The organism is Balneolales bacterium ANBcel1 (genome assembly GCA_029688905.1).
GTDB lineage: Bacteria > Bacteroidota > Rhodothermia > Balneolales > Natronogracilivirgulaceae > SLLW01.
In genome coordinates this window covers 1-115,343 of sequence record JARULB010000005.1, presented here as the reverse complement: position 1 = coordinate 115,343, position 115,343 = coordinate 1, and the positions used below count along the sequence as shown (strand labels likewise).

Genomic DNA, 115,343 nt, shown 5'->3' with positions numbered 1-115,343 from the left:
CCTCGGTCGACCGGCAGCCGGTTTGTGTCAATGCCAGGGCAAAGAAAAGCAGCAAAATAGTTGTGGTATGGATTGAAAGTCTCACAGGAGTTCTCCGTTCTGAGGTTGATATAAATCCGTTGATGTGCCCCAAGCCGGGGTTCGTAAAATATACAACGAAACAAGGCGAATTAATACATGACCGAAGAGTCCGGCAATAATAATTTCCTTCAGCAGCTTTATTTTTGATTATTGAAAGAGCCGGATAGTTTTGTTATATTAAACTTCTGTATTCAAGCCGTTTTGTATCGGGGCTATAGCTCAGCTGGCTAGAGCGCTTGCATGGCATGCAAGAGGTCCGGGGTTCGAATCCCCGTAGCTCCACTCAGAAAAAATGAAGGGTTCATACGAAGTTATGACCCTTTTTTCGTTTTCAGAGTATGGGGTAAGTCCTGCACGACCAGCTCCCTCTCAACTCCGTCAGGACCGGAAGGTAGCAGCGGCCGGAGGTTGTAGCGGTGCGATGCAGATCGCTTACCCCTTTTTTTTTGCCTTCAGTTGCCTTCAGCCAGTGATGTCACGATATCATCAGAGATGGCGTCGGCATGCGCCCGGGCGTTCTCAATAAACCATTTGCTGGTATTGAGTCCGCCGCAAACCACCCCTGCCAGGTAGACGCCCGGCACATTGCTCTCCTGAGTTTTTTCGTCATATCGGGGAATGTGGTCGGCACCGTCAAAAGTTATTCCGATTCGTTTCAGCAGGCCGAAATCGGGCTCGTAGCCGGTCATGGCCAGTACAAAATCGTTTTCAAGGCTGCGGATCCCCTCAGGGGTACGGATAACCACCTCCTTCGGCCCGATCTCCAGAACCTCGGAGTTGAACCATGCCCGGATCGCCCCCTCCCGGATCCGGTTCTCAATATCCGGTTTCACCCAGTATTTGACGGTTTCCTTTATGTGCGGTTCGCGAATCACCATGTTCACCTCCGATCCGCATCGATAGGTTTCGAGAGCCACATCCACCGCCGAATTCCCGGCACCAACAACAAGAACCTTCTTCATGGCGTAGGGGTGGGGCTCATCGTAATAATGCTTTACTTTCGGGAGGTCTTCGCCGGGCACATTCATGCGGTGCGGTCGTCCGTAGAAACCGCTGGCGACGATGACTTTATCACTTGTGTACTCCCCCTTGTCGGTGGACACGATAAAATCCCCGTCCCTGCCGCGTACCTCTTTTACCTCTTCGTACAGGTGAAGCGGTAACTTGTAACTCTCCGCGACTCTTCGGTAGTATTCGAGGGCTTCCCGGCGGGTCGGCTTCATCCCGTGTGATATGAAGGGAACGCCGCCAATCTCGAGCCGGTCGGAAGTCGAGAAAAACGTCATGTTGGTCGGATAGTGAAAGATGGAATCGACCAGACATCCTTTATCGATAATCCGGAAGGGGATACCCCGGTTTTTAAGTGCGATGCCACAAGCCAGGCCTATGGGGCCGGCGCCTATGATGCTGACCATAAGTACATTTGGTTAAACGGGTTGCGATAACAAATTCGTCGGACGTTTTTTCCTGGAGATTGCCTTCTGCCCGGGATCTACTCAAAATCCTCATCGATGTCGTTGTCGTCGGGTTCAAATGCGGGATCGTCGGGTGAAAGCCGGCTGTACTCGGGAAGGTCCCTGAACTGTACACTGTAAAGGTCACCGCGACGGTCTTTCAACGGCATAACGGTACCCGAGTGCCGGGATCGGCGCAGCACTTCGGTATCCACATCGGCCAGCACCACCATTTCGGTGTTTTCGTCGGATAGCGCGGCGATACCGTCTCTGCTGAACGGAAAATCGGAAGGGGTGAAGATGGCGGATTGGGCATACTGGATCGCCATGTTTTCCACCGAGGGGATGTTGCCGGTTGTGCCCGCCATGGCGACATAGATCTGGTTTTCTATGGCACGGGCCTGGGCGCAAGTGCGAACCCTCGTGAACCCGTGGCGCTCATCGGTGCAGAACGGAACAAAGAGGATGTTGGCACCGTTATCCACCGCGTAGCGCGCCATCTCGGGGAACTCGACATCATAACAGACGTTGATGGCGATTTTGCCGCGATCGGTGTCGAATACCTTGGGGATGGAACCGGCCTGCACTCCCCACCAGAGGCTTTCATCCGGGGTGATGTGGATTTTATACTGTTTTTCGTAGGTGCCGTCGCGCCGGAACAGATAGGAGACGTTGAACACGTTGTCCTGTTCCAGCGTAAAATGTGACCCGCCAATGATATTGACGTTGTAGCTCAGTGCCATGTCGCGGAAGAACTCCACATACTGGTCGGTGTAGTTAGCCAGTTTGCGAGAAGCCAGACCGGGCCGTTTCTCTTCTTCGAAGCTGAGCAGCTGTGTGGTGAGCAGCTCCGGAAACAGCACAAAATCGGATTTGTAGTCGGAGGCCACATCCACAAAGTATTCCACCTGCGTGGCAAAATCTTCGAAAGACTGGATTTTCCGCATCTGATATTGCACACAGCAGATACGCACCGGCATGGAGGTGATGCGCTGTTTGGGCACCTCCGACTGATACTCGAAGTTGGTCCACTCCAGCAATGCCGCATATCCGGAAGAATCGATATCCTCCTTGAGGTACCCTTTGATGATACGCTTCACCACAAAGTCGTTTTGAAGCTGGAAGGTAAGGACCGGGTCATAGATCTTTTTGCTCATGACCGAACGGACGTACGAGTAGATATCCATCTTCTCCTGGTGCTTGTGATAGTTGGGCAGCCGTCCGCCGACCAGAATCCGGCGCAGGTTCAACCTGCGGCACAATTCCATCCGTTCTTCATAAATCCGGCGGCCGATCTTCATATCGCGATAGTTGGGATCGACCATCACCTCGATGCCGTACAGGGTGTCCCCTTCGGGATCGTGGTTGCGGATGTAGCCATCGTCGGCGATCTCCTCCCAGGTGTGATCGGCAGAATATTCATCCAGATCAAGAATCAAACTGTTGCTGGAACCGATCAGTTCCCCTTCAAAAAACACACCGACCTGGCCTTCCTGGAAGTGTTTGAGCTGGGAACGGAAATGGTTGTAGCCATAGGGCTCCATTTCCGGAAAGCATTTGAGCTGCAGGGCTTTCACGGCCTTGAAGTCGCTGATCTTGAGGGGCCTGATTTCCAGGCTGGGATTGTTCTGGTCTGCGGTCATTGTGCAAAAAAAAATTAAAAAGGCGTTTGGATTTTCTGAAAACATCAAAGTTATGAAACCGCTCTGTTTGATACAAAGAGAGCCTCTATGTGACATATTGCGCCGGGGCTTTTAAACGCATTGAGTTATCGTATTGGTGTTCATCAGCAGTGCCTGTTGCCGTTAGGCAAAGCGGACTTGAAACCACGCGCTACGATGAAAAAAATGCCGCCGGTTCGGTAACTTAAACGGTGCACGAGGGTTCAGCTTTTGGTATTATGTGAGCGGAAATGATTTCGGACGGCCCGGCACTGAGTACCTGCTGAAAAACCGATTCGAATGGAATTTATTGTCAATGGAAAGTGAAACGGAAACATGAGTAATTCAAAAAGGAAAACAGTGGCCGGCTCCCGTGTGAGGATGAACGAGCTGGTGATGCCAAACGACACGAATCCGCTTGGCAAGCTGATGGGCGGCAAGCTTATGCAGTGGATGGATATCTGCGCGGCCATATCCGCCCAGAGGCATTGCAACCGGAACGTGGTGACGGTGGCGGTTGACAGTGTCGAGTTTGTGAGCGCGGTGGAGCTGGGAGAAGTTGTGGTTATTGAAGGGGAGGTTACCAGGGCGTTCCGAACGTCCATGGAGCTGGCCATGCGCGTTTGGGCGGAGAATCTGAGAACCGGCAGCAAGCGTCTTTGCACCACCTCGTTTTATTCGTTTGTGGCAGTGGACGCCGACGGGAAGACCGTTCTGGTACCCGAAATTGTTCCGGAGAGCGCATTTGAGAAAAAACGCTATCAGAAAGCCGAAGAGCGCCGAAACTTGCGTCTGGAGCATTCCCGCGAAGTCCGGGAAATGGCACGGATTTTCCAGATTGACCAGGACCTGGGGTGACCCTCCTATTTGATAAGGGTCATTTTGATGGTCCGGGTCTGTCCGTTTACGCGCAATGCCGCGATGTAGATGCCGCTTGCCAGTCGATCTCCGCTGAAAGGCACCAGATTGGTTGGCTGCTCCACGCGCCTGTCTACGAGAGTCCTTACCCGTTGCCCCATAAGATTGTACACAGCCAGTTCCACATGAGCCGGTTCCGGCAGTTCGTACCGGATTAACGTTGTATGGTTGAACGGATTGGGGTAGTTCTGGGAGAGCGCAAGCTGTTCCGGCCGTTCCGGTTCCTGGAACAGCTCCTCCATGTAGTAGGTGCGCGCACGACCGACCTCCTGGCGCAACTCGTCTACACTTTCTCCCCAGGCGTAGACAAAGCCCACTTCTATGGTTCCGAACGGAGGAAGGTAATAGGGTCCGCTGGCATTCACCACCGAAATATCGGCGTTTTGTATGTTGGTACGTTCGGCTCCTGCGGCCAGCGCCAGTCGTTTCTCCGCATCGGTAAACCCGTCAAAAGCCTGCTGTCTTTCGTTGTAATTGATGCCGAATCGAAGGCTGTCCTGCCGTGTTCTGGCTTCCCGCAACGTCATGGTGGAGTTGTTGTCGATGGCAAACGCGCTGGAGACCGGTCCGAGGTTGGCGGCGGTGACATAAGGCGGCCCCGAAGAATCGTACGCGTAGATCAGACTGTCTTCCGCGATATATGCGGTATTGTCGTTGTCAAATGTCCGGATGTCCCAATCGTTGAACAGGCCGGCATACACATTTTCGATGGTAGCGTTTCCGGAGTTGGTGATTTCGTAAATCACAAACATGGAGCGATCCAAGCCGGCTCCATCTAAAGCGTATGCGCGTTTTTCAACCGATACGGCATCGGCCAGCGGATGGTCGCTGGAGATGAAAGAGGCGCGGCCTTCCAGCCGGGTCTCGTTTACACCGATTTCCTGTCGGGTGTAGCGGAAATTGTCGACCGGACGAAAATGCCGGGTGATTTCCGTTGTACTGCGCACCTGGTTGATGATGATCGGCTCTGTGGAATCCGACAGCAACAGCTCGCCCGAAATCATCAGGCCGCCCTCATATAGCACATTATCATAGCCGCCGGGGATAAAGCCGATGCCACCGCTGGAGGTCAACGCATCAATGAAGCCGATGGTGCCGTCGGATGAGAGGGAAGCCCGAATGGTATTGACATCGAAAACATCGAAAAACAGCCGCTCGTACTCGAACATGAAAAAGTCGCTGTAACCAAAAGACGCATCCTGCATGTCGAGGCGAAAAAGGGGCAACTCATCGGGGGTTCGAAGTTGAAAGCCGGTCTCGATTTCGATATCGAACCGTATTTCGAACGTTTCTCCGGTACCGGCCGGATCGCCGCCGAGGGAAGACTGTTCCACCGTGATTCCCTGTTCAAGCGCCTCGAGCCTCAGGTCGATGCCGGAAGTGGGGGCTCCATGGTTAATGGCGCTCAGCCGCACAACCCCGCTTTCGCCGATGTTGATCTTCTCGCCCTCTTCATTCTCGAAGACCAGGTCCAGGATTTGGATTCCCGGGTTGATGTTGGTGAGGGCGGCATAGGCGTCGATGAGCCCCTTCCCAAGGCGGTGCTCGAAACGTGGTTCGGTATTGGCGCCGGCAATAGAGCGAGCGTTGCTGCGGATTTGCCGGGCGATTCGCTGGGGCGACCAGTCCGGGTATTCCGCCTTGATCAAGGCGGCCAGACCGCTGACAACCGGTGCGGCCATGGAGGTGCCGGTGCTGCGCACATACGCGGGATCCCATTCCACCGTGTTTTCGTTGTACTCAAAATAGGTGCTGAGCATCTGCTGACCCGGTGCAAAGACATCCACATACAACCCGTAGTTGGAAAAGTTGGAGATGTCGTCATTGTAACTGTTGGTGACCGACCCTACGGACAGGGCGTTTTCGTAGGCTGCGGGATAGAAGGGAAGGTCACTGCCGTTGTTGCCGGATGCGGCCACCACCAGCGAGCCGCTTGCCGTGGCGAAATCAACGGCATCTCTGCCGAACTGGGAAAACTGCGTGCCGCCGAAACTGCAGTTGATAATATCGGCATCGTTCAGAGCGGCATAGATAATACCGTGCAAGCCGTATCCGATGCTGTTGGGATACAGGCGGGTGCCGCCTGCCTTGATCGGCATGAACTGCGTATGGAATCCGGTTCCGGCAATACCTCTGCCGTTATCGGTGTCGGCGGCTGCAATTCCGGCAACGTGTGTGCCGTGGGTGGAGTAGTTGCCGATTGGGTTCGCGTTCTGCACGGGGTCCTCGCCTTCAAACACGTCGCCGGCCTCCCAGAAATTCCAGCCGATGGTGTCGTTTTCGATTTCCCAGTCAAGCTGCGAGAAGAATTCGGCGGCCCGGCCGGGTTCGGGGTTTCGCCAGAGTTTGCCGATCAGGTCGGGGTGTTCATAGTATACCCCGCTGTCGATGATGGCGATGACAACATCCGGTGAGCCTTGTGTGACTTCCCAGGCACGGAAAAAGTTCAGATAGGCGAAGTAGTCATGTCCTTGTGTGCCGATGAAGGTATCGTTGGGCACATAGCCCTGCTGCTGCACGGTGTAGACAAAATGCGGTTCGGCGTACTCCACGCCCGGCAGTCGGCTCAGCTCTTGCGACAGTTCCAGGGGGTCTTTTCCGGAAGCGTATGTGATGGTGAAAGTACGTTCAAAACCCTCGGCAAGCTCCGCCAGCCTTGCGGCGTCGGTAACGGAGTTCGATACGCTCTTGGCGCGGGCCGAAGCGCCATCCCGGAAGACCGGGTTCATCCGAACGACGCCCTGCTCGCGCATGTACCGGTCAAGGATGGAGGCGGGATCGTCCCCCGGACGAAGATCCCATGTAGCGGCACCGGTGCTCTTCCCGGTTTTTTTCGCTGATTCGGATTCCAAAAAATGTTTCTGAAAGGAGCGGGCGTCCTCCAGCTTGACGATAATGCGCCCAGGGAAGTATTCGCCCTTGGATGCACCGGCGACGGACTCATCAAGGAAACCGCCGAGAGTGATCAGAACAGTGAAAGAAGCAATCAGCAGTAAACGGGGTTTCATAATATCCAGTCGGTTTCTTGTTAAACAGCTTGTCGGGGCATGTGGCGGATACGCGATCGGCAGCTAAAGGGGGATTCGGTTTCCTCCGTGTGAATCAGTTTTCATCCGGGCCAGAACCGGCATCATCATAATAAAATAATGCATTTCTCCCGAAAATGTTGAGAAAGGCGGTAAATCTGCCAATATTCCGTTCAATTTGCACGTAATCCTCTCTGCGCCCATGCCGGAAAGTACCCATAACGCGTTTGTCGTCCGCCTGTTGAACCGGTATGAACATTATCGTGAGCCGGCTCTGGTGCACCGCCGCTTCAGGCACCGCGATATTCTGCCCCTGCTGGAAAAACTGCGCGCACTGCCGGGAGTTGCCGTTCATGGCGAGGGGCGGTCCACCGAAGGGCGCGACATCTTCCGTATTGAGGCCGGTCACGGCGCGACCCCCGTTCTGATGTGGTCGCAAATGCACGGCGATGAGCCCACCGCCACCATGGCCCTGTTCGATCTGCTGAACTTCCTGACGGCCGATGATGAGTGGAATGGCCTTCGGATGTTGATTCTGGATGCCGTCACTCTGCATGTTATTCCGATGCTGAACCCGGATGCGGCCGAGCGTTTTCAGCGCCATACTCCCTGGGGCGTGGACCTAAACCGCGATGCACTGCGCCTGCAGGCGCCGGAGTCGCGGCTGCTGAAACGGGTCCGTGACGAGCTGGGAGCCGAATTCGGATTCAATCTGCATGACCAAAGCACGCGTTATTCCGCAGGTACTTCCCCGGAAAGCACCATAATCGCCTTTCTGGCCCCGCCCGTGGATGCGGAGAGCTCCGTCACTGCCGTTCGCCGTCGCAGCATGCAGCTCATCGCCGCGCTGAACCAGGTGCTGCAAACCATGATTCCGGACCGCGTTGCCGCCTATTCAGACGAGTTTGAGCCCCGCGCCTTCGGCGACAATATCCAGAAATGGGGTACCAGTACCATTCTGGTGGAAAGCGGTGGACTGGCGGGCGACCCCGAAAAACAGCATATTCGCAAGATCAACTTTCTGATACTGCTGGAATCCCTGCGACAGATTGCCACAAAGGCGTACGAGACCGTCGACATTGCCGGTTACTATGACATCCCCCCGAACCTCTTCCGGATGTACGACACGATTTTTCGCGGCGCCGGATACCACTACCGGGAGCAGCGTTTTGAGCTTGATATTGCAATCAACCGTGATGAAATCGAAACCGGCGGGGCAGGCGGTAAAGGGTTTTATCTCCACGGCACAGTGGCCGATACCGGCGATCTCTCCACATTCTGCGGTTATCAGGAGCTGGATGCCTCCGAACTGACCGTCGTGCCCGGAAAAATTTGTCCGGATAGTTTTTCCGACCTGAGTGATCTCGGGAATACAGACCCGCTTGCGCTCATCCGGCGGGGATATACGGCGGTGTCGCTGGACCGGATTCCCGATAAACTCCATACGGATTATCCTCTGAATATCGTTAAAACCGGTAGTGTGCAACCGACGGGAACCATGCCCGGTACCGACGCCAACCTCCTCTTCTACCGGGGGGATGATGTCGTCTATTCGGTGATTAATGGTACTGTAACAGATGTCGCCGCCGGACAGTGTCCCGATGGCAACGCTCTTGTGTACCCTCAGAGTAGCGATGACCGGCAGCGTTACCTGGCCGAACCGGAAGAGGATCCGCGCATGCCGTAACCGGCGGAGTACCCTACCGGTGTTGTGCACCTTGCCGCTTCCGGAAAAACGGGCCGGAAGTCCGATAGCAGGGTGCCGGTCTAAAAATATGCGGCACCTCAAAAAGTACGAGGAGTTGCGAAAGAAATACGGTTGGGCGAAAGCCCGAACCTGTTACAAAAAGATGCCGCGCCTGAAAAAGTACGAGGCGAAGTGGAATCTATTACCGGATTTTGTAGTTTGATATCCATACCCATCATACCATACAAGAATAATTATGAATAAGCGATATGTACTTTGGGGCGGACTGGTCGGCGTCATGCTGGTGGTCGCTCTGGTGATGGTTCGCCTGGCAGATCAGGAAACCGAAAATGCCGTAACTGCCGGCAACGCAACAAGCGAGCATGCGGATCTTCTGGAACCCAGGGAGGATGACTGGATTAAAGGTAACCCCGATGCCGATGTGGTGGTTGTCAAGTACAGTGACTTCCAGTGTCCGGCCTGCCGATTTTACGCTTCGATGGATGACCGCCTGAGCCGGGATCTCGAAGAAGATGTCCTTTTTGTGTATCGCCATTTCCCTCTGCAGAATTTCCGTTACTCCATGCTTGCCTCCCGGTTTGCCGAAGCAGCCGGAAAACAGGGCGAATTCTGGAGGATGCATGACCTGATCTACATCAACCAGCAGCGCTGGGCGAGAAGCGATGATGGCGCGGATATGTTCATGCAGTTTGCAGAGTCCCTCGAACTGGATATGGATCAGTTTCGCGATGACCTGGACGATCCCGAAATCAGAGAACGGATTGAGGCGCAATATGAAAGCGGACAGCGCCTGGGGGTCCGTTCCGTGCCGTCGCTCTTCATCAACGGAGAACCCATCGAAAATCCCAGATCCATGGAAGATTACCGCAGTCTGATTGAATCATACCTGTAGATCCCTGAATTCACAGGACGTCCTTTACCTTCTACAGTTATTGAACCATTATGCGCCGAACTGCAACTTCCAAAACGGTTTGGGTTGTCGCTTTCCTGATTATCGCCTTTATCGGCTTCGCCGACTCCGTCTACCTCACCGCCTCACATTATATTGGAGAGCTGCCAACGTGCACCATCATTGAAGGATGTGATGAAGTGGCACTGAGTGAGTACTCCACAATCGGACCGGTTCCGGTATCACTGCTGGGCGTTCTTTTTTACGCGCTGATGCTTGTCTGGAGTGTTGTTTGGCTGGATCTTCGAAGAAAGGGCCTGTTTCGACTGATGCCGCTGGTGACCGTCCCGGCATTTCTGTTTTCCATGTGGCTGGTATACCTGATGTTTTTTGTGATAGATGCCATCTGCATCTACTGCCTGGTTTCGTCCGGAACAACAACCCTTCTGATGCTGCTTTCCCTCTATTTCAGAAAACGGTTTTAGTGGATGGCTCTCCGTTTATGGCCTGTGCCCTGCCAGAAGAGAGAAGGTTTACAGAGGCATTGGCAAGTCAGGGCAGCCTTCCTTATCTTCCACAGTGACACAACCAGAAAGGTTGGGGGTGCTTGTACGCACGGGCTGAGATCATACCCCGATCACCTGAACCGGTTAATGCCGGCGTAGGGAAACCTTACCGACTTCGCAGTCGAAAGCCGTACGGCTTTGAGCGAGTCCGGGAAAACAGCTCTTCTTGTACATTGCGCCTTCAAATTAATGAATCTCACCTGATTTGGAGGAGCCATGAATCGAATCATATCAATAATGTTACTGCTGCTGACTGCCGGTGTTTCCAATCTGGCGGCACAGACCATCAGCGGCACGGTCAGAGACGCCCAGACCCGCGAACCGCTGCAGGGCGCGACCATCTATCAACTGGAAACCGGGCAGGGAACCACAACCGACGCACAGGGGAACTTTGCGCTGACACTGCTGGAAGGGGGCCGAAATATCGTGGAAGTCCGCTTTTTGGGTTATGAAACCCGGCGAATCACCGTGGATTGGTCCGGTGAGCGTAATGAGGTGATCTCGCTCATCCCGGAAGCCATCATGAGGGAAGAACTGCTGGTGGAGGCTTTCCGTGTGGACGAGCGGAGCCCGGTCACATACACCAATGTCAATCGGGAAGAGATCGAGGAGCGGAATCTGGGCAAGGATATTCCGGTACTTCTGGAAATGAGTCCGTCGGTGATCAGTACTTCGGATGCCGGAGCCGGAATCGGGTACACCGGACTCCGGATTCGGGGCGTGGACCCGCAGCGGATCAATGTCACCGTCAATGGCATACCGCTTAACGACTCTGAATCGCACGGCGTGTTTTGGGTGAATATGCCGGACTTCGCCTCATCCGTGGAAAATATCCAGATTCAACGGGGGGTGGGTACCTCGTCGCACGGGCCCGCGGCGTTCGGCGCTACCGTCAACCTGCAAACCACCACCCTCCGGCCCGACGCATACGGCGAGATCAACAGCAGCGCGGGGGCGTTCAATACGTTCAAGAACAACATCCGGGTCGGGACCGGGCTCATGAGCAACGGCTGGGCATTTGACGGAAGGCTCTCGCGCATCACCTCCGATGGATACATCGACCGGGCATCGTCCGACCTGCGCTCGTTTTTCGTATCGGGAACCCGGCATTCCGAAAGCGGAGTATTGAAACTGAATGTGTTTTCAGGCCAGGAGGAGACCTACCAGGCCTGGTATGGCGTTGACCGCGCGCAACTGGAAGAAAACCGCCGGTTCAATCCCGCAGGTATGTACACGGGTCCCGACGGGGAAACACGTTTCTACGACAATCAAACCGATAATTACACGCAGACCCACTACCAGCTGCACTACTCGCGCCGGCTCTCCGAACAGTTGAACGGGAATATCTCGCTGCACTATACTCGCGGGGCGGGTTATTATGAAGAATTCCGGTCGAACAACGCGCTGTCGGCATACGGGTTTTCACCGGTGATGGTGGGATCGGAGACCGTCACCCATACCGACCTGGTGCGGCAGCGGTGGCTGGACAACCACTTCGGCGGACTCACATTCTCTTTTGATTATGATGCCAGCGATCGCCTCAGCGTGATTATGGGTGGCGGAATCAACCACTACGACGGCGATCATTTCGGAGAGATTATCTGGGCACGGGTGGCAACGCCGTCAGAGCTCGGAGAGCGCTACTACGACAACACCGGCGTAAAAACCGACCGTAACGCCTACGTGAAGGTGTTTTACGATGTCTCGGATCGACTGAGCATTCTTGGCGATCTGCAGCTGCGCAATATCTACTACACCCTGGACGGCATCAACAACGACCAGCGGGTACTGGACGACTCCCACTCCTATACGTTTTTCAATCCCAAAACGGGGCTTAGCTACGATCTGGGTGAAATCGGCCGGCTTTACGGCTATTTCGGAATTTCGAGCAAGGAACCGGTTCGCCGTGACTTCACCGACGCCACCGAAAACTATCAGCCAAAGCATGAAACACTCTATAATGTGGAGGCCGGTTACCGGGGCGGCACAGGCGTGTTTCAGTTCGGGGTGAATGCCTTCTACATGTGGTACGACAACCAGCTGATCAACACCGGCGAAATCAACGACGTGGGCGACCCGGTTCGAACCAATGTACCGGAGAGCTATCGCATGGGTCTCGAACTGGAGGCGGCAGCGCAGCTGATGCCGGGGCTGCGGTGGAACGGGAATGTAACCCTGAGCCGGAACCGAATCCCTGAATTTGTCGAGCTCATCGACCGGTATGATGAGAACTGGGCCTTCGACGGGCAGCAGGAACGTATCCATACCGATACCGATATCGCCTTCTCTCCGGCCGTGGTCTCCGCGTCGCAGCTTTCCTGGCGGTACGGCAATGCCCGCGTTGACTGGTACGCCCGCTATGTCGGCCGTCAGTACCTGGATAATACATCCAATCGCGACCGGGCGCTGGATCCCTGGTGGATCAACGACCTGCGTTTTGAATGGGCCATCGGAGGACTCCAGTTTGTTCGCAATGTGCGGCTCCAGGTGATGTTCAACAACATCCTTGACCATAAATACGAATCCAACGGCTATACTTTCGGCTATTTTGCCGGAGATCAAGAGATCCGCGAAACCTACTATTTCCCCCAGGCGGGGCGCCATGTGATGGGCGGAATCACCGTTGCATTCTGATTTCCCGCGAGACGGGACGACGGATGCCGCTGCACGCTGCAGACATGTGTCCGGACCGGATTGAAGGCGGAACGTTTCCGTCGCAGAACAGAAGGCCGTCACCTTAAAGGTGGCGGCCTTTTTTGTTGTGTGATGTGCCGCTCAGGATCCTGAAATCCAGCTACAAGTTTGTTATATTGCCGGATAGCGAAGTACCGGGGATTGCTGTGTTGGCCGGGCTGTGGATTGTTTTTTTCGCTTGTGTGTGATGTGCTTTTGCTGACATTCTGAGAAGATATGCCGGATACGGAACTCTATACCATCTTTCAAACACTGGGAATCTCCCTGCTGCTGGGACTTCTTGTGGGTATGCAGCGGGAGCTTCACGATACCCGGATCGCCGGATTCCGGACCTTCGCGATTGTCACCTTGTTCGGTACCATCTGTGCCTATCTGGCGGAGTTTTACACGCCACTGCTGCTTGGCTTTGGCTTCCTGGGGGTGATCTCAATCATCGTGGTCGGCAATATGATGAAGATGAGGAGCGGGGCTACCGAGTTCGGGATGACAACCGAAATCTCCCTGTTGCTTATGTACGGCGTAGGGGCCTATCTGACCATGGGACCGTGGATTATCGGCGCGGCAATTGCGGGAAGCATCGCCATATTGCTGCAGATCAAGCCGCAGCTCAAAGGAGCCCTGGCCAAGATGAACGAAAAGGACATCAAGGCAATCATGCAGTTCGTGCTGATCACCTTCATTATCCTTCCGATACTGCCGAACCAGACATTCGGACCCTTTGATGTATTCAATCCGCAACGAACCTGGCTTCTGGTGGTGCTGATCACCGGCATTAGTTTAGGCGGCTACCTCATCTACAAATTTATGGGCGACCGCGCGGGTACCGCGCTGGGTGGGATGCTTGGGGGAATCATCTCCAGCACGGCGACCACCGTCAGCTACTCCCGCATTGCGGCAGGAACGCCGACCGCCGCTTTTCACGCCGCCGTAGTGGTTATCATCGCGTCGGTGATGACCTACTTTCGTATCGCCATCGAGATTATGGTGATGGCCCCCGACTACTTCTTCCACCTTATCTGGCCCATTGCGATCATGTTTGTCGTGACCGTCGCGGTTTCACTATACGCCTACCGGCAGGTCAAAAAGCATCCGCACTCCATGCCCGAACAGCGCAACCCAAGTGAGCTGAGCACCGCGCTTACCTTTGGGGCCGTGTATGTTACCATACTGTTTGTGATATCCGCTACCACCGAATATCTTGGGTCGGAAGTGCTCTATGTGGTTGCCGCTATCTCGGGCCTGGCCGATATGGATGCGATCACTCTGTCGGTGTCACAAAAAGTGCAGAGAGGTACGGTTGATGCGACTCTGGGATGGAAACTGATACTGACTGCGCTGATCGCCAACACGCTGTTCAAGTATGCGATCGTCCGCTTTATTGGTGGAAAAGTGATTGCGACCAATGTGCGATGGGCGTTCGGCATTATTGTTCTTGCCGCTTTGACACTGATTATCGCAGGCTGAGGATAAAAAAAAGCCCCGCAAGTCTGTACTGTATTGACCTGCAAGGGCTTGTGTGGATGTGAATCGGGTGGGGCTCGAACCCACGACCCACGGCTTAAAAGGCCGTTGCTCTACCGACTGAGCTACCGATTCAGTCCCTTTTTTCAAAGATTTTAAATATAAGGACGATGGGAGTCGGTTTCAAGAAAAAAAATCGGCTCCTGCAAGTTGGTCTGCAAGTATCCTTGTCAGTGATTACCTTCTCTTTTTTGGTTTCATGCCATAATGAGAGATATTGTACCGGCAGCGGTTCGATTCCAGTTCGGATGGCTGCCCGATAATGTTCCCAAAACCCGAAATCGATGGCTACAATTTTTACCAAAATAATCAAAGGAGAAATCCCTGGCTACAAAATTGCCGAGGATGACCGGTTCTATGCGTTTCTGGATATCAGTCCCATCAGCAAGGGGCACACCCTGGTGGTTCCCAAAGTGGAAACCGATTACCTGTTTGATCTGCCCGATGATCTGTTAGCCGGTATGATGATTTTCGCGAAATCGGTGGCGCTTGCCATGGACCGCTCCCTGAAACCCATTCGAACGGGTGTGATTGTGGAGGGACTGGAAGTGCCGCATGCCCATATCCACCTGGTTCCCATATATGATGAGAAGCAAAAAGTGGCGCTGGGTGAAAGCATTGATGTGCCGGAGGCGGAGATGAAGGCGCTCTCCGACAAGGTGCGCAAAGAGTGGGAGGCCGGTGCATGAACATCCTGATTCTGCATGGCCCCAACCTGAATATGCTGGGCAGGCGCGAGAAGGAGCACTACGGCACCGGTGATCAGCACCAGCTGATGTCCATGCTCAAGCAAAGATTTCCCGGCGACCGGTTCGAGCTCTTTCAAAGCAATCATGAGGGCGAGCTGGTGGATCGGGTTCACAAGGCGGTTGAAGAGGCGTATGATGGGATGATTGTCAATTTTGGAGGCCTCACCCACACGTCCGTCTCACTGCGGGATGCCCTGACACTCCTTCCGGTGCAACCGGTGGAGGTCCATTTGTCCAATATACATGCGCGTGAGGCCTTCCGGCATACGTCACTGACCGGTGGCGCCTGCCGGGGAATGATCAGCGGATTCGGTTTTTTCGGTTATGTGATGGCGGTCGAAGCTCTTCACGAAACGGACTGAAAACCACATTGCCGTAAATGGACATATTATCATGGTTGTTTCGGTGCGCCAAATCAATCCACTATAAACCTCTCTAAACGGATAGCAGGCAATTTGTGGGCAAATTACGCGAGCTTTTTTCCGACACTCTTGTCTACGGCATCAGCAGTGTAGCCGCCCGTTTCATTAATTATCTGCTGGTTCCATTCTACACCAAGTTTTTTGATCCCGCAGCCTACGGTATCATCGGTCTGATTTATGGTGCCGTTGTATTCCTGAATGTGCTGTTCACATTCGGGATGGAGTCATCCTACCTGCGCTACGGAGCCGACCGCGAAAAGGCACGAAATGTTTTCAAGACGGTTCAGCTGAGCCTGCTGGCAGGAGCTTCCGCCCTGGCCCTGGCATCCTGGCTGTTCATGCCGCTGCTGGCTCCGCTGGTCGGACTCGAGGCATCCACCGGTGGTTCCGCAGCCTCCGCCCAGGCCATTCAGGGCCTCCATCACCTCTCCGGGGAGCACCTGTTCTACCTGATGCTTGCCATTCTTTGGCTGGACGCGCTTTGCATGGTACCATTTGCCGAGCTGCGATTGGTGCGGAAATCATTCACCTATGCCTTTATCCGCCTGGGGAACGTCATCATCAATGTCTCACTGAACCTCTATCTGGTGATCATTGCCGGATGGGGAATCGAGGCGGTGCTGATCAGCAATGTTGCCGCTTCCTTGTGCACCGTGCTGGCCCTGGCCTGGTTCACATCACACATGTACCAGGGTCGGTGGGATGGCGCCATCCTGAAACGAGCGCTATGGTTCGGGCTGCCATACATTCCGGCCGGACTCAGTCACGCCATCAACGAAGTACTCAGCCGGTTTGCCGTCAACAACATGCCCCAGGAGACTGTCGACCGGCTTTACGGAAGCTCCTATACCGCCGATGATATAACGGGTATCTTCAATGCGTGCATTAAGTTGTCGGTGTTCATGCTCCTGGCCGTGCAGATGTTCCGGATGGCATGGCTGCCGTTTTTCATGCGGCAGTCGGGCAGTGATGACGCCCGCCGGATCTTTGCCGAGGTGTTTACCTGGTTCAATATTGCCGCTGCGGTTGTGTTTATCGGAGTCGGTTTGTTTGTGGAGCACATTGTCCGGTTACAGGTACCGTTGCTTGAAGGCACCCTGATCGACTCCCGCTACTGGATGGGTCTTCACATTGTCCCCTGGCTGCTCATGGCCTACTGGTTCCAGGGCTGGTTTCTGAACTTTATGGCCGGTGTGTTTATTAAGGAGAAAATGTGGTATCTCTCCGGAATCACAATGTTGGGGGCACTCATCACCCTTTTCGGGAACATACTGCTGGTACCTCAGTTTGGAATGCTGGGTGCGGTGTGGGTTACGCTGGCCTGCTTCTTCTCCATGGCCATGATGATGTATCTCCTGTCCCGGCAGGTCTACCATGCACCGTACAAGCTGTATAGGAATGGCTTAATAGTTATTATTTCGGGACTTGTGGTTGCTCTTGGTCACGGCTTTGGCAGCGAAATCTTTGAACCTTTTCTTGCAAAAATGGTGTTGTTCGTATTAAGTTTACTTTCATTGGTTGTTTTCGGAATATATGAGCAGCGGAACCGTTTCTAGTATTTCGATGTAGATATCTATTGAAGGTGTGTGCCCCACTGAATACTTATTTCAATAATTATTATTCACGTTACTTTTAAAACATCATTAGGAATTACATTACACTATGAGTAAATACGGGATTTATGTAGACGCGGTGAGCGTCACAATGAATGGCGGATACGGATTACGCTATGATATTCTCAGAAAATTTGCGGGGAGGGATGGGAGTCATGCCGCCCGGCTGAATGTCTATCTTGCCTATGACCGCAGCCGCGCGCGGGAAGATGATAATTACCAGGCCAAGACGACCCGGTTCTGCGAAGTGCTTCGCGATTTTCAGTATAAAGTGATTGAACGGCCAGTAGATCGACTGATTGATCCTGATACCGGCGAGGTGGTTTCGCAGGGTGCCGTTGATGTCGATATGGCGGTGGATATTGTTTCGCAGGCCGAAACCATGGATCGGATTGTTATCCTCACGCATAACGAGAAGTTCATGCGGCTGGTCAATGCGCTGCAGGACAAGGGATGCCGTGTGGAGCTCATCGGGTTCGACAACATGGACAGCACACTGAAACGTCAGGCTGACCTCTATGTATCCGGTTATGTGATCCCCGGCCTGCTTCCGATTAAATCGCCTTATGAATGGGGTTCGGTCGGCTCTCGTGTACGCGGAGTTTGCTATGATTTTTCACACAGCGACGGCTATGGCTTTATGCGCTATCTCGCAAAAATCAACGACAAGCTTTGGATAACCGATTCGCGCTCTCCCGACTCCCCCTATCGTACCGTATTTGCGCATGTGTCGCAGTTTGAGGCGGATTTTGATACCAGCTTCCTGCCCAGCAGGGAACTGATTTTCGAGTTCGATCTGGTGGAAAACGACAAGGGGCTGGTGGCTCAGAATATCGTGCTGGTCTCGGCTCCGTAATCGAAACCGGCTGTTATATGGCATGCCGGTACTTGTGAGCGAATGAATGCTCGCTGTATAAACATGCGGAAGAATTTGGCGTTTCAGCACGCCTGGATAAAAAAAAGCCCTGAAGGCGATATGCCGACAGGGCTTTTTTATTTCAGGACGGCTCATGACGTCCGCTTGCGAAATCAGTCAAGTCGCTTGAGGTCTTCAAGGCCTTTTCTGACGTGATCGGCAGACTCATCCAGCATAGCCTGCTCCTCTTCGTTCAGATCGATTTCGAGAATCTCCTGAACACCATCTTTGCCAAGGCGCACCGGCACACCGACGTACAGGTCTTTCAGACCGAACTGTCCTTCGAGGTATGCGGCACACGGGAAGATGCGGTTCTGGTCCAGGGCAATGGCTTCGACCATCTGAGCGGCCGCAGCCCCCGGAGCGTACCAGGCGGAGGTGCCCATGAGGCCGACCAGCTCGCCGCCGCCCACTTTTGTGCGCTGAATGATTTCATCCAGCTTTTCCTTGCCGATGAAGTGGGTTACCGGAATGCCGGATACGGTAGTGTATCGGGGCAGCGGAACCATGGAGTCGCCGTGGCCACCGAGGATAAGAGCCTGGATGTCCTTCGGCGAGAGATTCAGCTCCTCGGCCAGGAAGGCGCGGTAGCGGGCGGTATCCAGAATACCGGCCATACCCACCACCTTGTTGGCGGGAAGGCCACTGGCCTTGTACGCAACGTAGGTCATCAGGTCGAGCGGGTTGGAAACCACTACGATTATGGTGTTCGGTGAGTATTTGACCAGCTTGGTGGTAACATCTTTTACGATGTTCATGTTGGCGCTGAGCAGGTCGTCGCGGCTCATGCCCGGACGGCGCGGAAGGCCGGCGGTGATGACGCAAATATCGGAATCGGCCGTATCCTCATAATCCACCGTACCTTTAACCCGTGTGTCAAAGTTCAGGATGGGAGAGGTCTGCCACTGGTCAAGTCCCCGTCCCTTTGACGGGAAAAAGGACTTGTCGTCCTTCTTGATTTCAAGGTCAACGGCGATAATCTCCTTTGCAAAGTCTCTTTGAGCGATGGTGAGGGCAACGGTGGATCCCACGTTGCCGCCTGCTCCTACTACGGTAATTTTCATAGTGTTGTCTGGTTTAATGATTCATGGTTTAATGGTTGAAATACTTTCAGATTTTTCGCGAATATCGGCACCCCACATGAGTTTTTCCCGCAGGGTTTGAAAATAGCTTTGGCCCGAAAGCTTGATGAGGTGGATATCCTGGTCAGATTGACGGATATGCACAACCGGGTCGTTATCAGGCAAATCGTAATTGGCGCCGTCCCCAGAGAACAGCACCTTCTGATTTGCAGGTTCTACTTTTATGGTCAGATTCTTTTGGGACGACAGCACCAGCGGTCGTGTCGTCAGGGTATGCGGACTAATAGGCGTAAGTACCATCACATTGGTGCGAGGCAGCACAATGGGTCCGCCGGTCGACAAGTTGTAAGCCGTTGATCCGGTCGGCGACGAAACGATAATGCCGTCGGCCCAGTATCGGTTGATCAGGCTGCCGTCATATTCGGCGGTCAGCGTAATCATCGAAACCGTACCCTTTCTGGAAAAGACAAACTCGTTGAGAGCGTAAGCGATGCTGCCGTCGCTGAACTCCGCCTGGATGAAATGGCGCTGATCCAACTGATAGTCGCCATTCATGATTTTTACGAGTGCCGCTTTCATATGCTGCTGCTGAACGTTCGCAAGAAAGCCGAGGCGCCCGCTGTTGATACCGAGCAACGGGTGCCGTATTTCCCTGACCAGCCTGGCGGCTCTGAGTATCGTTCCGTCTCCGCCAATGGCAATCGTGATCTCCCCCATGGACATCGCTTCCCGCTCGGTATCAAAGGTGTGAACTTTAGGCGTCTTCCCGTGCTTTGCTACAGCCCTGGCCGCCTTCTTGCTCATATGGATTCGGAACCCCATTTTGCCTGCCATAACAAGCAGCTCGGCAGCAACCTGTGCCGTTCTGTCGCTGCCCTGATTGACGAGTACTGAGAGGTTCATGGGGAGGGAGAATAATATTTTTTTGAACCCCTGAATATAGGCAAAAAACTGCTCATATGAAAGGATTTCGGGTGAAATCGCCCGATTCGGAACTAGGGTGTATCGATGTCCCTAACCCGTACGTGGGCAAGGTCGATCCACCAGCTGAGGCTGTTGGTACGAATCCCTTCAATCCTTTGGTTGGAAAGCAGATAACGATCCGATTCCAGTCTGAGCACCTCCTGCGGCCGGGGGGCGTGTTCCACTCCGGGGATGAATGTGGTCAGATAGTCGGTGTACAGGAAGGTGTCCCGGCTGAATACACGGCGTTGAATCAGATCCACATTCAGATTATCATCCACAAGACCGACCAGCTGTGAGGTGATCAGCCGCGGCCGGTTGTCCTGGTTGAATGCGAACAGCATCCTGCGGTCACCCTCGTTTCCAAACCGGCGAAATACCCTTCCGATATTGGTCTGGCTGAATTCTTCCTGCTTGTAAGTGACCCTGAGAGTGGGGTTTCGCAAAGCGGACTGCAGGGTGTCGGTGTTCACATGACGCAGGATTGCCGCGGCATCGGCGTGATCCAGCCCAAACCGGTTTGCCGCGTTATAGCGCACCACAACCGGGTTGGGGTCAGGCCTGGCCTCAATCCGGTACAAACTGCGCAGCTCTTCAAAAAGCTCGTTGTTGTCGTCGACAAGGGTGTGGATACTCAGCAGACCCAGCTCGGGAATGACATCGATTCGATTCCTGGTGAAGTGAGAGTAGAGGCGCGTCTCATCGCTTACATTGAGCAGTTCAAGCCGGTGGACATTGGGAATGCGCCGGTCTTGCTGACCTGCACCGCTGTAGGTGGTATTTCGCAGAAAAATGTGGATGCTGTCGCCTACAGAGGACTCAAAACGGAACGGTCCCGTGCCGACGGCATGGCGATGAAGTCCCTCATCCCGAAACCGAAAGGGTTCAGAGGGGTAAAGCACGGCGTAAGGAGAAGCGAGTTTCTCAAGAAAATGGGGGTCCGTTTCGGCCAGGTGGAAGATGACGGTGGCGTTTCCGCTGGTCTCGATCCCGGTTATGCGGTCGACTTTTCTGTCGGCATCAAAAAACAGCTCGTGTTGTTCGAGGAAGTAGGTCTCAAATCCCCGGATGGTGTTCATGAACAGTTCGGCGCCATGTGTGGGGACATCCCGCGAAGCCATGCGCTCAAATACACGAACAACGTCACGGCTGGTGACTCTTCGCCCGCGCCCCTGGGTAAAGCTCTCATCATCATGAAAAAAGAGATCATTCCGCAGGTGAAAGGTATAGCGGAGGGAGTCGGAGGAAATCTCCCAGCCCCGGGCGGCTGCAGGAACGATGTCATCGTTTTCATTGAAGCGCACCAGTCCCTCGTAGGCCAGCATGACAACCCGCATGGTTGCGGAATTTTCTGCAAATAACGGATCGAAGCTTCGTATGGGGTTGACTTCTCCAAGTTTGAGTACCCGGACTGAGGTGTCCTCCACGATTTCGTCCTCTTCTACTTCGATAGTCCTCGCCTGGCGGTCTACAACCACGGTCTCTGTTGATGTCCCGCAGGAGGCCAGAACAAACGCACCGGCCAGCAACAACGGCCACAAAGCCGGATGCGGGTTCGCATTGAACTGACGGGAGCCTTGCACGGGCTTCCAGTTGCACGCAACATCCGGGACGGAAAGCGCCTGTTGTGAAAAGAAAACCTGACCGGATGGTGTCCGTCTGCCTGATGTGCCCCGGTTATGGGCAATCGCTTTCGATAGTCCCGCAAGAGCGCCCGAAAACCGGATTACAAACGAGATGAACAGGAACAGGACGGTTACTAAAGACGAGGAGTCAGCCGGAACGTGTCCGCACATGGTTTTTTTACCTGACATAAGTGCCATAAGTAATTACAGGGAGGTTACTTGCCGCCTTTCAGCCCCTTGAGCCCTTTTGCCGCTTTTTGACTCAGCAGATTCACTTCATGGGAGCGCACACGGCTGTTTTTTTTCTGATGTCGTTTGAGTGCGAGCGAAATCAGCTCGCCCAGCAGTCGGTCGAACGGTACCTCTGTGGCTTCCCACAGGTAAAAAGAAAACGATCCTGGAATGGTATTAATTTCATTGAAAAAGATTTCACCGGTATCCGTATTCAGCAGAAAATCGAGCCGGGCGACTCCGGAGCAGCCAAGCTGGTGAAAGATGTGGCGGGTATATTCCCGGATCTGCCGGGTCTGCTCCTCGGGCAGGGGCGCCGGTATGTGTCTGCTGGCCGCCGCCATCCCCTTTCCGCCATCCCCGTGCATGTATTTGTCCTCGAAAGAGAGCAGTTCTTCTTTGCCGAGCGGCTGTTCGCAGACGCTGACCTGTACGGCGTCCTGATCACCCAGGGCCGAGCAATTGATTTCCGTGAGCGGGTGGACCGCCTTTTCGACCAGGAGCCCGGAATCGTAGCGAAACGACTCCTCGACAGCCGTGGCAAGAGCCTGCCGGTCACCTACCCGATGCACACCGATACTGCTTCCCAGCGATACCGGTTTCACATAGAGCGGAAACCCGAGCTGTTCGCATGCGGTTACAAGCCGTTCCTGTTCCCGTATCCACTCCTCTTCCTGGATTCGGACATCCTCCACCACCGGTATTCCCGCCTGCCGGCAAAGCTCCTTGGCGAGTCGTTTGTCCATGCCAATGGCCGAGGAGGAGACATCCGAACCGGTATAGGGTATGTTGAATGTTTCGCAAAGCCCTTGAAAAGCGCCGTTTTCGCCATCGGCCCCATGAAAGGCACACAACAGGGCGTCGATACGGTGCCGTTTGGTCCGGCTAAAAAGGCCGCCGGGGAGAGCGGCCAGCCGCGCCATTCCGTCATCGCCCATCTCAAAATGGCAGGGGGTTCCACGCCTTTCGGCATCGTGGATATCCTTGTAGGACTCCAGGTCCAGCAGATGTTCGCCGGTGAGCCAGATCCCGTCCTTGGTGATATAGAGTGGAATCAGGTTCCAGCCGGCCGTCTCCAGTGCGGAAGCCGCCTGGATGGCCGTAAGTACCGAAACCTCGTGTTCGGGAGAATTTCCACCGAAAGCAATGACCAGATTCTTTTGAAGCATGTTCCGAAGAGTTGCGTTAATGCGGCTGCTGGTAAAAAAGAAACGGCAATACGGGAGTGAGCCGAGGCGACAAGTCAAGGCAGTTCATGCGCATTCAGGAACCTGCCCGACGACTTTTAAACGCTGCCGTGACAAAAGCGAAATGTCAGGCAGTCTCATCCCGGAGTAACCGCTACCGGCTAAGATAGAGATTCTTGAACTCAAACGGTTTCCGGAAATGCTCGTCCTGGAAGTCTTTCAGGAAGTAGATGGTTTCTCCGGTGGATTTCATCTCCGGGCCCAGCTCCTTTTTGACCTCGGGGAATTTGTCGAACGGGAAAACCGGCTCCTTGATCGCATAATTCTCCAGCTTTGATTCCAGATCATCGAAATCCGAAAGCTTGGCGCCCAGCATCACTTTCACTCCGATATCGGCTTCGGGGCGGCCAGTCGCTTTGGCGACAAAAGGGATGGTCCGGGTGGCACGCGGATTGGCCTCAATCACAAAGACGTCGGATCCCTGCACGGCGTACTGGACATTGATGAAACCTCTGACATTCAGCGCTTTGGCAATTCTAAGCTGATACTCTTTCATGGTTTCGATCACCCGGTCGCTCAGCGAGTAGGGCGGCAATACGGCGGTGGAGTCGCCCGAGTGGACCCCGGCCGGCTCCAGGTGCTGCATGATTCCGCAGATATGGAGCTGTTCTCCGTCATAGATCGAGTCAAAGTCCACCTCAATGGCGTTCTCCAGAAAATGGTCGATCAAAAACTCGTTTTCGGGATGGGTTTTGAGAAGCGTCCGCACATGCTCCTCCAGCTCGCTTTCCTTTACAGCGATGCACATACCCTGGCCGCCAAGCACATAGCTGGGGCGCAGCAATACGGGATAGTCGATGCGTTTGGCGATTTCGCTGGCTTCCCTGGCAGTAAACGCCGTTCCGTAGGCGGGGAACGGAATGTTGAGCCTGAGCAGGGTTTCGGAAAACTTGCCGCGATCCTCGGCGAGGTCCATCATTTCGAAAGGCGTGCCGAAAATCCGGACATTGTGCCGGGTAAGCTGCTTGGCCAGTTTCAGTGCGGTCTGTCCCCCCACTTGAAGGATGATCCCTTCCGGCTTTTCATGCTGGATGACGTTGTACACATGCTCCCAGTAAACCGGCTCGAAATAGAGCTTGTCGGCGGTATCGAAATCGGTGGAGACCGTCTCGGGGTTGCAGTTAACCATGATGGTCTCGTATCCCATATCTTTGGCGGCCAGCACGGCATGGACACAGGAGTAGTCAAACTCGATGCCCTGACCGATTCGGTTTGGTCCGCTTCCCAGAATCAGGACTTTTTTCCGGTCGGTGACTTCGCTCTCATTTTCTTCGTCGTAGCAGGAGTAGTAGTACGGGGTGGATGCGGGAAACTCTCCGGCGCAGGTGTCCACCATCTTGAATACCGCCTTGACTCCCATTGACTCCCGCTTTTCACGGACCTGGGCTTCGGTGATGTTTTCCACATCGCTTTGACTCAGCATCCACGCAATCTGCTTGTCGGAGAAGCCGGCCTGCTTCAACTCCCGCAGATCCTCTTTTCCGATGTTGTACAGGGTCTGGCCCTCGGTCCGGTTCTCCAGGCTGACCATGTAGCTGATCTGCTCCAGGAACCAGGGGTCGATCCGGGTAACATCGTGCAACTCCTCAACGCTTGTTCCCAGTTTGAACGCATTGCGTACCTGCAGGCTGCGGTCCCAGTACGGCTTGAGCAGCCGCTTGCGCACCTCCTCGCGGTTGATCTCCTCGTAGCCGTCCGCACCCAGTCCTCCGCGGCCGACCTCCAGCGACTGCCACGCCTTGTTGAGCGCTTCCGGGAATGTGCGGCCGATGGACATTACCTCGCCTACGGCTTTCATCTGTGTGGTAAGCTCTTCATCCACCCCGGGAAATTTTTCAAAGTTGAATCGCGGCACCTTGACTACCACGTAATCCAGCGACGGTTCAAAGCATGCCGAGGTGGTTTTGGTGATTTGATTCTCCAGTTCATCCAGGTTGTAGCCGACGGCCAGCTTCGCGGCGATCTTGGCGATCGGATACCCGGTGGCCTTGGAGGCGAGCGCCGATGAGCGGCTGACCCGCGGGTTGATTTCGATGGCGACCACACGGTCGGTGCCCGGCTCCATACCGAACTGTACATTGCAGCCTCCGGCAAAGGTGCCGATGGAACGCATCATCCTGATGGCGGCGTCGCGCAGCAGCTGGAACTGCTTGTCGGTCAGCGTCTGGGACGGTGCTACGGTTACCGAGTCGCCGGTATGCACCCCCATCGGGTCGAAGTTTTCGATCGTACAGATGATCACCACATTTTCGTTGCTGTCGCGCAGCAGCTCCAGCTCGAACTCCTTCCAGCCGAAAATGGACTCTTCCAGCAGGATTTCATGAATCGGACTGAGTTCGAGACCGCGCAGCACCTTGCGCTCAAACTCCTCCTCCGTCCATACAATCCCGCCGCCGGTACCTCCGAGAGTAAACGACGGGCGAATGACCAGCGGCAACCCGCCCAGTTCCAGGGCAATTTCCTTGGCGTCCAGCAGCGATTTCGCCGTACGGCTCCGGCACTGGTCGATGCCGATGCGCTCGATCAGGTCGCGGAATTTCTGCCGGTCTTCGGTGATGTCGATCGCGTCGATATCCACCCCGATGATATCAATACCTTTCTCTTCCCAGTACCCCTCATGGTGCAGGTCGCGGGCCAGGTTGAGCGCTGTCTGTCCGCCCATGGTCGGCAGCACCGCGTCGGGCTTCTCGAGTTCGACAATCTCGCGGATGGACTGGGTGGTGAGCGGTTTCAGGTAGATGGCGTCGGCCATGATCGGGTCGGTCATGATTGTGGCCGGATTGGAGTTGATGAGGACCACACGGTACCCCTCTTCCCGCAGTGAACGGCAGGCCTGGGTTCCCGAGTAATCGAATTCGCAGGCCTGGCCGATAACAATCGGACCTGACCCGATCAGCAGAATGGTGTTGATGTCGGTGCGTTTGGGCATGGTGTTATGGTACTGAGTTGCGTATTAAAAACGGTTGATGGCCGGATTGCAGGGATTGTTAGCGGTCACTCTCCCGATCCGTTTTCTTGTTTGTATCGGAGGATGCGATCGACAAACTCATCAAACAGGTAGGAGGAATCGTGCGGACCTGGAGAAGACTCGGGGTGATACTGGACACTGAATCCGTTGAGTTGTTTGTAGTTGAGTCCTTCGAGGGTTCCGTCGTTCAGGTTGCGGTGGGTGATTACGGCCACATCATCGGTAACCGAATCGGGATCAACGGCGAAACCGTGGTTCTGGGTGGTGATTTCCACGCGGCCACGATTGAGATTTTTGACAGGCTGATTGGCGCCGCGGTGCCCCACGAACATTTTCATCACCTTCATCCCCTCGGTCATCGCCATCAGCTGATGGCCCAGGCAGATCCCGAACATGGGCTTTCCGGTGGCTTTGGCTTGACGAACCGTTTCCAGCGCATAATCCATCGGGTTAGGATCGCCCGGGCCGTTGGAGAAAAAGTACGCGTCGGGGCTCCATTTCTCAATTTCGCTGAAATCCGTTTGAGCCGGAAATATCCGTACCATGCAGCCGCGCTGGACAAAGCTGTTGATGATGTTGTTTTTGATACCGTAATCCAGGGCGGCAATTTTCAGCATCGTTTGACGGGATGAGGACTCCTTCTTCTGATGGGCGGCTTCGCTCTGTCCGCTCTCCGGAGACGATACCTCGGTGGTATCGGAGGAACCGGCCTTTGCGCTGGACTGGGCCGGGGCGGAGCCGTCAGGCGCGGCATTGGAAGCCTGTGCGGCCGGGTGCGTTTCCGGCTTGTTGTAGGTGGCATTGGCACCGGTGGCGAGAGGATCGCTTTGAGAAACAGCGGGACGGAAAAACTCATAATCCCCCGGTTTGATGGTGCGGGGCTCGGTACGGCTGACCTTGCTGGCCAGCTCGAGTCCAATCATGGACGGCCACTCCCTGGCCTGCTCGACAAGTGCCTCGGGGTCGTCGTTATCGCTCGAGATGATGGCATTCAGTACGCCTTCGCGGCGGATGTGCTGAACCAGGCGCCGGGTATCCACCCCGGTGATTCCGACAATGCGATTACGCTTTAGATAGCTGTCCAGGTCGCCGTCGGCCATGGTATTGCTGTAGTGTTGGGAGAAAGCACGGACGATCAGCCCGGAGATCATCACTTTTCGGGCTTCATCGTCACGGCCCGAGACGCCGTAATTACCGATGTGGGGATAGGTCATCATCATCAGCTGACCGTGATAGCTGGGATCGGTGAAAATTTCCTGGTAGCCGGTCATGCTGGTGTTGAAACAGAGTTCGCCGCCGGTGGTTCCACGGTGGCCGATGGCATAGCCATGAACCACCGTTCCGTCGGCCAGGGCTAGAATCGCTTTGTCAGTTCTGGGTTGATGCATGAAGCCTGGGGTACGTGTTAATGGTGATATGATTTAGGAAGAGATGCTGGTGGTACAAAATAGAGGGGACTCGCCAGTGGCGAAGGGGAGTGTCCGGCACCTGCAGGCTGCGGGATCGGTATGTGCAGGCAGGAACCCGAACAAAAAAAATCCGACACTGAAAAAAAACAGAGCCGGATTTTGTTAAAACCTGAGAACACATGTGGGATGGTATTGAATAACTCAGATCCGGGCATATTTGTCGGTTTCAGGCCCCGGATTGCCGGCGGCCCTTGTGATCAGTCCTGATAGATACCGGCGAAAAAGGGTTACGGGCGTAAACCTGCGTATTGCACACTCAACCGAAATTACCCGTAATAAAAAACACCAGCCGGAAAAACCCATGGTAGTCCACGTTTTTATTAAAACGTTAAATTCCTGAGAATGTAAGCAAAAAAAATATTATGCAGAAATTATTTATTGGTTCTGATCCCGGATATTGTCGTTTTACTCTCTTCTGGTGCACGCCGGTTGAAGTTATCGGGCGGTAACTCAGGGAGTGTAATAAGTGGGAGCTTCCGGTCCGACCGGCATGCCGAGAATGAACACCCATAAATAAAACAACACGATCCAGCCCAGGAAGAAAAAGAGGCTGTAGGGCAGCATGGTGCTGATAATTGTGCCGATTCCCAGGTTCTTGTCATATTTGTTGGCAAAGGCGAGAATCAGTCCGAAATAACTCATCATCGGGGTCACAAGGTTGGTGACAGAGTCGCCGATCCGGTAGGCCGCCTGGATAACTTCGGGGCTGTATCCGATCAGCATCAGCATGGGAACAAAAATGGGGGCGGTCACTGCCCACTGTGCCGAAGCGGATCCGAGCATCAGGTTAACGAAACCCGACACCATGATGAACCCGATGAAGACCAGGGGGCCGGTAAGCCCGATATTCTGGAGGAACTGGGCGCCGGTTACCGCCACAATCTGACCCAGGTTGGTCCATCCGAAAAAGGCGACAAACTGGGAGGCGAAAAAGACGATGACAATGTAGAGACCGAGTGTTGACATCGATTTGGCCATTCCTTCGATGACATCCCGGTCGGAACGCATGGAGCCGGTAACACGTCCGAACACAAAGCCGGGAATCACAAATACGATGAAAATGATGGCCACAATACCGTTAAGGAACGGTGAATTGAGGATTTCCCCGGTCTCCGGATTGCGCAAAACCCCGTTTTCGGGCAGTACGCCCATGGCTAGAATGGCAAGTAACCCGAGGAAGGTGAGGGCGGTCCACAGAAGCCCCTTTTTCTCGGTTTTGGTAAGCGGCGCCATAGATTGTTCGTCGCTCACATCTTCCAGGGCGATATCGGGATCGTACGGACCCAGTTTGGGTTCCACGATTTTTATGGTTACCCAGGTGCCGACAGCCGTGATCACGAAGACACTCAGGAACATGAAATAGTAGTTGACGGCGGCATGTACGGTGTAAGCGGGATCCACCAGCTGGGCTGCTTCCTGGGTCAGGCCCGCCAGCAGCGGATCAATGGTTCCAAGCAGCAGGTTGGCGCTGTACCCGCCGGAAACACCGGCAAACGCGGCGGCAAGTCCGGCCAGCGGGTGCCGACCCAGCGACATAAAGACCACGGCACCAAGCGGCACCAGTACGACGTACCCCAGCTCGGAGGCGGTATTGGAGACAATCCCCGTGAATACCACCGCGACGGTGACCAGGATTCGGGGCTGCAGCAGAAAAGAGAAGGGCCGCAGGATGATGTATTTGAGCCGGCGCATCAGGTACAGGAACATGCGCCAAAGACCCGTTTCGTTGGTAATACCGCCGAAACGGGGTTTTTCGATCGGCCTGACCGACGCCGCCTTGAGGACAATCCCCCGGATGACGGCACTGATGAGGCCGGAATGCTCGGCAACGCCCACCCCCAGAAGAGCTACAAGAACGACACCCAGCGGTGCGAACCCGGTGAAGTTGGTCACCAGATTTTCGAGAATCATACGCAGGCCGTCGCCGTTCAGCAGACTGACCGCCTCAATCATTCCGTCCGGTGATCTGCCCGCCGAACCTTCCGGCCTGGGATCGGGTACCGTCCAGTTCAGGTATTCCGCCAGTCCGCTGATTAAAACCACTCCGGTGGCAAACAGGGCGAAAAGGGTTACCGGGTGGGGCAGGAGGTTTCCAAGCCACTCTACGACGTCCAGAAAACGGGTGAACCAGTCACGCTTCTTGGGCGGTGCACCTGATGGGTTACTCATGGGAACAGACTATGTTTCAATTTGATAATAAGCACAAGTGGCCGGATACCGCTCCGGGCTCCCGGGCGGCAAACCACCAGCATGACAGATACGAACTATTTCGGAATATCACCAGAGCATGATTTTCATGCAGAATACGCTGCCCCCGCTCTTCAGAAACTCGGTTGTATCGACTTCATGAAATGCGAATCGCTGTTTTTTAAGCTGCTGGTTGACCTCCTTGCACCCTTTCTGGATGATGACATTGCGGCCGTCCGGACAGGTGGCGTTGCAGGCGAACAGCTCTTCGGCTTCACGGGCGGGCGCTTCCAGGATGTTGCTGAACCCGGCATGGATCAGCTCAAGCCCTTCGGCGGTAAATGCCGGTGGATAAATCAGGACGGTGTCGCTGTTCAGAATGCAGAAACAGGTATCCAGATGGTAGAACGAGGGATGTTTCAGCTCCAGCATCACCACCGGGATGTCGAACTCCGCGGAAATCTGCTCGTAAGCCGCAGGTGACGAACGGTACCCGAATCCGCCCCAGAGTACCCGCTTTCTGAAATGCCAGATGGCATCGCCCATGCCTTCAAAATCGGAAACGCGGTCGGGGTTAAGGTAGTGCACTTCATACCCCTTGCGGCGGTACCACTGCTCGATGTAGGGAACCTCCTCCTGGCGCTGCTCCGAATGCATGATGCTCATCAGAACATGCTTCCTGCCGTTGTTGTCGAGTATCGGCAGGCTCTGGTTGGCGGAAAAAACCATGTCGGGCAAACCCGGCTGGCCGGGCAGTTCGTGGATCAGCAACCCCAGGTTGCGGAATTTGTCGCGGACCACCTCCCACTCCCAACGGGCCTTTTCCTTGTCGACCGTGCCGATGTTGCCGGACATATGGGGGTTGATGATGTACTCGACCGAGAAATGGTCGGGGGTGACCATCAGCAGCTCTTTTGGCACGGGGATGTCCGGTGCGCTTTTGAGGACGGATTGAACCTGCCCGGAAGATGTCAGTATTGTGGCCATATCAGAATGGACTCCATGTTAGGATAACAGAACATCAAAATAAAAAAACTTTTAAGAAGTTTGAGTGTTGTATCCATTTGTTCCGTTCCCGGCTTCCGGGTCTGAGATTTTATTTCTCCCGTTTTTTACAGAGTTTAAGAAAAAAAAGTAATCATGCTGCTGACACCCGAACTGCTGAACAGGCTCACGCCGCTGGAAATCAAGGCCCGCCAGATTGTGGAGGGGTTTATCAGCGGACTTCACAAAAGTCCCTATTTCGGGTTCAGTGTCGAGTTTGCCGAGCATCGCCCCTATAACCCGGGGGATGAACTGAAACACCTCGACTGGAAGGTGTACGGAAAAACGGAACGGCATTATGTGAAGCAGTATGAGGAAGAAACCAACCTGCGATGCTACCTGCTCCTTGATGTGAGCACATCCATGCAGTACCGTTATTTCGCCGAATGGTCCAAACTTCGCTACGGCGTACATCTTGCGGCCGCCATTGCCTATATGCTTCACCGGCAGCGGGATGGATGCGGACTGGTACCTTTTGACCGCGAAATCGGGGAAATTATTCCGGCAAAATCCTCCTATCCGCACCTGCTTCATCTGTACCGTATTATGGATGAGATCCTCGAAACCAGGGACAGTGAGAATGCCGGACCGCGCCTTACCGCCTCGGCCGACGCCATCCACCAGCTGGCAGAACGCATCAACAGACGCAGCCTGGTTGTGGTGATGACCGACCTGTTCGAAAATACCCGCCGACACGACGAGCTGATCTCCTCCCTGAAACACCTCCGCCATAAAAAACATGAAGTGGTATTGTTTCACCTGCTGGAAAAACGGAGCGAGCGGGATCTTGATTTCCCCGATGACCGGTTTGTGTTTGAGGATCTGGAAACTGGCGGACAAATGGATGTGATCCCCTCACAAATCCGGAAAGACTACAGAAAAAAGATGGATCAGTTTACCCGCGATTTTCGCATTGCCTGCAGCGAAGCGCGAATTTCATATGAGGAGGTGGACACGCAGACGCCATTTGACCTGGCACTGCTGGCTTTTCTGAACAAACGACGGCGGATGATGTAACAGGAACCGGCCCTGGATTGCGGCCCATGCCCCCAGTCGTTTTGATGCCCCCGGCTTCGGAGTAACGGCTGCCTGGAATAATCCCCTCTTCCCACAATTGACGCCGCCATTTGTTGTATCGATTCCTTAGCTTCAAGGGATATGGAACGGACCGGCCGGGCGGTGCCGTCTTCGATGGCATAACTGCCGGGCACGTAACCAACAGTGACCAGTACCGGTACGATGGATTGGAATGAGCGATGGAAAGAGGAGGAGGTCGCGGAAACCCGCAGCCGAAGCAAATGGAACTATGTTTTCAGCGAAAGCCTGAAAATGGCGCTGTTGCTGCCGGCCATCGTGCTGCTGATCGAGGTATTTCTGTTTGGAGCCTGGCCCGACATCAGCGACCGGCCGATCGTGCTGCTCTTTGATTACGCGTTTCTTTTTTCGGTGGTATTTCTGGTGTTTGTGCTGTACCACCTGTTTCGATGGCGAAAGCTCAATCGTTGAGGATGGAGTTTTTCATGCGCAGGCCTGTCCCGCTCTGCGGCCCCGGTGGATGCAACCCTGCCGGATCTTCCCGGTTGCGCACCAGCAGCCAAGCCGGTGAAGCCGGGTCACGGCCAATAAACCGGAAATGCATATTTTTTCTTATATTCGGCACAGTCGAGAACGATGGCCATTATCATCACAATGCTTCTGGCCGGAAATCCCGAACCGAAAATTCGAAACCAGGGAAACAAGAGGTATTTTGAACTTCAAGCGAACCATTTTACTTGTTGAGGATGAGGCCGAACCGGCGGAGATGCTGTGTAATTACCTGGAAATGCATGGCTATGAGGTGCTTATGGCTATGGATGGCACCCGGGCGATCGAGCTGATCGATAATAATGCCCGGCAGATCGACCTCGCCATACTCGATATTATGGTGCCCGACAAAGACGGCTACGAGATTTGCAATTATCTGCGAACCCATCCGATCCTCGGGGATGTTCCCGTCATCTTTCTTACCGCCAAGGACCAGGAAAAGGACGAGATCGCGGGGCTGTCTCTGGGAGCCGACGACTATATCCCGAAGCCGGCAAGCCTTAACCTGGTAAAGGCGCATGTGGAATCGCTGTTGCGTCGCAGGCCGCAGGAGAAAGGAAGCTGGATCGGATACCGCAGTGTTTTCATCGCGCCCGATAATATGGAAGCATGGCAAAACGGACAGAAAATTGAACTCACCAATACCGAGTTCAAACTCCTGAAACTCTTTTTTGAGAACCCCAAGAGAGTCTATACCCGCCAGGAAATTCTGGAATATATCACCGATGAGGAGAAATACGTCTTCGACCGCACGGTTGACGTCCATATAAAAAACCTGCGCCTCAAACTTCGGGACGACGGCGAGCTTATCAAGACCTATCGCGGTATGGGGTATGGACTGAATAAAGAAACGGCCCATCCCTGATGAATATCCGTTCCAAGCTGGCCTGGACGCTAACGGTGATTTTGATTATAACCGTGACAATGGGCAGTGCCTACGCCCTGTTTTACATCCGTGCCTATATACTGGAACAGGAGGTCGCCGACATGGAGAGCGACGGCTACTGGATGATGCACACGCTCAAATTTCTGCCGGACGGGCTGGAGCTTCAGGATGAGTTGATGCGTGTTGGCGAGGCCACCAATTACAACATCGCGCTGTATGACTCGAACGGGACCATGCTTGCGGCGTATCCGGTCGGAACGCAGCGCTCTCCCCACCTGCATCTCCATCCCGACGAGATCAACCAGCTGCTGGGTGAAGAGGAGATACTGCGCACCATCGACGATCCCGCCGACGACAACATCTGGGTGTATGCCACCATCGTGGAGAGCCGGAACGAGGCCCGTTTTTTTGTCATCAACCAGCCAAAGAGCCAGATATTCCAGCCGGTGGCGGATGTGAGGCGGATTATCATCATCGGGCTGGTATTCTCTTTTGTGTTGATTCTGGCGCTTAGCGCGATGCTGGCTCACTACATGGCAAGGCCTCTGCTCAAACTGACAAGGGATGTTCAGCGAATAGCCAGCGGCGATACCGGCCATGTGATCAGGGTCAGGCGCTCCGACGAGATCGGAACACTCGCCGATTCCGTCAACCGGATGGCACAGAAGCTTCGGGCCGATTACGAGCATCTGCAGAAGCTGAATGAAAAGCAGTACCAGTTTTTTGCCGACATAACCCACGAAGTCCGCAACCCCCTCCACACTATCATGGGGTCGCTGGAAATGCTGGAGCTACCCAACCTGAATGACGAGAAACGGCAGAAGTATGCCAGAAATCTCAGAAGCCAGGCCGGTCGCATAGACCGCCTGTTCAAGGATCTGATGACATTGCAGCGTTTTGATTCCGACGAAAAGTTCGTCATCCCCCAGCCGGTGAACCTGGCGGATATAGCTGAAAACCTGGCTCTTTGGTATCATCAGAACGCGAAAAACAAAGGGGTGGAATTGAAAATTGATAACCACTCCTGCATGGTACTTGCCGACCCCGGCAAAATTGAACAGGTGCTGGACAACCTTGTTTCCAACGCCATCAAATTTACCAATGCCGGAACCATTACACTTTCCTATCAAAGAGAGGGACGACAGGTGGAGGTATCGGTCAGCGATACGGGCATCGGCATACCCGAAGCCCACTGGCCGCGGCTGTTCGACCGCTTTTACCGTACCGACAAGGCGCGTTCCCGCGACAAGGGGGGAACCGGACTCGGGTTGTCCGTTGTTAAAGGGATTTTAAAAGCGCATGGCACAGACATCCAGGTGGAAAGCGAAGTTGGGAAAGGCAGCCGATTCTTTTTCTACCTGGACGCCCTGGAGGAAGATTCTGAGGCGCAATCAGTTTAGCACAAATCGGTCGGGAAGCGCAACTTGCAGGGCTCATATTCGGCAGCGGCAACTCTGCATCTTTGCATGAAATTACTTACCTTAGGGGCCGTTTGCTGTTTGCGCAAGATGATCTGTGCCGCGAGTCTGCAAACACAATAAACGTATCTGGATGTACATGAGTCAAAGCGGAAAAAAAATCGGTGTAGTGCTGATGAACCTCGGTGGACCCACTTCCGAGCCGGCAGTGCGTTCCTTTCTGGAAAATCTTTTCGGAGATCAGGATATCATCAATCTTGGAGGGGGCGGATTTCAGAAGCGCCTGGCCAAGACCATTGCCAGGTTTCGTTACAAGGGCGTCGCAGAGAAGTATCGGGAGATCAACGGATGTCCCAATGGATGTATGGGCAGCAAGTATTGTCCGAATCGCCGGGATAAAGTGGTATCGGATTGCTGCTCTCCTATAAACCCGCTCACCGAACTTCAGCGTAAAGCACTCGAAAAACAGATAAAAAGCGCCTGGCCGGATCATTTTGTGAAGGTATACACCGCCATGCGCTATTGGGTGCCGTTTGATTATGATGTTTTTGAAGAGGCGATGGCCGATGGAATAGAGCATCTGGTGTTGCTGCCCCTCTATCCCCATTTTTCCTATACGACCACCGGAAGCAGTTTTCGGAACTGGGAACACATCCGCCAAAAAAATATCGAAACGGGCAAGATCCCCGGATGGCAGGAATACCATATCGGCCAGTATCATCTGAATCCGAACTATCTCTCCGCCCTGAACAGCAGAATTGAAGAGCGGCTTGAAGAGGATTTTTCAGAGGAAGAACGCAGTAAAGTGCACCTGGTTTTTACTGCACACGGAACACCGCTCAGTGAAGTGGCCAAGGGAGACCCCTACACACAGCATATTGAAGAGACCGTAGAAGCAATTATGAAAATGCGTAATTACGGTGAGACACACTGGCTCGGGTATCAGTCGCGTGTGGGGCCGTCCAAATGGACCCAGCCCAATACCGAAGAACTCGTTTTCCGCCTTCTGGACTATGGAATAAAACACATCCTGTTGATTCCCGTTGCATTTGTGACGGACCATATTGAAACCTTGCACGAGCTGGGGATCGAACTGCACGAAGCTATCGAAGAGCAGAAAAAACAGGTGGATAAGCTTATTACCAGTAAAGGGCTGAACGATCATCCTGATTTTTTGAAGGCTCTGCAGGATGAAATTTTCCGAAAAATAGGGCATATTACGGGTGATCCGGCGACTGTGGAGAAAAGCGGCAGTGCGCAACCGGCATCCTAACAGATTTTGATTACTAATTGAATGAAGGCATCAACTCCGCAGATCAGGGAATTTTCGGCGGCTGGTATTAACCACTGGAAAGCCGATGTGGCTCTCAGAGAACGCTTCAGCCTTTCTGAGGATCAGAGGCGTCGTTTTCTGGAGGATGCGCGCATAATCGGGCTGAGGGATGTGATCATTGTTTCCACCTGCAACCGTACCGAGATATTTGGCCGCACTTCCACACCCGGGATTCTGGTTGAGCTGCTGGTCAAACACAGCGAAGGTCTTCGGGAGGAGTTCGATGAATCCGGATTTGTTTTTGAGGGAGAGGATGCCGTCAGGCACCTGATCAGGGTGACGGTCGGTCTGGATGCCCAGATTCTCGGGGACCTGCAGATCGTCAAGCAGGTAAAGGAGGCCTATGAGCATACCCGCTCCATGGGAATGGCGGATACCGTGTTGCACAGGCTGATGCAGTTCGTGCTTCGTACCCACAAACGCTCGCGCACAGAAACAGACCTGGCCAGTGGTGCCGCTACCACGGCATATGCGGCAGTCCGGTACGCGAAAAACAAATTAAAGTCGATAGCAAGAAAGAATATCCTGCTGGTTGGAACGGGAAAAATCGGCAAGATCACCTGCAAAAACCTGATATCGATGGGCGCCCGGAATGTGGTGCTGCTTAACCGCAACCGCCTGCGCGCTGAAACTCTCGGTGACCGGTTTCAGCTCCCTGTAGCCGGTCTTGAAAGCCTGAGTTCCGAAATTGGCCGGGCGGATCTTGTTATCGTGGCAACCGGAGCCGACCATCCCGTGATTCGCCGGGAGCAACTGTCCGGGATTGAGGGAAGCGACCGAAAAGTGGTTATGCTGGATCTCTCCGTCCCCAGAAATATTGATCCGGAGCTGGGAAGTCATCCCAATGTTGAACTGGTGAACATGGATCTCCTCCGGGATACTACAGACGAGGCGTTCAAAAGGCGAGAAGAGAATGTGCCCAAAGTTGAAGCCATTATAGATGAAGAGATTGAAAATTTCAAAGTATGGCTCTCCGAGCAAAAGGTTGTGCCTACCATCCGGGCGCTGAGTGACAAACTTCATGATATAAGAAGCCGTGAGATGGACAAGTTCCGGTCGCGAATTCCGGAGCAGGCATTTGAAGATGTGGACCACCTCACCCGAAGAATCGTAAACAAGATCATGGCGCACTCCATTGACCATCTAAGGGAGAACCATGATGCACCCGAAGAGATCACCCGCCTGGTCCACTCCATGTTTAAACTGGAATCGGAGTCATCCGTTGACAGCTAAACCCCTTCGCATTGGAACGCGGGACAGCCTTCTTGCAACCTGGCAAGCCCGCCATGTCGCAACAATCCTGGGAAACGCCGGGTACGCCACCGAACTGATCTATATCAAAACGGAAGGGGATCGGGTTCTGGATACGCCGCTGCCGTTGATGGGGGGCAAAGGGGTCTTTACCAAAGCTCTGGATGACGCGCTATTAGCCGGTGAAATTGATTTGGCTGTCCATTCTCTTAAAGATATTCCGACCAGGATACCGTCCGGTCTCTGCATTGCAGCTGTTGGAAAACGTGAAGAAACATCAGATGTAATCGTTTTTCGCAAAGCGCTGAGAGAAGATATCGCCTCCGGAAATTATGTTGAAGACACCGGCAAGGAGGGGAAGCGTAAGGAGGATTCTGTGACGCAAAATGATGCGTTAATTAATGCGTTATCGCAGAGGCTGTCCGACCGGAATCATCGCACGATCATCGCCAGCAGCAGTAACAGGAGGATCGGGCAATGGCTGGCGAAATATCCCCACCACTCCATGGTGGACATCCGCGGAAACATTCAGACCCGGCTGCGAAAACTCTATGACAGTGATTGGGACGGTGCAATCTTCGCAGCAGCGGGACTCCGCAGACTGGAGCTGGATCATGCAATGCACCAGAAACTCGATTGGATGATTCCTGCACCGGCTCAGGGGGCGCTGGGAGTAATGACGCGTGAGGATGCAGTAGATGTCAGGACGGTATTGAGAAATGTGCATGATGAAGATGCCGCGTTATGCACAAAGATAGAGCGGGATGTGCTTCATACCCTTGAAGGGGGATGCAGCGCACCAGTCGGAGCCCTTGCGGAAATTGCAGGCGGACAGGTTCGATTGCGCGTCAATACTGTATACCCGGATGGCAGCGGAATGATTTCGTTTGAGATGCAGGAGGCGCGGGACAATGCCGAAGGGCTGGGTGTGCGAGCCGCGGAAGAGGCTTTGAAACGCGGAGCCGATGCGTTGATTCGGGACCTTTCGAAGAACTCTGGCCAAATGACGGAGCCCATAGATGGAGACGGGGGCGGGCCGACCGATTCCGAAGGTAAGATTTCATCCAAAAGGCAGATGACCAAACCGGGAAAGCAAACCGTCGAAAACAGAAAGGTTGTTATTTCAACACGACCCTCTGCTTCCGGAGATATGGACATGGCAAACGCGCAGGGTATTTTACTGCTGGATTATCCTGCGTTTTACTACCGCTGGATTACCCCGACCGGATTTGTAATCGATTCGGTTTTCGCAGAGCCGACACCCGAGGCCTGGGTTTTTACCAGCAGAAGGGGCGTGGAGGGCTGGTGGCGGGTTTGGAAGGGATTGAGCGACGAAACAAAGGCCGGATCCGGCACACTGAATGATAAAAGTGCAGAAAAAGGCCGAGAGCCACGAGCAGAGAAGCAAAATTTATCGGTTCCTCCGATCTATGTCGTTGGTGAAAAAACACGTAGCTCAACTGAGGAATTGTTTCCAGAGGCGGAAACCCGGATGGCAGGTGAACACCATGGTTCGGCGTTGGCATTGAAAATGGTTAGAGACGGAATTCGCTCGGTGGTACATTTTTGTTCGGTTGACCGTCGTTCTGAAATTCGGGATATCGCCAAAAAATTTCAGGTGGAGTTCACGGAGGTTGAGGTTTACCGAAGTTGTCCGGTCACAGACCCTCAACCCATCGATACTGCAGTGGACGCCATTTTCTTTTTCAGTCCGAATGGCGTTGCCGAATTCATGCGGCTCTACGGACTGCCGGAAGGCGACTGGAAAGCGGTAGCGGTGGGGGGCACAACGGCCGAAGTGGTACGGAAAAAGACCGGGCGCGTTCCTCTGGTCGCAGATTCGCCATCATTTCAGGAAATGATTAAACTGATATAAACTGATTTTATGCGTCAAAAACCTGATAACGATTTATATCTTAAAGCGCTGGCGGGAGAGCCTGTGCCTAGACCACCAGTTTGGATGATGCGTCAGGCCGGCCGGTATCTGCCATCCTATTTGAAGCTTCAGGAGAAGTACGATTTTTTTACGCGTTGTGAGACACCGGAACTTGTGGCTGAAATAACCTGCCTGCCGATTGATGAAATAGGTCCGGATGCGGCGATCCTGTTTTCGGATATTCTCGTAGTGCCGCGCGCGCTCGGCTGGCATATCGAGATGAAACCGGGAATCGGACCGGTTCTTGATGACCCCATATCACATCCGGATGACGCACTTGCAGTAAGGTCGATAGATGCGAATGACGCGCTTTCATATGTAATGAAGGGCATTCACGCTACCACGGACAGACTGAGCGGCAGGGTGCCTCTGATCGGTTTTTCAGGTGCGCCATGGACCCTTCTCTGTTACATGGTGGAAGGACGCGGATCCAAAGATTTTGCCAGGGCAAAAGAGTTTTGCTTCAAATATCCTGAAGCGGCGGAATATTTGTTATCGCTGCTAACCGATGTAATCATCGATTATCTGAATGAGCAGATTCGTGCCGGTGCCGACGCCGTTCAGGTATTTGACAGCTGGGCTGGACTACTCGGCCCCGAGGATTTTAATCTCCTCTGCATGCCCTATCTTAAACGAATTTCCGAGGAGGTGACCGGAGCTCCGGTGGTACTGTTTGCCAAGGGAGCATGGTTTGCCCTCGACAAACTGGCCGAAGAGACAGATGCGGCCGCAATCTCGGTCGACTGGTCCGTCAGTCCGGAGTATGCCCGAAAAGTGACCGGAGGTACAATAACGTTGCAGGGAAATTTCGATCCCAGCAGGTTGCTGTCACCGATCCCGGAAATCAGAAAACAGGTCAGACTAATGATAGACCGATTTGGCAAGGACCGATATATTGTCAACCTGGGACACGGCATCCTCCCGAATATTCCGGTTGAAAACGCCAGGGCATTTGTTGAAGCAGTAAAAAGTTATTACCAGGAGTGATTTTTCCTTTTTCTGAACACCGAAACTGGCAGGGTATCAGCATTGTCTGTTAAAGAGTTATTCACCAATTGGCTGTATGATACCCAGGATCGCATTTGTGCGGCCCTGGAAGAAACGGACGGAAAGGAGACGTTCCGTGAAGATAAATGGATTCGATCCGGTGGCGGAGGCGGCAGAACCCGCGTCATTGAACGTGGCGGTGTTTTTGAAAAAGGAGGCGTAAACGTGTCGGCGGTGCATGGTGCACTGCCCGAGCCGATTCGAAAACGTTTCGGTGTCGACAGTGGATGGTTTTACGCATGTGGATTGTCGCTGGTTCTGCACCCGGAAAGCCCCATGATACCGACTGTTCATGCCAATTACCGCTATTTTGAACTGTATGACCAGGAGGGAGGCGATATCCGGGATGCCTGGTTCGGAGGCGGTGCCGACCTCACACCCTATTATTTGTTTGAAGAGGATACGCGTCATTTTCATCTCAGCTATAAAAAAACGTGTGATGCTCTCGACCCGGGTCTCTATCCGCGATTCAAGGAGTCATGCGATCACTATTTTTACAATGCTCACCGCGGAGAAGCAAGGGGAGTAGGAGGTATTTTCTTCGATTATGCAAGAGCGGACCAGGATCATTCCATTGACTTCTGGCTGCAGGTAGCGACTGGTTGCGGGGAGGCTTTTCTCCCCTCCTATCTGCCGATTGTCGAGAGAAGAGCCGATGAGCCCTGGGGGGCTGAAGAGCGCATGTTTCAGGAGTTGGGACGAGGCAGGTATGTCGAGTTTAATCTGATCCATGACCGTGGCACGTTATTCGGACTTAAAACCGGAGGGAGGATTGAATCTATTCTAATGAGCCTTCCGCCACGTGTCAGATGGGACTACAACCCCGTGATCAGGGAAGGATCACGAGAATCGCACCTTTTAGATGTACTGAAAGCACCCCGCAACTGGGTTGATTAGGATCCGCATGACCGGGCATCCCCGCAGAGCTTGTGTTCCGGGTGGATGGATATGGGTCTCGAAACAGATTATTCAACAGGGAACCCGAATTATTGTATAACCGGAATATGAACCGGTAATAAATGAAATATTAGGAATATTTTTATCTGATTACGGTCCTTTATTATTAGCTATATATGTACTATTATAACCAGAAATTAAACAGGAAAATAAACCGGCAAAAAATATAGGAAAATATGTCGGATGAAACGACGCAAGCGTTTATGCCGAAGCAGCGTGATCAGCTGCGCGACAAGGCCGTGTCTGTTGTCAGGGCAGCGGCGGCGCTTGGGGCCCTTGTGCACCCGGAGTTGCGGAAGCGTCTCGGGAAGTTGACAGACTTTGTAAGCTGCTACTATTCCAATGTGATGGAGGGCCGCCAGCTGCATCCGAAATATATCGAGCAGGCATTTCAGGGTGAGTTTCAGAGTGACGCGGAGAAAAGGAGCCTGCAGCTTCTCAGCAGGGCACATGTCAAAATCCGGCAATTTCTGGATCAGAAGCTTGTGGATGAACCAGGACGCAATATCTGCAACGATGATTTCGTGGCAGGACTGCATGCCGGATATTTCAGGAGGGTTCCGAAAGAGTTCCGGGAATTCAGGGATCCCGACAGCGGAAAGTTTGTTCGTATTGCCCCCGGCGAACAGCGGACAAATTCGAACGGTGGAACAGGCGAATCGGAAAAAAGGATTCATGACACAGTTACGCATGGAACCGGGAACACCGAAATATCAGAAGCGCAGCGGCCTGCCGGTAAACAGGATGCACGGTCTGATACAGGGATTGTCAAGGATTCTTCAAAGTTGACCTTACATCAGTTCTCTGACATTTTTAATAGCGCGTCATTTCACGGAGCCGATATCCTGATTGCCGCTGCTGCTTCACACTATCATTTTATGCGAATGCGCCCATTTGCCGGTGGTAATGGCCAAATAGCCCGTTTTGTAAGTCATGCCTGGCTGAAACAGGCACAGGCGGATGCCGGCGGACTCTGGACGATTTCTCGCGGACTGGCGCGAAACCGGGAAGCGTATATGGACTTCTTCGGTAATGAAGCGCAATATGCCGGAGAACAACCCACAGATCCGGGTCAGACTAATTCATCCAAAACAACCCGCCAGCGGGAGTCGCTTTGCAGGGTGACAGATTTTTGTCATTTTTATCTAAATGTATGTCTTGATGAGATCCGGTTCGTGCACCGGCTGCTGGATTCCGATGCGCTGCTTCCCAGAATGCACAAGTATGTGTCTTTGCGCTCTGCCGGGATGGTTGATCAACCGGAGCTCCGGGATGAAGCCAGATTTGCTTTGGAAGCCGTCATGCTGCGTGGAGCTGTTCCCCGTGGAGAAATGACGCGCATCACGGGCCTGGGTGAGCGCACGGCGAGAAACATGATCAGCCGTCTGCTGGACGAAGGGCTCCTCGAATCGGACAGCCACAGGGCTCCGCTCAGGCTCGGCATCCCCATTCATGCAGCCGGATGGTGGTTTCCCGGTTTATATCCGGAAGGTATGCTCTGAATTGATTAATATCAGAACCAGGGCCGGTGGGCATTCCGCATTGCCGGCAATCTCAAAATCAAATTCTGCAGGATATGACAACGCAGCACAAAGACTTTTTATCAGGCTATCCTCTCAAACGCGGCAGACGCAACCGCCGGCATGCCGGCCTCCGTCGACTCGTATCCGAGACCAGCCTCAATCCATCCGATTTTATCGCTCCGATGTTTATAACGGAGGGGAAGGATATCATGGATCCGATTCTCTCCATGCCGGGTTACTACCGCATGTCGCTTGATCTGGCGGTATCCCGTGCAGCAAAATGGCATGAACTGGGTATTCAGGCGGTTTTATTGTTTGTGAAGGTCCCCGAAGCCAGGAAGGACAATGAGGGAACCGAGGCGCTGAATGAACAGGGTTTGATGCAAACCGCGGTAAAACGCATCAAGGAGGCGGTGCCGGGGCTCACGGTTATGACCGACGTCGCCCTTGATCCCTACTCGAGCTATGGTCACGACGGCATTGTAAAGGATGGAGAAATTGTAAATGACGAAACGGTGGATATACTTGCGCGAATGGCGGTCAGCCATGCCCGGGCCGGAGCCGATTATGTGGCGCCATCCGATATGATGGACGGCCGCATCGGCCAGATTCGCCGAGCGCTTGAGGCGAACAACTACCCCGATACCGGAATCATGGCGTACAGTGCCAAATATGCATCCGGTTTTTACGGCCCTTTCCGGGATGCACTGGACTCCGCGCCGGGCTTCGGTGACAAGAAAACCTATCAGATGGATCCTGCCAATGTTCGCGAGGCCGTCAGGGAGGCGCAGATGGACGAAGCGGAAGGGGCAGACATGGTGATGGTCAAGCCGGGCCTCCCCTATCTGGATGTGGTTCGTGCCGTCAGAGAAAGTGTGTCGGTTCCGGTTGCCGTGTACCAGGTGAGCGGTGAGTATGCGATGATCAAGGCCGCCGCTGAAAAGGGATGGATCGATGAGCAGGACGCGATGATGGAAAGCCTGATCGCAATCAAACGCGCCGGTGCCGACCTTGTCGCTACCTATTGGGCGGAGGATGCCATCCGGCTGTTGACCGGCAGTCGGTAGCACTACTTCGGGCCATCACCTGCAGCCCCCTTAAAAGCAAAAAAAACGCCAGGCCGTTTTCGCCGCGGTTATTTCACCACATCATGAAGCCCGAACACAATGAAAAAAAGAAATATAGATATCGCTTTTTTTCTTCGTAACTTGTAATAATTGGCTTTTGATAGTTGAATGATGAAATATTGATCACGGGTTGTAAGCCAACCCCTGCTTTATTGCGTTCAAGAGTGGCCAGAGTAACACGCCGCAAGGCCCTGTGCTCGTTTCCCCGGTCAGATATCGGTGGTGGCAGACTAATGACGCTTGTTCCGTTGAAATTGCCAAGTTACATAACCCTTAAAATAAAATACGACGAATATGACCACGATTTATGTTGGCAATCTCAGCTTTAAAACAAGTGAAGACCAGCTTTTAGAACTTTTCACCGAATACGGTGATGTCTCCTCGGCAAAAATTATCACCGACCGCGAAACCGGCCGTTCCCGCGGATTCGGTTTTGTAGATATGGGTGATCAGGGCGAAGCAAATGAAGCTATCGAAGATCTGCATGAATCCGAATTTATGGATCGCGTGCTTGTTGTAAACCAGGCTCGTGCAAAAAAAGAGAACGGATTCGGCGGCCAGCGTGGCGGCAGATATTGATGATCATTCCCGGCTTCGACCGGAATCAGATTGATAAAACGGGTTTCCTTCCAAAGGATTCCCGTTTTTTTTTGCTTTGTTGAGGAGCCGAACTAATGGAGCTCCGGAGGAAGATCCAGTTCGGTATCCTCCGGTAACGGCTCAATGTCACGGATGTACCAGCCACGGTCAGTCTGCACCATCCTGAATAGAATGATATCGCCGGATTCCAGCCCGTCAGCAACCGACTCGTCATCGATTCGCAGACTCATTCTCATGGCATTCATCACATCGGGTATGGTTTCGTGAACGACGGATATAGACTCGCCTTGAAGGTCCATGCCCAGATATTGTCCTCGAACATCATATGATGCACGTTCTTCCGGTTCACCGTTACCACAAGCCGACAGAGTGAAAATTATGACCACGGCCGGCAACAAAAAGTGTGAGTGTCGCATATGCCGAATGTTTTGATTAATAACATTGTACTTGCGCTTATGATACGTATCATAAGTGTTTTTTCGAAGAAACGCTTTTCATTTATTGGGTGGTTACGTTACGACAGCGCAAGAACAGCGGGACGAGGCTGAATTTTCTGCACGATTTTTGTATTCTTGAATCTCCGAAAAAGCGACACCTTGGTTTATGTTAATCTTTTAATATTATTGATGTTATGAGCTATCCCAAAAGTCAGCTACTGTTCGAAGAGGCTAAAAAACGAATTCCCGGAGGCGTCAACTCTCCGGCCAGGGCGTTCAAGGGTGTCGGCGGAACGCCGCTCTTTTTTACCAGGGCCCAAGGCGCCCGGCTGTTTGATGAAGACGGAAATGAGTTTATCGACTATGTCGGTTCCTGGGGACCCATGATTCTCGGCCATGCATTCCCGGCCGTTGTTCAGGCTGTGCAGAGAACAGCGGAGGGATCCACCTCTTTCGGCGCACCAACCGCACTGGAAAACAGCATGGCTGAACGCGTGTGTGTGATGGTGCCGGGGCTCGACAAGATTCGCATGACCAACTCCGGTACCGAAGCCTGCATGAGCGCAGTTCGTGTCGCACGCGGCTATACCGGGCGCGACAAGATCATAAAGTTTGAGGGGTGCTACCACGGGCACGGCGATTCATTTCTGATTAAAGCGGGTAGCGGCGCGCTCACCCTCGGACAGCCCAGCAGCCCCGGAGTAACCGCCGGTACAGCCGCGGATACCCTCACCGCCGATTATAACGACCTGGAAAGCGTAACCCGCCTGCTTGATGAGAACAGCAACGAAGTTGCAGCAGTGATCCTTGAACCGGTGGCCGGTAATATGGGGTGCGTGCCTCCCGCAGAGGACTTTTTGGAAGGTCTGCGCACACTATGTGACAAGCATGGCACTCTGTTGATTTTTGATGAGGTAATGTGCGGTTTCCGGATCGCAAAGGGGGGAGCGGTCGAAAGGTATGGCGTTCAGCCTGATTTGGTTACTTACGGAAAAGTTATCGGTGCCGGAATGCCTGTAGGGGCATTTGGCGGAAGCGCGGAAGTGATGTCGGTGGTGGCACCCGACGGACCGGTTTACCAGGCCGGAACGCTCTCCGGAAATCCTGTGGCAATGAGTGCCGGGCTCGCGCTGCTTACCCACCTGGATGAAAATCCCTCGATTTATGATGATCTCGAGCGGCAATCGGCACATCTTGAAGACGGACTGAAGGAGGTTTTTGACGCGCACGGCATCAAGGTTGTGAACCAGCGGGTGGGCTCCATGCTGGGCTTTTTCTTTTGTGATGGTCCCGTAAAAAGCTTTTCTGACGTCAGCCGTACAGATACACAACTCTTCAGCCGCTTTTTCCATGGTATGCTGCGGGAAGGTGTCTATCTGCCGCCGTCCGCATTCGAATCATGGTTTGTGTCTCACTGCCACGATGAGGCTGTCATCCGGAAAACCGTTGCGGCCGCCGATCGTGTGATCGGCCGTTTGGTGTCCGGGCAGGGGGGATCGGATCATTGAAAAAGGGCTCTCTTGCCACGGTTTTTCTGGTTGTACTGATCGATCTGATCGGTTTCGGCCTTGTGTTGCCGCTGCTTCCGTTTTATGCGAGAGAATTTGCGGCAAGCGCCGTGGTTATCGGTCTCCTTTACAGCATTTACTCCGTCGCACAGTTGGTATTTTCACCGATTTGGGGCAGCTGGTCAGACCGCATCGGACGACGCCCCATCATGCTGCTCAGTACCGGAGGCGCCGTGATCGCCTATATCATGTTTGGATTTGCCGGTTCCCTGTTTGTGCTGTTTTTATCGCGTCTGGTTGCCGGTGTGATGGGTGGAAATATCGCGACCGCCCAGGCCTATATCGCAGACGTGACTTCCGAGGAGGATCGTGCCAAAGGCATGGGACTGATCGGTGCTGCCTTCGGAATCGGTTTTGTACTCGGACCGGCACTGGCATCGGGACTGATTCATCCCGGCTTTCAGGAATGGGTGGCTTCCGTTGGGTTTGCCGGAATTGCCGAATGGATGGAGCTCAGGCGTTTCGGGCTGCCCGGCTTTTTTGCCGCCTTCCTCTCTTTCTGCAGTTTCCTGCTGGTGTTATTTTTTCTGCCGGAAACCGTTGATACATCCAAATCCACCGATAACAGGGAACAGGTCAGTGTCTCCAGGCCCAGTGTGTTTCTGCCAGGATTCTGGCGTAAACTGGCCGCAGAACAGAAATCGACCGGCGGTCCCGTAATGCTTCTGCTGGGAGCGATGTTTCTTCTGTCATTCGGACAGGCCAGCCTGTACAGCGCATTTCCGCTGTTTGCCGAGGCGATACTGGAAATGACCCCGGAACAGGTTGGAATGCAGTTCTTCTATATCGGCTTAATCGCTGTGATTGTTCAGGGTGGACTCATTCGGCCACTGAGCCGGTGGTTTTCAGAAACCGGACTCTTTTTCACCGGCAATATCCTCATGACCATCGGATTTGGCGCCATCGCATTTTCACAGTCGATGTCGATGCTTACCGTGTTTCTGGGTATCATGGCACTGGGCCACAGCCTGAATCTTCCCACCATCAACAGCCTGATATCCAAAGAGGCGGGCACTAAAAGCTATGGTGCCATGATGGGGATTTCACAAGGGCTATCCGGCCTGGGCCGCGCCATAGGTCCAACCTGGGGCGGTTTGCTATATGGAGTGATGGTCTATCTTCCCTTTTATGCTACAGCACTGGTGCTCAGCGCTACCGTTTTGATCGGATGGAAACTGTACCGCCGCAGATCGTAACTTTCTACGGCCACTTTTTCATGGCATGATTCATGGCTGACATCAGGGGCCGTTGGCCCGTTATCGGTATCCAGCGGATTCAGGACATGACTCATGGCAAGCTCAACATCGATTCTCGCATCATGCGAGTGTCGCCGTCTGGCTTAACGCGCATGAATAAAGATCTGTCGGCCTTGGCCGGGGCAGCAATGCTTTCCGACCTTTAAATATGGGAACGGCTTGTCAGGGCTTGCTGCAGAGCCAGTCAAATCCCTGGCGGGCGTTTGAAAATACCTTTACCTCCACACCCATATTGGCATAGCGGTCGATGATGGGGCGCATGTTCATCTGGCCTACCACCTTTTCAGGCATCACGAGCGCCCAGTATTTCCATCCCTTTTCCAGAATACGTCCTTCCCAGTGCGTCTGGCCCCACTCAATGTCATCCTTCCGAAGCGCCGAGTTACTCCTGTCATCCGAAAGCCACTTGTTGCAATTATATTTGATAAAGGCGTCGGCTCCGGTGGTCATCAGTGTCTGAAAGTCTTTCCCAAACACAAAAGTATTGAGTACGTGTCGTACTATCCTCTGTTTTGGATAACAGAACAGAGAGTACTTCTCATTTTTAATAAGTGTCAGTTTTTCCATGTTTCCAAGTGCTTGATTTCGATAATTATCCAGAGCAAATATATGTACTTCTACCTGAAGTACATATAGTTATCGGCTCGGAAACAAGTTAGTTAAACAGTGGAAATCAAATATGATGAATCTTTGCAGGCTTGGAAAAAGAACCGGAAGGTGAAAGTATGCATCAAGTTAAACAACGGTTAATCATCCGGTATGCATGGGCATGGACCGGTGCGTCATTGCATGTGATTAAGAGCGTCCAGTGGATTGTCAAAGACATACCGATATTCCGTGTGTTCTCTAAGCTTTTCACTGATAACTCGTTTCCAGGCTTTGGGCGTGTTTCCTGTAAATCGAGGTGGCTCAAACCCCAGAATTAGAGAGGCTTTTTCATACAACTCTTTGCGAGAAGGGTGTTCTCGGCCGCAAGCGTTATAGGTTCCCGATATACCGGTTTTGTTTATTACCGATATTACGGTGCCGATAGCATCATCCTGGTGTATCAGGTTAACGGGTTCCTCTCCGTTTCCCTCGACGTCCCGCCCGGCGAGAAAACGGCCGGGATGGCGTCCGGGTCCGATGAGTCCGGCCATGCGTATGACTGTTACCGAAGCTTGAAGTCCCTCCATCAGTTGCTGCTCCATGGCGGCGAGGCCGATGCCGTTGGGTGTGTCGGGCGGGTGTGGATCCGACTCGTCGGCATCCTGTCCTTTTGAACCGTAGACACTGGTGGAACTGACCATCACCAGGCGTTTGACCGGTGATGAATTCAGATATGAAATCAGCTCTTCACCTTGCCGGAGCATGTAGGTGGTCCGGTCTGTGACACGGGGAGGTGTGATGTTGAGAACCACCGTGTCCACATCGAAAAACGAGGTGACGTCATCACCGCTGATATGCGGATCCAGACGCAGATAAAAGGGTTCAATTCCAGCTTCTTCAAGCAGGGGAATTTTCTCCTTGGTTGTGGTGCTGCCCCGGACAAAGTCTCCGTTTTCAATGAGTTTACACGCAAGGGGCAGGCCAAGCCATCCGCAACCCAGAATACTGATACGTTGATATGTCATAAGCCGATATTGTAATTATTGGTTCTGAAAAAGTGGAAAGGGGCAATGAGAGCCGTTATTAGCGGAATTTAAGTGGTTTCTTTGGTTATTCGTTCTGCCATATCGAAAGCCGCGTTGATGGAATCGCCGACGGAGATACCGGTACGGTAATTGCCCGCCAGATAAAAACCCGGATGGATCCGTTCCACATGCGACATGACATCAAGATGATTGCCGAACCCGGTATGGTACTGCGGGATGGCTTTGGGCCATACAACCCGGTGCCGGAAAAGTGGGTCGCCATTTAGGCCAAGAAGCGCGTCAATACTTTTTAATGACGCGCTTATTTGCTCGGATTCGGACTTTTCGGCCAGCTCCGGTTGCCGCATGCCGCCTATGTAGGTGGTGAGTGTGACATGCTCTTCATCGGGCGCGCGCCCGGGAAAAAGGGATGAGGTGAACAGGGTTCCCAAAATCGGGAACTGCTCAATGCCCGGTATCAGCATGCCAAAACCATCCAGCGGATGCCGTACATCCCTGCGCCGAAATCCGAGGGTCAATGTGGCAACCGGGGGATAGGGTATGCCGGTTAAAGGCTGCAACACTCCTCTCAACGAATCAGGCAGTGCAATGCGTGACAATCCATGCGCGGTTCCTGCGTAGACCAGACTGTCGAACTCTTCCGGCAGCGAGCCCTTCTCCGGCACTATTTGCCACTTATCGCCGGCCTGCCCAATTCTGCTGATAGTGCAGCCGGTCAGCATATTATCACCAAGTCGGTCTGCGAGGGCGTTGATGAGTACCTGCAGTCCTCCGTCAAATGAAAAGATATTGGCTTTATTACGCGGAATCTCATCGGAACCGGGTGGTCGCCTTACACCACCTTTCAGTAGTCCAAGAATTAGTGAGCCGTGCTGTTCTTCAAGCAGTGATAATCTCGGAAACGCGTGACGGACGGATAGCTGCTCGGGGTCACCCGCATAAATCCCGCCTACGAGCGCGTCAATGGGCCACTTCAGGAACTCGTCGTTCAGCCTTCGTCGGACGAACTCCGCGAGGGATTCATCCCGGTACTCCAAAGTGGAAGCAACCGATTCGGAAGTACCTGGAGAACCGGTCGCCGGCGCTGGCTTGTTCCGGCTCCATGTTTCGAGCTCCTCTTCCGCCGGATGCTGCTGCCGGTCCGTTTCCGGTTTCGGCCTTGCCACAAACGGTTCTTTCAACAAGGACAGTTTGGCGCTCCGGCCAAGGAGCGGGGAGGTGATAAACGCTTTCAGAGAATCGGGGGCGGCCAGCAAACGGCCATCACGCACCAGAAACCGTTTTTTAACAAGAGAGCCGGGGTAGCAGCGCCGGTTCTCCAGTTCCAGCATGGCGACCAGCTTCTTTATCCTTCCGGATGACTCAATAATGGTATTCGGCCCCCACTCGGCCATCCATCCGTCCGGATCACGTGTCGTTCGAATGGCGCCGCCGGGGGTCTCTGCAGACTCATACACACGGACGGCATATCCCCTTTTTTTCAAAAGCCAGGCAATAGTGAGGCCGCTGATGCCGCCGCCGATAATTCCAATACGCGTCATAAAAAAGGGTAAGGAGAATCACATGATGAAGGCCTGTCAGTCATGAACTTTTCGGTTGACAGGGAGTTATGATATTCACCGGGAAAGTACGTGTTTTTCCATAGCCGGACACCCGTTTTCTTGCTTGAAATGTAAACCAAATCGGTTTTCCGGTTCGTTCCACAGGGTAAAAATCGTTACATTTCAAAGCTTGTCAGGTTGTCGATATTATTGCAAGTAACTGATACTGAATATTTTACATATCAAAAAACGCCTCGGAGATTATGAGTTTACAGCCTCTGAAAACAAAAACATTAACAGCGCTACTGGAGCGCTGTATAACCGCCTACCCGGAACACCCGGCATTGGGGTATGCCGGTGAGGAAGCCACAAGTTACGCCAGGCTGGGAGAGAAGGTGAGGCTGGTCGCCTCGTACCTTCGGGACAACGGCGTGGGTCCGGGTGACCGTGTGGCGATTTTAAGCGAAAACAGTCCGAACTGGGGCGTGGCCTACTTCGGGATCACTTCACTGAAGGCGATCGCCGTTCCGATCCTGAATGATTTTCATCCATCCGAAATCCATCACATTCTCCGCCACTCGGGTGCCAGCGCCCTTTTTGTCTCCGAGCGGCTGTATCACAAGGTAGAAGAGTTTAACCTTGAAAGTCTCAATGCGGTGATTCTGGCAGACAATCTGTCGGTGATATCACCCGACTGGAGCAAGGACCGCCTTCGGCGCCTGTATGCCGAAGGAAGCCGGGAAATGAAGCGGATCAAGCATATGGCTCTTCAGATGGCCGGATTGTCGTCCATGGATATCGCTGAAGATGATCCCGCATCCATCATATACACATCCGGAACCACCGGCCACTCCAAGGGAGTGATGCTGAGCCATGGCAATATTGTGAGCAATGCCATTGCCACAGAGAAGATTGTACCCATTGGCAAAAATGACCGGCTGTTGTCCATTCTGCCGCTTCCCCACGTGTACGAATGCACGCTTGGCCTGGTACTCCCCATGATGATCGGGGCATCCGTATCGTATGTGAGCAAGCCGCCGACCGCCGCTGTGCTGCTTCCGGCCCTCAAACAGGTGCGCCCGACCATTATGTTGTCGGTTCCGCTGATCATTGAAAAAATGTTCAAGGCAAGGATACTGCCGGAAATCCGGCGGAAGAAAGTGCTTCGGGCCGCCTACAAAGTCCCTGCCGTACGAAAGCTGATTCACCGCAAGGCCGGGAAGAAGCTGATGGAAACGTTTGGCGGATGCCTGACGACCTTCTGCATCGGGGGAGCGTCCCTGGCACCGGACGTTGAAGTATTCCTGAAGGAAGCGGGATTTCCCTATGCGATCGGCTATGGGCTGACAGAGACATCACCGCTGGCTGCCGGTACCGGCGCCTCAACCGTCAGGCTCCATGCCACAGGAAAGCCGCTGCCGGGTGTGGAAATCCGCATCGACCATGAAGGAAAGGCGGATGCGGATGAAGAAGAATCTGAACGGCAGGAACGTGCAGCCGGCGGAAAGAAACGAAAAAGTGAGAAAAAGTCCGGAAAGACGAAAAAAGGTCCGCTGGACGATGGCGAAATATTGATCAGGGGGCATGGTGTGATGCTGGGCTACTTCAACGATCCCGAACTCACTGCGGAAACCGTGGACAAGGACGGCTGGCTTCGCACAGGCGATCTGGGGGCATTTGACAAGGACGGATATCTCTACATCCGCGGCCGGCTCAAGAATATGATACTGGGGCCGAGCGGCGAAAACATCTACCCGGAAAGTATTGAATCGGTGCTGCACCGATCCGACTATGTCATGGAATCGCTGGTTTTCAAACAGGATGGCCGTCTTGTGGCACGGGTTTACCTGAACTACGAGAAGCTTGATGAAGAGTTTGCCGCAATGGGATGCAGCGAAGCTGAAGTCAGAGACGAGATACGGAAGCTGCTGGTCACCCTCCGGGATGAAGTTAACGCCAGTGTAGCTTCGTTTGCCCGGCTGGCCGAGGTAATCGAGCAGTCGGAGCCGTTCGAAAAGACTCCTACCCAAAAAATCAAACGGTACCTGTATGTAAACAAAGGGTAACTCCCGCTGCTTACGCGTACCGGCTGCCTGGTGTCCGGTGAATACTATCCTCCGACAATGCGATGCTCCGGTTTACCGGACCGCAGACGATCCGCCCCTTCGATAATCAAGCCGGCTTATCGTTAGTATTAAACACCCTCCGCGCATGCAGTAATGGCCGGCGTTATTCCATGACGCGCACTCATCGCGTTAATTTTCACCCGATTTCAGGCGTAATTAGGTACGATCAGTGCTCTTCGGTACTGATCGGTCGCGGATCCTTGCCCACCATGTAGCGTTTGATCTTCTGCGTGGTTGTTTTTGCAAACTCCTCTTCCCGGATGATGAAGTCCTGTATCCGCTTGAACGAGGCGAGCTGCTTGTTCACCTTGTTGATTTCATTGCGGATGGTTTCGTGAATCCACTCCGAGGTGATCTCCTTTTTCTTCGCTTCGGCACGTGAGATGAGCGCTTCTCCATCGACAACGATCTGAGCGACAATCTTTTCGTTGTATGCGCTATCAGACTGGCCGTACACCATCACTTCCTGAATATACGGGCTCCGGTTCAGCAGATCTTCCAGCTCTTCGGGAAAGACGTTTTTGCCGTTGGCCGCGATAATGACATTTTTCTTTCTTCCGCTGATGTGGAGGAACCCGTCCTTGTCGATGTGACCCAGATCCCCGGTGCGGAACCATCCGTCTTCTGAAATGGATTCGCGGGTTGCCTGCTCGTTTTTGTAATAGCCCAGCATGACGTTATCGCCTTTGGCCCAGACTTCGCCAACCCCGTTCTCGTCGGGTTCGTGAATTTTCAGAGCGACACCGGGCAGCGGCAGTCCGGCGGCTTCATCCTTGAACGCTTCCAGCCGGTTCAGTGTGAGAATGGGTGCGGTTTCGGTCAGCCCGTATCCCTGCAGAAACATGAAGCCCATGCGGCGAAGCCCGGCTGCAACTTCCGGGTCGGGAGCGGCACCCCCGGCAATAAACAGCCGGATGTTTCCACCGAATTTTTCGTGGAGCGACTTGAACAGCTTGCGGGGGGCATCCGACCATCCCAGAGACTTCAGCAGTCCAGCGGCATTCAGCATGGGCGGGACCAGCACGCGTGTAGCTGCCTTCTCGTTTATTCCCTTTCTGATGTTTTTGTACATTTTTTCGTACAGAAGCGGCACTCCCAGCATGATGGTCGCTTTGCTCACCTTGAGGTCATCCAGGATGGTTTTTAGTGACCGGGCAAACCAGACGGAGCATCCTTTGTACAGCGGACATAGAAAACCGCAGGTACATTCATAGGTGTGGTGGATGGGGAGCACGGAGAGGAACCGGTCTTCCGGGTAGAGGCGCACCATCCGTACCATCCCCATCAGATCCGTAACAATATTCTTCTGCGAAAGCATCACCCCCTTGGCCCGGCCAAGCGATCCGGAAGTGAACACGATAATGCTCATCTCATCCGGGTCGATTTTCGGCATAGCCACTGTTTTTCCGGCAGGGATGTCATCCATGAGCGATTTCATGGAGAGAAATTCACCTTCCGATTCCGGCAGGTCCATATGGATGTAGTGCCGAATTTTTTTGAGCGATGTATGTGTGCTCTCAAAATGTGAGGAGGATCCGCCGGAAAAAATGACGGCTTGCGCATCTGATTCGTGGATGATGTTCAGAATTTCTGTTTTCCCGAGGTTTTTATCGACCGGAACGATGACGTAGTTATAGCAGGCTGCCGTAAGATAGGCGACCCCCCACTGCACCCTGTTTTCACCGATCAGGGCGATGTGAGCGCGCTCCTTGAGTCCGAGTTTTTTGAGCGCGGTGCCGAAGACCCTCACATGGTGGAGAAGCTGTCCATAGGTCGCTTCGTTGATGGGTGTGGGGGAAAAGTCGGTGAGTGCGCGGCGCTTTTCAAAATGGCGAGCTGACTGAATCAGCATGTCCTGCACCGAAGAAACTTCGGGGGTCTCGAATAACGGGGCTTGCGTATTCATAAATGGAGGCGCTTGACGTGGAGGAAATAATGTGAAGCGGAGAAAGCCAAAAAAAAGCCGGATACGGTTTTGTCCGCATCCGGCAATCTATCAATTCACGCACATAGTTGAAAGACCGAATCACTTTCGGTTTCCTCACCGAAACCGGTGCAAGGGAGTTGTCCCGCCTGCCTGCAAGACGTTCAGATTTTCAGGTCAATTCCGAACATGATCATCCGCGGCAAGCCCAGCCGGATTCCCTGCGGGCGCCGCGATGAGATATAGCGTTCATCGGTGAGGTTTTTGACGGTGGCTGACAGGGTAGCGTCAAATGTCGTCGGCAGCCGGTAGCGCAGTCCGGCATCCAGAACGGTGTAGCTCTCGATCTTGCCGCTGCGTCCATCTCCGCCGGGTTCGGAGAGGTTGCGCGCATCGCCGTACTGTTCACCCGTAAAAATTCCTTTCAGATACCCCGAAATACCGGTTTCATGGTAGAGTGAGAGTTGACTGAAGCCCGACCATTCCGGAGCGTAGGGCAGATGATTTCCCTTAACGTTGACTACCTCGCCTCCACCGGCGGATACAAAGCGGTCTTCGTTGAAGGTCGCCTGGTTCCAGGTGCCGCCGGCTTCCCATTCGGCAGTCAGGGGAAGTCCGCCAAGCGGAATGGGCATAAATCTCAGCAGGAATTCGAGGCCATAGTGTTCAGTTGCCCCGCCGTTGGTGAGGCCGGTCGCGTTGGGCATGCCCTGTCCGCCCGCCGACTCTGCAACCGGAATAATCTGATTCTCAAACGTCATATAGTAGCCGGTGACTTCCGCATTGAGGTAGGGCAGCGGCCTGAGCCGGAATCCGGCTTCGTAATTCCAGCTCCATTCGGCGTCAAGCTCTTCGCTGTCGCCGGTAGCGGTAAGCGCGTCTTTGACGCGGGGCGGACTAAAGCCGCGGTGAACTCCGGTGAACAACGAGGAGTGCGGACCGAGTTGGTAGTTGATTCCCATCCCCGGTATGAATGCAACGACGTCGTCGGTGGTGCTGCGATTGACATCTTCGAAATTGACGCGCATTATCTCCCGTTCGTAATTAAAATATTCGACACGCAGGCCGGGAGTAGCGGTGAGTTTCGGCGTCACATAAAACCGGTTTTGCACATATCCGCTCACGGCATGGCCGGTGCGTATTTCGTCGTCGCGAAGATCACCGGTAGCCGGACTTGCAATGGAGCCGTTGATGCGTTTTTCAAACGCGCGTTCATACAGGAACCGGAATCCGGCATCCAGTTCATTGCGGAACTCACCGACATGGAAACGGGCGCTCAGGCGCGGTTCAAAACCGACCACCTCAAATTCACGATTACGATTTCCCGTTGTCGGGCGGAACCAGATGGCACCGAAATCCCGGTCCGTGTTACCGATAATACGGCTGTACTCCCGACCGGCTACAGGCTGGTTGTCAAAATCCTGCCGCGACCAGTTTCGTGTTGTAGTGTACGCGTAAGCGGCGGTGCGGAGCTGGATATGATCGCTGAAGAAATAGTCGTGGGTAAGGCTGGCCGAATAGCGCCGGATGTTAAGCTCATCGTCGGGGGCGAGGTCGGTGAAATCAAAATTGCCGTTTTCGAACATGGGCTGACTCAGTCCGACATAGGTGGAGTTGGAGGTTTCGTCGTACAGGCTGAGCTTGACACCAAGCACCGAACGCCGGCCCATTGTGAGTTTCCATTTTGCGATGATGTCGTTGATGCGAAATTCCAGTGGACCAACTTCGTCACCCTGGCGCCGCAGGTAGGTGAGTTGAAAGCCCGAGTTGCCGAAGGTGTTGCCATACCCCAGCCGTGAGGTAAACAGCCCGCCTTCACCACCGGATATGTAGGCATCCAGCCGGGCTTCGGGGGGAGGATCGGGTGTGAGGTAGTTGATGACTCCGCCCACCGTCTGCGGCCCAAAGAGAATGGAGCCGCTTCCCTTGATGACCTCAACGCCATCCATGCGTGTGATGGAAGGTGTGTAGTACATTTCGGGCTCTCCGTACGGAGCAAGCGCGACGGGCATGCCGTCTTCAAGCATCAGTACATTACGGCTCATGCTGGGGTCCAGCCCACGGATTCCGATATTGGCACGCAGCCCGAGTCCATCCTGATCCACCGAATGAACCCCCGGGATCTGCCTGAAAATTTCGGTGGCGTTCAGTGGACTGGTCTGCTCCAGTCGCTGTGCCGATACCACCGAAGCCGAACCCGGAATGCGGGCAAGACGGTCCGGCGTACGACCGACGATCTCGATCTGAGGCATTTCATAGGAGGCCTCGAGGGTGATGGTGATGCGTGCAACTTCATTCTCTGCAATACTAACGGTACGTTCGACGGGTTCGTAGCCGATGTGACTTATGCGAACCAGATGCTCGCCTACAGGAATATTTGCAAGCCGGAACGACCCGTCTCGGCGGGTAATGGTTCCCTTGTTGATATGGGGAAGGGCGATGTGAGCGTGGGAAAGGGTCAGGTTTTCTTCGTTTTGAATTGTTCCCTCCAGGGAACCTGCGGGGCCTGCTTCAGGCACCGGACTGAAAACCAGTAGCAGCAGGGCAAGTAAAATAGTTTTCATACAGTCATTTGATTGTTTTCGAAGAGCGGGTCAGAATATGCACCAGGCTCATAGGTGATTGTTAATACTTTTTTTGAAGTGCGTCCTAAAAATACGGGATGGGAATGGAATGCGCAATTATTATTTAAACTAAGTCTAAATAACCAGGTAAATCATTACTTGAGAACACGTTATCACTGATGGCCTTTCGCAGCGCAATGCGAGTCACTATGGAGTCGGCAGAAGAGTCGGGGGTGCCAGGGTGGAGGGGATACTCAGGTATCGTCTTTGTGTGTTACCGAGCTGCGGTGTAACTTCCATGGAATCATCGCCATTGGCGGCAAGCAGGTCTTCCACCAATGGATGCAAAAGCAACTCAGAGCATTTTTAAGTGTATTCAAACTACTGCCGCGCCATACTTATACTGGTGATACTAATCCTGCCGGCCGTCCGGAGCGTTTCTGCCCAGACCATGATATTGCCGGAGAGGGTTCCGGGGGATACGACGATCACCGGTATTTTCCCAGCTGCCATATACACGTCGGATGTCGGTCTGCTGGGCGCCGTGCTGGTAAGCCGGTACCGGTACCATCCTCGTATTCAGCCCTATGTATCCCGAACGGAGCTGGGACTGGAAGCATCCACAAGAGGCCTGTTTAGTCTCAAGTTGAAATACGAACAGACGGAAACGTTTGGCAGGCCGGTACGGTCACGCTGGAGGCTGGATGGTGAAAAGAATCCGGTGGAAACGTTTTTCGGCATTGGCAACGATACCGGGTTTGACAAGGAGCTTTGGGATGACGGTTACTACTATTTTGAGGTGTACCGCGCCGGGTTTGAGTGGATGGGGCGGCATGCGGTTTACAGGAATAACCGTGGACGAGGGTCGGGCGGGCAGCTGGATGTCACCGCCACCCTGGGCGTCCATTACGAAAAAGCCACCGACCGGCAGGATGAGCTAATGGGAGAGTGGCGACCCAGGGGAATAGAAGGCGGCTTTCTGTCAAAAGTCGGGGCCGGCCTGCTTTGGGAGAATCGCGACAACGAATTTGCCGCTACAAGGGGAAACCGGCTCAGAATCAGTGGAACATGGGCGCCCGGTGGGATTACCGGTGAGTTTCCGATGGCGAAGCTTTCTGCCGATATTCGGCAGTATGTGACCTTGCCGGTGCCCTATTTTCGGCCGGTGCTGGCGGCGCGCACCGTCGGGGTCATTGCCCATGGCTCTGTTCCTTACTGGGAGCAGCCGTACCTGGGTGATCACTACACAGTTCGCGGATATCCGTTCCATCGGTTCCGGGGCAATGCTTCTGTACTCTACAATCTGGAGCTCCGCACCTGGGTGTATGAATACCCGGAGTACAGCTTTCGCCTGGGTGTACACACATTTCACGACGGCGGCCGGGTATTTGCCGGCGATGACGGATTGGGCGATCTGTTCCGCGACTATCACCGGACGTTTGGCGGCGGCATTGCCATCTCCATATTTTCTCCCGATCTGATTCTGAGGCTTGATGCCGCGTTTTCGGACGAAATGTTCCGCTTTTATGGCAATGTCGGATACATGTTCTGAACGCACCGGAAGGAATCCGCTCCCCGGCGTTGTCCCGGAAAATAGCAATGAACCCCATCCAACCTGATTGCAAACGGCTATGGACCACACCGCTGTCGATTTACTGATATTACTGCTGATATTTGTGGCATCATCGTTAGGGTCACGGTGGATGATGTATCGCATGGGCTACGGTCTTCCGGCCAGGCTTACCGGACGGGAGGCGGCAATACTTGTCGCAATGAAGATCCTGTTAATGACCATCTGGGCCATTGTCCTGATTGTGCTTCTCTGGCTGATCGGCGTCAATCCGCTGAAACTCTGACAGCCTGGCACGCAACTGTGTCAAAAGAGTTTTCCACCGGAAAATCAGGATTTCCACCGGTGCGGCGGCTGCGCAACGAAAGGCAGCTAAATTTGGTAGAGCGAGCCTCTGCTCAAAGTGTATCCGTCTCAACATCATCGGGATCGTTTGGGTCAAATTCTACTCTCTCAAAGATAGACATAAGTGCATCCGTCGCCCCCTTCCTCAATGGGCGCCGCTTCGAACCTGGTGACATCCGCCCGCGCCTGCAGATGTTCATGCACAAGTTTTCTGAGGATGCCGTCACCTCTTCCGTGGATGATGGAGAGCTGCTGGATTCCCCTGGACAACCCCTCATCAACAAAGCGGGTCACTTCCCGCACCGCTTCATCTCCCCGCTTTCCGCGGATGTCGAGCCGCGGACTGAAAGGCCGGGCGTCACGGCTCTCGGCCCGGTTTATCCGTATCCGGTATCCTTCCGGTTTTTTGCCGGTTACGGCCCGCTCCGTCCGCTCCAGGTTGTCGTAGCGAGTCTTCAGGCGCAGCCCGTTGACATCCACCGTTGCCTTTTTCCCGCTGATCTCCACCAGCTCTCCAACGGCATTGCTGTCGATCAGCCGGACAAAATCGCCTGTTGACGGCGGCTGTCCGGTGCCACTATGTCTGCTTCGTACTTTCGTGCGTTGTTTTCTCTGCTTCCGGACCGAAGTGTCAAGCTGCTTGACTTCCTCCCGTTTCTTTTTGAGTGATTCCTTGTCTTTTTCGGCGGCGGCGCGTATGGCCTCCTCAATTTTCCGGTTGGCATCCTTCAGCAGCGTGTCGGCCTTGTCGAGAGCTTTTCGCCGGATGGCATCACGTTCATCCTCAATACGGCTGAGCCGGCTTTCCAGCTTCTGCCGGGAATCGGCAATGGAACGCTGTTGCCTGGCAACGTCATCGCGGCGGCTCTGGAGCTCCTGGGCCTCCTGTTCCAGGCTGATGATCAGAGACTCCATCCTGTTTTTACTTTCACCGACCCACTCACGCGCCCGACGGGTCAGCTCTCCCGGTACGTTCAGCCGGTCGGCGATTTCAAAGGCATAACTGCTGCCCGGAATGCCCTTGCGGAACATATAGGTAGGCGAGAGGGTTTTCTGGTCAAACTCCATGGAGGCGTTGCTCCAGCCCGGTGTCTCATGGGCAAAAACCTTCAAAGCGCCATGGTGGGTGGTAACAAGGCTGCGAACGCGTTTCTCTGAAAGTATTTCGAGGAAGCCCTGAACCAGTGCGGTGCCTTCATCAGGGTCGGTGCCGCTGCCCGCTTCGTCCATCAACACCCAGCTTGCCGGTCCGGCATCATCCAGGACCTTTTTCATCCAGTTCAGGCGCGATGAAAACGTACTGAGATCGTTGTCGATGGACTGCTCATCCCCCATATCGATATAAATACCGGAAGTAAACGGAATGATGGCGCCTTCCTGTGCGGGGACGGGGATTCCGCAATGGGCAAGCATGATTGAGAGTCCGAATGTCTTCAGGGTCACCGATTTGCCGCCTGCATTCGGACCGGTAATGATGATACCTTTATCGTCCGGGGCCATTTCAAGATGGAGGGGAACTACCTGGCGCCGCCCATCGTCAAACCGCTTGAATTTCATCAGCAATAATGGATTACGGCAGGACCCAAGTGAGAGTCTGCCGTCGGCGGAAACATCCGGAATGGTACCTTCCCACCGAATGCCGAGCCTGGCGCAGGCATAGACGGCATCGAGTTTGCCGATGAGCAGGCTGTTGGCGGTGATGGTGTCGGCAACGGCGCCGACATGCGCGGTGAGTTCCCGCAAAAGCCGCTCAATCTCGCGATTACGCTCCGATTCCAGCTCGCGGATTTCGTTGTTGTTTTCAAATACTTCAAGGGGTTCGATATAGACGGTCTGGCCGGTTGCGGAGGTGTCGTGGATGAACCCTTTGATTTTTCTTTTGTACTCGGCTTTTACGGGGATTACAAGGCGGCCGGCGCGCAGGGTAGCCTCCTCGTCGCTGGTCATGCCGCTTTCCCGTCCCTGTTTCAGGATCCGCTGCAATACGGAGCGGGCGTTCTGCTTTCTGGTCTGGATCTTTTTTGTGATGCGGGCCAGTTCCGGACTGGCATCAGGTTTTGCTTCGCCGTTTTCATCCACTATCCCGCGGATGTGGCTCTCGAGTTCTTTTAGCGTCACCAGCTTTCCCGCGATCTCCCACAATCGTTCGGCGGGCTCCTTGTGTTGCGAGAAAAAAGCGCGCAGCTTCCTCGCCGATTCGGCCCAGCGCAGAATCTGAACCAGGGTTACGCCGTCAAGGACGAAGCGTTCGACCTTCGACCGGGACAGTGCCTCGGTGATGTCATATAGTGTTTCAAGTGGCGGGGCGGTGGATGCGTCAAGCAAATGCATCATCTCTGCCGAACACTCCAGGCGGATGGTGACAGTTTCCAATTCAGCGGCAGGTTCCAGACGCTCGACTTCCAGGGCGCCGGTGGGTGTGGATAGGTACCCCGCCAGGACGTCGCGTATTTTATCAAATTCCAGTTTACTCTCGGCAAATGCCGGCAATGTATGCATTACAATCTGGTTTTGGTTTGTCATCCGCTGATGGAATGGTATCAGAGATGCCTGCACGGGGATTTCCGTGACCTGCGAGAAGCAGAACCGTCCGGCAAGTCACGGCCGTAAGTTCCGCAAAAAAACAGATTCAAAAAAAGGTTTTTATGCCGGTTAGATGCCGGTATATTTCGGGCGAATTTTATGCTGATATCTGTTGTCATAATACTTTTAGCGCTGGCCGGCATCCTTGCGGGCATCATCGCGGGTTTGTTCGGGCTTGGCGGAGGCATCCTGTTTGTACCGGTACTGCTGTTCGTGTTTCAGCATGCCGGAGTGGAAAATGCGGTGCTGTGGACCGTAGGCACAAGCCTTGTCTGCAATTTTGTCGCTGCACTGAGCAGTACATTCAAGCACTATCAGTCAGATAATCTGTTTCTGCGGGAAGGGATGCAGATCGGGCTATTCGGTATTGCCGGAACCTACCTGGGCCGGCTCATCGCCCAATCCCCGTATTACAGCGAAGTGGAGTTTACCGTCTTTTTCAGCCTCATCCTGCTCTATTCGGTGTATCACTTCTTCAAAAAGAAAAAGCCCGAAGTGGCTGCCGGACAGGTGGTGAGGCCGCTGCGATGGTACCTTGCCATGGTTCTTGGCCTGGCATCGGGACTTCTGGCATCCCTTGCGGGAGTAGGCGGCGGTCTCATCATGGTGCCTGCCATGAGCATCTTTCTTTCGTTCGGGTATCGGAAAGTAGTCAGTATCTCCTCTCTGGCCATCGTACTGATCACCCTGGCCGGTTGGATCCAGTTTGCATTGCTTACACCGGGAGCGGGTGGACTAACCGGCTATGAGCTCGGATATGTTGATTTCGGATTGGCGCTGCCGTTGGTGGCGGGCAGTATCGTCGGAGCCAGGTTCGGTGTGAAACTTCTCGGGGTTATTCGCATGCGCACCCTCGAAATTGCGTTCGGTTTCCTGGTGATACTGGTTATCTCCAGACTGCTTTACGGATTGTTCTGAAAGCGCAACGGAACTGCTCCGGAATACAGAAACAGGTGGATTGAGAGGCAGTATTCACGGACAACCAGGGCGCCGTGTTAAACGAATTTCCAGGCTAAATTTTTGAGACTGTTTGGGAGAACAATCCCCGGAAGTTATTTTTCGCTCATTATTTCCCGGATGGTCTGCTTGAGGACCTCCATGTCGACCGGTTTGATCAGATATCCTTCCGGATCGGTTTCCAGAGCACGCCGCCTCGTGTTTTCATCAGCGTTTCCGGTCAGGTATATCACCGGAATGTTGGAGAATTCCCGGACTTTCATCATGGCATCAACACCGTCCATTTCTCCCACCAGTTTGATGTCCATCAGGATCAGGTCGGGATTCTCTGTCCGGATTCTCTCCACCGCAATCTCGGCATTGTCAATTTTGTCGGCTACTTCGTACCCCATTCGTTGAATCTGCTTTTCTAGCAGCAAGGCAATAATAAAATCGTCTTCAACGAGGATAATGCGTTTCATGTGATTTCTCAGGGTATTATAACGATGCATATGTTGCAGTAAGGCTCCTGACAGCAGGGCACGTATGGAATAATAGTACTCTGTATTATAGTGGCTAGACGGCTCAACGGAATTAGGCAAATGAGACAATGCTGTTATCGGTCTTGACCCGTTCAATATAAAGGGTCAAAATATTAAAGAAAAGTAATTGTTACGAGGGCAACTGTGTGGCTCGCAGAGATGGCAGGACGCTTATTTGTGCTTCAGTTGCAAGCAATTCCCGGTTTACAAAGAGCCGTATCGCATTAAACAGAACCAGCGGTCAATTTGCCAGCTACCGAATAATTTGTACTTCAGGCAACCTCCATCAATGATCTCTGAATGACTTTTTTAAGTACATTCATTTCGACCGGCTTTACGAGATACTCATCGGGCTCGGCCTTTTCCGCTCTTTTTCGGGTCTGCAAATCACCGCTGCCCGTTATAAAGATCAGGGGAACACCGGATTCGGCTTTGATTTTTTCCGCCGCCTGAATGCCGTCGATGGTACCTGATAGCCTGATGTCCATGAGGACGAGATCCGGTTTGAGAGCATTTACTTTTTCAATAGCTTCCTCACCTGTTTCGACCATGGCGATCAGGTTGTAACCCATTCGCTCTATCTGCTTTTGCAGAAGATAGGATGTGATGTGATCGTTTTCGACGCAGATAATGTTTCTCATGACAAGTGGCCTGAAGGCCGGGAGTCTGTAATCATGAACCTGTTTATTTGAAAAGAAAATTAACGTGATTACAATTGTGCTCCAAGTTAGAAAAACGCAATATTGAGCCCATATGGCGCTGTTTTATTATTTATTGTTAACATTAACATTAATTCGGGCCCATGGATATCCCTGCTGTCGACAGGCCGGTACTGCTCTTCGACGGGTACTGCAACCTTTGCAATCGCTGGGTTAACTTCGTCATCGACCGTGACCCTGAAGCGCGTATTCTGCTGGCTCCCTTACAGTCGGCGCAAGCGGGAAAACTGCTTGAATCGGCCGGAGGCGACCCGGAAACAGCAGATACCGTCGTGTTTATTGATGACGGCCGGATATATATGCGGTCGGATGCAATATTGCGGTTGAGCGGTTACCTGTCCGGGCCCGTGAGCCTGCTGCGGTTTTTCAGGCCTGTCCCCCGGATTATGCGGGACGCCCTCTATCGCCTGATTGCGCGTAACAGGTACGCCTGGTTTGGTCGCAGGAATGAGTGCCGGATGCCGGGGCCCGGTGACAAACAGCGGTTTCTGGCGATGAGCGATGAGGACACATAAGGCTGTTGGCGTAGCACATCCCGGTTTTGCCGGGACGGCATGCGTAAGGCGTTACCCTTTTCCAGGCCTGGAAAACGTTTCGGTTACCTTCCGGCCACACGTCTGACCTGGATCATTCGCTGTTGCCAGTATGGCTCCGAAAGCCGGTCGATGGTCACGCCGCGGCTGGTAGATGCGTGCATAAAAAAATCCCCCCTCATCATGATCCCGACATGAAAGGTGGTGCGGCCGGTCTGGAAAAAAACCAGGTCGCCCAGTCGCGCGGAGCGGGGATTGACTCTGCTGCCGAACTCCAGCTGTTCTCGGGTGGTTCTGGGGAGGCTGATACCGAAGGCGTCACTCATGACTATCTGAACAAAAGCCGAGCAGTCGATGCCCTGTCGCGTGCTGCCTCCCAGACGGTAAGGCGTACCCTCCCACCGCTGGAAATGTTGGATGAGGCGGGTTTCGGGATCAACCGCACCACGGGGGGAGCCACAGGAGACAACCAGCCAGCAGCCAATAATCAGGCTCAACACAGATAGATGTCGGTGGTTCCGGATCTTCAATGTCGTTCTTTTTGTTGATGGATGCGGAGCGATCACGTTTTGACGGCGGAAGGCACTACATCCAGCCGGTCAATTACTCGTATAGCCGGATCCGGATTGCCCATAACATAAAAATGCAGGCCCGGAACCCCGGAGTCAAGCAGCTCGCGGCACTGGCTGATGGCCCATTCTACACCCGTGTCGAGGGCATGCTGCGGATTGGCATTCACTTCGCGGGACAGCGTTTCGGGTATCGACAAATGGAAAAACTTCGGGAGTGAGGTCAGGTGCCGGTGAGTGGCAAGAATTTTGAGTCCGGGTATAATCGGCACGCGGATTCCCGCATCCCGGCACAGATCGACAAACCGGAAAAAAGCGCTGTTGTCAAAAAACATTTGGGTGACGATATAATCAGCTCCGGCATCCACCTTTTCCTTCAGTCGCTCTATATCATAGCTCAGGTTGGGCGCTTCGACATGCTTTTCCGGGTAACCGCCGGCGCCGATGCAAAAATCCGAGGCTTCGGCATTGGCCAGCTTTTCAAGGTAATAGCCGCTGTTCATCCTCTTGATCTGGCGAATCAGATCGATTGCATATTCATTAATCCCGCGCGCCTCGGGATTCGGCTTTCGGTACCCGATATCGTCGCCACGGACCGCCAGCACGTTCTCAATGCCAAGATAATTCAGCTCAATCAGCGCGTCTTCGGTCTCTTCGCGGGTAAACCCTCTGCAGATCAGGTGCGGAACCGGGTCAACGTTGTACCGGTGTTTGATGGCAGCACACAATCCAATGGTGCCGGGACGCTTGCGCCGGGTATGGCGCTTGACCGATCCGTCGGGAAACTCTTCGTAATACACCTCGGCGGCATGGGAGGTCACATCGATGAAAGGGGGATGGTACTTTTGGAGCGCATCGAGAGTTTCAAAAACGCTGGACACCGACCCGCCCCGCTTTGGCGGGATGATTTCAAATGAGATAAGCGGATCGCTCGCCCTGCTGTAATGCTCAATAACTTTCATGGCTTCACTTAACGGTACAGATTCGTAAATTACGATGAAAACCCAAAATAGTCATATTCCCATGATTTCCGGAAACTTTGTCGCCGGAATGGCATGAGTAGCAAATTATCGAAATGAAACAGCTTCTGGTAAATATCGATCATGTTGCAACATTAAGGAACGCGAGAGGCGAAAAGGTGCCGGACCCGGTCAGGGCTGCCATGGTGGCCGAGGAAGCAGGGGCGGCAGGGATTGTGTTCCACCTTCGGGAAGACCGGCGGCACATTCGGGACGATGACGTGTACCGCCTCCGTGAAGCGGTACGCGGGCTCTATGATTTTGAGATGGCTCCCACGGATGAAATGATCGCTTTCTGCTGTAAATTGAAGGCAGACCTTGCCACCCTGGTGCCCGAAAGCCGGGAAGAGCTGACCACCGAGGGGGGGCTGAACATGAAAAAACTGGAGCCCGATTTCCGGGATCGTGTCATTCCGCCGCTGAAGGACGCCGGCGTGGCTATCAGCCTGTTTATCGATCCGAATCCCGCCGATATTGAACTATCCGCCCGGCTCGGGGTTGAAGCCGTGGAACTGCACACCGGCAACTATGCCAACGCCCGGGATCCCCGGAAACAGAAGCACGAGCTTGAAAGGCTTCGTCTGGCCGCGATTAAGGCGCATGAACTCGGCCTGCGTGTAAACGCCGGACACGGACTCGATTTTGATAATATCGACCTGCTGCTTGCGGAGGTGCCGCATCTGCAGGACCTCAGTATCGGGCATGCCCTCATCGCAGACGCGCTGTTCAACGGACTTGAAAATACCGTGCGGCGCATGGCAGATATCATCGCAGGATAACCGCTCACACCCGGACTTTTTTATGGAATCCACCACCCCCGGCCACCGCTCGGGTTTTGTCGGAATCATCGGACGCCCCAATGCCGGCAAATCTACCCTGTTCAACCAGCTGCTCGGACAGAAACTCTCCATCATCACCCCAAAAGCCCAGACCACCCGGCACCGCATTCAGGGATTCTACTCTGATGACGACTCCCAGATCGTTTTTCTAGATACCCCGGGCATCATTCAGCCCGCATACATGCTTCAGGAGCGGATGATGGATCAGGTGTTACGGCTCCGGACCGACGCCGACCTGCTACTGCATATCGTGGATGGTCGCGACCAGCCGGATCCCGCCGATGTCGTCTACGAAACGCTGGGCCAGTTGAAACTGCCGGTAATGCTGGTGGTGAACAAGTCCGACCTGGTTTCCGGTGAACGTCTGGCCGAAACAACCAGGGCATGGGCACAAGGGTATGATTACGTCGATGAGATAACGATTTCGGCCCTGGAGGGAACCGATGTGCAGCGGCTTGTGGAGCGGGTCAAGACGCGCATGCCGGAGGGGCCGCCTTTCTATCCCAAGGATGAAGCCAGTGATCTGCCGCTGCGCTTTTTTGTGTCGGAGCTGATCAGGGAACAACTCTTCATGCTGTACCAGCAGGAAATTCCCTATTCCTGCGCGGTTAATGTCATAGAATACAGGGAAGAGGACCGGATGAACCGAATCCATGCAGAAATTGTGGTTAACCGGTCATCCCAAAAAGGGATCGTCATCGGCAGAAAAGCCGAACGCCTGAAAGAGCTGGGAATCCGGTCACGAAAAGAGATCGAAGCCTTCACAGGGAGAAAGGTGCACCTTCAGCTGTTTGTGAAGGTCAGGGAAAAATGGCGTGATAATGAAAACTTCCTGAGCAGTTACGGATACCGGTAGGGAATTAAGGCCGGAGGGAGGACTGCCGATAAATCGGCATCATGCCGGGAATTTGTTTTTCGAAGATGCGACCGTTGCAAGCCGTTCGCGAAAGCGCTTTTTTGGGCAAGAGTCAGAAAATATTCAATTTAATGTTGACATAGGCATCATTATGCAGTAAACTTGCCTTGTATTAAATTTAAATGATATGATATCTCGAAACGCCCTTATGTCCATGTGTTGTATGTCCTGCCACGGCAGGTGAGGGGCACTGGTGCGTTTTAAGTGATTTTGCAGGCCCTTCCCGACATCTCGAGAAGGGCCTTTCTTTTATCTGTTCTTTTACATTGTTAGAAAGTCTCTTATTGAGAAAGGTGGAGGGATCAGGCCCTGCGAAGCCTTAGCAACCGCCCCGGAAACGGGGGTCAGGTGCTAAATCCTGCTCCGGAACGATCGTTTGTTCCGAGGGAAAGATGAGGGAAGATGGTTTTTAATGAAAGCCTCTTCCGGAATCGGCACCGGTTGAGGCTTTTTTTTTGACATCCATTATCAACCATAACCAAAACTTTCTGCAAACAGAACAACCCCATGAGCGACAACAAACCAGCATATCGATTCGAAACACTTCAGCTGCACGCAGGCCAGGAAAAAGATCCGGCCACCAATGCGCGGGCCGTACCGATCTATCAGACAACCTCCTACGTATTCGACAGTTCGGAGCACGCCGCTTCGCTTTTCGGACTCAAAGAGTTCGGCAACATCTACTCGCGGATCATGAATCCGACGAACGATGTGTTTGAAAAGCGGATCGCCGCACTGGAAGGCGGCGTTGCCGCAGTGGCCACCTCCTCGGGGCAGGCCGCCCAGTTCCTGACCATCATCACCATCGCCCAGGCCGGCGATAACATCATCTCCACGAGTAATTTGTACGGCGGTACCTACAACCAGTTCAAAGTGTCGCTTCCGAGGCTCGGCATCGATGTGAAATTTGTGGAGGAGGACGACCCGGCCGCATTTGAAAAACGGATCGACGACAAGACCAAAGCGATTTATGTCGAATCCCTCGGCAATCCCAAATCGAATGTGCCCGATCTTGAAGGACTGGCCAAAGTCGCCGAAAAACACGGAATACCGCTTATTGTGGATAATACCTTTGGAGCGGCCGGTGCCATCGCCCGCCCGATCGATTTCGGTGCCAACATCGTGGTCTCATCCGCAACCAAATGGATAGGCGGACATGGCACATCCATCGGCGGTGTTCTGGTGGATGCAGGCAATTTCAATTGGGGCAATGGCAAATTTCCACTGTTCGACCAACCCTCACCCGGCTATCACGGACTCAATTTCTGGGAAGTGTTTGGTGAAGACGGCCCGTTCGGCAATATCGCGTTTGCCATCCGCGCGCGAGTGGAAGGACTGCGGGACTTTGGTCCGTCGCAATCTCCGTTTAACAGCTTTTTACTGCTTCAGGGTATCGAAACTCTTTCGCTGCGTGTGGAACGGCATTGCGAAAACGCTCTCAAGCTGGCACAATGGCTGGATCAAAATGACAATGTGGAGTGGGTCAGCTACGCCGGACTGCCCGGTCATAAGTATCACGAGCCGGCGAAAAAATATTTGAACGAAGGCAAGTTCGGCGCGGTTCTGACCTTTGGCATTAAAGGCGGCTACGAGGCGGGCAGGAAGTTCATCGACAGCACTGTTCTGGCCAGCCATCTTGCCAATGTCGGAGATGCCAAAACACTGGTGATCCACCCCGCATCCACAACACACCAGCAGCTCTCCGATGAAGAACAGCGTTCCAGCGGAGTAACGGAAGAGCTTGTGCGTGTGTCAGTTGGCCTGGAGCATATCGACGACATCATCCAGGACTTTGAACAGGCGTTTGCAAAATCGACTTGAAACCGTAGGCAATTATGTCCCATCATCCCGATTCCATCATCTGCAAGGACCCTGAACCGTTTGTAACCGAAGCCGGTTTCACTTTTCCGGAACTCGAAATCGCATACAACACCTGGGGTACTCCGAATGCGGATATGAGTAATGTCGTGGTGGTCTTCCACGCCCTTACCGGCCATGCTTCGGCCGATAAATGGCTGACCGGATTTTTCGGCAAGGGCCGGCTGCTGGACCCCGACGAGCATTATATCATCTGCAGCAACGTGCTGGGCAGCTGCTACGGAACTACCGGTCCGTTGACCATAAACCCGAAGACCGGAAAGCGTTATGGCGGGGATTTCCCCGTCGTAACCATCCGCGACATGGTTCGGGTGCAGCAGCGGCTTCTGGATCATCTCGGTGTGAGCAGAATCCGGTTCGCAATCGGAGCGTCCATGGGGGGAATGCAGGCCCTGGAATTCGGGATCATGGACAGCCGGCCGGAGCAGCTTGTGCTCATCGCCATGGGAAAGGATCATTCGGCCTGGGCCATCGGGGTCGGCGAAGCACAGCGCAAAGCGCTCACCAGCGACCCGAAATGGAGAGACGGGCACTATCCGCCGGAGGATCCTCCGGCCGACGGACTCGCGGCCGCCCGCATGATGGGCATGATTACCTACCGCAGCGCCAAATCGTTCGGAAAACGATTCGGCAGAAACCAGCAGCAGGACAAACCGTGCTTCCAGGTGGAATCCTACCTGAACTACCAGGGCTACAAACTGGTCGAGCGGTTCGATGCGGTTACCTACCATCGGCTTACAGTGGCCATGGACAGCCACGATGTGTCCCGTAGCCGCGGTTCGTTTGAAGAGGTGCTCGGAAATGTTGAAATTCCCGTACTGGTTATCGGAATCAGCTCGGATGTGCTGTACCCGGTAGACGAACAGAAAGAACTTGCCGCACTCCTGGCAAACGGTCGCTATGCCGAACTGGAGTCCGAAAACGGCCACGACGCTTTTCTTATTGAGTTTGAAGAAATTCAAAATCTTGTTAAATCTCATTTCCCGGAATTGTCTCGCAAATATCATTTATCCCTGACCTGAAATATGCTGCGTATTGTTAAGTTCGGAGGGACGTCCCTGTATGATGTCCATCGCATCCGGAATGCTGTAACTATTGTAAACGAGCAGAAGAAAACGGCGGAAATAGCAGTTGTGGTCTCTGCTCTCGGCGGCGTCACCGACGAGCTTTTGTCCCTGATGCAGCTGGCCGTCAATTCCGGGGGTGCCTGGCGGGAACGGTTTGGGTCACTTCGAAAACGCCATCTGGAAACCTATGAGGCACTGGATCCGGAACGCGCATCGGGTCTGTACGAGGCCATCCGTGCTTTGCTGGATGAGCTGGAGGGGGAGTTGATCGATCTGGAACAGCAGCCGGCGGTAACCGGCCGAATCAGCGACAGCATTGTCTCCTACGGCGAACGCCTCTCTTCCCGGATTTTTTCCGCGGCACTGATCGCTGCCGGCCAGTCGTCGCAGGCGTTCGATACGCACAAGCTGGTGCGTACCAACAACCGCTTCGGGGATGCCGACGTGGATACCATCACCACCTTGCACCTGATCCGCGAGGCGATGCACCCGATTGAGGGGCAGGTCCCGGTGATTACCGGATTTATCGGATCAACCACAGACAAGGAGATCACCACACTGGGCCGCTCCGGTTCCGACTATACCGCCAGCCTGTTCGGCGAAGCGCTTGACGCGCAGGAGGTCCAGATCTGGACCGATGTGAACGGCGTGCTTACCGCCGATCCCGATATCGTGCCGACCGCCGTCACTATCCCACAGCTCCACTACTCGGAAATCGCGGAAATGTCCCATTTCGGAGCCAAGGTGCTCCACCCGCGCACCGTGCTACCGCTTCAGGCGCGCAACATTCCGATCCTGATCAAGAATACGATGAACCCGGAGAATAACGGGACGGTCATAACCAGGGACTACCGGGAAACGCCGGGCCGCCTTCGCTCCGTATCGCTGAAGAAGAACATTGTTGCCATTGCGCTGCGCAGCCGCGGACTCGATCGCATCCATGAGATGAGCTACCGGGCTCTCAAGGCGCTGGATCACCACGATATTTCGATCCTGTTTCATGCCGCCGCATCCTCCGATTACGGCATCACGGTGGTGGTGCATGTCCATCAGGCCGAGGATGCGCGCTCGGCCCTTCTCGACGAGTTTGAAACCGAGTATGGCACCGGCCTCATCGACACGCCACACATTTTGGACAACGTTTCCATGGTCACGGTAATCGGTGAAAAACTGGAGCGTGACCTGGGTATCAGCGGTGCGGTTTTGTCGGTGCTGGGCGAGAATGGTATCGCCCCGCTTGGTATGGCGAAAGGCCTGGCCAACCGCCACCTGAGCCTGCTGCTGAAAAACGGGGAAGCGGAAATGGCGGTTCGCCTGCTCAATGACCATTTCTGCATCCATACACACCGGGTCCGCCTGTTTATCGCCGGCATGGGAGCCATCGGCGGCAAGGTACTCGATATTCTGCACGGGCTGGAAGACCCCAAAGTCGATCTGAGCATCATCGGCGCCTGCAATTCTCGGAAGATGGCCTGGAACCCGCTGGGCATCCCTGCGGCCAGGGTGCCTGACCGGGTGGAGGAGGGGCAGCCCACCGACTGGGAGTTTATCGTGGATCACCTCATCAAGGAGTATCCCTACCGGTCGGTTTTTGTGGATGCCACCGGAAATGCTGAGGTCGCCCGGATGTATCCCCGGCTGCTGAGGAACGGCATCCATGTGGTGACCCCGAGTAAGCGGGCCAACAGTTTCGAGCAGGAGTTTTTTGACGAGCTGCTCAGCTACACGGTGAACAAACGCACCCACTATCTCTACGAAACAACCGTGGGAGCCGGACTGCCGGTCATACAGACTCTCAAGGACCTGATGCGCAGCGGGGATGAAATCATCAGCATATCCGGAGTTGTCTCCGGAACCATGACCTTCCTTTTCAGCAAGCTGGAGGAAGGGATTCCGTTTGACGAAGTGGTGCGCACGGCCAGGAAAACCGGAATTTCGGAGCCCGACCCCAGGGACGACCTCTCTGGTGAGGATGTGGCCCGCAAATTCCTGATCCTTGCCCGAACCATCGGCCTGAGGTTTGAACGAGAGGACATCGAAGTCGAAAACCTGATTCCGGACGCGCTGAAATCCATCCCCCAGGATCAGTTTTTCGAACGGCTGGAGGAGCAAAACGAGGCCTGGAAAGTACGGGTGGATCAGGCCCGCGAGCGTGGGGAAGTGCTGCGCTATACCGGACATCTTGAGGAGGGAGTTGTAAAAGTGGGGATCGCCTCGGTGCCCAAATCGTCAGCGTTGGGCACCCTTTCGGATACCAACAACCTGATTTCCATCCGAACCAGGAGATATTACGATAATCCGCTCATCATTCAGGGTCCCGGAGCCGGCAAGGAAGTAACCGCCGCCGGTGTGCTTGGAGATATCCAGAAAATCAGCCGCCGCCTGCTGAAATAGATTCGCCTCCAACCGACCCATGCTGCCGGAATGGTCCGCCAGCCTGAAACAGGTCTGTCCGAAGGGTACGTTTCCGTGCCGGCGGTATACACCCTGAATGATGGACCCGCAAACCTGGAACAGGTCTGTCGCCTCCGCACGGTTTGCCTTTTCTTCCAGGTGGATTCCCGCTGGCCCCGGTTATTCCATCCCGAATACGGCCCGGCGGAATACATGGACAGTCTGATATTGCAGCATACTGCATTTTCATGGGAAAATCTCCCACCAGAACATCTGCTATGTACAGGATATGTGTGCTAATAATGTACATTCGTGATTTTGATTCGATTTCAGAGGCTTGTCACCCAATGTCCATCAGATCATTATAAAATTGTTACCGGAAAAACAGGTTTTTGCTTGACTTCTATTTCCAAAATAGCCTACTTTGTGGGATAAGGTGGGAAGTTGTGGGAGATTGTGCAACTTTTCTGCCTGATAGCAATCAAAAAACCGGCAGATTTCTTCAGAACGGACGGAACCGTGGCAAGCTTCAAAGGAGAATACGATCACTCTATCGACAGTAAAGGTCGCGTCAGCTTCCCGGCACGGTTGCGTAAATATTTGCCGCCTCAGGGGCAGGATAATTTTACAATACTGAGGGGGCTTGAGCGATGCCTGCTTCTCTATCCGGAAGAGTACTGGCAAAAAGTGGAGAATCGCTTGTCCGGTGTCAATGAATTTCGGTTCATGAACCGGACTGTTTTAAGAAATTTTCTGAGATCTGCTGAAGATCTGTCGCTCGATAAAAACAACCGGCTTGCCCTGCCGTCAAAACTGATGGAGTGGGCCGGCATCAACAGCAGGGTGATTTTTATCGGCATGGGCGACAGCATTGAGCTCTGGGCTCCGGATGTACTGGCCAAGGCCGATGAAGAGCTCGATCCGGAAACTTACCGCAACATGTTCGAAAATGTAATGGGAGATGGCCTCACGCAATGACTCCTGCTTTGTATCACAAACCCGTACTGCGCGATGAAGCAGTGCGATTGCTGGTTACCGATCCTCATGGTACCTATGTAGACGGCACTCTTGGTGGCGGGGGGCATGCTGCGCAGATACTCGATCAGCTGGACCGTGATGCGCGGCTGTTCGGAGTTGATCAGGATGAGGAGGCGATAGCGCTTGCAAAGCAACGGTTTGCGGAAGACGAAAGGGTGACGCTGGTTCGGGGCAATTTCGGTTACCTGGATGTCCTGCTGCCAAAGGAGTGTCAGGGTACAATGGATGGGATTCTGCTGGACCTGGGTGTATCTTCGCATCAAATAGATGAGGCGAGGCGCGGATTCAGTTTTCAGCAGGATGGTCCGCTGGACATGCGCATGGGTTCTCTGCAGACGCGGACGGCCGCCGATATCGTAAATAACAGTGACTACGAAGTGCTGCGCGACCTGTTTTTTCAATATGGGGAAGAGCGTGAAAGCAAGCGGATTGCCCGCTCTGTCATCGACGCAAGGCCGCTGGAGACAACGGGTCAGCTGCGCGAGGCCGTTTCACGTGTAATTCCGGAGCGGTTCCGGAACAAGTCGTTGGCTCGGATCTTTCAGGCATTGCGCATTGAGGTGAACGGCGAACTTCAGATGCTCAGGCGGATTCTGGAAAAAGGTCTGCAGCTGCTGCGTGACGAGGGCCGGTTCGTGGTAATCACCTACCACTCGCTGGAGGATCGGCTGTGCAAAAACTACTTCAGGTACGGCAACTTTGAGGGCAAGCCGGTCAAGGATTTTTACGGAAATGAAATTAATCCCATGGAGGTGCTTCGCAAAAAAGTGATCGTGCCGTCCGACAGTGAAATAGCGGAGAACCCCCGGGCACGCAGCGCGAAGCTGCGGGTGGCGTTCAAGCGCCCCGGGCAGGAGCGGCAATCTCCGGATTCCGCGCACAACAAGCCGGCCGGCCGCCGGGGAGGTGTCTCATGATGATTCACACTCCGGCATCACATGGCACCGGCAGCATGCACCGAAGAATATCAGAGGCCACCTCATCAACATCAGGCACTGTAAAATATTCAAAGATGAGCGGATCAGGTCCGGTTGCGGATTCTCTGCGAACCCGGCCGGCGGGAAGCGGCACGGTGATCAGCCGGACCGGCGTTAAGGGCAGCTCTTCCGGTTCCATGGGCGTTACCCGGCAGGGCCATGCCGGTGGAAACGGCCGAAACGGCAGCCCAAGCAACGGCAGGAAAAAAACGGCAACCGGTAAAGTGAAACTGTGGTCGCCCTGGAAACTGATCCTGTTTTCCATTGCCATGGGAATTGCAGGCTCCATGTATCTCACCCATGTTTTCCAGACTCAAAACACCTTGCGTGAAGTGCAGGAGCTGCGCCGTGACCACGAGCGCGCCCACCGCATATACACCGACACGCGAAGAAACTTCGATCGGGCGACCGGCCCCTCGGAAGTCTATCGCCGCGCCGAATCAATGGGCATGGTTACCGGAGGTGCCATGGACCCGGTCATAGTTCTGCCAAAATAGTATGTCAGATTTCCAGACACACATATTAAACCGCATGTTTGTGGTATTCGGACTCCTGCTCCTGATGCCGTTTGCCATCGGTCTGCAGATTATCCGGGTGCAGTGGCTGGAAGGCGCGCAGCTCAGGGCACTGTGGAGCGAACAGGCGATCGATGTCATTTCCATTCCAGCCCAGCGCGGACTCATTCTTGACAGCGAGGGCCGGGAGCTGGTCGGCAATACCGTAACCTACACCGTGGCCGTTGACCCGCTTCTGCCCGGAACTACCCGTGACGACCTCAACCGTTTTGCAGAAGAGCTGGCCAAAGTAGGCACCCGGCAGGCTTCCTGGTATCAGCAGAGGATTCGCTCTGCACCGCCGGCATCACGCTATGTGGTTCTGGAGCGAAACCTGAGTTCCGAAGCGGCCGATTATGTGCGAAATTTTGATCACAGAGCGGTTATCCTCGAGGAACAATACCGCCGCCGGTACAATTACGAATCACTGGCGTCACATGTGATAGGCTATGTAAACAGGGAGCTGAACGGTATGGGCGGCATGGAGGCCTCCTACAATGACTACCTGCGCGGAAGGGACGGAGAGCGGCAGGTGCGCCGTGACCGCAGCGGGCGTATCCGGGCTTATGTGGGCGCTCCCCGAAAGCAACCGGAGCAGGGCTATACCCTGGTCTCCACAATCGACGCGCATGTTCAGGCCATCGCCGAAGAAGAGCTTCGGCTGGGGGTTGAGCGGGCGAGAGCGGCCCGTGGCTCTATCGTTATCATGGACCCCCGCACCGGTGCCATCAAGGCAATGGCCAATTACCCGTCGTTCGATCCGAACCATCCGGCCGACGCCCCGTCCGAGCACCGGCGCAATACGATCGTCGCCGACATGATCGAGCCCGGTTCCACCTTCAAACTGGTGACGGCGGTTGCCGCCCTGGAGAACAATCTCGTTCAGCTCGATGAGCAGTTCGATACCGGCAACGGCCGAAGGCTTATCAGCGGCCAGATGATGCGTGACCATGACCCGCTGGGTACCATCAGTTTTCATGAAGCCATTCAGAAATCATCCAATATTGCCACCTCGGAGGTTGCCGGGCGTGTTTCCTCCGAAACCTTCTATCAGTACGTCCGGAATTTCGGCTTCGGCAGCCAGACCTACATCGACCTTCCGGGTGAAGAGTCGGGCAGCCTTCGCAAGCCCTGGCAGTGGTCGGCCGTTACCAAGCCCTGGCTCTCCATCGGATATGAGGTGCAGGTGACGCCGCTGCAGATGGCCCAGGCCTATGCCGCTTTTGCCAATAACGGAGTGATGATGCGCCCCTACATCGTTGAGAAAGTGCTTGATGAGCGGGGCCGCGAGGTCAAACGAAACCGGCCTCAGGAAGTGCGCAGAGTGATCAAACCCGAAACCATTGAAAAGCTGACGCCTGTTCTGGAAAGCGTGGTTACCGATTCGGGCACGGCGCAGTTCGCCAGAATCGACGGGTTTCGCATCGCAGGCAAAACCGGAACCGCGCAAAAGTTTATTGACGGCAGATACCAGGCTCGTTATCTGGCGTCGTTTGCCGGCTTTTTTCCGGCCGATGCTCCCCGGTATGTCTGCCTGGTGATGCTGGACGAGCCGCGCATTAGCTATTACGGAGGATTCATCTCCGGACCCGTTTTCCGCAATGTCGCGCTGCGGCTGATCGGCCTGGATGACGAACTGCATCTTGCCCCCGTGGAAGAGGACGAGCAACGAATGTGGGCTGTGGCACCCAATTTGCAGGGGCGTGGCATCGATGAGGCCCGTGCCATCCTGCAGGATTACAACCTGCGCTACCGGTTCCGGGGCGATGGAGATCATGTCGCGTCACAAAACCCGGCTCCGGGCGAACGCATCATGCGATCCGATCCGGTGCATCTGACACTTGCCGGCCGTGACAGTACCGCCATCAGTGATGCGCATGCGCTGGTACCGGATGTGCGCGGTATGAGCATGCGAAAAGCGTCGGCCTGGCTCCGCGAGGCGGGGTTTGAGGTGCAGATGGTCGGGTCCGGCACCGTCTATGCCCAGTTCCCACTGGCGGGACAGCAATACCGCAAAGGCCAGCCGGTTACCGTTCGCGGCCGGGCGCGTGACCTTCCAACCATCCTATCACACCGGGGGCGCTGATGAAGCCGGAAGAGCTGCTCCATATCATCCATCCGTTGCAACAGGCCGGCCGTTTTGACGGCACCCCGGGCCGCCTGGTTATCGACTCACGCGAAGTGCGCAAAAACGATGTATTTCTGGCGCTCAGAGGCACCAGGTCCGACGGACACGCCTACATCCGCGAGGCGGTTCGCAAGGGAGCCGGTGTGATCATCGCCGAACATATTCCCGATGCGCACAGCAGCGGGACACGTAGTTCGAAAACCATCCACCCGGAAGAAAACGTGTGGTACCTCCAGGTTGCCGATACCCGCAGCATTGCCGGCGAGCTGGCTCAGGCGTTCGCCGATTATCCTGCGAAATCGATGAAAATGGTCGGTATTACGGGAACAAACGGGAAGACGACGGTATCCACCCTAGTATATCAGGTGCTGGTGAAGCTCGGGTACCACGCCGGGCTACTCGGGACGGTGGAGACCCGCATCGGGGACAAGGTGCTGCCCAGCCGTCTCACTACGCCCGATTCCGTCACCATTGCGGATATTCTTCGGCAAATGGTAGAAGTGGATACGGCGTTTGCCATAATGGAGGTTTCGTCGCACGCGCTTGAGCAGCAGCGAACAGGGGGGATTCGGTTTGATGTCGCCGGATTTACCAATATCAGTCAGGATCACCTCGACTACCACCGCGACATGGCCTCCTACATCGAGGCGAAAAAACGGCTTTTTGTTACGCTGGATGAGAATGCCGTTTCGGTTGTCAATCGCGATGATCCGGCATCCTGGAAGGTCACGGACGGGTGCCGGGCCGATACTTGGTCGTTCGGCTTTGAAAGCGACCGGGATTTCCGGATTCTGGATGAACGGTCCGATGGCATGGTACTGGACCTCGACGGGACGATCGTCAGTACTCCGCTGACCGGCCGCTACAATGCCTATAATGTCGCCCAGGCCTATCTGATCTGCCTGGCGCTGGGGTGTCCGCAGTACAGTGTTGCCGGGGCACTCGGCGATGCAACAGGAGCGCCGGGCAGGCTGGAAAGGGTAACGGCCGGCGGGTTGCGTGAGGCGGAGACTCCTAAAGAGGCAAACGGTCAGAAGCCGGCGGAAGCTGGTGGCGACAGTGCCGGTGAGGCGGAAATGGAGCCGGGCGCGTCGGTGGAAACCACGCCGCAGCCTGTCGTCTTCGTCGATTACGCGCATACCCCCGACGCCCTCGAAAATGTACTGCGAACGCTCGACAACGTTCGGAGCCGAAAGGAGACGCTGCATGTGGTATTTGGCTGCGGCGGTGACCGGGACCGCACAAAACGGGCGGAGATGGGACGTATCGCCGACCGGTATGCCGATGTGGTGACCCTCACCTCCGACAATCCGCGCACCGAAGAGCCCGACGCGATCATTCGCGACATACGCGGCGGCATTGTACGCAGCGAACACCTCTATATCGAGCCCCGGCGCCGAAAAGCCATTCGCTCGGCCATATTGGATGCCGATACCCGGACGATTGTGCTGATTGCGGGGAAAGGCCACGAAACCTATCAGGAGGTGCACGGCCGCCGCCATAAATTCGACGACCGGGAGATCGCCGCCAAAGCCCTTGCCGAATGGATCGACCGTCGCCTGTCCGGCAAGCGAAAACGTGCACGCAAAACCGGTGGGGAGGTATCCTGATGCTCTTTATGCTACTCGACTGGATACAGCAGATCATCAACCCGCCGGGTTTTGGTGTATTTACGTTTATTACGGTGCGGAGCGCGCTTGCGGCACTGACCGCCTTCTTCATCTCCGTATTTCTGGGCCGCAAAATGATCCGGCTGCTCTCCCGGCTTCAGCTCCGGGAAAACATCCGGGACGATATCGGACTCGATGCCCATCAGGAAAAACAGGGAACCCCCAGTATGGGCGGACTGCTGATTCTCACGGCAATCATCGTTTCCACCGTTATGTGGGCCGATCCGGGCAACATCTACATCTGGCTGATTCTGATGGTGACCATAACGCTCGGCGGTGTCGGCTTTGTGGACGACTACATCAAAATCATCCGAAAGAACAAGGAAGGACTGCTTGGCAAATTCAAAATTATCGGCCAGGTGCTCGTCGGTGCCGTGCTGGGTTCGGTTCTCTATTTCCATCCCGATTTCCAGGACTACAACACGTTGAGTACCATACCCTTTGTCAAGGATACCAATATCGACTACGCCCTTTTCGGCGAAGCACTGGGATGGGCCGTCTATATCCCGGTCTGCATTTTTATCCTCACTGCCGTGAGCAATTCGGTGAACCTGACCGACGGCCTGGACGGCCTGGCCAGCGGAACTACCGCCATTGCCGGCCTCGCTCTCGGGATTCTCGCATACGTCTCCGGCCGTGTCGACTACTCGGGCTTCCTGGATATTCTCTATCTGCCCGGTACCGGAGAGCTTACCATCTACTGCGCCGGACTGGTGGGGGCCTGCTTCGGATTCCTGTGGTACAATGCCTATCCGGCCGAAATATTTATGGGGGATACCGGCTCACTTGCGCTCGGCGGTGGTATCGGAGCCGTGGCGCTGATGATCCATAAAGAGCTGTTGCTGCCCATTTTGTGCGGGATCTTCTTCGTGGAAGCCCTGTCGGTCATTATCCAGACCAGTTATTTCAAATACACCAAACGGCGTTACGGCGAAGGGCGGAGATTCTTCAAAATCGCTCCGCTGCACCACCACTTCGAAATGAAGGGATGGTCCGAACCCAAGATTGTCGTCCGTTTCTGGATCGTCGCCATCCTGCTGGCCATTTTCACCATCATAACCCTCAAACTGAGATGACCTGCCCGCGGGACCCTGCACCGGTTCCGAAATTCCAAACGTGCTTACTAACCCCGTGATGTGACAAACAATCATTCAGCTACCAGAACCATGAACCAGAACCTCCGAAATATCTCTTTGCTTGCACTATGACCCGAGTTCGTGACAGCCATATCGTGATCGCCGGTGCCGCCCGAAGCGGGGTGGCCGTGGCGGAGCTGTTGCTGCGCAACGGGGCCGGTGTGCTGGTAACGGATGCCGGAAGTATTGTCCCCGGTTTCCGGAAACGACTGGAGGGCATTGGGATACCCTTTGAAGAGCAGGGTCACAGCGATGCTGCTGAAAGAGGCGATTTTCTGGTGGTGAGCCCCGGCGTGCCCTCCGACGCCCCGTTGGTACGCGCCTATCTGGATGGCGGCAAACCGGTTTACTCCGAAATAGAAGTGGCCTCCTGGTTCTGCCGGAGCAGGATCATCGCGGTCACCGGATCCAACGGAAAGACGACGGTGGTGAATTGGCTGGCCGATGTGTGGAAGCGGTCGGGGCGTGATTTTCTGCTTGCAGGCAATGTCGGTACGGCTTTTTCGGAAGTGGTCGGGCAAACGGGTCCCGGTGTGGATGTCATCCTTGAAGTCAGCAGCTTCCAGCTCGACCATATCGATCGATTTCGCGCCCGGGTGGCGATTCTGCTCAACATTACTCCGGACCATCTCAACCGGTACCAAAATCGGTTTGAAAACTATATCGCTTCCAAAATGCAACTGCCCGGCCACCAGATGCCCGACGACATCCTGATTTACGGCTTCGATGATCCCGTGGTCCGGCAGCAGGTTGAGAAGCTGGAACGGCAGCCGTCGCATCCGGATCTCATCCCCTTTTCCAGCGAAGTGGAGGTGCCCGGCGCCTGCATTCGCGACGGTATTATTCGCATTCAGTCGGAGTCTCACAACGAGGAGGTACTTTCCATGAAAGAAATTGCACTGCCGGGAAGGCACAACCTGAGAAACGGACTGGCCGTAGCGCTGGCCGCACGAATATGTGAAATCGATAAAGCTCCCATCCGAGATAGTCTGTCCGGTTTTGAGGGCGTTCCGCACCGGTTGCAGAAAGTGCGTGAAATGGATGGGGTTGCCTGGTACAACGACAGCAAGGCCACCAATGTGAATGCCGTATGGTACGCGTTGTCCAGCTTTCAAAGGCCGGTGGTGCTGATCATGGGCGGCCGCGACAAGGGCAACGACTACAGCGAGCTCCATCAGGAAATCAGAAAAAAAGTAAAATCGGTAATTGCCATCGGAGAGGGCCGTGAGGCGATCCGCGAGCAGCTGGACGGAGTAGCGCCCGTGATCCGCTTTGCCGATACGATGCAGGAAGCCGTCCGGATGGGCTGGATGGATGCCACGCAGGGCGATGTGGTTCTGCTCAGCCCGGCATGTGCCTCGTTCGACATGTTTGATAGTTACGAAGACCGCGGCCAGAAGTTTATTCAGGCCGTAATGACCCTGTGATATGAGTATGTTTTCGACCACGTTCAAAAAGCAGTACCTGTTCGAGCAGCCGACCAACGGATCGGCCGCCGCAACCGGTGTGCCCAGCGACCGGTGGCTGCTGGTCAGCGTGGTTGGACTGATGATGGCCGGACTTCTTGCCGTCTATTCTTCGATTGCCTATTTCGCCGAGACCCACAACACCACGGCCGGCACCCTGGTAGGCAATCACGCCATCAAGCTGGTGATATCCCTTCTGGTGATGGTGATCGTCTCCAAATTCGACTATCGCCTGATCGCCAAGTTGAGCCGGTACGCTCTGCTGTTGAGCTGGCTCTTTTTGATCATTGTAAGTATCTACGGAACGGAGGTCTTCGGTGCCCGTCGCTCGCTCAGCCTGGGCGGGTTTTCGTTCCAGCCCTCGTCGCTGGCCACCGTCTCGCTGCTGGTGTACGTCTCCTGGCTGGTGAGCCAGAAGCAGGAGTACATCCGCAGTTTCAGCCGGGCGTTTCTGCCGACCATGGTCTGGGTGCTGGTTACCTGCGCCCTGATCGGTCTCGAGGACTTCAGCAGTGCCGCGCTGCTGCTGGTCATGTGTCTGATGATCATGTTCGTGGGACGTGTAAGCGTGTTGCATATTGGTACACTGCTGGTTGCAGGTGTCATCGGAGCCGGGGCGCTGCTCTCCATGTCGGCCGAGCGCCAGAGCCGGGTGACGAACTATGTCGATCAGGTGCTCCATATCGAAAGCACCGAGTTTCAGCTGACGAGCGGCTACCAGGCACAGCAGGCGCATATCGCCGTTGCACAGGGCGGTCTGCTCGGGGTGGGTATCGGGAAAAGCACCCAGCGCGATTTTCTGCCGGCTCCGTACAACGATTTTATTTATGCCATCATCACCGAGGAATACGGTCTTCTGGGCGCGGGGGTGGTGATGCTGCTCTATGTGGTCATCCTGTTCCGGGGCATTGCCGTTATTGCCAAACGCGCCCGCGATACACTGGGAATGCTGATGGCCGTCGGTTGTACGCTTGGCGTGACCATGTTCGCGTTTGTGAATGCCGGGGTGGCGACCGGCTTGCTGCCGGTAACCGGTCTCCCCATGCCGTTCATCAGCTACGGAGGTACAAGCATGCTCTTTTCTGGTGTGCTGATCGGTATTTTGCTGAGCATTTCCAAAACCAGGGAGGTGTCTCATGGCGGATGAACTACGCATAATAATGGCTGCCGGCGGAACCGGTGGACACGTATTTCCTGCCATCGCCATTGCCGATGCGATTCGGGAGCAGTATCCCTCCGCGCGGTTCCTGTTTGTCGGAACCCGCGACCGGATGGAGTGGAAGGCGGTGCCTGCCGCAGGATACGATATCACACCGGTATGGATCAGCGGCTTCCACCGGCGCCTGACGCTCAAGAATCTGCTCTTCCCTCTGAAACTGCTGGTCAGTTTATGGCAAAGCCGGTCACTGATCCGACGTTTTCGTCCGCATGCCCTGGTCAGTTGCGGCGGTTTTGCTGCGGGTCCGGCGGGATGGATGGCTGCCCGGCAGCGTGTACCGGTCTTCCTGCAGGAGCAGAACAGCTATCCCGGTGTAACCAACCGCAAACTGGCGCCGCACGCCGAGCTGATTTTTACCGCATTTGAGGAAGCCGGCCGCTGGTTCCCCGCAGACAGAACGGTTTGTGCCGGCAATCCGGTCAGGCAAAGCCTGATGGAGCGGCTGCGAGATTCGTCATTTGTCCGCAACGCGAAAGCGCATTTCGATTTTGACCCCGGCAAACCGGTGTTGCTGCTGATGGGCGGCAGCGGTGGTGCAAAGAGCATCAATGAAGCGGTGTTTAAAAACCTGGACGCGCTTCTGGATATGGACGGACTGCAAATCATTTGGCAGTGCGGTGAGCACTACCTGCAGGAGATACGGCTTCGGCTGGAACGGGAATACGGCATCGGTGAGCGGCAAGGGCAACAGGCCGGTTTGCGGCTTTTCGGATTCATGGATGATGTTGCCGAGGCATGGGCCGCCGCCGACACAGTGGTGGCACGGGCGGGCGCCATCACCTGCTCGGAGCTTATGGTCACCGGAAAGGCGGGGATACTGGTGCCGAGCCCCTGGGTTGCCGGCGACCATCAAACCAAAAACGCGGAAGCGCTGGCCGGCAAAGGCGCGGCAATGCTGCTGAAAGACGATCGCCTGGCCGATGAACTTCCGGTGGCTGTCCGCTCTCTGATCATGAATCCCGGAAAGAGGCTTGAAATGGAGAAAAAAATCGCCGGGCTGGCCAGGCCGAATGCCGCCCGTGAGATCGCAAGCCTAATTCTCAACCGCATCCGACCCGCCGAAACACCCATAACGAAAACCAGGGCAACCGCATGACACATTCGATTCAGACACAACCGGTTTTCGGCAATACGCGCCATATACACATGGTGGGTATCGGAGGGATCGGCATGAGCGGCATGGCCGAAATCCTGCTGCATCGCGGTTTCACCGTAACAGGATCTGACGGCAGCAAAAGCGAGAACACCGACCGGCTGGAGAAACTGGGAGCAACCGTATTTGTGGGCCACGATCCGTCGAATATCGGAGGGGCCGATGTGGTTGTGTACACCAGCGCCGTGACGGCGAAAGAAAATGTTGAAACATCTGCGGCACTGGATCGCGGGATTCCGGTGATCAAGCGCGCCGAAATGCTGGCGGAGCTGATGCGCATGAAGTACGGCATCGGCATTGCCGGAACCCATGGCAAGACAACAGCCACCACCATGACCGGCCTCGTGGTGCAGGCCGGAGAATTCGATCCGACCATTATTGTGGGCGGTCGCGTGCACAGTTTCGACAAAACCAACGCGGTCGTCGGCAAAGGTGATATTGTTATCGTTGAGGCGGATGAGTTCGACCGCACTTTCCTGCGTCTGAGTCCATCGCTCGCCGTCATCACCAACATCGATATCGAGCACATGGATATCTATGACGATGAGCAGGATATCAAGAACGCGTTCATCGAATTTGCGAACAAGGTGCCGTTTTACGGCGCGGTGATACTCTGTCTGGATGACCCGAAACTCCGCAGTATTATCCCGGAGATCGAGCGGAGAATCATTACGTACGGATTTACGCCACAGGCCCAGCTTCGACCGGCAGACGTGACGTCGGAACGGCTTCGCAGCAGTTTTACCGTTCTGTTTGAAGGCAGTGAGCTGGGGCGGGTTTCGGTCGACGCCCCGGGTGATCATAATATCCTGAATACACTCTCCGCCATAGGCATCGGCCTCGAGCTGGGGATTCCGTTTGAAAAGATCAGGAAGGGCCTGGCCGCCTACAGCGGAGTGTTCCGGCGGTTCCAGATCAAATATGAAGATGACGATGTGATGGTTGTGGATGATTATGCCCATCATCCCACCGAGGTGAAAGCGACCCTCAGCGCCGCCCGTGACGGGTGGCCCGAACACCGTATTGTCGCCGTATTCCAGCCGCACCTCTACTCCAGGACCAGCGAGCTGTACAAGGAGTTCGGCCTTTCATTCTTTGACGCTGAGAAGCTTATCCTCACCGATGTCTATGCTGCACGGGAAGCGCCTGTGGATGGGGTCGACGGACAGTTGGTCGCCGATACCGCCCGTGCGTTCGGTCACCGGGATGTGACCTACGTCGCCGACAAGAATCAGCTGCCGGAGAAGCTGGCAGAGGTGATCCGACCCGGCGACATGGTTATCACCATGGGCGCAGGTGACATTTACAAGTCGGGTGAAGCGTTTGTCCGGTCACTGAAACAGTCCGGTGCCGCAACCGGTGACAGTTCACAAAACCGCGGAGGTGGCCTATGACCCGCAGCATCGAAAAACAATCATTCGGTATCGAGTATCTGTTCGCGGCGGCGGCTCTGATCATTGCCGCGGTGGTAATAGGCTGGCAGCTCAACCGATCGGTGATGGTCTCGGAAATAACGGTGCACGGACACCTGCTTGCCGATGCCGATGGCGTCCTGTACAAAAGTGGTATCGATGAAGGCATGCACGGCGACAGCATTGTCTTTCTGGATGTGATTGAGCGGATCGAAACCCTGCCCTGGATCCGGACGGCGCATGTCAATCTCTCGCAGACGGGCAGAATGCGTATCCGGGTGGAGGAAGAGCGGCCAATAGCGCTTCTGGTGGATAACGGGCGCAGCGCGCTGGTCGCTGAATCGGGCATTGTACTACCGGTAGTGCTGGGGCGGCAGGTGGATGTGCCCATCCTGCATGGATTTTCACTGGACGGGATGCTTGCGGACGCTACCCGGCCCGACACGCTTGCATCGGAATCGTTTGAAATGGCGCGGTCGTTCCTGGCCCGGGCGGCCTCCTATCCGGGACTCTACGCGATGATCAGTGAAGTGATGGTCACCGGGCAGGATGGCGTTGTGGCACTGACCGACGAGAATACCGTGCGCCTGACCTTCGGGCACGAAGACTTCGACAGGCGGCTGCGAAAATGGCAGGCGTTCCAGTCGCAGGTTATCTCCCAAAAGGGAATCGACCATGTACGAACGCTGGATTTTCGCTACAGCGGACAAATTGTGGCCAGGGAGCGATGACAAAACGGAATACCACATATGAAACAACGAACAGAAATTTGAATGGTGACGGGGCCGAACGCCTTCTGCACAAGCCGGGGGCGTCTCCGGACGAACAGTTTACCTTATTAATCAGATAATAACGCTATGGAAGATCGGATCGTAGTAGGCCTGGATATCGGAACCACCAAAGTGTGCGCGGTGGTGGCATCCGTTGATGAAATGCAGAAAATCAACATTCTGGGGGTGGGGAAAGCCCCCAGCGACGGCCTGAACCGCGGGGTGGTCGTCAATATCGAGAAAACGGTGAACGCCATACGCACAGCCATCGAACAGGCACAGCTGGCCTCCGGGATTGAGGTGAAGTCGGTGAATGTCGGCATTGCCGGCGATCACATCCGCAGCATGCGGAGCAAGGGGGTCATCACCATCAACAACCGCGATAATGAAATCACGGTGAAGGATGTGGAGCGCCTGCTGGAGGATTGCCAGCGCATCATGCTTCCGACCGATCAGCAGATCATCCATGTCATCCCGCAGGAGTTTATTGTGGACGGCCAGGATGGTATCGGCGATCCTGTGGGCATGAGCGGCATGCGGATGGAGGCCGAAGTGCACATCATAACCGGACTGGTATCCGCCGCCAAAAACATGTTCCGGTGTGTGGAGCGGGCCGGGTTCCAGGTGGCCGACCTGATTCTCGAACCGCTGGCCTCGTCCTACGCCGTGCTTGATCACGAAGAGAAGGAGGCCGGAGTGGTACTGGTGGATGTCGGAGGGGGCACGACCGACGTCGCGGTTTTCCAGGATAACACCATCCGGCATACCGCCGTGGTGGCCATTGCCGGACAAAAAGTTACCGACGACATCCGCATCGGACTCAGCGTGTTGGAGGACCAGGCCGAAAAACTCAAGCGCGAGCACGGTCTGGCGTATGTCGATCTTATTCAGGAGGACGAAATCATAACCGTACCCGGAATCGCGGGGCGACCGCCCAAAGAGATCAGGAAAAGTACTCTGTCCAAGATCATCCAGGCCCGTGTGGAGGAGATCCTTGAAATCGTCGCTATCGAAGTAAAGCGAAGCGGGTATGCCAGCGAGATGAGCGCCGGAGTGGTATTGACCGGCGGAGGATCGCTGCTGGACGGCATCTGTCCGTTGGCGAACGATGTGCTCGGCATGGACGCCAAGGTGGGAATGCCGCGCGGCCTTACCGGCGGACTGGTCAACGAAGTGAAAAATCCGATTTACGCGACCGGTGTGGGCCTCGTGCTGCATGCGCTCCAGAAAAAGAAGGAGTCGGGCGGCCAGGTGATGATTCCCACATCCACCCAGGGGTCCAGCGTCGAAAAAGTGATGAACAGGATCGCAACCAGAATGAAGAGCTGGTTCAAAGAACTTTAGTGATAAACATAGCAATCAAAACAGGAGACGATTATGCCTAACGTCAATAACACACGATTCAGCTTTGATGAGCAAAGCCAGGATAATGCCAGGATCAAGGTGGTCGGCATTGGAGGTGGCGGAGGAAACGCCATCAACAACATGATCGCCAAGGGTTTGAACAACGTGGAGTACATTGCGTTGAACACCGATTCCCAGGCGTTGCGTCAAAACCATGCCGACATGACCATCCAGGTCGGCAAGAACCTTACCAACGGCCTCGGAGCCGGGGCCCGGCCGGAAATCGGCCGTGAAGCCGTCGAGGAGAACCGCCATGATATCGAGGAGTCGATAGAGGGTGCCGACATGGTGTTTGTCACCGCCGGTATGGGCGGAGGCACCGGAACCGGAGGGGCGCCCGTCATCTCGGCCATTGCAAAGCGCAAGGGTATTCTAACCGTCGGGATTGTAACCCTTCCGTTTGTGAGCGAAGGGCGCATCCGGATGAAATACGCTGTGGAAGGGATCAACGAGCTCAAGAAAAACTGTGACACCGTGATCGTAATCCCGAACGAGCGGCTGCTTGACCTGTGTGACGACAACACGACTCTGGTGGATGCCTTCAACATGGCCAACGAGGTGCTTTACAATGCCACTCGCGGTATATCGGATCTGATTCTGATGCCCGGACTGATCAACCTCGATTTTGCCGATGTGCGAACGACCATGCTCGACGGCGGTGCGGCCATTATGGGTTCGGCTTCGGCCACCGGTTCAGACCGTGCGGAAATTGCTGCCAGGGAAGCCATCAGCTCGCCGCTACTGGATGGAGTCAGTATTCGCGGAGCACGCAATGTACTGGTAAATATCTCGGCGGGCTCCACGCTCGGCATGCGCGAGGCTACGACCGCCACCAGTATTATCCAGCAGGAGGCCGGAGAAGATGCCGAAATCATCTGGGGTACCGTACTTGACGAAGACTTCGGTGATGATCTCAGGATCACGGTTATTGCCACCGGGTTTGATTCTGTCGATGAGGCCAGGGAGGCCGAAGAGGCACAGCAGGAAGCTCCGAAGGCGGAGGTCCGGCGGCCCGAACCGGCTAGAAGGGCACCAATAAATTTGCCGGCTGCGGATGAGATCCCCAAAAAATTCCGGCATGAGCCGTCGGAGTATTACAAGGGCGAGAAAAATTTGAAGCACCTTGATACCCCTGCTGTCAGCAGGCGCGGCGATATGCGTCCGGTTACCGAGGAAGAGAAGGGCTTCACCGAGCCGGAAGAGCAGCAGGTTCAGAAGCGCAGCACACCGGAATCAGGCAGCAAGCTGCTGAATAACCGTGAGGAGAAAATCGATAAAAACAATACGGAACAACCCGCTTTTCTCCGGAAGATTATGGATTAACCGTTTTTTTGATTGCTAACAAGGGTTGCCCTTTGAACGGGGCAACCCTTTTTTAAATGGTTTGATGGCAATCTGTGCTGAGGAATGCGAATTATTCTCAAGAAAGCGAATTATTCCCAGCTGAACTGCTGATCACCTATGGCAAGAGAGCCTGCTTCGGTCTCCAGATTCCACTCAATGTGGAAGACATCCCTCAGGTCTACATCTACAGGCAGGTTATCGGCGGCATCATCGAGTCCGGGGACATCGATTTGCGCATCTGATATTGTGGCAATATTTCCATCCACCCCGTAATTGCCTGTCGCAGTGTTGTAATAATCTTCGGTGCTGATGGCGATTTCCATCTCATAGTCTGCCAGACGGTCATCTTCTATCGACCAGGCTATGGTGCTTTCCACTTCATTCGCCTGTTCGATAAAATCGACATGAAACGACCAGACACCGGAGCTCCCGTCAAGAGCCGTTGTACCTTCGACCACCTGCTGTTCTTCGAATTGGCCTTCCAGGGAAGCGATGGCCGTCCAGTGGGCTTCATCACCGGATACCGAAGAGATTACCTGAAGGTAAAAAGTTTGCCCCGTCTCCCAGTCATCAATTTCATATTCCCAGATATACTCACCACCGGAAAGCTCCGCATCATCCCGGTTCCAGTCTGCAAACAGACCACTCAAGAGATTGACATTTGTTTGATGAAACTCTTCAAATGTGGCGACCAGGTTGGAAGCAACCATCCGTGCAATGGAGCCGCCGAACTGTTGCGTTTCACCTTCAAGAGGCCTCAAGGGTGAGATCGGGTTCGCGCCGGAAAGTAAGCCGGGGGCGGCATCGGTATCTTTCACCGAAAAAGAGCCTTCCTCAAAAGCTCCGGTCTGCATCTGGATCTGCTCGAATTGCGGCAGGTCGGGGATGTCCTGATCGGCAGAAGGATCATCGGAGGAGGTGGAGTCACTGCAGGAGGAAATGGAAAATAGCAGGACGCAGCACAAGACTGTCGACAGAGGTGCCAAATAGCTGTTTTGGTGTAGCATAATCAATGATTTTAGACCGCTTTGCTCGATTCAGGCACCTGATGCATCGCGAGTACGCCGGGTCGGATAATCCTTTTGACACGTGCCCTTACGAGCAATTCCAGTTATCCCGGCTATCCTGCCAACGATAGAGGAGGCGTTGTAGTATCTGATATCCGGGTAACAGGTAAACCACTGCTGCCTGTTGGGCAGGATAGGACTTTCAGGATGGATGAAAATTATCTGTCACGATTTATTTTATTTTGACCGGTCACAAGACATGGATCCGCAATATTTCCCATTCTCATTTTTTGCTTTTGTATGTAAACCTTTTTCAGGTCACAGGAATAATCTGTATTTTGTTCGGCAAATCAGGAGAATTTGGCAGAGTGGTTGCGCAAAATTCGCATCTCCGATAATATTGTTCCGCTGAATTACTCAAACACGACCAGACTTAATCATATTATGAAGATAATCAACCCCATCCTTCCCGGTTTTAATCCCGACCCTTCCATTATTCGCGTCGGTGATGACTATTATATCGCCGTTTCGACGTTCGAATGGTTTCCCGGAGTGCAAATACATCACTCAAAAGATCTGGTTAACTGGCGGCTTGTTGGCCGGCCGCTGAACAGGACTTCCCAGCTTAATATGGCCGGCAATCCCAACTCCTGCGGCGTCTGGGCCCCTTGCCTTTCGTATGACAACGGAACGTTTTACCTGATCTATACGGATGTTAAAACCTTCAAGGGTGAGTTCAAGGATGCGCACAACTATATGGTAACCACCGATGACATCACCGGTGACTGGTCGGAACCCATTTACATGAACAGCTCCGGATTTGACCCCTCTCTGTTCCATGATGATGACGGCAGGAAGTGGTTTGTCAATATGGTCTGGGATCACAGAAAGGACAAGCATCCCTTTGGCGGCATTCTGCTTCAGGAATACTCTCCCGAGGAGAAGAAGCTGGTCGGCCCCATAAAGAATATTTTCCTGGGCAGCAAAATCGGGAAAGTGGAAGCACCGCATATCTACAAGCTCAATGGCTATTATTATCTCATGACCGCGGAAGGTGGAACCGTCCTGAGACACGCGGTTACGATGGCCCGGTCGAAAAATGTTGATGGTCCGTACGAATTGGATCCGAAGAATCCGATGCTGACCTCCTACGACAATCCTGAGCTGGAGCTTCAGCGTGCCGGTCATGCTTCGCTGGTCCAAACACAAAAAGGTGACTGGTATCTGGCGCACCTCTGCGGCCGGCGCATGCCGACCAGAGGCCGCTGTCCGATGGGACGTGAGACCGCACTCCAGAAAGTCGAGTGGGATGATGAAGGGTGGCTCCGGTTGGTGGACGGATCCAACGAACCCAAAGTGGAAGTGGAAGGCCCCGGTCTGCCGGAGCACAAATGGGAGAAGGAGCCCCCGAGGGATGATTTCGATTCCGATCAGCTGAATATCAATTTCCAGTTTCTGAGAGTGGATATCAGCGATCAGATTTCTCTCACGGATCGTCCGGGCTTTTTCAGGCTGTATGGCGGGGAGTCATTGAGTTCGTTCCACCGGCAGACACTGGTAGCGCGCCGGCAGCAGTCGTTTTTCTATACGGCGGAAACAGGCCTGGAGTTTGATCCGGAGACCTTCCAGCAGATGGCCGGCCTCATTTGCATGTATGACAACCAGAACTTCTATTACCTGCATGTGACGGTGGATGAGGAACTGGGCAAATGTCTGGATCTGATCACCTGTCAGGAAGGGGCTTTTGAGTTTCCACTACAGGAGAAGATTCCACTCAGCGGCAAAGGTCAGACGTACCTGCGCGCACGGGTAGAATATGACAAACTTCGATTCTCCTGGTCGGATGACGGAAAGAACTGGAACGAGATCGATATTGATTTCGATGCCAGTACGCTGTCCGATGAATTCGGCGAAGGCGGCGGAGACGCGCACTTCACCGGTGCGTTTGTCGGGTTGTGCTGCCAGGACCTGTCAGGCAGACGCAAACCGGCTGATTTCGATTATTTCGAGTATAAAGAAGGAAGATAGTACAATGATCGAGGCGATATCCGATTTCGGGTATCGCCATCGATTCGATTTCATCAAGAGCCGGTTGGGATGGCCGACCGGAGACGCCGGGCTGTTGTATCCGCGCAATGGGGTGAACCGGCTTCACAATTAATATACCGCTACCTCCAAAGCCATCCGCGCCGCTGGATATCGAGATTGGTAAGTCCCAGCTCTTTTGCCCGATCCACAACGGCATCGTACTCTTCCGTTGTGATTCTCCGGGATATTTCCGGATAGTCGTACGCCTTGTGCTGCGGGTTGTATTGTGACATGATGTTGACGTAGGTATTCTTTGGAAGGTTTTCGGCAATCCACTCCATGATTTCCACCGAGCCGCTGGTCTCGTTGGGCATGACCAGGTGCCGGATCATCAGGCCACGATGCATGATTCCGTTCTCATCCGGTTTGGCCACGCCAACCTGGCGATGCATCTCGAGAATAGCCTTTTTTGTGATCTCGGGGTAGGTTTTTGCTCTGCCAGTGAGTTCCTTCGAAAGGCCGCTGTCCCAGAATTTGAAATCAGGCAGGTAGATATCGACCACTCCGTCAAGAAGCGACAGGGTCTCGAGGCGTTCCCATCCGCAGGTATTATAGACGATCGGCAGGCGGAGTCCCTTTGATGCCGCCATGTCGACTGCTTTTACAATGAAAGCCGGATAGTGAGTCGGCGTTACCATATTGATGTTGTGGCATCCAATCTGCTGAAGCTGCAGCATGTAACCGGCCATCTCTTGAATCGTTCTCTGTGACCCGCGACCAAGATGGCTGATCTCCCAGTTTTGGCAAAAAACGCAACGCAGGCTGCAATGGGTCAGGAATATGGTGCCGGATCCACCGTTGCCGACCAGCGGACGCTCCTCTCCGAAGTGGGGCATCGCAGAGGAGATATGCAGCTCTGTTCCCGGTGACCGGCAGTAACCGGTTTCCCCCCCATGGCGATTTACCCCACACTCTCTTGGGCACGTTCGGCAGTTTTCCATCAAATCCCAGAGTTGATCTCCCCGCTCTTTGAGCTCGCCTGTCCGATGAAGCTTCAGGTATCCCGGTTCAAAATCGCCAGGAGCGGCCGATCTGCCGTTCGAGCTGCCGGTGGATGCAATGGAACGGGTATTCGAATTGCCGGCGGCTGCAAGGGAACTGGCAAATGTTCCGAGCACTATGCCGCACACCCCGGCCTGGCAGCACATTTTCGCAGTATTTTGAAGAAAAGCTCGTCTGCTCTGATTTTTATAAGCTGAGGTATTCATAATATTCTTATCGGTTACGTTTTCGTGTTAGTCACAATTGAACCCCAAGCTGCACCGGGAACGCTTGCAACCATGATAAAACTTGTCAATTTGACCATGGCTACGGTGATGCAGGTACCGGTCAGGCCCATGACCGGAATCAAAAGTACACCGCCCACGATTCCGCCCAGCCATCCGCCCAGCAGGTCGGAGCCATAGATCAATCCGGCCGTTTTGCTCAATCCGTCAGGATTATTCAGATAGAGTTTGTTGGCCAGTGGAAATTGTGCACCGACAAGCAATCCGCTCACAAAGGCGACGGCCAGAAACAGTATGCGGACAAAAAGGAGGCTGGTCTGGGTATCGGGGAGTGCCCTGCCGGCCAAGAAGATCAGCGGAAGAGCGATGGCAAAGGCAATGATTGCCGCCTCAAAATAGAGAAACGGCCGCTTTCCGGACGGCAGATCGCCCATGATACGGGTGATATACATCGCTCCGATTCCTGCCCCCGCCATAAATGCAGCAACCAGAAGGCCCACCCACGAGAAGACATGCCCGTAGGTAATCTGAAACATGAATATCACCACCAGACTGAAAATCATGCCGGCAAAACCGCTTGTGAAAATGGCAATCGGAATGGCAGCGCGCGCGTATCTTCCGGTCGCTAACCTGTACAGGAAATGCAACATCAGTACGATCAGGAGCACCGGTATAACGACATTCAGTCCTGCACGATCAAGCTGATTGAAATATTTCCCGAAGCCGGGAGCGTGCAGAGAGTTCCAGTGTGCGATATGATAGAACATCCCCACCGGCCTGAAATCGTAATTGATATCGGTGGTCATACCGTCAATGTAGTCCTGGAACCATTGTTGCCAGCCGGCGTGCAATTTTTTTTCTATGTCCCAGGGAACCATCGATTCAGCGAGGATGCCCCGCCTTTCGAGCCGGTCCATCATTTCCATAAGATCCAGCCGCATGATATCTTCCGAATCGGAGGAAAGGTAGATGTGCTTGCTGTCACCGGGGCTTACCCGAACGTGGGAAAATACGCTTTTGAGCGTATGAAATATGTTGCTGTTGAGGTTTTTGATTTCATCACTCATGTAGGTCAGAGAACCGGGTGCGCCGATAACAAGAATTCCGCCATCATTCAGCCGCTTTTTGGCCAGTTGGTAAAACTCATGTGTGTAAAACCTGTTTGCCTGCAGATTGGAGGGCACCATCACACCAATAAAAATCACGTCGTACCTGCCGGATGTCTTTGATAGGTACAGGCGTCCGTCCGTATGCTCCAGATGCACTCTCTCGTCATTGAGTTCGGATTCTGTCAGCGGGGTCGGATGCTTTCGGATGATGTCGATCAGCAGCGGATCATGTTCGGCGTATTCGACGGATCGGATGGATGGATGCTGCAGCACTTCGTTGATGATGCCGCCGGCGCCGCCTCGTAAAATCAGCACATCCCGGGGGTTGGGGTGGGCCAGGAGGGGAAGATGGACAAACTCCTCGACAAACTGGATATCCGGCTCCGGTGTGATCAGTTCGCGAATGCCATCCAGAAAAAACAGATACTGCCCGTCCCGCTCTACCACACTGATGTTGTTGTACCGGGAATTTTCATAGTGCACCACGTTGTGGTTTTTCCACTGCATATCGATCGAACGGTTGTGGATGTTGTCTGTGGTTCCGCCGATCAGTGCATATCCGGTTAAAAGCAGCAGTACGATGAGTCCGACCGGCATCACCCTAGTCAGAGCCCGGGGACTGTCGGTTTGTTCGATGCGATGCGCTCCAAAAGGCGACATCAGAAAGAGACACGTGATGATGATAAGAAGCGCGATACCGAAAGCTGCCTCAAACGTATGGAGCAGCGGGATGAGGAGAAAGGTGCAGATGATCCCGCCCAGGACGGTTCCGATAGTTTCGTAGACATACACCTTTCCTGTGGATGATGCGTCCATGACCGAGAACATCGCATAGATCCGGCATCCGATGGTAAACAGGGCGCCGTGAAGAAAGCAGACGGGCAGCAGGATCAGGAACGATGAATAGAACATGGGGATCAGTTCCACATTTTCCCCAATGGAGACGCCGAGAAGGTTTTTGAGGATGCGTGTGAAGAATATCGCGGCAATGAATGCGGCAGAAAACAGTACCGCGATGATAGTATAGGCCTCCAGTTTGTAGCGGGTTTTATCGGCGATTCTACCCAGGGTGAGGCAGCCAGCCGCTTCGAGAATCAGCCAGTTGGCCAGGATGATGCCGATGCTGAGCTCGATTCCGGCGAAGGCGATCATCAGCTCGCGCAAAAGGAGGACTTCGGCCACCAATCCACTGAAGCCCATCACCACAATAGCTATGCGAACACGTCTTTGCATCGGCACTTTGGAATACTTGCGATGAATTGCAACTATTACGTTCAAGCCGGCCCGGCGGGGCGTGAATATTCTCTATGCTGGCTTACTGAAAAGATCCGGTGAGAATATGAATCTATCAAGAATAACAGGGGTGCTTTCAGCCTGTTCAGGCACTATTGCACTTTCCCGGATTACAGTATCACTGACTTGTACAGAAGGCCCCGAAATGGTTTTGATTTCTACACTTTGGTATCACGGTTTTTTGAAACTTATAGGCGCCTGTACCTGCAAGTGGATCAAAAATAATAATTCGCAAGTCGTTGTTTTATAAGGGGAGCCGAAGATCGGAGTACAACCTCGCTCACTTACCTGCATACAATTTGTGTGATAGGCACATAATATGCACTTTATTTAGCTATAAGCAATATTTTGTTGTAAGTTAGAAAAGCAGTTATAACAAAATAAGTTACACCATTGTTACACCGTTTATTTGATATTCTGTTCGGTGATGTGGTGGAGAACTGATAAATGGAAAGCTTATGGTAACTCGGTTTCATTTCTATCTAAGGACTGATCGGAAGAAGAAAAATGGTGAGTGCAACATATATTTAAGGGTCACTCACAACCGAAAACATGCCTATATAAGTACGGGTATATCTGTGCTACCGAAATATTGGAACGATAGAAGCGAATCTATAAGAAAGAGTCATTCCAATAATAAAGCGTTGAACGGTTTATTGACCTCCAAGAGAGAAGAGGTTGAGAATATCTATGAGGATCTTGAAAAGTCTGGCACCACCTCACTAAAAGCTTTCAAGAACAGGCTGACCGGGGTGTATAAAACCAATTTCTTCGACCTTGCTGATGACATTGTCAGTGAGTTGAAAAGTGCTGGCAAATTCTATCCGTCAAAGAATGCTAATGTTACAATAAATAAGCTGGAAGAGTTTGAAGGGAATCGTTTTCTACCGGTCAAGCAAATGGATGCGGATTACCTGGAACGCTTCGAAAAGTACTTGATACTGGAGCATAAGAACGGTAGTAACACCATTAGCAAAAACTTCGAATTGATCCGAAAGGTTATTAAACAGGCCCTGAAGGACAAGATCATCACGGTTGACCCATTTACGACCTTTGATGGTGCCAAACGTAAGGCATCCGGTCAAAAGCTAAAATTGTCAATGGAGCAAATTCAAAAGATCGCCAAACTTGGCCTGTCTGAAGGAACTGCCCTCTGGCATGCACGAAATGCCTTCCTTTTTAGTTTTTATAGCGGTGGTATCAGGTTTGGCGATATCTGTTGCCTTAAGTGGAAAAATGTTCGTGAAGGGCGACTATCATATGCAATGAATAAAAACGGTAAGTATTTCAGTACCGTGATGAATGACTATCAGAAAGAAATTCTTTTACGCTATTCCAGTAAGGAGGAATATCCGGAACATTACATATTTCCGTTTCTTAATAGCCACAAGAAGTATGAAGATGACATGGCGCTACGTCGACAAATTAGTTCCAAGAACTACATTGTAAATAAAAACTTAGCAAAGATAGCCAAGCAAGCAGAGCTTGATGATACTTTTTCATTCCATGTCTCCCGTCACTCATTTGCGCAACATGCCGTGGAAACCGGTTTGGACGTATATGAGTTGATGCAGACACTCCGGCACACGAAAATAGAAACTACCCAAAAATATCTGAAGTCACTTGATGAAGGGCTTGCGGATAAGGCGATGTCAAAAGTTTTTGGATCATAATTTTTTTAAAGATGTCAAACCTGATTAATGAATTTGAAGAAATCGTTTCAAGTTTAACAGTTGGAACAGCTCTTTTTGATCACCAAGGTGAACTAATAGATAGGATGAGAGATGAGCTGGATGCTCTTGAAAAGCTCAACCCAAGGAGAAGGGTTAAGGTGTTAAACGAAGCTAAAATGGAAGCTGGGGTAAATATTCGTGCTGATATCGATGAAATTTCAGAACACAATGTTGATATGCTTATAAGCAGACTCTTTCCTCCCAAGGAAGAGTCTCAAGAGTCCGAACCAATTATAATTCAGGAACTAAACGACAGAGAATTAAGACCAGGAACAAGCCTTCTTTCTGAGGTGAACCTGACAGTTAAGCATCAGATTTTGTTCTTGTTAAAAGATCTTTCTTCCAATAGAAATGAATCTGATTCGAGAGAATTTATTAGTTTAATCAATCCGAAATATCCACTTGATAATTGGGGGCCTAGTTCCCAGGTCTGGATTTTATGGTGGCAGATACAACAGCATAAGCTGAGGTTATTTGAAATTGAGTTTAATGAGAGACGTGAAAAAGGTTCTTTAGGCAATTTAAAAAGAACAAAGACTCTACCCGAGCAGCTTATTGACGAATATAAAAGAGATCCTGAAATAAGAAAGGTTGTCGAAAAGTTTATTGACAGGTCGAGAAATTCGATACATGATAAAGATGAAAAATTCTTCATTGCAGGTAAGTATAAAGAAATAGATCGAGAAGTTGAGTTTGTATCCCCGAGGACTGCAGCGAAAAGAATTCAGGACGATCCATATTGCGTAAATAGTCTTAAGGGCGATGGAAAAAAAGCTGCCATTAACAGGATTGAGAGGGTTGTAAAACTTTATAGAGAGTTACTTGACAATAATAAACTACCTCCAAGGAAGGATTAATCAGTTACAATTTATCTGATGATGCTTCCTATAAGAGAAGCATATCGTTACATAAATCCTCAAGTAGAGGAGTTTGTCTTCACCGAAATGCTGCCTGAAAGTGCATTCAAACAAGAATGACACGTAATGCACGCTATGCACGCTATTCTGAATGCGATTTTTGGAGATTAATTTTGTGCTAAAGGTTGATGAAAACCCCAAACCCAAAGCACAAAACAAATGGATATATATTTCCCTTCAAAAGATGACCTTGAACAGCTGATAACCAAAGCTGTTCGAAGGACGGTAGAAGAAGCCCTGCCCAGCGCTATTCACAAAGCCACACGCAAGAAATGGCTTAATACCGATGAGGTCATGAAAATGCTGCAATGCTCACGCAGGCATGTACAGTATCTTCGAGATTCGGAGCAATTGCCGTTCGTGCAGAATGGTAGGACCATCCGGTACGACATAGATGACGTGGAACATTTTCTGAACACCCATAAGGTCAGAAGCAGGCAACATTGAAAAATGTTTTTCTGTCCCATCATTTTCAACATAAATGACATAAAACTATGCTTAGTGAAGAAAATAAATCAATCTGCCTGGAGGATATTAAAGAGGAAATTAACCATAACCTGGTTAAAAATAAGTCGCTTGATGCGGGATCCAGTGCACTTTCAAAGTGGCTTGATCAAATCCAGGAGCTCGACTTTCGGGCACATTCAAGGGCCCGCTATGATGTGCGTGCCAAGAATTTCAAAGAGCTGAATAAGAACGTATACAAGGAAGGTGGCAACGTAGACTCAACCAAAGATAATGAGCTTGCAGTTGCCGCTCGTGCCCGGCGCGATGGCCGGATGATGGCGGAATTGTTTAGAATAACTGGACCCCGAAACAATCTGCATGAATTTCATGCTCGGTTTTCCGAAATGGCAAAACGGTATAGCAGCTTCGGGTATTTTGATTTTGAAATTGAGTTTTACCGGGGGATACGCTGATTATGAACGGCTGGATTTTACTTCACCGCAAATTCTTCGAGCACATGCTCTGGGAGGAGAATCGGGAGTTTTCCAGAGCGGAAGCCTGGCTGGATCTTCTCCAAATGGCTCGGTGGAAGAATGATGAGGCTTCCAAAATAATTAAAGGTAGTGTTATAAAATGGAAGCGAGGACAGCTTGTAGCATCAGTCCGCTTTTTGAGAAAACGATGGGGATGGCGTTCTATCTCAAAGGTAGAAGGATTTTTGAAATTGTTAGAAAACGAGGAAATGATCATGCGTGAAAAAAAGACACATATAGGACGCGTAACTATTTGTAATTACAATAGGTATCAGGATGTAAAGGACACTGGTAAGGACACGTTAAAGACAGTGAAAGGACAAAACAGAAATAATGGAACAAGGAGCAAATTAAAACATGATCAAAATAATCGGATATACGAGGCTTACCCAAGAAAAGTAGGCAAGAAGGCGGCACTTAAAAAAATCGAGGCGGCACTTAAAGAATTGGATGCAGACACGCTTTATGAGAAAACCAGGCAATTTGCTTCTGCAGTGGATGGTAAGAATAAGAAGTTCATTCCTCACCCATCAACATGGTTTGGGCAGGGAAGATATTTGGACGACCCATCAGAATGGCAAGTAGAAAATTCTAACACGAACTCACAAGGAGAATTTGGATGGTAATTGTTGGCAAGGATACCGAATATGCCTTAATCGGCAAGTGTTTTTCAGATGATGTTGGGACTGTTCTCCGCCAGGTTAAACCACATCATTTCCAGGATGAAAATCACAGAAAGATCTTCCAGCTAATCAGGCAATTGTTTTTGGAGCATGGGCGCGTAAGCTATTCCGTGATACGTGATGACGGTAGAATATCAAAATGGATGAGTGATTCCGATATTGAGCTGGCACGACAATGGGCGGAAAGTGAACCTCTGGAAGTACTTGTGTCAAAGTTGCGGGAGTACTTCAAGCGTAGCCAGATGCATACAAAAGCGGAAAAAATAATCAAGGATCTCCAAAATCTTGAAAGGAGTTCTGATCAAATCATCTCAGACTTGACCCGGACCATCCAGGAAATCAGCCAGGAAAGTGAACTCCGGATCCGTAATCTTGATGAAATTGAACAGGGTATATTGCAGGGTGATCTTGGCAAGCGACTCAATATCGGAGAACCTGAACTTGATGATTTTTATAGTGATATAGGATCTCACTATGGCACTACAGAGGTTTGTATAGCACAACCAAAACATGGCAAGACTCGGTACGCATGCATGCGTGCCAACTTGTACCTGAATGCCGGTTACAAGGGCCTCTACATCACCACTGAAGGACTGGATTCAGATATTTGGCACAACATGAAGCAGTTGGCATATGAAAAGGGAAAGGATCTTTACGTGGCAGAAGTGGCAACTGATTTGCCGGATGTATGTAATTTGATCTGGCAAGAAAAAGTTAGGCGAGACATTGACTTCGTTGTAGTAGACTACATACAGCGCATCCGGGTTCCTGGAATAAAGAACGATGATGTACTGCGCATTAAGGAAACCTCAGAACAGCTGACCAATACGATAAAGAGGCATAAAGTTTTTGGCCTTCTGATGGCTCAGCCAAAGAATTTGAGTGATGATAGAAAAGGATGGGGTGCAGCACCGAATGTTGATGATATCTATGGTTCGGGACAAATCAAGAAAGATGCTTACCTGGTAACAGGTCTGTTTCGTCCAAGTGAGGTTAGAGGGCTCTTGTACCGTGATTCATCTGGCAGATATGCAGTCAAAAATCATATGGGCAGGATGACACATTCTGGAAGTCTATTTCTCAGACAACTCGTTCGCCGGGTCGGAAAAAAGGATATGTCTGTTCTTCAAATGATCGATTCAGATAGTGGGCTTAAAGTAAAAAAAACAGGAACCTATAGCGATAGTCATGACTGGAAAACCATCAATAACTGACCTTACTGCAATATTCAGACTCACTAATAAAGTCATGCCAAGTCTGGTACCGGGTATTCGGTTGACAAAATTTGAGCATGATAACATCAGTTCGCTCTGGGCCCAAATGTGGAAGGACGTTGTCATTCATGATAGCCTTGACAAGGCAAGAAATTCGTATAAGAACTTTCTGGAGATAAACCCTGAGCTTGAGGAGAAGTTACCATGGGTAGCCCGACATTTTGTCCACCTCATGTGTATCCACTATGAGTTGTTCTCTGAAGAGTATAACAAAATAGATTTGGATAATGCCGGAATTACCCCGCAAGCCCTTGAACTTTGGCAACGGGAGGCAGGAGAGAAGCGGTACCCAGCGAATCCAAACCTCGGAAAGTTGCCCAATAACGTGATCAGGCTAAACAAAGTCGAGATAAACAGGAGGGTGTCTTCCCAATAAGTTAAAAACAGTAGAATCACGAATGAATAACTGCAAACAGTTTTAAAAAATTTAACGCAGGAGCACATATGGCAAAGTTAAAAAATGAACATAAATTATATATTATCAAACAATTGGCTCGCTTTGAAAGCCTGGAAGAAGTAAAAAAAGCTTTATGGGGCAAATATGGTATTGAGGTCGAGTATGGGCACCTCTCTTACTATAATCCGAATAACCGAAGCTCCAGACTTTCCGGCGAGCTGCGAACGATATTCGAAGAAGAGCGAGAGGCTTTTCTGAATGAATACAAGGAAATGCCCTATTCCCACAGGGAGTATCGGATCAAGACACTCTGTGAAATTGCCCAAAAAATGGAGGACGAAGGCCAGTGGCGGGAACTTGCAAATTTGATTCCCAAAATTGATGGTATTTTTGAGCGGCGTGGCAGTGAATCCAAAACCAAAGATCCCGATACCTTTGGCATGATAAATAGGATGATCTATACTAATAGATAACAATCCATATGCTGATGATCAAGGATTGAGGTTCATAAACCGTGAAACGGTCTGTTCATCCTCATCTCCCGGTGATGTTATGGTTTTGATTACCTGATTCACAGGATTGAGTCTGTCAGCATGTTCTGTTGCCCACATTATCCAGGCATCCAACGCCTGTGATTCATTGTGTTTCAAACTCAATGATTCTTTGCAGGACCGGATCTCGTCAATAAATTGATAAATGTAATGTGACTTGGTGAAAAGAGAGGCCTGCTTCTCAAGGTTGCTACGCTTGTTTAGCTCTATCTGCCACTCTTCTTCACGTTTTTTTCTGGCCTTTACTTCTTCCTCACGCTTTCGATCATTTTCTTCCCTTTGAAGTCGATTTTCTTTAATTCTTTCGGCCATTGTGAGCATTATTGGAAAGAAGCGATCAAGGCGCTCTTCAATTGTCTTGCCTTTATTATCAGAAATGGTTTTTGCGTCAAGCTGCCAGACAGACCCGCTCAGTATCAATTTTAATTTTCCTGTTGGCTCGTACCAGTAATCGTTTTCGAATGAATATTTTTTTTCTTCTGGTTTTTTCTTGCGACGTTTTACGGTCTCCATAATCCGGAAATAGATCTTTTCTAATCCAATAATGAAATAGGATGTATTTGATCTTTTGTAGTATTCCTTTGTTGTCCCGATTTCCCATCCCATACTGATGCCGTTCTTAATGAGTGAATCTACAATGCGAAGGGACCTTTTCAGGCTTGTTGCTGACACCACTAAATCTAATGTCTGAGCATTTAGTGGTGGGATAAGACGATTGAAGTTGTCGGTTGGCTGCTCTTTCAGGGCATCAAATGTTATTTTTACCAGATGGTGAGGATTTGTTAGCCTGCTACTGACGGTTATTTCCGGATAATCATTGTCAGAAAGTTGGATGTCGGGTTCAAAGTAATACGTAAAGGCTGTTATTTCGGAATCAGGAAGAGGTTTAAGACGAGTCCTCTTGCCATATCTAACCTTTGACCAGTGACCAGCTTTGGGAGTTGGAATATTCATCTTCTTGCAAACCTGCGTCATATGATGCAGGGATAAGCCATATTTCTTAGCCAAAATTGTCAATGGTATAGACCACACTTCTTCATACAGTGGTTTTCTTTCAAAAGTGATGGATTTATTCATGATAGCGACGGTTTAGTGATGTTGGTTAAGCTTTCTTCCGTATAGAATTAAGTAAATTTAAAGTTCACTGGAAAATAGGTGATTATGCAATCAGGTTGCCTTGGGACTCTTATTCAGGACAATCGGGGTATGATCCTTGATCTGGATAAATTATCTTTGAGCAAGCGTTGATCACTTAGAAACTCATCTCAACTCATGGCATCACATTCCGGGAATTATAGAACCCTAAAAAGCAGTCCGGATCGGTATCGGCTTTCATTTACTGGGGCGGATGCCATGATTTCTGCGTTCTCCTCCCTTGCCCGGTTTGTCACTGATCAGGCAGCCCTGGCTTCCAATCACGGGCAGGACGCAGGTACGATGAGTCATGATCAGGTGCAAGCTGTGGTCAGGGATTCACTTAACATTCTTGATGATGCCCGGTTTGGTCGTGAAATACTCGGCAGGGAAAAAGGTTCAACAAGCATCCGACAGATTCGAGAACTGCGATACCGAATTAGAAAATTGACCGGTCTTCAGATTGCGATACTTGCTGAAGGCACTCATGAAGAACAGAAACAAATAACCCACCTTGCCCTGCTCAAATCCTACGGCTTGTACAGAGATTTTGTGTTGCAAGTGCTTTTGGAAAAGGCCCGTTTGTTTGATTTCGAAGTCACAGACTATGATTATCATACTTTCATTAACCATAAATCCGATAGTCATCCGGAACTGGAACTGATGGCCATGTCTACCGCGAGAAAGATAAAGCAAAATATGCTCCGAATGCTGGATCAGGTTGGTATTATTAAAAAGAGCAAAGGCACTGAGCTAAAAGCAGTTATTCTTATTCAATCGCTTGAACATCGAATAGAACATGCTATTTTAAAGGACAATTCGGCTTTATTAGCCGGTTTTCTTATTGAATAGTGTCCCAGTATCATATCAAGATGAAAGAGCAGCTCCTGCACCACAAGTTTGAGCATATCTATAGGGTTATCCGGACACCAAGGTTTCTTTCTCTTGAAGCACTTGGAGGGGAGATTCCCTTTTGGATATCGGCTTACGATCCGCATGATGAGGTAATGGTGAACCAAGAGGTTCACAATCTCATTGCGCGGCTTCAGAAAAACGACAGCGTCTCTGCTCATTTGGTCAATTTGTTTGAGTTGTCCATATCCATCACAGATCAACACCTCGGACGTGACAAGCTTATTGAGATTGAAAAAAGGAAGAGCGGCAAAAAACGAAGATCTGGTGATGCCCTTCCCGACAAGAAACGGTTCATGAAAGCACTGCAGTCCGTCATCAACATCCATGAGCGACTGATTCCTTTGATCCGGGAGCAGATTGAAGAAAACAAACCGAATCTGCTTATTATCAGTGGAGTTGGGGCGGTTTATCCATTCATCCGGTCCCACACCATCCTGAACAATCTTCAAAGTGCTGTTACGGATATCCCGACACTCATGTTTTTCCCCGGAACCTATACCGGGCGCTCCCTTGAACTATTCGGACTTTTGAAGGATGACAACTATTACAGGGCATTTAATATCGATCAATACAAAGTATAACCATGGATCTGAAATCACTATTCCAGAAAGACTTCGGCCGCACCATCGAAACGGTCATCAAGGCAGATGACCAGTCCCATGTTTTCCAGGAGGTTGAAGAGTACGTCATTACTCAGGAAATTGAAATCAAGCTGAATGACTTGTTCGATCTCTACAATCGCTATGATGGTGTCAATGGCGTATGGATTTCCGGTTTTTTTGGCTCCGGTAAATCTCACCTCCTCAAGATCCTCAGCTATGTGCTGGAGAATCGTACGCTTCACGACCAGCACCTCGGTGAAATATTCGCTGATAAGGTTACCGGTGATGCCAAGCTGAAAGCGGACATAAAAAAAGCGACTCAGATTCCCTCCGAGAGCATCCTGTTCAATATCGATCAGAAAGCACAGAACACGGGTCCTGGAGCCCTGCTACAGGTGTTTTACAAGGTCCTGCATGAACATCAGGGGTTTTACGGGTTCCAGCCGCATATAGCCAAATTCGAGCACTGGCTTACCCGTGAAAATAAATACAAGGAGTTTAAAGAGCAGTTCGCTGATGCCTTTGGCAAACCCTGGACAGAGGCCCGGAAGGATTATGTCGATCCACTGCTGGAGGATACGGTGGCCTCGGTATGCGCTGGCCTGTTTGATTCCGATTCGGAAAAGTATGAGGATATACTTGAGCGCTTTGAGGATGCTCCCTCTCCCTCAATAGAAGATTTTGCCGAGGATGTCGCTACGTATATTGAAAGCAAACCTAAAGGGTTCCGGCTTAATTTCTATGTGGATGAGGTCGGACAGTTTGTTGCCGACAACACCAGGCTGATGCTCAATCTGCAGACGATTGCAGAATCACTGGCAACTCGGTGCAAGGGCCAATCCTGGATTTTCGTCACCTCTCAAGAAGACTTGGACAATATCGTCGGCGATGAAACCGCATTGCAATCCGATGATTTTTCCAAGATTCAGGGACGCTTCAAGATCCGTCTACCGCTCACATCAGCCAACGTGGATGAGGTTATTGAAAGACGCCTTCTTGAAAAGAATGAGAATGGTAAAACATGGCTCACGACCCTTTGGAAAAAGGAAAAAGATAACCTTAAAACCCTCTTGTCATTTTCCGAGGCCGGAATTCAGTTCCGCAGCTATCAGGACGAGGATGACTTCATTGCCAAGTACCCGTTTATTCCCTATCAGTTTGATCTCTTCCAGCAGTGTATCAAGGCGCTCTCCGGACATAACGCTTTTCAGGGAAAGCATGCCTCAGTTGGTGAACGCTCTATGCTGGGGGTCTTTCAGGAAGTGCTCAAGAAACTGAATAACTACGATGAGCGGTACATCATTCCATACGACCTGCTCTTTGAAGGATTGCGCTCTACGCTCCGAACGGAAGTACAGAACACGATTATCCTGGCAGAGAGGCAGCTCGAAAGCAACCCGCTGGCGCTACGGGTCTTGAAAACCCTGTTCATGGTCAAATACTTTGACAGTTTCAGGACCACCCTACGAAACGTATCGGTACTTCTTCTGGACAGTCTGGATACCAACCCGACCAGGCACCAGGAGAATGTCAGGGAGGCACTTAACCTGCTTGAGCAACAGAGCTACATTCAGCGCAATGGCGAGTTTTACGAATTTCTCACCGACAAGGAAAAGGATGTCGAACAGGAAATCAAAAACACAGAAATCGATAGCACCCAGGTTACCGAACTGCTGAACAGCATGCTCTTCGATGGTGTCATCCGGGAAACAAAGATCCAGTACATTGGCAACAAACAGTTCTATGAGTTCACCCGGAAGGTGGATGGGGTACTGTTTGGACGCGAGAAAGAACTCACCATTGAAATTATCACGCCCAACAGTGATCGATTTGAGGATGAACGCTATTTTCAGGGGCAGTCCATGGGTAACCCGACCCATGTCCTGTTTCGCCTTGCACCACACAGCCGGTTGGTGCAAGATCTGCGCCTGTTTGTTAAAACCGACAAGTACATCAAGCAGACCCAGTCCACCTCGAACAACGATACGGTCAAGCGTATCCTGATGGACAAGTCTCATCAGAATCAGGGACGACGACGTGAGCTTATTGCAACCTTGAATGAGTTGCTGGCCCGCGCAACGGTCTATCTGAACGGAACCGAGCATCGGGTCAATTCAACCAGTGATGGCAAGACCAAGGTCATCACGGCCTTTCAGGACCTGGTAGTGCTGGCGTACAGTAAACTGCAACTCCTTGGAAATGCCACCTATGACGAATCCCGTCTGCAGAACATCATGCGGGGCAGAACGGATGACCTTTTCAAGACAGACGAAGACCAGGTGCTCACGGTCCCGGAAAAGGAAGTGCTTAACTACATCCGACGCCGGAAAAAGCAGAATGATCGAACCACACTGAACAACCTGCGGGAAGTGTTTACCAAAAAGCCGTACGGCTGGCCGGTCATGGCCATTTGGTGTATGTCGGCCATGCTGTTCAAGCGTGGCAAGATCGAAGCCCGGCAGGACTCCTCTCTGCTCGATGACAACGGGTTTCTGGAAGCGTTGATGAACAACTGGGCACATCCCAATACTCTGATCTCTCCACAAATCGAGTTCGATCAATCACAGATCCGCAAGCTAAAAACGGTACACCAGGAACTCTTCCATGAGTCCAACCCGTATCAGGAAGCCAAGGAAGTGGCGGAATGTTTTACGGAGAAAGCTGCCTTGGAGCAGGAAGCTGTGTTGCAGCTGCTTGCACAGAAAAATAACTATCCGTTTGTGGCACCGCTGGAGGAGTTTTCCGAGAAACTCCGGAAACTGCAGCAGATGGACTATGCCGCACTGATCACAACTATCGGAGATATGGAGGATGCGCTGCTTAACCTCAAAGAGGACAAACTGGATCCGATCAAACAGTTTATGAACAGCCAGCAGAAAGAGATTTATGATCGCGTAGCCGAGTTCAGAAACTACAACCAGGCCAACTTTTCGCATATCGATTCCGAGGACAAAGAACGGCTTTCCAGGGTAAAAGATGATCCGGAACCGTACCGTGGTGATACCATGAAACGTGCCAAGCAGGCCATGGACTCGTTGGAGGATCAGGTCCGTCAGGAATTGCAGAAAGAGCGTGAGTCCACAAAAAAATTCATCGAAAAACGCCTGAATCAGCTGCAGGATCGCGGTGAGTTTAAAGCACTGTCTCCGGACCTTCATGACCAGATTCTTCGTCCATTGTATGACGAGCTGGAAACGGCAGGAAAGGAGCGGTTTATCGGTAACCTACAGGCGCAACGGGGGCGAATTGGAGACATCTACACGCGGCAACTGAACAAGCTGATGGACATGGCCACACCTAAAGAAACCGAAGGGCCCAAAGCCGAGTTCATCAAGCAATCCCGGATCGTTATTCCCTATGAAAAACCCGAACTGGAAACCGAAGAGGATGTGGATTCCTACGTCTCCAGTCTCCGGGAAGCCATGCTCAAGCACATCCGTAAAAACCGGAATATTATTCTGGACTGAAGTTTTCTAATTATCGGCAATAATTCATAATATTGCCGTATTATAGATTTATTTCCACCATACAGTCACTATTGCTATCGCAACCCGGAAACTGCATATTCAGGCATTGAAAGAGCATTTCAAAGAGCAGGAACTCTTTGAAACAGGGGATGTCCATGCCTTTTACAGGCAGATTGAGGACGATATCAAGCGGTCGACCTTAAACTGGAGGATTTACGAACTCGTCCAGAAAGGTGTTATAAAAAGGGTGGGCAGAGGGAAGTTTCAACTTGGAAGCGAAGAGCACTTTGTCCCTGGTTTGCCTGAAGAGTTGACTAAGGTATACAACCGGCTTCACAGAAGCTTTCCGTATCTGGAAGCCTGCATCTGGAACACCTCTGTACTTAATGAGTTTACAGTACATCAACCTGGCCGTTTTTTCAACCTTATCGAAGTGGAAAAAGAGGCCACCGAATCGGTATTCCATCAATTGCAAGAATCCGGGATCCCTGTTTTTCTTCAACCTTCAAACCACCAATTCGAACACTATGTAGTTGAGAAGAGGGAAGCATTCATCGTGCAATCCCTGATAAGCGAAGCCCCACTGCAAGTAGTAAAGGGGGTCCCGACGGTTACCCTGGAAAAAATACTGGTGGACCTGTTAACCAATAACCCGGTCTTTAATGTTTTTAAGGGTGCGGAACTGAAAACCATCTTTTCCAACGCCCTTGAAAAGTACACACTCAACGAAAACAAAGTGCTTCGATACGCCAACCGCAGAGGGAAAAAGAAAGAATTATTGAACATTATTACTTCAAACTCAAACTTCAAATTATCGGCAAAACTTAGAAATATTGCCGAATTATAGAAATGATACATCAGGAAGCCATAACAACGGAATGGATACAAAAGACGGCAAAAAAACTCAGAAGTGCCGATCCGTCACTGGTTGAGAAAGCGATATGGGCATTACGGCTGTTAGAAGGGCTCGTCAAACAAAACATCCCGTTTGTGTTCAAGGGAGGAACGGCACTCATGCTGCACCTGGATTCCGCGAAGCGGCTTTCGATCGATATCGATATCATTCTGCCCGAACGTGAAACTGAACAGGGTCACATTTTTGACCTTGTTGCCAAACAGCAGGGCTTCCTTCGGTGGGAACTACAGAAAAGAAAAACGGATACCTCCATAACCAAAGCACACTACAAATTTTTTTACACGCCGGTGCGTAAAGGGGCGGGAAAGGAGGATTATGTGCTACTGGATGTACTTCATGAAAACGTCCATTATGAAAAGCTCGTTTCCCTTCCTGTTCAATCCGTTTTTGTGCCACAAACGGATGCGCCGAAGAAAGTCAAAGTGCCGACGTTGGATGATTTACTGGCGGATAAACTGACGGCCTTCGCTCCGAATACGACCGGGATTCCGTACTTCAGGAATGAGAACAGCATGAGCATGGAGATCATCAAGCAGTTATTTGATATTGGGAACCTGTTTGATCGGGCAGAAGACCTCAACAGGATCAGAACCACTTTCAAGAAGTTCGCCGTGGTCGAATTGTCATACCGGGGCCAGAAAGGTCTGACCCCAAAAGACGTGCTTGACGACATCATCCAGACGTCCCTTTGCCTGGTTTCCCGGGGTAAGGATGGGACGGGTAACTATGAAGAATTGGAGTCCGGTATCAAGCGTGTTTCAGGTTTCATATTCTCAGAGAGATATCATCTTGAAAAAGCCATTACCCATGCTTCCAAGGCAGCCTGGCTGGCATCTTTGATTGCTTCGGAAGGCAAGGGCATCAGCAGGTATGGCGAACCGTCGGAAATGAAAGACTGGGAGATCAACGAACCGATGAACACGAAGCTGAACAAACTCAAGAAATCTAACCCGGAAGCCTTTTACTATTGGTATCAGATATACACATTGACCACCTCACATTGAATGCATAGCGTATCGCAGGTATGAATACAGCCCGACTCAAACGATTTGCCCAGGAAACCCGCCGCAAGCTGCTCAAGCAGGTAAGCGCCAAAATGGAACATGTCCTCAGCGCGGATAACGGTGCCATGCGGGACAAAGCCCATGTGGTGGCTGAGTTGAAAAAAGACCTCAAGCGGTTGGGACGTGATACCCTGATCGACAAAGTGGCCTATACCTGGTTCAACCGTTTTGCCGCATTGCGCTATATGGATGTCCGCGGATTTCAGCCGCTGGAGATAGCGATGCTCACGCCCCAGCCCGGACAGGTAAATGCACAGATCCTGCAGGAAGCCATGGCGGGCCATATACCATCGGATCTGCCGGTGGACCGGAGCAAGGTGATGGACCTGCTCGATGGCCGCGTCTCCAGCAAAAACCCGGAGAACGAAGCGTACCGCCTTCTATTAGTGGCCGCCTGCAATCATCTGCACAGCATCTTGCCCTTCCTGTTCGAAAAAATCGACGATTACTCCGAACTCCTGCTCCCGGATGATCTTACGAGCCAATTTTCCGTCGTTCATGACATGGTCAAGGGGATGTCGGGTGAGGATTGCGGCCAGGTAGAAATCCTCGGCTGGCTGTATCAGTTCTATATTTCCGAGAAAAAGGATGAGGTGTTTGCTTCCAAGGGGAAAGTGAGCAAAGAGGAAATTCCTGCGGCCACCCAGCTGTTCACGCCACGCTGGATCGTGGAATACATGGTACAGAACACTGTAGGTAAACTATGGGTGATGAACCATCCGGACTCCAGACTGCGTGACCACATGCCGTATTATATTGAAAATGCCGAATTGTCACCGGAGGATGTCCTGCGAATTGATCGGCCGGAAGAGCTGACCTTGCTTGATCAGGCCTGTGGGAGTGGCCATATACTGGTTTACGGATTCGAACTGCTATATCTGATTTATGAAGAGCAGGGGTACAGTCCAGCAGAGATACCGCCCCTGATCATACGGCATAACCTGTATGGGTTTGAAATCGACGAACGTGCTGCGCAACTGGCCGGCCTAACCGTGCTCATGAAAGCCAGGGAATACCAGCGACGATTATTCCGTAGGTCAGAAGTACCAGTGCCAAACATCACTTGTTTTGAAGACTTGCCTTTGTCAGAGATCGAAATCCGAGAAACACTCAAGGTGGCCGGTGTTTCCGCAACAGATGAGCTACTCCATGATCTGGATCTCATGACCCAGGCGACCAATTTTGGTTCACTTATAAATCCAAAGACAAAATCTGTCTTTTTTATAAATACTTTAGATGTTTGCTCAAAATATCTCAAGTCTGCAGATCTTTTTGCTTATAAAAAAGTAACGTCATTAATTAATGCATTGAAATCCTTAAAATCATTAGCCGACAAATATACTTCAGTAGTCGCGAATCCACCTTACATGGGCAGTGGTAAAATGAATGAAGAGTTATCGGTATGGATTGAAGAAAACTACCCCCAAAGTAAAGCAGATTTATATTGCTGTTTCATTGAGCGTTCAATGGCATTTGCCTTAAGTAATGGTTTTACGGGCTTAGTAACAATGGAAAGCTGGATGTTTAAAACAAGCTATTCTGATTTTCGAGCGTCTTTTTTGCAAAAATATAGAATTGATAGTTTGAGCCATTTTGGTTGGCATATAATGAGAATTTCATTTGGAACTGTTGCTTTTATATCAAACAATAGTTTGCCTAATGAGAAAAGTCGAGGATTTTATTCGTATTTACGTACTGAAAACATAAATAAGAAAAATGAAAGACCAATAAGATTCCCAGTAATTGATAAAAAATCCAAATGGTTATCTCAGTATAAATTCTTTGATTTGCCTAATTCAATAGTTGGATACTGGCTTTCCGACTCTGTTTATAATGTATTCAAAATTGCTGACCCGCTTAGTAATATATATAAACCCAAAAAAGGTATTACTACGTCCAATGATGAGCAATTTATTAGAATTTGGTTCGAGTCATCACTTAAAGATTTAAATTTGAATGCAAAGGCAAATGATAATAATGGGAAATGGTTTCCTGTGACAAAAGGAGGAAATCACAGAAAATGGTTTGGTAACATCATTAATACTATTTTATGGGAAAATAATGGCTATAAATTAAAAAACTTTAAATTTGACAATGGGAAATCACGTTCTGTACTGAGAAATCAATATTATAATTTTAAAAAAGGAATAACTTGGAACGATGTGTCAGCGGGTAATTTTTCATGCCGTTTAGTTCCTGAGGGAACACTAATGCTGGCAGTCGGACCAATAATTTTCAACGTTGATGATATTGATTACGCGATTGCACTATTAAACTCTAAAACTTCACAGTTTATTTTTTCCATTCTTGCTCCCGGAAATAAGTTTGAAGTGGGAATAGTAAGCCGATTCCCTTTACTAAAAGATAGTAACGAGTTAATAGATTTATTATCAGTCCAATCTGTAAAAATATCACAAAGTGAATGGGACTCCCGCGAAACTTCCTGGGACTTCCAACAGAATGAGCTGATCCGTGTTCGTGGCAATGATCCAATCGATCTGGAAGAAGCCTGGGACCTATATCAAGAATACTGGAAAAAAAAGTTCTTTCAGCTCCATCGAAATGAAGAAGAACTGAACCGACAGTTCATCGAGATCTACGGCCTGCAGGACGAATTAACACCCGATGTCCCCTTAGATGAAATCACCATCCTGCAGGACGAAACCAAGATCAGGAACAACGATCTTGTCTTCAAGCCGAAGGAAGTCTTTGCTCAGTTCATCAGTTATGGAGTCGGATGCCTATTCGGACGCTACACTTTGGACCAACCCGGCCTGATTCTTGCCAACCAGGGCGAGACGCTTGAAGATTATTTCAACAAGGTATCGCATTCCCGCGAGCAGCTTCGTCTGATACCTGACAAGGATAACCTCATCCCGGTACTTGACGATGAATGGTTCGAGGACGACATCGTCGCCCGTTTCCATGAATTCCTGAAGGCCTCATTCGGTACCGAAAACTTCCGGCGCAACCTTGCTTTCCTTGAAGACCAGATCGGCAAAGACCTGCGCAAATACTTCGCCAGAGACTTCTATCCCGATCACATCAAGCGGTACAAAAAACGTCCGATCTACTGGAAGTTCTCATCACCCAAGAAATATTTCAGTGTACTGATTTACATGCATCGCTATACACCCGATACCCTGAACAATATCCTGAACAACTACCTGCGCGAGTTCATCGAAAAGCTAAAAACCCGCCGGGAAAGCATGAAGCACCTGGAAGCAAACGGATCCCCCGGGGAGAAAACCAAGGCGCTTAAAGAGATCGACAAATTGAACGAAATGATCCAGGATTGCGAACATTACGAACGGGAAATCCTTTATGCTCTGGCGTCTGAGCGCATTGAGATTGACCTGGATGACGGGGTATTGGTGAACTACAACAAGTTCGGCGAGGCGATTGAACAAGTAGCCGGACTCAACGATTCCAAAGCCAAGAAGAAAGTAAAGGGGTTTGACTGGATTGATGCAACTGCGATACGATGAATTCCACAAATATTTTACAAGTCTCTTAGTATGCAAGATCCATTTGTACAATTACGAAAATACCTGGATCAACTGACAATAAACTTCTTTTATGTCAAAACGGTCCACGCGCATATTGAAACGTTTTTGGAGTGGAGAAAAAAAGGGGAGCAGCAGGTTTTTAAACAAGCTGAAGACTTTTATTCTCTGGTCTATTACGTTTTTCGAAGAGAACTGGAAATTGAAGTCTACAAAATGCTTTCAGACCGTGAAGATAGATCGCTTATCCATTGGCTTTGTCACGCTATAACAAATGCTGAACACATCGAAGCTGCAGAATATGATGCGTTTGCAAAAGGAGATGAGGCAAGAAAAAAACTAACCAAAGAGCAGTACAGAGAAATCACTCTCAGACACATCGATCTGATCAATGAAAAAAAAGACCTTGTTAAAAATTTGACTGCGCTCAGAGACAAGGGTCTTCATGCTGATAAAAAGTACTTCTTTAATCCTGAACAATTGGATGAAGATTTTCCTGTTTGCTGGTCTGACATGGCTTCATTAATAGAATGTATTGAAACCATACTTAAAGA

General features: G+C 52.5%; 91 protein-coding genes, 2 tRNA genes, 1 other RNA gene and 2 riboswitches (1 of these 96 running past the window's edge). Of the genes, 65 read left to right on the top strand and 29 right to left on the bottom strand.

Going from position 1 to position 115,343, the window contains the following annotated elements:
• Positions 1-85, bottom strand: partial view of an OmpA family protein gene (locus tag QA596_08290; protein MDG5767458.1) — the 5' end (the start) only. 821 nt of this gene lie to the left of the window's left edge; only the first 85 of its 906 coding nucleotides appear in the window; the start codon lies at positions 83-85; the stop codon falls past the left edge of the window.
• Between the two features lie 204 nt (positions 86-289).
• On the opposite strand from QA596_08290, the gene QA596_08285 reads away from it, so the two are divergent.
• Positions 290-363: transfer RNA gene (locus QA596_08285), tRNA-Ala, on the top strand.
• Between the two features lie 59 nt (positions 364-422).
• Positions 423-521: signal recognition particle sRNA small type (gene ffs / locus QA596_08280), an RNA gene on the top strand.
• Between the two features lie 12 nt (positions 522-533).
• Here ffs and QA596_08275 read toward each other — a convergent pair.
• Positions 534-1,496, bottom strand: a complete 963-nt coding sequence (locus tag QA596_08275; GenBank protein MDG5767457.1) for a YpdA family putative bacillithiol disulfide reductase — start codon at positions 1,494-1,496, stop codon at positions 534-536.
• A gap of 77 nt (positions 1,497-1,573) precedes the next feature.
• Positions 1,574-3,178 carry a GNAT family N-acetyltransferase gene (locus tag QA596_08270; GenBank protein MDG5767456.1) on the bottom strand — a complete coding sequence of 535 codons (1,605 nt, stop codon included), beginning with the start codon at positions 3,176-3,178 and terminating at the stop codon, positions 1,574-1,576.
• 354 nt (positions 3,179-3,532) lie between these two features.
• Between QA596_08270 and QA596_08265 the strand changes: the two genes are divergently transcribed.
• Entirely contained in the window at positions 3,533-4,054 is a 522-nt protein-coding gene (locus QA596_08265; protein MDG5767455.1) for an acyl-CoA thioesterase, read from the top strand.
• 5 nt (positions 4,055-4,059) lie between these two features.
• Here QA596_08265 and QA596_08260 read toward each other — a convergent pair whose 3' ends face one another.
• Positions 4,060-7,122 carry a S8 family peptidase gene (locus tag QA596_08260; GenBank protein MDG5767454.1) on the bottom strand — a complete coding sequence of 1,021 codons (3,063 nt, stop codon included), beginning with the start codon at positions 7,120-7,122 and terminating at the stop codon, positions 4,060-4,062.
• A 220-nt stretch (positions 7,123-7,342) separates the two neighbouring features.
• On the opposite strand from QA596_08260, the gene QA596_08255 reads away from it, so the two are divergent.
• From QA596_08255 to QA596_08235, 5 genes are all read left to right on the top strand, one after another.
• Positions 7,343-8,827, top strand: coding sequence for a M14 family zinc carboxypeptidase (locus QA596_08255; protein ID MDG5767453.1), 1,485 nt, complete (start codon positions 7,343-7,345; stop codon positions 8,825-8,827).
• A 256-nt stretch (positions 8,828-9,083) separates the two neighbouring features.
• Complete coding sequence (locus tag QA596_08250; GenBank protein ID MDG5767452.1) at positions 9,084-9,740, top strand: thioredoxin domain-containing protein; 657 nt, start codon at positions 9,084-9,086, stop codon at positions 9,738-9,740.
• 50 nt (positions 9,741-9,790) lie between these two features.
• Positions 9,791-10,222 carry a vitamin K epoxide reductase family protein gene (locus QA596_08245; protein ID MDG5767451.1) on the top strand — a complete coding sequence of 144 codons (432 nt, stop codon included), beginning with the start codon at positions 9,791-9,793 and terminating at the stop codon, positions 10,220-10,222.
• A 104-nt stretch (positions 10,223-10,326) separates the two neighbouring features.
• Positions 10,327-10,422: riboswitch (TPP riboswitch) on the top strand.
• Positions 10,423-10,540: 118 nt separating this feature from the next.
• Positions 10,541-12,937: a TonB-dependent receptor gene (locus tag QA596_08240; protein MDG5767450.1), complete on the top strand. Its 2,397-nt coding sequence runs from the start codon at positions 10,541-10,543 to the stop codon at positions 12,935-12,937.
• A 276-nt stretch (positions 12,938-13,213) separates the two neighbouring features.
• Positions 13,214-14,461, top strand: a complete 1,248-nt coding sequence (locus tag QA596_08235; GenBank protein ID MDG5767449.1) for an MgtC/SapB family protein — start codon at positions 13,214-13,216, stop codon at positions 14,459-14,461.
• Positions 14,462-14,520: 59 nt separating this feature from the next.
• Here the strand turns inward: QA596_08235 and QA596_08230 are convergent.
• Positions 14,521-14,593 (bottom strand) — tRNA-Lys (locus tag QA596_08230).
• A gap of 209 nt (positions 14,594-14,802) precedes the next feature.
• On the opposite strand from QA596_08230, the gene QA596_08225 reads away from it, so the two are divergent.
• The 4 genes from QA596_08225 (at position 14,803) to QA596_08210 (ending at position 18,158) form a co-directional block, all read left to right on the top strand.
• Positions 14,803-15,207: an HIT family protein gene (locus QA596_08225; protein ID MDG5767448.1), complete on the top strand. Its 405-nt coding sequence runs from the start codon at positions 14,803-14,805 to the stop codon at positions 15,205-15,207.
• On the top strand, positions 15,204-15,629 hold the full coding sequence (locus QA596_08220) for a 3-dehydroquinate dehydratase (protein ID MDG5767447.1): 426 nt from the start codon (positions 15,204-15,206) through the stop codon (positions 15,627-15,629). The genes QA596_08225 and QA596_08220 overlap by 4 nt, the downstream gene beginning before the upstream one ends.
• 95 nt (positions 15,630-15,724) lie before the next feature.
• Complete coding sequence (locus QA596_08215; protein ID MDG5767446.1) at positions 15,725-17,245, top strand: polysaccharide biosynthesis C-terminal domain-containing protein; 1,521 nt, start codon at positions 15,725-15,727, stop codon at positions 17,243-17,245.
• Between the two features lie 106 nt (positions 17,246-17,351).
• Positions 17,352-18,158: an NYN domain-containing protein gene (locus QA596_08210; protein ID MDG5767445.1), complete on the top strand. Its 807-nt coding sequence runs from the start codon at positions 17,352-17,354 to the stop codon at positions 18,156-18,158.
• Positions 18,159-18,331: 173 nt separating this feature from the next.
• On the opposite strand, the gene mdh is transcribed toward QA596_08210, so the two are convergent.
• The 8 genes from mdh to QA596_08170 all read right to left on the bottom strand — a co-directional run bounded on the left by mdh (position 18,332) and on the right by QA596_08170 (position 30,977).
• The gene (gene mdh / locus QA596_08205; protein MDG5767444.1) at positions 18,332-19,282 is read right to left on the bottom strand and encodes a malate dehydrogenase; all 951 of its coding nucleotides are present in this window, start codon (positions 19,280-19,282) and stop codon (positions 18,332-18,334) included.
• Between the two features lie 21 nt (positions 19,283-19,303).
• Positions 19,304-20,203, bottom strand: coding sequence for an NAD(+)/NADH kinase (locus tag QA596_08200; protein ID MDG5767443.1), 900 nt, complete (start codon positions 20,201-20,203; stop codon positions 19,304-19,306).
• A gap of 92 nt (positions 20,204-20,295) precedes the next feature.
• The gene (locus QA596_08195) at positions 20,296-22,077 is read right to left on the bottom strand and encodes an ABC transporter substrate-binding protein (protein MDG5767442.1); all 1,782 of its coding nucleotides are present in this window, start codon (positions 22,075-22,077) and stop codon (positions 20,296-20,298) included.
• 26 nt (positions 22,078-22,103) lie between these two features.
• The gene (locus QA596_08190; protein MDG5767441.1) at positions 22,104-23,288 is read right to left on the bottom strand and encodes a D-alanine--D-alanine ligase; all 1,185 of its coding nucleotides are present in this window, start codon (positions 23,286-23,288) and stop codon (positions 22,104-22,106) included.
• 172 nt (positions 23,289-23,460) lie between these two features.
• On the bottom strand, positions 23,461-26,295 hold the full coding sequence (gene carB, locus QA596_08185) for a carbamoyl-phosphate synthase large subunit (protein ID MDG5767440.1): 2,835 nt from the start codon (positions 26,293-26,295) through the stop codon (positions 23,461-23,463).
• A gap of 65 nt (positions 26,296-26,360) precedes the next feature.
• Complete coding sequence (locus QA596_08180) at positions 26,361-27,722, bottom strand: carbamoyl phosphate synthase small subunit (GenBank protein MDG5767439.1); 1,362 nt, start codon at positions 27,720-27,722, stop codon at positions 26,361-26,363.
• Positions 27,723-28,253: 531 nt separating this feature from the next.
• Positions 28,254-29,972, bottom strand: a complete 1,719-nt coding sequence (locus QA596_08175; GenBank protein MDG5767438.1) for an AbgT family transporter — start codon at positions 29,970-29,972, stop codon at positions 28,254-28,256.
• Positions 29,973-30,080: 108 nt separating this feature from the next.
• Positions 30,081-30,977 carry an arginine deiminase-related protein gene (locus tag QA596_08170; protein MDG5767437.1) on the bottom strand — a complete coding sequence of 299 codons (897 nt, stop codon included), beginning with the start codon at positions 30,975-30,977 and terminating at the stop codon, positions 30,081-30,083.
• A gap of 153 nt (positions 30,978-31,130) precedes the next feature.
• Between QA596_08170 and QA596_08165 the strand changes: the two genes are divergently transcribed.
• The 12 genes from QA596_08165 (at position 31,131) to QA596_08110 (ending at position 44,675) form a co-directional block, all read left to right on the top strand.
• Positions 31,131-32,051 (top strand): DUF58 domain-containing protein, encoded by a 921-nt coding sequence (locus QA596_08165; protein ID MDG5767436.1) that lies wholly within the window; start codon positions 31,131-31,133, stop codon positions 32,049-32,051.
• A 222-nt stretch (positions 32,052-32,273) separates the two neighbouring features.
• Entirely contained in the window at positions 32,274-32,540 is a 267-nt protein-coding gene (locus QA596_08160) for a hypothetical protein (GenBank protein ID MDG5767435.1), read from the top strand.
• Positions 32,541-32,781: 241 nt separating this feature from the next.
• Positions 32,782-33,483 (top strand): response regulator transcription factor, encoded by a 702-nt coding sequence (locus QA596_08155; GenBank protein MDG5767434.1) that lies wholly within the window; start codon positions 32,782-32,784, stop codon positions 33,481-33,483.
• A complete protein-coding gene (locus QA596_08150; GenBank protein MDG5767433.1) occupies positions 33,483-34,904 on the top strand; it encodes a HAMP domain-containing sensor histidine kinase in 1,422 nt (473 codons plus the stop codon). Before QA596_08155 ends, QA596_08150 begins: the two co-directional genes overlap by 1 nt.
• A 157-nt stretch (positions 34,905-35,061) precedes the next feature.
• On the top strand, positions 35,062-36,195 hold the full coding sequence (hemH, locus tag QA596_08145) for a ferrochelatase (protein ID MDG5767432.1): 1,134 nt from the start codon (positions 35,062-35,064) through the stop codon (positions 36,193-36,195).
• Between the two features lie 21 nt (positions 36,196-36,216).
• Entirely contained in the window at positions 36,217-37,488 is a 1,272-nt protein-coding gene (hemA, locus tag QA596_08140; protein ID MDG5767431.1) for a glutamyl-tRNA reductase, read from the top strand.
• Positions 37,478-39,382: a uroporphyrinogen-III synthase gene (locus tag QA596_08135; protein MDG5767430.1), complete on the top strand. Its 1,905-nt coding sequence runs from the start codon at positions 37,478-37,480 to the stop codon at positions 39,380-39,382. Before hemA ends, QA596_08135 begins: the two co-directional genes overlap by 11 nt.
• A gap of 9 nt (positions 39,383-39,391) precedes the next feature.
• A complete protein-coding gene (hemE, locus tag QA596_08130) occupies positions 39,392-40,429 on the top strand; it encodes a uroporphyrinogen decarboxylase (protein MDG5767429.1) in 1,038 nt (345 codons plus the stop codon).
• A gap of 42 nt (positions 40,430-40,471) precedes the next feature.
• Positions 40,472-41,386 carry an oxygen-dependent coproporphyrinogen oxidase gene (hemF, locus tag QA596_08125; GenBank protein ID MDG5767428.1) on the top strand — a complete coding sequence of 305 codons (915 nt, stop codon included), beginning with the start codon at positions 40,472-40,474 and terminating at the stop codon, positions 41,384-41,386.
• Between the two features lie 263 nt (positions 41,387-41,649).
• Positions 41,650-42,948, top strand: a complete 1,299-nt coding sequence (locus QA596_08120; protein ID MDG5767427.1) for a Fic family protein — start codon at positions 41,650-41,652, stop codon at positions 42,946-42,948.
• A 74-nt stretch (positions 42,949-43,022) separates the two neighbouring features.
• Entirely contained in the window at positions 43,023-44,036 is a 1,014-nt protein-coding gene (hemB, locus tag QA596_08115) for a porphobilinogen synthase (GenBank protein MDG5767426.1), read from the top strand.
• Positions 44,037-44,390: 354 nt separating this feature from the next.
• Entirely contained in the window at positions 44,391-44,675 is a 285-nt protein-coding gene (locus QA596_08110) for an RNA-binding protein (GenBank protein ID MDG5767425.1), read from the top strand.
• 92 nt (positions 44,676-44,767) lie between these two features.
• On the opposite strand, the gene QA596_08105 is transcribed toward QA596_08110, so the two are convergent.
• Entirely contained in the window at positions 44,768-44,995 is a 228-nt protein-coding gene (locus QA596_08105) for a copper-binding protein (protein MDG5767424.1), read from the bottom strand.
• A gap of 332 nt (positions 44,996-45,327) precedes the next feature.
• Here QA596_08105 and hemL point away from each other — a divergent pair, with 332 nt between their 5' ends.
• Together hemL and QA596_08095 are read left to right on the top strand one after the other, a co-directional pair.
• Positions 45,328-46,641 carry a glutamate-1-semialdehyde 2,1-aminomutase gene (gene hemL / locus QA596_08100; GenBank protein ID MDG5767423.1) on the top strand — a complete coding sequence of 438 codons (1,314 nt, stop codon included), beginning with the start codon at positions 45,328-45,330 and terminating at the stop codon, positions 46,639-46,641.
• Entirely contained in the window at positions 46,638-47,897 is a 1,260-nt protein-coding gene (locus QA596_08095; protein ID MDG5767422.1) for an MFS transporter, read from the top strand. The genes hemL and QA596_08095 overlap by 4 nt, the downstream gene beginning before the upstream one ends.
• Positions 47,898-48,119: 222 nt before the next feature.
• On the opposite strand, the gene QA596_08090 is transcribed toward QA596_08095, so the two are convergent.
• The 3 genes from QA596_08090 to hemG form a co-directional block, all read right to left on the bottom strand.
• Positions 48,120-48,524 carry a hypothetical protein gene (locus QA596_08090; GenBank protein ID MDG5767421.1) on the bottom strand — a complete coding sequence of 135 codons (405 nt, stop codon included), beginning with the start codon at positions 48,522-48,524 and terminating at the stop codon, positions 48,120-48,122.
• A 215-nt stretch (positions 48,525-48,739) separates the two neighbouring features.
• A complete protein-coding gene (locus QA596_08085) occupies positions 48,740-49,570 on the bottom strand; it encodes an NAD-dependent epimerase/dehydratase family protein (GenBank protein MDG5767420.1) in 831 nt (276 codons plus the stop codon).
• A gap of 68 nt (positions 49,571-49,638) precedes the next feature.
• Positions 49,639-51,132 (bottom strand): protoporphyrinogen oxidase, encoded by a 1,494-nt coding sequence (hemG, locus tag QA596_08080; GenBank protein MDG5767419.1) that lies wholly within the window; start codon positions 51,130-51,132, stop codon positions 49,639-49,641.
• 263 nt (positions 51,133-51,395) lie between these two features.
• On the opposite strand from hemG, the gene QA596_08075 reads away from it, so the two are divergent.
• Positions 51,396-53,198: an AMP-binding protein gene (locus tag QA596_08075; GenBank protein MDG5767418.1), complete on the top strand. Its 1,803-nt coding sequence runs from the start codon at positions 51,396-51,398 to the stop codon at positions 53,196-53,198.
• A 226-nt stretch (positions 53,199-53,424) separates the two neighbouring features.
• Here QA596_08075 and QA596_08070 read toward each other — a convergent pair whose 3' ends face one another.
• From QA596_08070 to QA596_08060, 3 genes are all read right to left on the bottom strand, one after another.
• On the bottom strand, positions 53,425-55,164 hold the full coding sequence (locus QA596_08070; protein MDG5767417.1) for an AMP-binding protein: 1,740 nt from the start codon (positions 55,162-55,164) through the stop codon (positions 53,425-53,427).
• 182 nt (positions 55,165-55,346) lie between these two features.
• On the bottom strand, positions 55,347-57,746 hold the full coding sequence (locus QA596_08065) for a TonB-dependent receptor (GenBank protein MDG5767416.1): 2,400 nt from the start codon (positions 57,744-57,746) through the stop codon (positions 55,347-55,349).
• A 207-nt stretch (positions 57,747-57,953) separates the two neighbouring features.
• Entirely contained in the window at positions 57,954-58,100 is a 147-nt protein-coding gene (locus QA596_08060; GenBank protein MDG5767415.1) for a hypothetical protein, read from the bottom strand.
• 97 nt (positions 58,101-58,197) lie between these two features.
• Between QA596_08060 and QA596_08055 the strand changes: the two genes are divergently transcribed.
• On the top strand, positions 58,198-59,298 hold the full coding sequence (locus QA596_08055; protein MDG5767414.1) for a BamA/TamA family outer membrane protein: 1,101 nt from the start codon (positions 58,198-58,200) through the stop codon (positions 59,296-59,298).
• Between the two features lie 79 nt (positions 59,299-59,377).
• Positions 59,378-59,602, top strand: a complete 225-nt coding sequence (locus QA596_08050; protein MDG5767413.1) for a hypothetical protein — start codon at positions 59,378-59,380, stop codon at positions 59,600-59,602.
• 167 nt (positions 59,603-59,769) lie between these two features.
• Here QA596_08050 and QA596_08045 read toward each other — a convergent pair whose 3' ends face one another.
• Positions 59,770-62,160 carry an endonuclease MutS2 gene (locus tag QA596_08045; GenBank protein MDG5767412.1) on the bottom strand — a complete coding sequence of 797 codons (2,391 nt, stop codon included), beginning with the start codon at positions 62,158-62,160 and terminating at the stop codon, positions 59,770-59,772.
• 183 nt (positions 62,161-62,343) lie between these two features.
• Between QA596_08045 and QA596_08040 the strand changes: the two genes are divergently transcribed.
• Positions 62,344-63,162 carry a sulfite exporter TauE/SafE family protein gene (locus QA596_08040; GenBank protein MDG5767411.1) on the top strand — a complete coding sequence of 273 codons (819 nt, stop codon included), beginning with the start codon at positions 62,344-62,346 and terminating at the stop codon, positions 63,160-63,162.
• Between the two features lie 134 nt (positions 63,163-63,296).
• Here QA596_08040 and QA596_08035 read toward each other — a convergent pair whose 3' ends face one another.
• Positions 63,297-63,662: a response regulator gene (locus QA596_08035; protein MDG5767410.1), complete on the bottom strand. Its 366-nt coding sequence runs from the start codon at positions 63,660-63,662 to the stop codon at positions 63,297-63,299.
• 332 nt (positions 63,663-63,994) lie between these two features.
• Positions 63,995-64,363, bottom strand: coding sequence for a response regulator (locus QA596_08030; GenBank protein ID MDG5767409.1), 369 nt, complete (start codon positions 64,361-64,363; stop codon positions 63,995-63,997).
• 161 nt (positions 64,364-64,524) lie between these two features.
• Between QA596_08030 and QA596_08025 the strand changes: the two genes are divergently transcribed.
• A complete protein-coding gene (locus QA596_08025) occupies positions 64,525-64,956 on the top strand; it encodes a thiol-disulfide oxidoreductase DCC family protein (GenBank protein MDG5767408.1) in 432 nt (143 codons plus the stop codon).
• Positions 64,957-65,039: 83 nt separating this feature from the next.
• On the opposite strand, the gene QA596_08020 is transcribed toward QA596_08025, so the two are convergent.
• Together QA596_08020 and QA596_08015 are read right to left on the bottom strand one after the other, a co-directional pair.
• The gene (locus QA596_08020) at positions 65,040-65,471 is read right to left on the bottom strand and encodes an NlpC/P60 family protein (GenBank protein MDG5767407.1); all 432 of its coding nucleotides are present in this window, start codon (positions 65,469-65,471) and stop codon (positions 65,040-65,042) included.
• A gap of 65 nt (positions 65,472-65,536) precedes the next feature.
• Positions 65,537-66,505, bottom strand: coding sequence for a methylenetetrahydrofolate reductase (locus QA596_08015; GenBank protein ID MDG5767406.1), 969 nt, complete (start codon positions 66,503-66,505; stop codon positions 65,537-65,539).
• Positions 66,506-66,618: 113 nt separating this feature from the next.
• On the opposite strand from QA596_08015, the gene QA596_08010 reads away from it, so the two are divergent.
• The 18 genes from QA596_08010 (at position 66,619) to ftsZ (ending at position 89,906) form a co-directional block, all read left to right on the top strand.
• Positions 66,619-67,341: a pyridoxine 5'-phosphate synthase gene (locus QA596_08010; protein MDG5767405.1), complete on the top strand. Its 723-nt coding sequence runs from the start codon at positions 66,619-66,621 to the stop codon at positions 67,339-67,341.
• A gap of 22 nt (positions 67,342-67,363) precedes the next feature.
• Positions 67,364-68,257, top strand: coding sequence for a GTPase Era (gene era / locus QA596_08005; protein MDG5767404.1), 894 nt, complete (start codon positions 67,364-67,366; stop codon positions 68,255-68,257).
• A 338-nt stretch (positions 68,258-68,595) separates the two neighbouring features.
• Positions 68,596-68,716, top strand: a riboswitch (SAM riboswitch).
• A 108-nt stretch (positions 68,717-68,824) separates the two neighbouring features.
• Positions 68,825-70,138 (top strand): O-acetylhomoserine aminocarboxypropyltransferase/cysteine synthase, encoded by a 1,314-nt coding sequence (locus QA596_08000; GenBank protein MDG5767403.1) that lies wholly within the window; start codon positions 68,825-68,827, stop codon positions 70,136-70,138.
• 14 nt (positions 70,139-70,152) lie between these two features.
• A complete protein-coding gene (gene metX / locus QA596_07995; GenBank protein MDG5767402.1) occupies positions 70,153-71,217 on the top strand; it encodes a homoserine O-acetyltransferase in 1,065 nt (354 codons plus the stop codon).
• Between the two features lie 3 nt (positions 71,218-71,220).
• Positions 71,221-73,656 (top strand): bifunctional aspartate kinase/homoserine dehydrogenase I, encoded by a 2,436-nt coding sequence (thrA, locus tag QA596_07990; GenBank protein ID MDG5767401.1) that lies wholly within the window; start codon positions 71,221-71,223, stop codon positions 73,654-73,656.
• Positions 73,657-74,175: 519 nt separating this feature from the next.
• Positions 74,176-74,634 carry a division/cell wall cluster transcriptional repressor MraZ gene (locus tag QA596_07985; GenBank protein MDG5767400.1) on the top strand — a complete coding sequence of 153 codons (459 nt, stop codon included), beginning with the start codon at positions 74,176-74,178 and terminating at the stop codon, positions 74,632-74,634.
• Positions 74,631-75,611, top strand: coding sequence for a 16S rRNA (cytosine(1402)-N(4))-methyltransferase RsmH (gene rsmH, locus QA596_07980; protein MDG5767399.1), 981 nt, complete (start codon positions 74,631-74,633; stop codon positions 75,609-75,611). The genes QA596_07985 and rsmH overlap by 4 nt, the downstream gene beginning before the upstream one ends.
• Positions 75,612-75,706: 95 nt before the next feature.
• On the top strand, positions 75,707-76,168 hold the full coding sequence (locus QA596_07975; GenBank protein ID MDG5767398.1) for a hypothetical protein: 462 nt from the start codon (positions 75,707-75,709) through the stop codon (positions 76,166-76,168).
• A gap of 34 nt (positions 76,169-76,202) precedes the next feature.
• On the top strand, positions 76,203-78,311 hold the full coding sequence (locus QA596_07970) for a penicillin-binding transpeptidase domain-containing protein (GenBank protein MDG5767397.1): 2,109 nt from the start codon (positions 76,203-76,205) through the stop codon (positions 78,309-78,311).
• Positions 78,311-79,963, top strand: a complete 1,653-nt coding sequence (locus QA596_07965) for a UDP-N-acetylmuramoyl-L-alanyl-D-glutamate--2,6-diaminopimelate ligase (protein MDG5767396.1) — start codon at positions 78,311-78,313, stop codon at positions 79,961-79,963. The genes QA596_07970 and QA596_07965 overlap by 1 nt, the downstream gene beginning before the upstream one ends.
• An 8-nt stretch (positions 79,964-79,971) precedes the next feature.
• Positions 79,972-81,099: a phospho-N-acetylmuramoyl-pentapeptide-transferase gene (mraY, locus tag QA596_07960; protein ID MDG5767395.1), complete on the top strand. Its 1,128-nt coding sequence runs from the start codon at positions 79,972-79,974 to the stop codon at positions 81,097-81,099.
• Positions 81,100-81,227: 128 nt separating this feature from the next.
• Positions 81,228-82,586, top strand: a complete 1,359-nt coding sequence (gene murD, locus QA596_07955) for a UDP-N-acetylmuramoyl-L-alanine--D-glutamate ligase (protein ID MDG5767394.1) — start codon at positions 81,228-81,230, stop codon at positions 82,584-82,586.
• Position 82,587: 1 nt separating this feature from the next.
• Positions 82,588-83,772, top strand: coding sequence for a putative peptidoglycan glycosyltransferase FtsW (locus QA596_07950; GenBank protein MDG5767393.1), 1,185 nt, complete (start codon positions 82,588-82,590; stop codon positions 83,770-83,772).
• Positions 83,762-84,940 carry an undecaprenyldiphospho-muramoylpentapeptide beta-N-acetylglucosaminyltransferase gene (gene murG / locus QA596_07945; GenBank protein MDG5767392.1) on the top strand — a complete coding sequence of 393 codons (1,179 nt, stop codon included), beginning with the start codon at positions 83,762-83,764 and terminating at the stop codon, positions 84,938-84,940. Before QA596_07950 ends, murG begins: the two co-directional genes overlap by 11 nt.
• Positions 84,937-86,391: a UDP-N-acetylmuramate--L-alanine ligase gene (murC, locus tag QA596_07940; protein ID MDG5767391.1), complete on the top strand. Its 1,455-nt coding sequence runs from the start codon at positions 84,937-84,939 to the stop codon at positions 86,389-86,391. Before murG ends, murC begins: the two co-directional genes overlap by 4 nt.
• Positions 86,388-87,140 carry a cell division protein FtsQ/DivIB gene (locus QA596_07935; protein MDG5767390.1) on the top strand — a complete coding sequence of 251 codons (753 nt, stop codon included), beginning with the start codon at positions 86,388-86,390 and terminating at the stop codon, positions 87,138-87,140. Before murC ends, QA596_07935 begins: the two co-directional genes overlap by 4 nt.
• 126 nt (positions 87,141-87,266) lie before the next feature.
• A complete protein-coding gene (gene ftsA, locus QA596_07930; GenBank protein ID MDG5767389.1) occupies positions 87,267-88,523 on the top strand; it encodes a cell division protein FtsA in 1,257 nt (418 codons plus the stop codon).
• Positions 88,524-88,556: 33 nt separating this feature from the next.
• Positions 88,557-89,906 carry a cell division protein FtsZ gene (gene ftsZ / locus QA596_07925; protein MDG5767388.1) on the top strand — a complete coding sequence of 450 codons (1,350 nt, stop codon included), beginning with the start codon at positions 88,557-88,559 and terminating at the stop codon, positions 89,904-89,906.
• A 110-nt stretch (positions 89,907-90,016) separates the two neighbouring features.
• Here the strand turns inward: ftsZ and QA596_07920 are convergent, their stop codons facing one another.
• Positions 90,017-90,934, bottom strand: coding sequence for a hypothetical protein (locus QA596_07920; GenBank protein ID MDG5767387.1), 918 nt, complete (start codon positions 90,932-90,934; stop codon positions 90,017-90,019).
• A gap of 444 nt (positions 90,935-91,378) precedes the next feature.
• On the opposite strand from QA596_07920, the gene QA596_07915 reads away from it, so the two are divergent.
• Positions 91,379-92,962, top strand: a complete 1,584-nt coding sequence (locus tag QA596_07915) for a glycoside hydrolase family 43 protein (protein ID MDG5767386.1) — start codon at positions 91,379-91,381, stop codon at positions 92,960-92,962.
• Between the two features lie 140 nt (positions 92,963-93,102).
• On the opposite strand, the gene QA596_07910 is transcribed toward QA596_07915, so the two are convergent.
• Positions 93,103-94,230 (bottom strand): hypothetical protein, encoded by a 1,128-nt coding sequence (locus QA596_07910; GenBank protein ID MDG5767385.1) that lies wholly within the window; start codon positions 94,228-94,230, stop codon positions 93,103-93,105.
• A gap of 14 nt (positions 94,231-94,244) precedes the next feature.
• Complete coding sequence (locus QA596_07905) at positions 94,245-96,590, bottom strand: hypothetical protein (protein MDG5767384.1); 2,346 nt, start codon at positions 96,588-96,590, stop codon at positions 94,245-94,247.
• 518 nt (positions 96,591-97,108) lie between these two features.
• Between QA596_07905 and QA596_07900 the strand changes: the two genes are divergently transcribed.
• The 8 genes from QA596_07900 (at position 97,109) to QA596_07865 (ending at position 103,107) form a co-directional block, all read left to right on the top strand.
• Positions 97,109-98,323: a site-specific integrase gene (locus QA596_07900; protein MDG5767383.1), complete on the top strand. Its 1,215-nt coding sequence runs from the start codon at positions 97,109-97,111 to the stop codon at positions 98,321-98,323.
• An 11-nt stretch (positions 98,324-98,334) separates the two neighbouring features.
• Positions 98,335-99,240 (top strand): hypothetical protein, encoded by a 906-nt coding sequence (locus QA596_07895; GenBank protein MDG5767382.1) that lies wholly within the window; start codon positions 98,335-98,337, stop codon positions 99,238-99,240.
• A 219-nt stretch (positions 99,241-99,459) separates the two neighbouring features.
• Positions 99,460-99,747, top strand: a complete 288-nt coding sequence (locus tag QA596_07890) for a helix-turn-helix domain-containing protein (protein MDG5767381.1) — start codon at positions 99,460-99,462, stop codon at positions 99,745-99,747.
• 47 nt (positions 99,748-99,794) lie between these two features.
• A complete protein-coding gene (locus QA596_07885) occupies positions 99,795-100,220 on the top strand; it encodes a hypothetical protein (GenBank protein MDG5767380.1) in 426 nt (141 codons plus the stop codon).
• A 2-nt stretch (positions 100,221-100,222) separates the two neighbouring features.
• A complete protein-coding gene (locus QA596_07880) occupies positions 100,223-100,906 on the top strand; it encodes a hypothetical protein (GenBank protein ID MDG5767379.1) in 684 nt (227 codons plus the stop codon).
• Positions 100,900-102,177, top strand: coding sequence for a DnaB-like helicase C-terminal domain-containing protein (locus QA596_07875; protein MDG5767378.1), 1,278 nt, complete (start codon positions 100,900-100,902; stop codon positions 102,175-102,177). The genes QA596_07880 and QA596_07875 overlap by 7 nt, the downstream gene beginning before the upstream one ends.
• Entirely contained in the window at positions 102,152-102,613 is a 462-nt protein-coding gene (locus tag QA596_07870) for a hypothetical protein (protein MDG5767377.1), read from the top strand. The genes QA596_07875 and QA596_07870 overlap by 26 nt, the downstream gene beginning before the upstream one ends.
• A 68-nt stretch (positions 102,614-102,681) precedes the next feature.
• Positions 102,682-103,107, top strand: a complete 426-nt coding sequence (locus tag QA596_07865) for a DUF2280 domain-containing protein (protein ID MDG5767376.1) — start codon at positions 102,682-102,684, stop codon at positions 103,105-103,107.
• A gap of 18 nt (positions 103,108-103,125) precedes the next feature.
• Here the strand turns inward: QA596_07865 and QA596_07860 are convergent, their stop codons facing one another.
• A complete protein-coding gene (locus QA596_07860; GenBank protein ID MDG5767375.1) occupies positions 103,126-104,262 on the bottom strand; it encodes a hypothetical protein in 1,137 nt (378 codons plus the stop codon).
• A 195-nt stretch (positions 104,263-104,457) separates the two neighbouring features.
• On the opposite strand from QA596_07860, the gene QA596_07855 reads away from it, so the two are divergent.
• The 7 genes from QA596_07855 to QA596_07825 all read left to right on the top strand — a co-directional run.
• Positions 104,458-105,171 carry a DUF1819 family protein gene (locus tag QA596_07855; GenBank protein MDG5767374.1) on the top strand — a complete coding sequence of 238 codons (714 nt, stop codon included), beginning with the start codon at positions 104,458-104,460 and terminating at the stop codon, positions 105,169-105,171.
• 20 nt (positions 105,172-105,191) lie between these two features.
• Positions 105,192-105,815, top strand: coding sequence for a DUF1788 domain-containing protein (locus QA596_07850; GenBank protein ID MDG5767373.1), 624 nt, complete (start codon positions 105,192-105,194; stop codon positions 105,813-105,815).
• 2 nt (positions 105,816-105,817) lie between these two features.
• Positions 105,818-109,303 (top strand): BREX system P-loop protein BrxC, encoded by a 3,486-nt coding sequence (gene brxC / locus QA596_07845; GenBank protein MDG5767372.1) that lies wholly within the window; start codon positions 105,818-105,820, stop codon positions 109,301-109,303.
• 106 nt (positions 109,304-109,409) lie between these two features.
• Positions 109,410-110,150 carry a hypothetical protein gene (locus tag QA596_07840; protein MDG5767371.1) on the top strand — a complete coding sequence of 247 codons (741 nt, stop codon included), beginning with the start codon at positions 109,410-109,412 and terminating at the stop codon, positions 110,148-110,150.
• A gap of 2 nt (positions 110,151-110,152) precedes the next feature.
• The gene (locus QA596_07835) at positions 110,153-111,223 is read left to right on the top strand and encodes a nucleotidyl transferase AbiEii/AbiGii toxin family protein (protein MDG5767370.1); all 1,071 of its coding nucleotides are present in this window, start codon (positions 110,153-110,155) and stop codon (positions 111,221-111,223) included.
• Positions 111,224-111,243: 20 nt separating this feature from the next.
• Positions 111,244-114,771, top strand: coding sequence for a BREX-1 system adenine-specific DNA-methyltransferase PglX (gene pglX, locus QA596_07830; GenBank protein MDG5767369.1), 3,528 nt, complete (start codon positions 111,244-111,246; stop codon positions 114,769-114,771).
• Between the two features lie 30 nt (positions 114,772-114,801).
• The coding region (locus QA596_07825; GenBank protein ID MDG5767368.1) for a hypothetical protein at positions 114,802-115,343 on the top strand (542 nt) is incomplete at its 3' end.

Coding starts and splice junctions, on each gene's coding strand:
- metX (MDG5767402.1), top strand. CDS start 70,153: ATGTCCCATCATCCCGATTCCATCATCTGCAAGGACCCTGAACCGTTT.
- era (MDG5767404.1), top strand. CDS start 67,364: ATGGAATCCACCACCCCCGGCCACCGCTCGGGTTTTGTCGGAATCATC.
- QA596_08070 (MDG5767417.1), bottom strand. CDS start 55,164: ATGAATACGCAAGCCCCGTTATTCGAGACCCCCGAAGTTTCTTCGGTG.
- ftsZ (MDG5767388.1), top strand. CDS start 88,557: ATGCCTAACGTCAATAACACACGATTCAGCTTTGATGAGCAAAGCCAG.
- QA596_08120 (MDG5767427.1), top strand. CDS start 41,650: ATGCCGAAGCAGCGTGATCAGCTGCGCGACAAGGCCGTGTCTGTTGTC.
- murD (MDG5767394.1), top strand. CDS start 81,228: ATGACCCGAGTTCGTGACAGCCATATCGTGATCGCCGGTGCCGCCCGA.
- murC (MDG5767391.1), top strand. CDS start 84,937: ATGACACATTCGATTCAGACACAACCGGTTTTCGGCAATACGCGCCAT.
- thrA (MDG5767401.1), top strand. CDS start 71,221: ATGCTGCGTATTGTTAAGTTCGGAGGGACGTCCCTGTATGATGTCCAT.
- QA596_08190 (MDG5767441.1), bottom strand. CDS start 23,288: ATGCTTCAAAAGAATCTGGTCATTGCTTTCGGTGGAAATTCTCCCGAA.
- QA596_08000 (MDG5767403.1), top strand. CDS start 68,825: ATGAGCGACAACAAACCAGCATATCGATTCGAAACACTTCAGCTGCAC.
- QA596_08250 (MDG5767452.1), top strand. CDS start 9,084: ATGAATAAGCGATATGTACTTTGGGGCGGACTGGTCGGCGTCATGCTG.
- QA596_07910 (MDG5767385.1), bottom strand. CDS start 94,230: ATGAATACCTCAGCTTATAAAAATCAGAGCAGACGAGCTTTTCTTCAA.
- QA596_08030 (MDG5767409.1), bottom strand. CDS start 64,363: ATGAGAAACATTATCTGCGTCGAAAACGATCACATCACATCCTATCTT.
- mdh (MDG5767444.1), bottom strand. CDS start 19,282: ATGAAAATTACCGTAGTAGGAGCAGGCGGCAACGTGGGATCCACCGTT.
- QA596_08265 (MDG5767455.1), top strand. CDS start 3,533: ATGAGTAATTCAAAAAGGAAAACAGTGGCCGGCTCCCGTGTGAGGATG.
- QA596_08010 (MDG5767405.1), top strand. CDS start 66,619: ATGAAACAGCTTCTGGTAAATATCGATCATGTTGCAACATTAAGGAAC.
- QA596_07885 (MDG5767380.1), top strand. CDS start 99,795: ATGCTTAGTGAAGAAAATAAATCAATCTGCCTGGAGGATATTAAAGAG.
- carB (MDG5767440.1), bottom strand. CDS start 26,295: ATGCCCAAACGCACCGACATCAACACCATTCTGCTGATCGGGTCAGGT.
- QA596_08165 (MDG5767436.1), top strand. CDS start 31,131: ATGCTGCTGACACCCGAACTGCTGAACAGGCTCACGCCGCTGGAAATC.
- QA596_07875 (MDG5767378.1), top strand. CDS start 100,900: ATGGTAATTGTTGGCAAGGATACCGAATATGCCTTAATCGGCAAGTGT.
- QA596_07900 (MDG5767383.1), top strand. CDS start 97,109: ATGGTAACTCGGTTTCATTTCTATCTAAGGACTGATCGGAAGAAGAAA.
- QA596_07865 (MDG5767376.1), top strand. CDS start 102,682: ATGGCAAAGTTAAAAAATGAACATAAATTATATATTATCAAACAATTG.
- QA596_08110 (MDG5767425.1), top strand. CDS start 44,391: ATGACCACGATTTATGTTGGCAATCTCAGCTTTAAAACAAGTGAAGAC.
- QA596_07920 (MDG5767387.1), bottom strand. CDS start 90,934: ATGCTACACCAAAACAGCTATTTGGCACCTCTGTCGACAGTCTTGTGC.
- QA596_07915 (MDG5767386.1), top strand. CDS start 91,379: ATGAAGATAATCAACCCCATCCTTCCCGGTTTTAATCCCGACCCTTCC.
- hemG (MDG5767419.1), bottom strand. CDS start 51,132: ATGACGCGTATTGGAATTATCGGCGGCGGCATCAGCGGCCTCACTATT.
- hemE (MDG5767429.1), top strand. CDS start 39,392: ATGCGTCAAAAACCTGATAACGATTTATATCTTAAAGCGCTGGCGGGA.
- QA596_07860 (MDG5767375.1), bottom strand. CDS start 104,262: ATGAATAAATCCATCACTTTTGAAAGAAAACCACTGTATGAAGAAGTG.
- hemA (MDG5767431.1), top strand. CDS start 36,217: ATGAAGGCATCAACTCCGCAGATCAGGGAATTTTCGGCGGCTGGTATT.
- QA596_07905 (MDG5767384.1), bottom strand. CDS start 96,590: ATGCAAAGACGTGTTCGCATAGCTATTGTGGTGATGGGCTTCAGTGGA.
- hemB (MDG5767426.1), top strand. CDS start 43,023: ATGACAACGCAGCACAAAGACTTTTTATCAGGCTATCCTCTCAAACGC.
- QA596_08195 (MDG5767442.1), bottom strand. CDS start 22,077: ATGTCAGGTAAAAAAACCATGTGCGGACACGTTCCGGCTGACTCCTCG.
- brxC (MDG5767372.1), top strand. CDS start 105,818: ATGGATCTGAAATCACTATTCCAGAAAGACTTCGGCCGCACCATCGAA.
- QA596_08200 (MDG5767443.1), bottom strand. CDS start 20,203: ATGAACCTCTCAGTACTCGTCAATCAGGGCAGCGACAGAACGGCACAG.
- QA596_08220 (MDG5767447.1), top strand. CDS start 15,204: ATGAACATCCTGATTCTGCATGGCCCCAACCTGAATATGCTGGGCAGG.
- mraY (MDG5767395.1), top strand. CDS start 79,972: ATGCTACTCGACTGGATACAGCAGATCATCAACCCGCCGGGTTTTGGT.
- QA596_08150 (MDG5767433.1), top strand. CDS start 33,483: ATGAATATCCGTTCCAAGCTGGCCTGGACGCTAACGGTGATTTTGATT.
- QA596_07965 (MDG5767396.1), top strand. CDS start 78,311: ATGAAGCCGGAAGAGCTGCTCCATATCATCCATCCGTTGCAACAGGCC.
- QA596_07855 (MDG5767374.1), top strand. CDS start 104,458: ATGGCATCACATTCCGGGAATTATAGAACCCTAAAAAGCAGTCCGGAT.
- QA596_07950 (MDG5767393.1), top strand. CDS start 82,588: ATGAGTATGTTTTCGACCACGTTCAAAAAGCAGTACCTGTTCGAGCAG.
- QA596_08245 (MDG5767451.1), top strand. CDS start 9,791: ATGCGCCGAACTGCAACTTCCAAAACGGTTTGGGTTGTCGCTTTCCTG.
- QA596_07870 (MDG5767377.1), top strand. CDS start 102,152: ATGACTGGAAAACCATCAATAACTGACCTTACTGCAATATTCAGACTC.
- QA596_08035 (MDG5767410.1), bottom strand. CDS start 63,662: ATGAAACGCATTATCCTCGTTGAAGACGATTTTATTATTGCCTTGCTG.
- QA596_08210 (MDG5767445.1), top strand. CDS start 17,352: ATGAGTAAATACGGGATTTATGTAGACGCGGTGAGCGTCACAATGAAT.
- QA596_08270 (MDG5767456.1), bottom strand. CDS start 3,178: ATGACCGCAGACCAGAACAATCCCAGCCTGGAAATCAGGCCCCTCAAG.
- QA596_07935 (MDG5767390.1), top strand. CDS start 86,388: ATGACCCGCAGCATCGAAAAACAATCATTCGGTATCGAGTATCTGTTC.
- murG (MDG5767392.1), top strand. CDS start 83,762: ATGGCGGATGAACTACGCATAATAATGGCTGCCGGCGGAACCGGTGGA.
- hemH (MDG5767432.1), top strand. CDS start 35,062: ATGAGTCAAAGCGGAAAAAAAATCGGTGTAGTGCTGATGAACCTCGGT.
- QA596_08050 (MDG5767413.1), top strand. CDS start 59,378: ATGGACCACACCGCTGTCGATTTACTGATATTACTGCTGATATTTGTG.
- QA596_08045 (MDG5767412.1), bottom strand. CDS start 62,160: ATGCATACATTGCCGGCATTTGCCGAGAGTAAACTGGAATTTGATAAA.
- QA596_07895 (MDG5767382.1), top strand. CDS start 98,335: ATGTCAAACCTGATTAATGAATTTGAAGAAATCGTTTCAAGTTTAACA.
- QA596_08065 (MDG5767416.1), bottom strand. CDS start 57,746: ATGAAAACTATTTTACTTGCCCTGCTGCTACTGGTTTTCAGTCCGGTG.
- QA596_08260 (MDG5767454.1), bottom strand. CDS start 7,122: ATGAAACCCCGTTTACTGCTGATTGCTTCTTTCACTGTTCTGATCACT.
- QA596_07890 (MDG5767381.1), top strand. CDS start 99,460: ATGGATATATATTTCCCTTCAAAAGATGACCTTGAACAGCTGATAACC.
- QA596_08275 (MDG5767457.1), bottom strand. CDS start 1,496: ATGGTCAGCATCATAGGCGCCGGCCCCATAGGCCTGGCTTGTGGCATC.
- QA596_07970 (MDG5767397.1), top strand. CDS start 76,203: ATGTTTGTGGTATTCGGACTCCTGCTCCTGATGCCGTTTGCCATCGGT.
- QA596_08075 (MDG5767418.1), top strand. CDS start 51,396: ATGAGTTTACAGCCTCTGAAAACAAAAACATTAACAGCGCTACTGGAG.
- QA596_08090 (MDG5767421.1), bottom strand. CDS start 48,524: ATGGAAAAACTGACACTTATTAAAAATGAGAAGTACTCTCTGTTCTGT.
- QA596_08085 (MDG5767420.1), bottom strand. CDS start 49,570: ATGACATATCAACGTATCAGTATTCTGGGTTGCGGATGGCTTGGCCTG.
- hemL (MDG5767423.1), top strand. CDS start 45,328: ATGAGCTATCCCAAAAGTCAGCTACTGTTCGAAGAGGCTAAAAAACGA.
- QA596_08015 (MDG5767406.1), bottom strand. CDS start 66,505: ATGAAAGTTATTGAGCATTACAGCAGGGCGAGCGATCCGCTTATCTCA.
- QA596_08180 (MDG5767439.1), bottom strand. CDS start 27,722: ATGCATCAACCCAGAACTGACAAAGCGATTCTAGCCCTGGCCGACGGA.
- QA596_08240 (MDG5767450.1), top strand. CDS start 10,541: ATGTTACTGCTGCTGACTGCCGGTGTTTCCAATCTGGCGGCACAGACC.
- QA596_08175 (MDG5767438.1), bottom strand. CDS start 29,972: ATGAGTAACCCATCAGGTGCACCGCCCAAGAAGCGTGACTGGTTCACC.
- QA596_07975 (MDG5767398.1), top strand. CDS start 75,707: ATGAGCGGATCAGGTCCGGTTGCGGATTCTCTGCGAACCCGGCCGGCG.
- QA596_08025 (MDG5767408.1), top strand. CDS start 64,525: ATGGATATCCCTGCTGTCGACAGGCCGGTACTGCTCTTCGACGGGTAC.
- QA596_08225 (MDG5767448.1), top strand. CDS start 14,803: ATGGCTACAATTTTTACCAAAATAATCAAAGGAGAAATCCCTGGCTAC.
- QA596_08040 (MDG5767411.1), top strand. CDS start 62,344: ATGCTGATATCTGTTGTCATAATACTTTTAGCGCTGGCCGGCATCCTT.
- QA596_08170 (MDG5767437.1), bottom strand. CDS start 30,977: ATGGCCACAATACTGACATCTTCCGGGCAGGTTCAATCCGTCCTCAAA.
- rsmH (MDG5767399.1), top strand. CDS start 74,631: ATGACTCCTGCTTTGTATCACAAACCCGTACTGCGCGATGAAGCAGTG.
- QA596_08255 (MDG5767453.1), top strand. CDS start 7,343: ATGCCGGAAAGTACCCATAACGCGTTTGTCGTCCGCCTGTTGAACCGG.
- ftsA (MDG5767389.1), top strand. CDS start 87,267: ATGGAAGATCGGATCGTAGTAGGCCTGGATATCGGAACCACCAAAGTG.
- QA596_07880 (MDG5767379.1), top strand. CDS start 100,223: ATGAACGGCTGGATTTTACTTCACCGCAAATTCTTCGAGCACATGCTC.
- pglX (MDG5767369.1), top strand. CDS start 111,244: ATGAATACAGCCCGACTCAAACGATTTGCCCAGGAAACCCGCCGCAAG.
- QA596_07850 (MDG5767373.1), top strand. CDS start 105,192: ATGAAAGAGCAGCTCCTGCACCACAAGTTTGAGCATATCTATAGGGTT.
- QA596_07835 (MDG5767370.1), top strand. CDS start 110,153: ATGATACATCAGGAAGCCATAACAACGGAATGGATACAAAAGACGGCA.
- QA596_08160 (MDG5767435.1), top strand. CDS start 32,274: ATGGATTGGAATGAGCGATGGAAAGAGGAGGAGGTCGCGGAAACCCGC.
- QA596_08235 (MDG5767449.1), top strand. CDS start 13,214: ATGCCGGATACGGAACTCTATACCATCTTTCAAACACTGGGAATCTCC.
- QA596_08055 (MDG5767414.1), top strand. CDS start 58,198: ATGATATTGCCGGAGAGGGTTCCGGGGGATACGACGATCACCGGTATT.
- QA596_08105 (MDG5767424.1), bottom strand. CDS start 44,995: ATGGACCTTCAAGGCGAGTCTATATCCGTCGTTCACGAAACCATACCC.